The organism is Jeotgalicoccus meleagridis (assembly GCF_903994045.1).
GTDB classification, from domain to species: domain Bacteria; phylum Bacillota; class Bacilli; order Staphylococcales; family Salinicoccaceae; genus Jeotgalicoccus; species Jeotgalicoccus meleagridis.
Window position 1 is genome coordinate 57,161 of record NZ_CAJEWD010000003.1, and the last position, 112,443, is coordinate 169,603.

General features: G+C 36.7%; 131 protein-coding genes and 1 riboswitch (2 of these 132 only partly in view). Of the genes, 46 read left to right on the forward strand and 85 right to left on the reverse strand.

The genetic code is table 11. The annotated features are described in order from the left end of the window. From rpsM to JEOSCH030_RS00470, 28 genes are all read right to left on the reverse strand, one after another. On the reverse strand, positions 1 to 28 hold the 5' end (the start) of the coding sequence (rpsM, locus tag JEOSCH030_RS00335) for a 30S ribosomal protein S13 (protein WP_183369127.1). 338 nt of this gene lie to the left of the window's left edge; the window shows 28 of its 366 coding nt (coding positions 1-28); it begins with the start codon at positions 26 to 28; its stop codon lies beyond the left edge, outside the window. Between the two features lie 24 nt (positions 29 to 52). Next, positions 53 to 166: a 50S ribosomal protein L36 gene (gene rpmJ, locus JEOSCH030_RS00340; RefSeq protein WP_003156543.1), complete on the reverse strand. Its 114-nt coding sequence runs from the start codon at positions 164 to 166 to the stop codon at positions 53 to 55. A gap of 30 nt (positions 167 to 196) precedes the next feature. Then, positions 197 to 415 carry a translation initiation factor IF-1 gene (gene infA / locus JEOSCH030_RS00345; RefSeq protein WP_017547668.1) on the reverse strand — a complete coding sequence of 73 codons (219 nt, stop codon included), beginning with the start codon at positions 413 to 415 and terminating at the stop codon, positions 197 to 199. Positions 416 to 551: 136 nt separating this feature from the next. Continuing rightward, positions 552 to 1,199 carry an adenylate kinase gene (locus JEOSCH030_RS00350; RefSeq protein WP_183369129.1) on the reverse strand — a complete coding sequence of 216 codons (648 nt, stop codon included), beginning with the start codon at positions 1,197 to 1,199 and terminating at the stop codon, positions 552 to 554. A 15-nt stretch (positions 1,200 to 1,214) separates the two neighbouring features. Beyond that, positions 1,215 to 2,516 carry a preprotein translocase subunit SecY gene (gene secY / locus JEOSCH030_RS00355; RefSeq protein WP_183369131.1) on the reverse strand — a complete coding sequence of 434 codons (1,302 nt, stop codon included), beginning with the start codon at positions 2,514 to 2,516 and terminating at the stop codon, positions 1,215 to 1,217. Further along, positions 2,516 to 2,956, reverse strand: a complete 441-nt coding sequence (gene rplO, locus JEOSCH030_RS00360) for a 50S ribosomal protein L15 (protein ID WP_183369133.1) — start codon at positions 2,954 to 2,956, stop codon at positions 2,516 to 2,518. The genes secY and rplO overlap by 1 nt, the downstream gene beginning before the upstream one ends. Positions 2,957 to 2,983: 27 nt before the next feature. Then, positions 2,984 to 3,163, reverse strand: coding sequence for a 50S ribosomal protein L30 (gene rpmD / locus JEOSCH030_RS00365; RefSeq protein WP_183369135.1), 180 nt, complete (start codon positions 3,161 to 3,163; stop codon positions 2,984 to 2,986). 14 nt (positions 3,164 to 3,177) lie between these two features. Beyond that, positions 3,178 to 3,681, reverse strand: a complete 504-nt coding sequence (rpsE, locus tag JEOSCH030_RS00370; RefSeq protein ID WP_183369137.1) for a 30S ribosomal protein S5 — start codon at positions 3,679 to 3,681, stop codon at positions 3,178 to 3,180. A gap of 21 nt (positions 3,682 to 3,702) precedes the next feature. Beyond that, positions 3,703 to 4,065, reverse strand: a complete 363-nt coding sequence (rplR, locus tag JEOSCH030_RS00375) for a 50S ribosomal protein L18 (protein WP_183369139.1) — start codon at positions 4,063 to 4,065, stop codon at positions 3,703 to 3,705. A gap of 24 nt (positions 4,066 to 4,089) precedes the next feature. Further along, positions 4,090 to 4,626 (reverse strand): 50S ribosomal protein L6, encoded by a 537-nt coding sequence (rplF, locus tag JEOSCH030_RS00380; protein WP_183369141.1) that lies wholly within the window; start codon positions 4,624 to 4,626, stop codon positions 4,090 to 4,092. 26 nt (positions 4,627 to 4,652) lie between these two features. After that, positions 4,653 to 5,051 (reverse strand): 30S ribosomal protein S8, encoded by a 399-nt coding sequence (gene rpsH / locus JEOSCH030_RS00385; protein WP_183369143.1) that lies wholly within the window; start codon positions 5,049 to 5,051, stop codon positions 4,653 to 4,655. Positions 5,052 to 5,080: 29 nt separating this feature from the next. After that, positions 5,081 to 5,266: a type Z 30S ribosomal protein S14 gene (locus JEOSCH030_RS00390; protein WP_183369147.1), complete on the reverse strand. Its 186-nt coding sequence runs from the start codon at positions 5,264 to 5,266 to the stop codon at positions 5,081 to 5,083. Positions 5,267 to 5,285: 19 nt separating this feature from the next. Then, positions 5,286 to 5,825: a 50S ribosomal protein L5 gene (gene rplE, locus JEOSCH030_RS00395; protein WP_183369149.1), complete on the reverse strand. Its 540-nt coding sequence runs from the start codon at positions 5,823 to 5,825 to the stop codon at positions 5,286 to 5,288. Between the two features lie 26 nt (positions 5,826 to 5,851). Further along, positions 5,852 to 6,160 carry a 50S ribosomal protein L24 gene (gene rplX, locus JEOSCH030_RS00400; protein ID WP_183369151.1) on the reverse strand — a complete coding sequence of 103 codons (309 nt, stop codon included), beginning with the start codon at positions 6,158 to 6,160 and terminating at the stop codon, positions 5,852 to 5,854. A gap of 27 nt (positions 6,161 to 6,187) precedes the next feature. Then, positions 6,188 to 6,556 carry a 50S ribosomal protein L14 gene (rplN, locus tag JEOSCH030_RS00405; protein WP_026865797.1) on the reverse strand — a complete coding sequence of 123 codons (369 nt, stop codon included), beginning with the start codon at positions 6,554 to 6,556 and terminating at the stop codon, positions 6,188 to 6,190. A 28-nt stretch (positions 6,557 to 6,584) separates the two neighbouring features. Beyond that, entirely contained in the window at positions 6,585 to 6,848 is a 264-nt protein-coding gene (gene rpsQ / locus JEOSCH030_RS00410; protein ID WP_183369153.1) for a 30S ribosomal protein S17, read from the reverse strand. Positions 6,849 to 6,866: 18 nt separating this feature from the next. Next, entirely contained in the window at positions 6,867 to 7,076 is a 210-nt protein-coding gene (gene rpmC / locus JEOSCH030_RS00415) for a 50S ribosomal protein L29 (protein ID WP_183369154.1), read from the reverse strand. Then, positions 7,066 to 7,500 (reverse strand): 50S ribosomal protein L16, encoded by a 435-nt coding sequence (gene rplP, locus JEOSCH030_RS00420; RefSeq protein ID WP_183369155.1) that lies wholly within the window; start codon positions 7,498 to 7,500, stop codon positions 7,066 to 7,068. The genes rpmC and rplP overlap by 11 nt, the downstream gene beginning before the upstream one ends. A 13-nt stretch (positions 7,501 to 7,513) precedes the next feature. Beyond that, complete coding sequence (gene rpsC / locus JEOSCH030_RS00425; RefSeq protein WP_183369156.1) at positions 7,514 to 8,158, reverse strand: 30S ribosomal protein S3; 645 nt, start codon at positions 8,156 to 8,158, stop codon at positions 7,514 to 7,516. Between the two features lie 18 nt (positions 8,159 to 8,176). Beyond that, complete coding sequence (gene rplV / locus JEOSCH030_RS00430; RefSeq protein ID WP_183369158.1) at positions 8,177 to 8,557, reverse strand: 50S ribosomal protein L22; 381 nt, start codon at positions 8,555 to 8,557, stop codon at positions 8,177 to 8,179. 34 nt (positions 8,558 to 8,591) lie between these two features. After that, positions 8,592 to 8,870, reverse strand: a complete 279-nt coding sequence (gene rpsS / locus JEOSCH030_RS00435) for a 30S ribosomal protein S19 (protein ID WP_026865803.1) — start codon at positions 8,868 to 8,870, stop codon at positions 8,592 to 8,594. Between the two features lie 50 nt (positions 8,871 to 8,920). After that, complete coding sequence (gene rplB, locus JEOSCH030_RS00440) at positions 8,921 to 9,751, reverse strand: 50S ribosomal protein L2 (protein WP_183369161.1); 831 nt, start codon at positions 9,749 to 9,751, stop codon at positions 8,921 to 8,923. A 36-nt stretch (positions 9,752 to 9,787) separates the two neighbouring features. Next, positions 9,788 to 10,060 carry a 50S ribosomal protein L23 gene (gene rplW, locus JEOSCH030_RS00445; protein WP_183369163.1) on the reverse strand — a complete coding sequence of 91 codons (273 nt, stop codon included), beginning with the start codon at positions 10,058 to 10,060 and terminating at the stop codon, positions 9,788 to 9,790. Then, positions 10,060 to 10,680, reverse strand: a complete 621-nt coding sequence (gene rplD / locus JEOSCH030_RS00450) for a 50S ribosomal protein L4 (protein WP_183369165.1) — start codon at positions 10,678 to 10,680, stop codon at positions 10,060 to 10,062. Before rplD ends, rplW begins: the two co-directional genes overlap by 1 nt. 21 nt (positions 10,681 to 10,701) lie before the next feature. Continuing rightward, the gene (gene rplC / locus JEOSCH030_RS00455; RefSeq protein ID WP_183369169.1) at positions 10,702 to 11,364 is read right to left on the reverse strand and encodes a 50S ribosomal protein L3; all 663 of its coding nucleotides are present in this window, start codon (positions 11,362 to 11,364) and stop codon (positions 10,702 to 10,704) included. Between the two features lie 22 nt (positions 11,365 to 11,386). Beyond that, positions 11,387 to 11,695 (reverse strand): 30S ribosomal protein S10, encoded by a 309-nt coding sequence (gene rpsJ / locus JEOSCH030_RS00460; RefSeq protein WP_183369171.1) that lies wholly within the window; start codon positions 11,693 to 11,695, stop codon positions 11,387 to 11,389. 282 nt (positions 11,696 to 11,977) lie between these two features. Beyond that, entirely contained in the window at positions 11,978 to 13,309 is a 1,332-nt protein-coding gene (locus JEOSCH030_RS00465; protein ID WP_183369173.1) for an NCS2 family permease, read from the reverse strand. Between the two features lie 24 nt (positions 13,310 to 13,333). Further along, complete coding sequence (locus tag JEOSCH030_RS00470) at positions 13,334 to 13,933, reverse strand: YczE/YyaS/YitT family protein (RefSeq protein ID WP_235962179.1); 600 nt, start codon at positions 13,931 to 13,933, stop codon at positions 13,334 to 13,336. A gap of 246 nt (positions 13,934 to 14,179) precedes the next feature. Here JEOSCH030_RS00470 and JEOSCH030_RS00475 point away from each other — a divergent pair, with 246 nt between their 5' ends. From JEOSCH030_RS00475 to JEOSCH030_RS00490, 4 genes are read left to right on the forward strand one after another with little or no spacing between them, the layout of a single operon-like run. Next, positions 14,180 to 14,347 (forward strand): SE1832 family protein, encoded by a 168-nt coding sequence (locus JEOSCH030_RS00475; RefSeq protein WP_183369178.1) that lies wholly within the window; start codon positions 14,180 to 14,182, stop codon positions 14,345 to 14,347. 43 nt (positions 14,348 to 14,390) lie between these two features. Beyond that, entirely contained in the window at positions 14,391 to 15,521 is a 1,131-nt protein-coding gene (locus JEOSCH030_RS00480; RefSeq protein WP_235962180.1) for an MFS transporter, read from the forward strand. Then, a complete protein-coding gene (mspA, locus tag JEOSCH030_RS00485; protein ID WP_183369184.1) occupies positions 15,518 to 15,835 on the forward strand; it encodes a membrane stabilizing protein MspA in 318 nt (105 codons plus the stop codon). Before JEOSCH030_RS00480 ends, mspA begins: the two co-directional genes overlap by 4 nt. A 12-nt stretch (positions 15,836 to 15,847) precedes the next feature. Beyond that, positions 15,848 to 16,123 carry a hypothetical protein gene (locus JEOSCH030_RS00490; protein ID WP_183369187.1) on the forward strand — a complete coding sequence of 92 codons (276 nt, stop codon included), beginning with the start codon at positions 15,848 to 15,850 and terminating at the stop codon, positions 16,121 to 16,123. Between the two features lie 58 nt (positions 16,124 to 16,181). Here the strand turns inward: JEOSCH030_RS00490 and JEOSCH030_RS00495 are convergent, their stop codons facing one another. Then, positions 16,182 to 17,435 carry a lipid II:glycine glycyltransferase FemX gene (locus JEOSCH030_RS00495; protein WP_183369190.1) on the reverse strand — a complete coding sequence of 418 codons (1,254 nt, stop codon included), beginning with the start codon at positions 17,433 to 17,435 and terminating at the stop codon, positions 16,182 to 16,184. A 66-nt stretch (positions 17,436 to 17,501) separates the two neighbouring features. On the opposite strand from JEOSCH030_RS00495, the gene JEOSCH030_RS00500 reads away from it, so the two are divergent. The 4 genes from JEOSCH030_RS00500 to serA all read left to right on the forward strand — a co-directional run bounded on the left by JEOSCH030_RS00500 (position 17,502) and on the right by serA (position 21,666). Next, positions 17,502 to 17,753, forward strand: a complete 252-nt coding sequence (locus tag JEOSCH030_RS00500) for a hypothetical protein (RefSeq protein WP_183369193.1) — start codon at positions 17,502 to 17,504, stop codon at positions 17,751 to 17,753. Between the two features lie 67 nt (positions 17,754 to 17,820). Further along, entirely contained in the window at positions 17,821 to 18,873 is a 1,053-nt protein-coding gene (locus tag JEOSCH030_RS00505) for an AAA family ATPase (protein WP_183369195.1), read from the forward strand. A 61-nt stretch (positions 18,874 to 18,934) separates the two neighbouring features. Continuing rightward, positions 18,935 to 20,074 (forward strand): pyridoxal-phosphate-dependent aminotransferase family protein, encoded by a 1,140-nt coding sequence (locus JEOSCH030_RS00510; protein ID WP_183369197.1) that lies wholly within the window; start codon positions 18,935 to 18,937, stop codon positions 20,072 to 20,074. Beyond that, positions 20,071 to 21,666, forward strand: coding sequence for a phosphoglycerate dehydrogenase (gene serA, locus JEOSCH030_RS00515; protein ID WP_183369200.1), 1,596 nt, complete (start codon positions 20,071 to 20,073; stop codon positions 21,664 to 21,666). Before JEOSCH030_RS00510 ends, serA begins: the two co-directional genes overlap by 4 nt. Before the next feature lie 59 nt (positions 21,667 to 21,725). Here the strand turns inward: serA and JEOSCH030_RS00520 are convergent, their stop codons facing one another. Beyond that, positions 21,726 to 22,838 carry an HAD family hydrolase gene (locus JEOSCH030_RS00520; protein WP_183369203.1) on the reverse strand — a complete coding sequence of 371 codons (1,113 nt, stop codon included), beginning with the start codon at positions 22,836 to 22,838 and terminating at the stop codon, positions 21,726 to 21,728. A gap of 229 nt (positions 22,839 to 23,067) precedes the next feature. Here JEOSCH030_RS00520 and JEOSCH030_RS00525 point away from each other — a divergent pair, with 229 nt between their 5' ends. Then, positions 23,068 to 24,732: a Na/Pi cotransporter family protein gene (locus JEOSCH030_RS00525; protein ID WP_183369205.1), complete on the forward strand. Its 1,665-nt coding sequence runs from the start codon at positions 23,068 to 23,070 to the stop codon at positions 24,730 to 24,732. Positions 24,733 to 24,800: 68 nt separating this feature from the next. Here the strand turns inward: JEOSCH030_RS00525 and glnA are convergent, their stop codons facing one another. The 3 genes from glnA to JEOSCH030_RS00540 all read right to left on the reverse strand — a co-directional run bounded on the left by glnA (position 24,801) and on the right by JEOSCH030_RS00540 (position 30,074). Continuing rightward, positions 24,801 to 26,138, reverse strand: a complete 1,338-nt coding sequence (gene glnA / locus JEOSCH030_RS00530) for a type I glutamate--ammonia ligase (RefSeq protein ID WP_183369207.1) — start codon at positions 26,136 to 26,138, stop codon at positions 24,801 to 24,803. A 120-nt stretch (positions 26,139 to 26,258) separates the two neighbouring features. Continuing rightward, a complete protein-coding gene (locus JEOSCH030_RS00535) occupies positions 26,259 to 27,605 on the reverse strand; it encodes a sodium-dependent transporter (protein WP_183369209.1) in 1,347 nt (448 codons plus the stop codon). 111 nt (positions 27,606 to 27,716) lie between these two features. Next, positions 27,717 to 30,074 (reverse strand): FdhF/YdeP family oxidoreductase, encoded by a 2,358-nt coding sequence (locus JEOSCH030_RS00540; protein ID WP_183369211.1) that lies wholly within the window; start codon positions 30,072 to 30,074, stop codon positions 27,717 to 27,719. A 283-nt stretch (positions 30,075 to 30,357) separates the two neighbouring features. On the opposite strand from JEOSCH030_RS00540, the gene fdhD reads away from it, so the two are divergent. Beyond that, positions 30,358 to 31,155, forward strand: a complete 798-nt coding sequence (fdhD, locus tag JEOSCH030_RS00545; protein WP_183369213.1) for a formate dehydrogenase accessory sulfurtransferase FdhD — start codon at positions 30,358 to 30,360, stop codon at positions 31,153 to 31,155. Positions 31,156 to 31,201: 46 nt separating this feature from the next. On the opposite strand, the gene JEOSCH030_RS00550 is transcribed toward fdhD, so the two are convergent. From JEOSCH030_RS00550 to JEOSCH030_RS00560, 3 genes are all read right to left on the reverse strand, one after another. Beyond that, positions 31,202 to 31,978, reverse strand: coding sequence for an N-acetylglucosaminidase (locus tag JEOSCH030_RS00550; RefSeq protein ID WP_183369215.1), 777 nt, complete (start codon positions 31,976 to 31,978; stop codon positions 31,202 to 31,204). Positions 31,979 to 32,055: 77 nt separating this feature from the next. Next, positions 32,056 to 32,265 (reverse strand): hypothetical protein, encoded by a 210-nt coding sequence (locus JEOSCH030_RS00555; protein ID WP_208454269.1) that lies wholly within the window; start codon positions 32,263 to 32,265, stop codon positions 32,056 to 32,058. Positions 32,266 to 32,431: 166 nt separating this feature from the next. Continuing rightward, a complete protein-coding gene (locus JEOSCH030_RS00560) occupies positions 32,432 to 33,745 on the reverse strand; it encodes a Na+/H+ antiporter family protein (protein WP_183369219.1) in 1,314 nt (437 codons plus the stop codon). A gap of 134 nt (positions 33,746 to 33,879) precedes the next feature. Here JEOSCH030_RS00560 and JEOSCH030_RS00565 point away from each other — a divergent pair, with 134 nt between their 5' ends. Further along, positions 33,880 to 34,800: a homoserine O-succinyltransferase gene (locus tag JEOSCH030_RS00565; RefSeq protein WP_183369221.1), complete on the forward strand. Its 921-nt coding sequence runs from the start codon at positions 33,880 to 33,882 to the stop codon at positions 34,798 to 34,800. A gap of 45 nt (positions 34,801 to 34,845) precedes the next feature. Here JEOSCH030_RS00565 and JEOSCH030_RS00570 read toward each other — a convergent pair whose 3' ends face one another. Together JEOSCH030_RS00570 and aroF are read right to left on the reverse strand one after the other, a co-directional pair. Continuing rightward, the gene (locus JEOSCH030_RS00570) at positions 34,846 to 35,136 is read right to left on the reverse strand and encodes a chorismate mutase (RefSeq protein ID WP_183369223.1); all 291 of its coding nucleotides are present in this window, start codon (positions 35,134 to 35,136) and stop codon (positions 34,846 to 34,848) included. A gap of 13 nt (positions 35,137 to 35,149) precedes the next feature. Then, the gene (gene aroF / locus JEOSCH030_RS00575; RefSeq protein WP_183369225.1) at positions 35,150 to 36,187 is read right to left on the reverse strand and encodes a 3-deoxy-7-phosphoheptulonate synthase; all 1,038 of its coding nucleotides are present in this window, start codon (positions 36,185 to 36,187) and stop codon (positions 35,150 to 35,152) included. 405 nt (positions 36,188 to 36,592) lie between these two features. Between aroF and JEOSCH030_RS00580 the strand changes: the two genes are divergently transcribed. Continuing rightward, positions 36,593 to 37,447 (forward strand): prephenate dehydrogenase, encoded by an 855-nt coding sequence (locus JEOSCH030_RS00580; protein WP_183369227.1) that lies wholly within the window; start codon positions 36,593 to 36,595, stop codon positions 37,445 to 37,447. A gap of 39 nt (positions 37,448 to 37,486) precedes the next feature. Here the strand turns inward: JEOSCH030_RS00580 and guaC are convergent, their stop codons facing one another. Together guaC and JEOSCH030_RS00590 are read right to left on the reverse strand one after the other, a co-directional pair. Beyond that, a complete protein-coding gene (gene guaC, locus JEOSCH030_RS00585) occupies positions 37,487 to 38,470 on the reverse strand; it encodes a GMP reductase (RefSeq protein WP_183369229.1) in 984 nt (327 codons plus the stop codon). A gap of 139 nt (positions 38,471 to 38,609) precedes the next feature. Beyond that, positions 38,610 to 39,476 (reverse strand): hypothetical protein, encoded by an 867-nt coding sequence (locus JEOSCH030_RS00590; protein WP_183369231.1) that lies wholly within the window; start codon positions 39,474 to 39,476, stop codon positions 38,610 to 38,612. Between the two features lie 199 nt (positions 39,477 to 39,675). Between JEOSCH030_RS00590 and JEOSCH030_RS00595 the strand changes: the two genes are divergently transcribed. Beyond that, positions 39,676 to 40,767 (forward strand): PLP-dependent transferase, encoded by a 1,092-nt coding sequence (locus JEOSCH030_RS00595; protein ID WP_185125021.1) that lies wholly within the window; start codon positions 39,676 to 39,678, stop codon positions 40,765 to 40,767. Between the two features lie 66 nt (positions 40,768 to 40,833). On the opposite strand, the gene mqo is transcribed toward JEOSCH030_RS00595, so the two are convergent. The 3 genes from mqo to JEOSCH030_RS00610 all read right to left on the reverse strand — a co-directional run bounded on the left by mqo (position 40,834) and on the right by JEOSCH030_RS00610 (position 43,518). Beyond that, positions 40,834 to 42,333, reverse strand: a complete 1,500-nt coding sequence (mqo, locus tag JEOSCH030_RS00600; protein ID WP_183369233.1) for a malate dehydrogenase (quinone) — start codon at positions 42,331 to 42,333, stop codon at positions 40,834 to 40,836. Positions 42,334 to 42,504: 171 nt separating this feature from the next. After that, on the reverse strand, positions 42,505 to 42,834 hold the full coding sequence (locus tag JEOSCH030_RS00605) for a hypothetical protein (RefSeq protein ID WP_183369235.1): 330 nt from the start codon (positions 42,832 to 42,834) through the stop codon (positions 42,505 to 42,507). A 12-nt stretch (positions 42,835 to 42,846) separates the two neighbouring features. Beyond that, a complete protein-coding gene (locus tag JEOSCH030_RS00610; RefSeq protein WP_183369237.1) occupies positions 42,847 to 43,518 on the reverse strand; it encodes an HAD family hydrolase in 672 nt (223 codons plus the stop codon). A 102-nt stretch (positions 43,519 to 43,620) separates the two neighbouring features. Between JEOSCH030_RS00610 and JEOSCH030_RS00615 the strand changes: the two genes are divergently transcribed. The 3 genes from JEOSCH030_RS00615 to JEOSCH030_RS00625 all read left to right on the forward strand — a co-directional run bounded on the left by JEOSCH030_RS00615 (position 43,621) and on the right by JEOSCH030_RS00625 (position 46,893). Further along, complete coding sequence (locus JEOSCH030_RS00615) at positions 43,621 to 44,061, forward strand: YtoQ family protein (protein WP_183369239.1); 441 nt, start codon at positions 43,621 to 43,623, stop codon at positions 44,059 to 44,061. A 182-nt stretch (positions 44,062 to 44,243) separates the two neighbouring features. Next, a complete protein-coding gene (putP, locus tag JEOSCH030_RS00620) occupies positions 44,244 to 45,812 on the forward strand; it encodes a sodium/proline symporter PutP (RefSeq protein WP_183369241.1) in 1,569 nt (522 codons plus the stop codon). Positions 45,813 to 45,903: 91 nt separating this feature from the next. Next, the gene (locus JEOSCH030_RS00625) at positions 45,904 to 46,893 is read left to right on the forward strand and encodes a YeiH family protein (RefSeq protein WP_183369243.1); all 990 of its coding nucleotides are present in this window, start codon (positions 45,904 to 45,906) and stop codon (positions 46,891 to 46,893) included. A gap of 42 nt (positions 46,894 to 46,935) precedes the next feature. Here the strand turns inward: JEOSCH030_RS00625 and JEOSCH030_RS00630 are convergent, their stop codons facing one another. Further along, positions 46,936 to 48,444, reverse strand: a complete 1,509-nt coding sequence (locus JEOSCH030_RS00630) for an SLC13 family permease (protein WP_183369247.1) — start codon at positions 48,442 to 48,444, stop codon at positions 46,936 to 46,938. 243 nt (positions 48,445 to 48,687) lie between these two features. After that, a complete protein-coding gene (locus JEOSCH030_RS00635; RefSeq protein ID WP_185125022.1) occupies positions 48,688 to 49,701 on the reverse strand; it encodes a PTS sugar transporter subunit IIC in 1,014 nt (337 codons plus the stop codon). Positions 49,702 to 49,885: 184 nt separating this feature from the next. On the opposite strand from JEOSCH030_RS00635, the gene JEOSCH030_RS00640 reads away from it, so the two are divergent. Together JEOSCH030_RS00640 and JEOSCH030_RS00645 are read left to right on the forward strand one after the other, a co-directional pair. Next, positions 49,886 to 50,233 (forward strand): DoxX family membrane protein, encoded by a 348-nt coding sequence (locus JEOSCH030_RS00640; protein ID WP_183369249.1) that lies wholly within the window; start codon positions 49,886 to 49,888, stop codon positions 50,231 to 50,233. Between the two features lie 91 nt (positions 50,234 to 50,324). Next, positions 50,325 to 51,752 (forward strand): aldehyde dehydrogenase family protein, encoded by a 1,428-nt coding sequence (locus JEOSCH030_RS00645; protein WP_183369251.1) that lies wholly within the window; start codon positions 50,325 to 50,327, stop codon positions 51,750 to 51,752. 46 nt (positions 51,753 to 51,798) lie between these two features. On the opposite strand, the gene JEOSCH030_RS00650 is transcribed toward JEOSCH030_RS00645, so the two are convergent. The 9 genes from JEOSCH030_RS00650 to JEOSCH030_RS00690 all read right to left on the reverse strand — a co-directional run bounded on the left by JEOSCH030_RS00650 (position 51,799) and on the right by JEOSCH030_RS00690 (position 59,701). Next, the gene (locus tag JEOSCH030_RS00650) at positions 51,799 to 53,007 is read right to left on the reverse strand and encodes an MFS transporter (protein WP_183369253.1); all 1,209 of its coding nucleotides are present in this window, start codon (positions 53,005 to 53,007) and stop codon (positions 51,799 to 51,801) included. A gap of 12 nt (positions 53,008 to 53,019) precedes the next feature. Next, a complete protein-coding gene (locus tag JEOSCH030_RS00655) occupies positions 53,020 to 53,535 on the reverse strand; it encodes a GNAT family N-acetyltransferase (protein WP_183369255.1) in 516 nt (171 codons plus the stop codon). Positions 53,536 to 53,670: 135 nt separating this feature from the next. Next, the gene (locus tag JEOSCH030_RS00660; RefSeq protein WP_183369257.1) at positions 53,671 to 54,105 is read right to left on the reverse strand and encodes a MarR family winged helix-turn-helix transcriptional regulator; all 435 of its coding nucleotides are present in this window, start codon (positions 54,103 to 54,105) and stop codon (positions 53,671 to 53,673) included. Between the two features lie 63 nt (positions 54,106 to 54,168). Beyond that, positions 54,169 to 54,921 carry a PepSY domain-containing protein gene (locus tag JEOSCH030_RS00665; protein WP_183369259.1) on the reverse strand — a complete coding sequence of 251 codons (753 nt, stop codon included), beginning with the start codon at positions 54,919 to 54,921 and terminating at the stop codon, positions 54,169 to 54,171. Next, on the reverse strand, positions 54,914 to 56,161 hold the full coding sequence (locus JEOSCH030_RS00670; protein WP_235962181.1) for a sensor histidine kinase: 1,248 nt from the start codon (positions 56,159 to 56,161) through the stop codon (positions 54,914 to 54,916). The genes JEOSCH030_RS00665 and JEOSCH030_RS00670 overlap by 8 nt, the downstream gene beginning before the upstream one ends. Before the next feature lie 117 nt (positions 56,162 to 56,278). Further along, positions 56,279 to 56,953: a response regulator transcription factor gene (locus tag JEOSCH030_RS00675; protein ID WP_183369263.1), complete on the reverse strand. Its 675-nt coding sequence runs from the start codon at positions 56,951 to 56,953 to the stop codon at positions 56,279 to 56,281. A gap of 83 nt (positions 56,954 to 57,036) precedes the next feature. Beyond that, complete coding sequence (locus JEOSCH030_RS00680; protein WP_183369265.1) at positions 57,037 to 57,879, reverse strand: PepSY domain-containing protein; 843 nt, start codon at positions 57,877 to 57,879, stop codon at positions 57,037 to 57,039. Positions 57,880 to 57,991: 112 nt separating this feature from the next. Next, positions 57,992 to 58,765: a DNA alkylation repair protein gene (locus JEOSCH030_RS00685; RefSeq protein WP_183369267.1), complete on the reverse strand. Its 774-nt coding sequence runs from the start codon at positions 58,763 to 58,765 to the stop codon at positions 57,992 to 57,994. Positions 58,766 to 58,822: 57 nt separating this feature from the next. Then, positions 58,823 to 59,701, reverse strand: a complete 879-nt coding sequence (locus tag JEOSCH030_RS00690) for a DegV family protein (RefSeq protein ID WP_185124706.1) — start codon at positions 59,699 to 59,701, stop codon at positions 58,823 to 58,825. Positions 59,702 to 59,883: 182 nt separating this feature from the next. On the opposite strand from JEOSCH030_RS00690, the gene JEOSCH030_RS00695 reads away from it, so the two are divergent. The 3 genes from JEOSCH030_RS00695 (at position 59,884) to JEOSCH030_RS00705 (ending at position 64,507) form a co-directional block, all read left to right on the forward strand. Next, the gene (locus tag JEOSCH030_RS00695; protein WP_185124707.1) at positions 59,884 to 61,410 is read left to right on the forward strand and encodes an AbgT family transporter; all 1,527 of its coding nucleotides are present in this window, start codon (positions 59,884 to 59,886) and stop codon (positions 61,408 to 61,410) included. Positions 61,411 to 61,427: 17 nt separating this feature from the next. After that, a complete protein-coding gene (locus tag JEOSCH030_RS00700; RefSeq protein ID WP_185124708.1) occupies positions 61,428 to 62,696 on the forward strand; it encodes an amidohydrolase in 1,269 nt (422 codons plus the stop codon). 182 nt (positions 62,697 to 62,878) lie between these two features. Further along, positions 62,879 to 64,507 carry a BCCT family transporter gene (locus JEOSCH030_RS00705; protein ID WP_185124709.1) on the forward strand — a complete coding sequence of 543 codons (1,629 nt, stop codon included), beginning with the start codon at positions 62,879 to 62,881 and terminating at the stop codon, positions 64,505 to 64,507. Between the two features lie 39 nt (positions 64,508 to 64,546). Here JEOSCH030_RS00705 and JEOSCH030_RS00710 read toward each other — a convergent pair whose 3' ends face one another. Next, positions 64,547 to 65,653 (reverse strand): alanine racemase, encoded by a 1,107-nt coding sequence (locus JEOSCH030_RS00710; RefSeq protein ID WP_185124710.1) that lies wholly within the window; start codon positions 65,651 to 65,653, stop codon positions 64,547 to 64,549. A 27-nt stretch (positions 65,654 to 65,680) separates the two neighbouring features. Next, positions 65,681 to 66,622 (reverse strand): cation diffusion facilitator family transporter, encoded by a 942-nt coding sequence (locus JEOSCH030_RS00715; RefSeq protein WP_185124711.1) that lies wholly within the window; start codon positions 66,620 to 66,622, stop codon positions 65,681 to 65,683. Between the two features lie 108 nt (positions 66,623 to 66,730). On the opposite strand from JEOSCH030_RS00715, the gene JEOSCH030_RS00720 reads away from it, so the two are divergent. Together JEOSCH030_RS00720 and JEOSCH030_RS00725 are read left to right on the forward strand one after the other, a co-directional pair. Next, positions 66,731 to 67,912 (forward strand): MFS transporter, encoded by a 1,182-nt coding sequence (locus JEOSCH030_RS00720; RefSeq protein WP_185124712.1) that lies wholly within the window; start codon positions 66,731 to 66,733, stop codon positions 67,910 to 67,912. A 121-nt stretch (positions 67,913 to 68,033) separates the two neighbouring features. Continuing rightward, on the forward strand, positions 68,034 to 69,026 hold the full coding sequence (locus JEOSCH030_RS00725) for an NAD(P)/FAD-dependent oxidoreductase (RefSeq protein ID WP_185124713.1): 993 nt from the start codon (positions 68,034 to 68,036) through the stop codon (positions 69,024 to 69,026). A gap of 58 nt (positions 69,027 to 69,084) precedes the next feature. Here JEOSCH030_RS00725 and JEOSCH030_RS00730 read toward each other — a convergent pair whose 3' ends face one another. From JEOSCH030_RS00730 to JEOSCH030_RS00740, 3 genes are all read right to left on the reverse strand, one after another. Continuing rightward, positions 69,085 to 69,402, reverse strand: a complete 318-nt coding sequence (locus JEOSCH030_RS00730) for a DMT family transporter (RefSeq protein ID WP_185124714.1) — start codon at positions 69,400 to 69,402, stop codon at positions 69,085 to 69,087. Continuing rightward, positions 69,399 to 69,722 carry a DMT family transporter gene (locus JEOSCH030_RS00735; RefSeq protein ID WP_185124715.1) on the reverse strand — a complete coding sequence of 108 codons (324 nt, stop codon included), beginning with the start codon at positions 69,720 to 69,722 and terminating at the stop codon, positions 69,399 to 69,401. Before JEOSCH030_RS00735 ends, JEOSCH030_RS00730 begins: the two co-directional genes overlap by 4 nt. Positions 69,723 to 69,791: 69 nt before the next feature. Further along, positions 69,792 to 69,889, reverse strand: a riboswitch (guanidine-I (ykkC/yxkD leader). A gap of 31 nt (positions 69,890 to 69,920) precedes the next feature. Continuing rightward, a complete protein-coding gene (locus JEOSCH030_RS00740; RefSeq protein WP_185124716.1) occupies positions 69,921 to 70,694 on the reverse strand; it encodes a class I SAM-dependent methyltransferase in 774 nt (257 codons plus the stop codon). An 88-nt stretch (positions 70,695 to 70,782) separates the two neighbouring features. Here JEOSCH030_RS00740 and JEOSCH030_RS00745 point away from each other — a divergent pair, with 88 nt between their 5' ends. Next, positions 70,783 to 71,331, forward strand: coding sequence for a DUF4256 domain-containing protein (locus JEOSCH030_RS00745; protein WP_185124717.1), 549 nt, complete (start codon positions 70,783 to 70,785; stop codon positions 71,329 to 71,331). Between the two features lie 104 nt (positions 71,332 to 71,435). Here the strand turns inward: JEOSCH030_RS00745 and JEOSCH030_RS00750 are convergent, their stop codons facing one another. Next, positions 71,436 to 71,777, reverse strand: a complete 342-nt coding sequence (locus JEOSCH030_RS00750; RefSeq protein ID WP_185124718.1) for a DUF488 domain-containing protein — start codon at positions 71,775 to 71,777, stop codon at positions 71,436 to 71,438. A 50-nt stretch (positions 71,778 to 71,827) separates the two neighbouring features. Continuing rightward, positions 71,828 to 73,267 (reverse strand): APC family permease, encoded by a 1,440-nt coding sequence (locus tag JEOSCH030_RS00755; RefSeq protein WP_185124719.1) that lies wholly within the window; start codon positions 73,265 to 73,267, stop codon positions 71,828 to 71,830. Positions 73,268 to 73,391: 124 nt separating this feature from the next. On the opposite strand from JEOSCH030_RS00755, the gene JEOSCH030_RS00760 reads away from it, so the two are divergent. From JEOSCH030_RS00760 to JEOSCH030_RS00780, 5 genes are all read left to right on the forward strand, one after another. Next, positions 73,392 to 73,922, forward strand: a complete 531-nt coding sequence (locus JEOSCH030_RS00760) for a helix-hairpin-helix domain-containing protein (protein WP_185124720.1) — start codon at positions 73,392 to 73,394, stop codon at positions 73,920 to 73,922. A gap of 65 nt (positions 73,923 to 73,987) precedes the next feature. Then, the gene (locus tag JEOSCH030_RS00765; protein ID WP_185124721.1) at positions 73,988 to 74,449 is read left to right on the forward strand and encodes an SRPBCC family protein; all 462 of its coding nucleotides are present in this window, start codon (positions 73,988 to 73,990) and stop codon (positions 74,447 to 74,449) included. 130 nt (positions 74,450 to 74,579) lie between these two features. Beyond that, positions 74,580 to 74,783, forward strand: coding sequence for a helix-turn-helix transcriptional regulator (locus tag JEOSCH030_RS00770; RefSeq protein WP_185124722.1), 204 nt, complete (start codon positions 74,580 to 74,582; stop codon positions 74,781 to 74,783). Continuing rightward, the gene (locus tag JEOSCH030_RS00775) at positions 74,783 to 75,475 is read left to right on the forward strand and encodes a DUF3169 family protein (protein WP_185124723.1); all 693 of its coding nucleotides are present in this window, start codon (positions 74,783 to 74,785) and stop codon (positions 75,473 to 75,475) included. The genes JEOSCH030_RS00770 and JEOSCH030_RS00775 overlap by 1 nt, the downstream gene beginning before the upstream one ends. A gap of 1 nt (position 75,476) precedes the next feature. Next, the gene (locus JEOSCH030_RS00780; protein WP_185124724.1) at positions 75,477 to 75,641 is read left to right on the forward strand and encodes a hypothetical protein; all 165 of its coding nucleotides are present in this window, start codon (positions 75,477 to 75,479) and stop codon (positions 75,639 to 75,641) included. Positions 75,642 to 75,706: 65 nt separating this feature from the next. Here JEOSCH030_RS00780 and hisIE read toward each other — a convergent pair whose 3' ends face one another. The 8 genes from hisIE to JEOSCH030_RS00820 are packed head-to-tail and all read right to left on the reverse strand — an operon-like array spanning position 75,707 to position 82,011. Further along, complete coding sequence (gene hisIE / locus JEOSCH030_RS00785; protein WP_185124725.1) at positions 75,707 to 76,330, reverse strand: bifunctional phosphoribosyl-AMP cyclohydrolase/phosphoribosyl-ATP diphosphatase HisIE; 624 nt, start codon at positions 76,328 to 76,330, stop codon at positions 75,707 to 75,709. Then, positions 76,330 to 77,091, reverse strand: coding sequence for an imidazole glycerol phosphate synthase subunit HisF (hisF, locus tag JEOSCH030_RS00790; protein ID WP_185124726.1), 762 nt, complete (start codon positions 77,089 to 77,091; stop codon positions 76,330 to 76,332). Before hisF ends, hisIE begins: the two co-directional genes overlap by 1 nt. Beyond that, positions 77,088 to 77,789: a 1-(5-phosphoribosyl)-5-[(5-phosphoribosylamino)methylideneamino]imidazole-4-carboxamide isomerase gene (gene hisA, locus JEOSCH030_RS00795; protein ID WP_185124727.1), complete on the reverse strand. Its 702-nt coding sequence runs from the start codon at positions 77,787 to 77,789 to the stop codon at positions 77,088 to 77,090. Before hisA ends, hisF begins: the two co-directional genes overlap by 4 nt. A gap of 15 nt (positions 77,790 to 77,804) precedes the next feature. Continuing rightward, entirely contained in the window at positions 77,805 to 78,389 is a 585-nt protein-coding gene (hisB, locus tag JEOSCH030_RS00800) for an imidazoleglycerol-phosphate dehydratase HisB (RefSeq protein ID WP_185124728.1), read from the reverse strand. After that, positions 78,376 to 79,368: a pyridoxal phosphate-dependent aminotransferase gene (locus JEOSCH030_RS00805; protein WP_185124729.1), complete on the reverse strand. Its 993-nt coding sequence runs from the start codon at positions 79,366 to 79,368 to the stop codon at positions 78,376 to 78,378. The genes hisB and JEOSCH030_RS00805 overlap by 14 nt, the downstream gene beginning before the upstream one ends. After that, complete coding sequence (hisD, locus tag JEOSCH030_RS00810; RefSeq protein ID WP_185124730.1) at positions 79,365 to 80,600, reverse strand: histidinol dehydrogenase; 1,236 nt, start codon at positions 80,598 to 80,600, stop codon at positions 79,365 to 79,367. The genes JEOSCH030_RS00805 and hisD overlap by 4 nt, the downstream gene beginning before the upstream one ends. Further along, positions 80,597 to 81,202, reverse strand: coding sequence for an ATP phosphoribosyltransferase (hisG, locus tag JEOSCH030_RS00815; protein WP_185124731.1), 606 nt, complete (start codon positions 81,200 to 81,202; stop codon positions 80,597 to 80,599). The genes hisD and hisG overlap by 4 nt, the downstream gene beginning before the upstream one ends. After that, entirely contained in the window at positions 81,199 to 82,011 is an 813-nt protein-coding gene (locus JEOSCH030_RS00820) for an ATP phosphoribosyltransferase regulatory subunit (protein ID WP_185124732.1), read from the reverse strand. Before JEOSCH030_RS00820 ends, hisG begins: the two co-directional genes overlap by 4 nt. 140 nt (positions 82,012 to 82,151) lie before the next feature. On the opposite strand from JEOSCH030_RS00820, the gene JEOSCH030_RS00825 reads away from it, so the two are divergent. Continuing rightward, positions 82,152 to 82,445 carry a YerC/YecD family TrpR-related protein gene (locus JEOSCH030_RS00825; RefSeq protein WP_185124733.1) on the forward strand — a complete coding sequence of 98 codons (294 nt, stop codon included), beginning with the start codon at positions 82,152 to 82,154 and terminating at the stop codon, positions 82,443 to 82,445. Positions 82,446 to 82,447: 2 nt separating this feature from the next. Here the strand turns inward: JEOSCH030_RS00825 and JEOSCH030_RS00830 are convergent, their stop codons facing one another. Further along, a complete protein-coding gene (locus tag JEOSCH030_RS00830) occupies positions 82,448 to 83,002 on the reverse strand; it encodes a substrate-binding domain-containing protein (protein ID WP_185124734.1) in 555 nt (184 codons plus the stop codon). Between JEOSCH030_RS00830 and JEOSCH030_RS00835 the strand changes: the two genes are divergently transcribed. The 4 genes from JEOSCH030_RS00835 to JEOSCH030_RS00850 all read left to right on the forward strand — a co-directional run bounded on the left by JEOSCH030_RS00835 (position 82,993) and on the right by JEOSCH030_RS00850 (position 87,269). Further along, on the forward strand, positions 82,993 to 83,136 hold the full coding sequence (locus JEOSCH030_RS00835) for a hypothetical protein (protein WP_185124735.1): 144 nt from the start codon (positions 82,993 to 82,995) through the stop codon (positions 83,134 to 83,136). The two genes, JEOSCH030_RS00830 and JEOSCH030_RS00835, sit on opposite strands and share 10 nt — an antisense overlap. A gap of 25 nt (positions 83,137 to 83,161) precedes the next feature. Then, the gene (gene speB / locus JEOSCH030_RS00840; RefSeq protein ID WP_185124736.1) at positions 83,162 to 84,121 is read left to right on the forward strand and encodes an agmatinase; all 960 of its coding nucleotides are present in this window, start codon (positions 83,162 to 83,164) and stop codon (positions 84,119 to 84,121) included. A gap of 290 nt (positions 84,122 to 84,411) precedes the next feature. After that, a complete protein-coding gene (locus JEOSCH030_RS00845) occupies positions 84,412 to 86,358 on the forward strand; it encodes a fructose-1,6-bisphosphatase (RefSeq protein WP_185124737.1) in 1,947 nt (648 codons plus the stop codon). 71 nt (positions 86,359 to 86,429) lie between these two features. Further along, positions 86,430 to 87,269: an aldo/keto reductase gene (locus tag JEOSCH030_RS00850; RefSeq protein WP_185124738.1), complete on the forward strand. Its 840-nt coding sequence runs from the start codon at positions 86,430 to 86,432 to the stop codon at positions 87,267 to 87,269. Between the two features lie 28 nt (positions 87,270 to 87,297). On the opposite strand, the gene JEOSCH030_RS00855 is transcribed toward JEOSCH030_RS00850, so the two are convergent. Together JEOSCH030_RS00855 and JEOSCH030_RS00860 are read right to left on the reverse strand one after the other, a co-directional pair. Further along, complete coding sequence (locus tag JEOSCH030_RS00855) at positions 87,298 to 88,815, reverse strand: ABC transporter permease/substrate-binding protein (RefSeq protein ID WP_185124739.1); 1,518 nt, start codon at positions 88,813 to 88,815, stop codon at positions 87,298 to 87,300. Next, complete coding sequence (locus JEOSCH030_RS00860) at positions 88,812 to 89,753, reverse strand: ABC transporter ATP-binding protein (protein ID WP_185124740.1); 942 nt, start codon at positions 89,751 to 89,753, stop codon at positions 88,812 to 88,814. Before JEOSCH030_RS00860 ends, JEOSCH030_RS00855 begins: the two co-directional genes overlap by 4 nt. Before the next feature lie 89 nt (positions 89,754 to 89,842). On the opposite strand from JEOSCH030_RS00860, the gene JEOSCH030_RS00865 reads away from it, so the two are divergent. Both JEOSCH030_RS00865 and JEOSCH030_RS00870 read left to right on the forward strand, forming a co-directional pair. After that, entirely contained in the window at positions 89,843 to 91,204 is a 1,362-nt protein-coding gene (locus JEOSCH030_RS00865) for an aldehyde dehydrogenase (protein WP_185124741.1), read from the forward strand. Between the two features lie 36 nt (positions 91,205 to 91,240). Further along, positions 91,241 to 91,903: an NAD(P)-binding oxidoreductase gene (locus JEOSCH030_RS00870; protein WP_185124742.1), complete on the forward strand. Its 663-nt coding sequence runs from the start codon at positions 91,241 to 91,243 to the stop codon at positions 91,901 to 91,903. A 160-nt stretch (positions 91,904 to 92,063) separates the two neighbouring features. On the opposite strand, the gene JEOSCH030_RS00875 is transcribed toward JEOSCH030_RS00870, so the two are convergent. The 5 genes from JEOSCH030_RS00875 to JEOSCH030_RS00895 form a co-directional block, all read right to left on the reverse strand. Further along, positions 92,064 to 93,470 carry a YfcC family protein gene (locus JEOSCH030_RS00875; RefSeq protein WP_235962182.1) on the reverse strand — a complete coding sequence of 469 codons (1,407 nt, stop codon included), beginning with the start codon at positions 93,468 to 93,470 and terminating at the stop codon, positions 92,064 to 92,066. A gap of 114 nt (positions 93,471 to 93,584) precedes the next feature. Beyond that, positions 93,585 to 94,262 carry an ABC transporter ATP-binding protein gene (locus tag JEOSCH030_RS00880; protein WP_185124743.1) on the reverse strand — a complete coding sequence of 226 codons (678 nt, stop codon included), beginning with the start codon at positions 94,260 to 94,262 and terminating at the stop codon, positions 93,585 to 93,587. A 1-nt stretch (position 94,263) separates the two neighbouring features. Beyond that, positions 94,264 to 95,292, reverse strand: a complete 1,029-nt coding sequence (locus JEOSCH030_RS00885) for an ABC transporter permease (protein WP_185124744.1) — start codon at positions 95,290 to 95,292, stop codon at positions 94,264 to 94,266. A gap of 78 nt (positions 95,293 to 95,370) precedes the next feature. Then, positions 95,371 to 96,747: a sensor histidine kinase gene (locus tag JEOSCH030_RS00890; protein WP_185124745.1), complete on the reverse strand. Its 1,377-nt coding sequence runs from the start codon at positions 96,745 to 96,747 to the stop codon at positions 95,371 to 95,373. Further along, positions 96,744 to 97,418, reverse strand: a complete 675-nt coding sequence (locus tag JEOSCH030_RS00895) for a response regulator transcription factor (protein ID WP_185124746.1) — start codon at positions 97,416 to 97,418, stop codon at positions 96,744 to 96,746. The genes JEOSCH030_RS00890 and JEOSCH030_RS00895 overlap by 4 nt, the downstream gene beginning before the upstream one ends. A gap of 131 nt (positions 97,419 to 97,549) precedes the next feature. On the opposite strand from JEOSCH030_RS00895, the gene JEOSCH030_RS00900 reads away from it, so the two are divergent. Then, positions 97,550 to 98,884 (forward strand): PepSY-associated TM helix domain-containing protein, encoded by a 1,335-nt coding sequence (locus tag JEOSCH030_RS00900; protein ID WP_185124747.1) that lies wholly within the window; start codon positions 97,550 to 97,552, stop codon positions 98,882 to 98,884. A 9-nt stretch (positions 98,885 to 98,893) separates the two neighbouring features. Next, complete coding sequence (locus tag JEOSCH030_RS00905) at positions 98,894 to 99,355, forward strand: FixH family protein (protein WP_185124748.1); 462 nt, start codon at positions 98,894 to 98,896, stop codon at positions 99,353 to 99,355. A 33-nt stretch (positions 99,356 to 99,388) separates the two neighbouring features. Here JEOSCH030_RS00905 and JEOSCH030_RS00910 read toward each other — a convergent pair whose 3' ends face one another. After that, positions 99,389 to 100,531, reverse strand: coding sequence for a globin domain-containing protein (locus JEOSCH030_RS00910; protein ID WP_185124749.1), 1,143 nt, complete (start codon positions 100,529 to 100,531; stop codon positions 99,389 to 99,391). A gap of 301 nt (positions 100,532 to 100,832) precedes the next feature. Between JEOSCH030_RS00910 and JEOSCH030_RS00915 the strand changes: the two genes are divergently transcribed. Together JEOSCH030_RS00915 and JEOSCH030_RS00920 are read left to right on the forward strand one after the other, a co-directional pair. After that, positions 100,833 to 101,747, forward strand: a complete 915-nt coding sequence (locus JEOSCH030_RS00915) for a LysR family transcriptional regulator (protein WP_185124750.1) — start codon at positions 100,833 to 100,835, stop codon at positions 101,745 to 101,747. Positions 101,748 to 101,798: 51 nt separating this feature from the next. Further along, a complete protein-coding gene (locus JEOSCH030_RS00920; RefSeq protein ID WP_185124751.1) occupies positions 101,799 to 102,074 on the forward strand; it encodes a GNAT family N-acetyltransferase in 276 nt (91 codons plus the stop codon). Positions 102,075 to 102,132: 58 nt separating this feature from the next. Here JEOSCH030_RS00920 and JEOSCH030_RS00925 read toward each other — a convergent pair whose 3' ends face one another. Further along, the gene (locus tag JEOSCH030_RS00925) at positions 102,133 to 103,005 is read right to left on the reverse strand and encodes a cation diffusion facilitator family transporter (protein ID WP_185124752.1); all 873 of its coding nucleotides are present in this window, start codon (positions 103,003 to 103,005) and stop codon (positions 102,133 to 102,135) included. 296 nt (positions 103,006 to 103,301) lie between these two features. On the opposite strand from JEOSCH030_RS00925, the gene JEOSCH030_RS00930 reads away from it, so the two are divergent. The 4 genes from JEOSCH030_RS00930 to JEOSCH030_RS00945 all read left to right on the forward strand — a co-directional run bounded on the left by JEOSCH030_RS00930 (position 103,302) and on the right by JEOSCH030_RS00945 (position 107,170). Next, positions 103,302 to 104,105 carry an ABC transporter ATP-binding protein gene (locus JEOSCH030_RS00930; protein WP_185124753.1) on the forward strand — a complete coding sequence of 268 codons (804 nt, stop codon included), beginning with the start codon at positions 103,302 to 103,304 and terminating at the stop codon, positions 104,103 to 104,105. Beyond that, positions 104,098 to 105,153 carry a FecCD family ABC transporter permease gene (locus JEOSCH030_RS00935; protein WP_185124754.1) on the forward strand — a complete coding sequence of 352 codons (1,056 nt, stop codon included), beginning with the start codon at positions 104,098 to 104,100 and terminating at the stop codon, positions 105,151 to 105,153. The genes JEOSCH030_RS00930 and JEOSCH030_RS00935 overlap by 8 nt, the downstream gene beginning before the upstream one ends. After that, positions 105,150 to 106,181, forward strand: a complete 1,032-nt coding sequence (locus JEOSCH030_RS00940) for a FecCD family ABC transporter permease (RefSeq protein WP_185124755.1) — start codon at positions 105,150 to 105,152, stop codon at positions 106,179 to 106,181. Before JEOSCH030_RS00935 ends, JEOSCH030_RS00940 begins: the two co-directional genes overlap by 4 nt. Before the next feature lie 83 nt (positions 106,182 to 106,264). Further along, positions 106,265 to 107,170 carry an iron-hydroxamate ABC transporter substrate-binding protein gene (locus JEOSCH030_RS00945; RefSeq protein WP_185124756.1) on the forward strand — a complete coding sequence of 302 codons (906 nt, stop codon included), beginning with the start codon at positions 106,265 to 106,267 and terminating at the stop codon, positions 107,168 to 107,170. 26 nt (positions 107,171 to 107,196) lie between these two features. Here JEOSCH030_RS00945 and JEOSCH030_RS00950 read toward each other — a convergent pair whose 3' ends face one another. Continuing rightward, positions 107,197 to 107,541, reverse strand: a complete 345-nt coding sequence (locus tag JEOSCH030_RS00950) for a zinc ribbon domain-containing protein YjdM (protein WP_185124757.1) — start codon at positions 107,539 to 107,541, stop codon at positions 107,197 to 107,199. Between the two features lie 107 nt (positions 107,542 to 107,648). Between JEOSCH030_RS00950 and JEOSCH030_RS00955 the strand changes: the two genes are divergently transcribed. Continuing rightward, the gene (locus tag JEOSCH030_RS00955) at positions 107,649 to 108,221 is read left to right on the forward strand and encodes a thymidine kinase (protein WP_185124758.1); all 573 of its coding nucleotides are present in this window, start codon (positions 107,649 to 107,651) and stop codon (positions 108,219 to 108,221) included. A 60-nt stretch (positions 108,222 to 108,281) separates the two neighbouring features. Here JEOSCH030_RS00955 and JEOSCH030_RS00960 read toward each other — a convergent pair whose 3' ends face one another. Beyond that, positions 108,282 to 109,088 carry a hypothetical protein gene (locus JEOSCH030_RS00960; protein WP_185124759.1) on the reverse strand — a complete coding sequence of 269 codons (807 nt, stop codon included), beginning with the start codon at positions 109,086 to 109,088 and terminating at the stop codon, positions 108,282 to 108,284. A gap of 128 nt (positions 109,089 to 109,216) precedes the next feature. Between JEOSCH030_RS00960 and JEOSCH030_RS00965 the strand changes: the two genes are divergently transcribed. Next, positions 109,217 to 109,891 carry a phosphatase PAP2 family protein gene (locus JEOSCH030_RS00965; protein WP_185124760.1) on the forward strand — a complete coding sequence of 225 codons (675 nt, stop codon included), beginning with the start codon at positions 109,217 to 109,219 and terminating at the stop codon, positions 109,889 to 109,891. A gap of 78 nt (positions 109,892 to 109,969) precedes the next feature. On the opposite strand, the gene JEOSCH030_RS00970 is transcribed toward JEOSCH030_RS00965, so the two are convergent. The 4 genes in view from JEOSCH030_RS00970 to mhqE are tightly spaced (at most 22 nt apart) and all read right to left on the reverse strand, a layout consistent with a single transcriptional unit that may run on beyond the window. Beyond that, complete coding sequence (locus tag JEOSCH030_RS00970) at positions 109,970 to 110,563, reverse strand: alpha/beta hydrolase (protein WP_185124761.1); 594 nt, start codon at positions 110,561 to 110,563, stop codon at positions 109,970 to 109,972. Between the two features lie 22 nt (positions 110,564 to 110,585). Further along, positions 110,586 to 111,197, reverse strand: coding sequence for a flavin reductase family protein (locus tag JEOSCH030_RS00975; protein ID WP_185124762.1), 612 nt, complete (start codon positions 111,195 to 111,197; stop codon positions 110,586 to 110,588). 9 nt (positions 111,198 to 111,206) lie between these two features. Beyond that, positions 111,207 to 112,100 carry a VOC family protein gene (locus tag JEOSCH030_RS00980; protein WP_185124763.1) on the reverse strand — a complete coding sequence of 298 codons (894 nt, stop codon included), beginning with the start codon at positions 112,098 to 112,100 and terminating at the stop codon, positions 111,207 to 111,209. An 11-nt stretch (positions 112,101 to 112,111) separates the two neighbouring features. Then, on the reverse strand, positions 112,112 to 112,443 hold the end of the coding sequence (gene mhqE, locus JEOSCH030_RS00985) for a ring-cleaving dioxygenase MhqE (RefSeq protein ID WP_185124764.1). Its footprint extends 622 nt past the window's final position; the window shows 332 of its 954 coding nt (coding positions 623-954); its start codon lies beyond the right edge, outside the window; the stop codon is at positions 112,112 to 112,114.

The window sequence follows — 112,443 nt, forward strand, 5'->3', positions numbered from 1 at the left end:
GAACGTCCACTCCTGCAATACGAGCCATATTTTTGCACCTCCAAATTATATATTAACCTTGTTTTTGCTTGTGTTTAGGGTTTTCACAGATTACCATTACTTTACCTTTTCTACGAATAACTTTACATTTTTCACAGATAGGTTTAACTGATGGTCTTACTTTCATGTTTTTTACCTCCTTAGAATATGGAGTCTCTTATTTAAAACGATAAGTGATTCTGCCACGTGTTAAGTCATATGGTGACATTTCAACTGTTACTTTATCACCAGGAAGTATGCGTATATAGTTCATACGAATTTTACCTGATACATGAGCTAAAATCTCATGACCATTTTCTAATTCTACTTTGAACATTGCATTTGGTAAAGTATCAAGCACTGTACCTTCTAGTTCAATTACATCTTGTTTACTCACTTTTTATCCTCCTTATACAGCATTTCAATTCCGTGTTCGAAATTTGCTTTAGGTGACGATTCACTTCGTCTAATAACGACTCTCTCGTATACACTTAGACTTAGAACATCCACCTAAAAGCTGCAAGGTGAACATGCTATAAGTCATTAAGAATTTCATCGATTTCTTCGAAGACCTCATCTATATCTTTCGAGCCATCTACTGTTGAAAGAACTCCAAGTTCCTTATAGAAATTTAAAAGCGGAGTTGTTTGTTTGATATTAACTTCAAGACGATTTGCCACTGTGTCTGGATTATCATCTTCGCGTTGGTAAAGTTTACCACCATCTAAATTACAGATACCCTCTTCTTTAGGTGGATTAAACACTAAGTGATACGTCGCTCCACAAGTTTCACAGATACGTCTACCAGTTAATCTGTTCATCAACTCTTCTTCAGGTACGTCAATATTAATTGTTTGATCAATTTGAGATCCTAAATCTTCCATGATTTTATTTAAGGCTTCAGCTTGTTCGATAGTTCTTGGGAACCCGTCGAGTAGGAAACCTCCTTTTGCATCACTTTGAGATAGGCGTTCTTTGACAATACCAACAGTTACTTCATCAGGGACAAGTTCGCCCTGGTCCATAAATGCTTTAGCTTGTTTTCCTAAATCCGTCTCGTTTTTAATCGCAAGGCGGAACATGTCTCCAGTAGAGATATGAGGAATTGAATGCTTTTTAATTATTTTTGCAGCTTGTGTCCCTTTACCTGCACCGGGTAAGCCCATAATTATAATATTCATTTGATTTCCTCCTGCTTATCTGCGCTTTCTGAATCCACGATATTCTCTTTGGTTTGCATCTGCTTCAAGTTGTTTCATCGTTTCTAGTGCAACACCAATAACGATGAGTAAGCTGGTACCACCAATTTGAATTGTCTGTGGTAGATCCATGAATTTAGTAACAGTCAACGGCAAGATTGCAATGAAAGCAAGAAATATTGAACCGACAAATACTAAACGATATAGAACTGAAGTAATATAATCTTGCGTCGTCTTACCTGGTCGAATACCTGGTATATAGCTGCCTTGTTTCTTCAAGTTATCAGCCATTTTTTCAGGGTTAACCTGCACAAATGCATAGAAATAAGCAAATGCAATAATTAGTACGACATAGAAAATCATACCAAACCAATCTGATGGATCAGCAAATCTAGCTACTGTTTGTGCCCAATTTGCATCCGGGAAGAATAGCGTTAATGTTTGCGGAAGCATTAAGAATGCCATCGCAAAGATTACTGGTATAACTCCCGCAGGGTTAACTTTTAGTGGCAAGAAAGTCGATTGAGGCGCTAGCTGTGAGCCAGGTGACCTTTGACCTTTTGCATACTGAATCGGAATTTTACGAATTGCTTGCAGGATAAACACCGCGAATGCTGTAAGCAATAGTAAGAAAATTACTAAGCCAGCAATTTGCAGTACCGCCATCGTCGTATCCGCATTACCTGTAAATCTAGATTGGAACAACTGAATAAGTGCACTTGGTAATGACCCCAAGATACCAGCAAAGATAATTATTGAAATACCATTACCGACACCATGAGATGTGATTAACTCACCCATCCATAAAAGGAAGGCTGTTCCTGTTGTTAAAATCAAAGCGATCAGCAAGTACGATCCAATGTTGTTATTATCAATTAGTGCGCCTCCGAACATTTGGTTAAATGCAAAAGACATACCGATTGCTTGAATAAAAGCTAAAACGATCGTGAAATACCTTGTGAATTGAGCAAGTTTTCTACGGCCAACTTCGCCCTGTCTTGCCCATTCCGCAAACTTTGGCACAATGTCCATCTGTAAGAGTTGCGTCACGATGGAAGCAGTAATGTACGGCATAATCCCCATAGCAAGTATGGAGAAGTTCGTCAATGCTCCACCACCAAATGTGTTCATGAGATTCAGCACGCCTCCACTTGAGCCGCCTGTATCAAACACAGATGGGTCGACACCTGGAACAGGAATATATGTTCCAATCTTAAAGATGACTAACATTAGCAAAGTAAATAGTATCTTGTTACGTATTTCTTTAATTCTAAAGAAATTCGAAAGCTTGCTGAACATTAGATCACCTCGTGAGTTCCGCCTTGTTGCTCAATAGCTTCTTTAGCTGAACCAGAAAATTTATGTGCTTTAACAGTCAATTTCTTCTCTAGGCTACCAGTTCCAAGAATTTTAATTCCAGCTTTTTCATTTTTTACAAGTCCTGTTTCAACTAACAGTTCAGGTGTGACTTCTGTACCGTTGTCGAAACGATTCAAAGCGCTCACGTTTACAATCGCGTATTCTTTACGGTTAACGTTTGTGAAACCGCGTTTAGGAATACTACGGAATAATGGTAATTGTCCACCTTCAAAAGTAAGGCCTACTTTACCACCAGAACGTGATTTTTGTCCGTCATGACCACGACCAGATGTTTTACCGTTACCTGATGACATACCGCGCCCTACTCTGTTACGTTTGTTACGCGCGCCTTCAACTGGTTTAAGTTCGTGTAATTTCATCTTCGCACCTCCTATATCATTTTATCATTAATTTTCTTCTACTGTAACTAAATGACTAACTTTAGCAACCTGACCTCTGAATTGAGGTGTATCTTCATGTTCAACAGTCTGGTGCATTTTTTTGAGACCTAATGCTGCAACTGTTTGTCTTTGAGTTTCAGGTTTACCAATCATACTTTTAGTGAGGGTAACTTTCACTTTTGCCATTGACTATTCCCTCCTTAGTTTAGAATCTCTTCTACAGTTTTATCTCTCAGTTTAGCAACCTCTTTTACATCTTTAAGGTCTGTTAAACCAGTAAGTGTTGCACGAACCACGTTAATTGGTGTATTTGCACCTAGTGATTTACTTAAGATGTCAGTTACACCAGCTAGCTCAAGTACCGCACGGACAGGACCACCAGCAATAACCCCTGTACCAGGAGCAGCAGGTTTCATGAATACGTTACCTGATGAGAATCGGCCGTTAATTTCATGTGGAATTGTGCCGTTAACGATAGGTACTTCGATAAGGTTTTTCTTAGCAGATTCGATTGCTTTTTTAATTGCTTCAGGCACCTCTTGGGCTTTACCTGTACCGAATCCTACACGTCCTTTTCTGTCACCAACTACTACTAGAGCTGAGAAACGGAAACGACGTCCACCTTTAACAACTTTAGCGATACGGTTGATTGTTACAACGCGCTCTTCAAACTCTTGTACTTTCTCTTCTTTCTTATAAGCCATGTTTTTGTCCCTCCTTTTTTATTAGAAATCTAGTCCGTTTTCACGTGCTGCGTCAGCTAATGCTTTCACACGTCCATGGTATAAATACCCACCACGATCAAATACTACTTTTTCGAAACCTTTGTCTTTTGCACGAGTTGCAATAAGAGCACCGACTTCTTTAGCTGCTTCTACGTTAGAACCTGATTCACCTTTGAAATCAGTATCTTTTGTAGATGCGCTTGCAAGCGTAATTTGCGCAGTGTCATCAATTAGTTGAGCATAGATATGCTTGTTTGAACGATAAACATTTAGACGTGGTCTTTCAGGTGTACCTGAAAGCATGTTACGCACGCGGCCATGTCTTTTTTGACGAACTTTATTCTTGTCAATTTTCGCGATCATTGATGGTCACTCCTCACTTATTTATTATTTACCAGTTTTACCTTCTTTACGGCGAACTTGTTCACCTTTGTAACGAATACCTTTACCTTTGTAAGGTTCTGGTGGGCGTACACTGCGAATGTTAGAAGCTAAAGCTCCAACTTCCTCTTTGTTAATACCTTCGATTTTGATGTTAGTGTTACCATCTACTGTAATAGTAAGAGTATCACCAGACTCAAATTCTACCGGGTGTGATAAACCAACACTTAGGTTAAGTTTATTACCTTGCATTTGAGCACGGTAACCAACCCCGATAAGTTCTAATTCTTTCACGAAACCTTTAGATACACCTTCAACCATATTGTTGATTAGCGCACGTGTAGTACCGTGTACTGTGCGGTGCTCTTTAGAATCACTTGGGCGTACTACTTCTAGAGTAGAATCCTCAAGGTTATATGTCATTTCTTCATTGAATGTGTTAACTAGTTCACCTTTAGGGCCTTTTACTGTAATAGTATTACCCTGGATATCGATAGTTACATCACTTGGAATGTCAATAAGACGTTTACCAACACGACTCATTACTTTGCACCTCCTATATTAGTTAATTACCAAACGTATGCGAGAACTTCCCCGCCTAGATTTCTTTTACGTGCTTCTTTATCTGTAAGCACACCTTCTGAAGTTGAGATTAGAGCAATTCCAAGACCGTTAAGTACTCTTGGTAACTCTTCTCTTTTAGCATAAACGCGTAGACCAGGTTTAGAAATACGTTTCAAACCAGTAATAACACGCTCATTTTCATTTGAGTATTTCATGAATACACGGATGATACCTTGCTTGTCATCCTCGATGAATTCTACGTTCTTAACAAAACCTTCTGTTTTTAAGATACCTGCGATTTCTTTTTTGAGGTTTGATGCAGGAATTTCTAAAGTTTCATGTCTAACAATGTTCGCATTTCTAATGCGTGTTAGCATATCTGCAATTGGATCTGACACTGTCATTTAAGTTGCCTCCTTTCGAATAATGTTTCTTACCAGCTTGCTTTTCTAACGCCAGGAATTTGCCCTTTGTAAGCAAGTTCTCGGAAACAGATACGGCAAAGCTTGAATTTACGGATAACTGAGTGTGGACGTCCACATCTTTCACAACGTGTATATTCTCTAACTTTGAATTTTTGTTCTTTTTGCTGTTTAGCAATCATTGATTTTTTAGCCACTATTTCGCCTCCTTAGTTCTTACTTTTGGAATGGCATACCAAATTGAGTAAGCAATTCACGAGCTTCTTCATCTGTGTTTGCAGTTGTAACAATTACGATATCCATACCGCGAACTTTTGATACTTTATCGTAGTCAATTTCTGGGAAGATTAATTGTTCTTTAACACCAAGTGTGTAGTTTCCACGGCCATCAAAAGCCTTTTTAGAAATACCTCTAAAGTCTCTAACACGTGGTAGTGAAACCGAGATAAGTTTATCTAGGAATTCATACATTCTTTCTCCACGTAGAGTCACTTTAGCACCAATTGGCATACCTTCACGTAAGCGGAAAGTCGCGATTGATTTTTTAGCTTTAGTGATGATTGGTTTTTGACCTGTGATTTGCGCAAGTTCTTCTACTGCTGTATCTAGAACTTTGGCGTTTTGGACAGCGTCACCAACACCCATGTTTACAACGATTTTTTCAATTTTTGGTGCTTGCATTACTGAAGAGTAATTAAATTTATTTACTAATTCTTGTTTGATTGTTTCATCGTATCTTTCTTTTAAACGAGCCATTTATGTGACCTCCTTCCGTTTGAATCTTATTTGATCTCTTTACCTGATTTCACAGCGATTTTCACTTTTTTGCCATCTTTGATTTCATGACGGACACGAGTGCGCTCACCTGATTCAGGGTCAACGTGCATAACGTTTGAAACATGAATAGGCGCTTCTACCTCTAGAATCCCACCTTCTGGGTTCATTTGAGATGGCTTCTGGTGTTTCTTAACGATATTTACATTTTCAACAACGACACGGTCTTCTGAAGGAATTGCTTTTAGTACAGTTCCTTTTTTACCTTTGTCTTTACCGCTGATTACAATGACTTGGTCACCTGATTTAACGTGCATAGTTGTGGCACCTCCTTCGGATTAAGATTATAGTACTTCTGGTGCGAGTGAGATAATCTTCATGAAGTTACCTTCGCGAAGTTCACGAGCAACTGGTCCGAAAATACGAGTACCTCTTGGACCTTTATCATCACGGATGATTACACATGCGTTCTCATCGAATTTAATATATGAACCATCTTCACGACGGATTCCTGTTTTTGTTCTAACGATGACAGCTTTAACAACTTCACCTTTTTTGACAACTCCACCTGGTGTTGCATTTTTAACTGTTGCAACAATTACGTCACCAATGTTAGCAGTTTTACGACCTGTACCACCAAGTACTTTGATTGTGAGTACTTCACGTGCACCTGAGTTGTCAGCAACTTTTAATCGGCTTTCTGACTGAATCATGCGTGATTCCCTCCTTTTGTTTCAAGTATTATATAATTACTGACTCTTTAACGATTTCAACTAGACGGAATCGTTTAGTTGCTGATAGTGGACGTGTCGCTTCGATTTTTACGATGTCGCCCATTTTAGCTGAGTTATTTTCATCATGTGCTTTATATTTTTTAGAATATTTAACACGTTTACCGATAATCGGATGTTTTCTATAAGTTTCAACAACAACCGTCACTGTTTTATCCATCTTGTCGGATACAACGCGGCCTTGAAGAACTTTCTTTTCGTTTTTTTCTTCCACGAATTTAACCTCCTCTAATTATTGATTCGCTTGTGCTTCTTCGATCTCTCTTTCACGAACCGTCGTTTTCATTCTAGCGATAGTTTTTCTAACTTCTTTGATACGAGCAGTGTTTTCTAGCTGACCTGTAGCTAGCTGAAAGCGAAGATTGAAAAGTTCTTCTTTCAATTCTTTAACATTAGATTCGATTTCTGAATTCGTTAAATCACGGATTTCTTTAGCTTTCATTCGTATCACCACCTAATTCTTCACGTCTTACGATTTTTGTTTTAACTGGAAGTTTGTGGGCTGCTAGACGAAGTGCTTCACGAGCGACCTCTTCTTCAACACCTGCAACTTCGAACATAACACGACCTGGTTTAACGACAGCAATCCAACCTTCAATTGCCCCTTTACCAGATCCCATACGTACTTCTAATGGTTTTTTTGTATATGGCGTGTGCGGGAAGATGTTGATCCATACTTTACCGCCACGTTTCATGTAACGTGTCATTGCGATACGTGCTGCTTCAATTTGTCTTGCAGTAATCCAAGATGTTGTTGTAGCTTGTAGCCCGTATTCACCAAAGCTTACTTGATTTCCGCCTTTAGAACGTCCTTTAGTGTCTGGACGGTGCTGACGACGGTATTTTACTCTTTTTGGTAATAACATTCCATTTTCCTCCTTACTTATTATTATTCTTTGTAGGAAGAACTTCTCCACGGTAGATCCATACTTTGACACCTAGTTTACCGTATGTTGTGTCTGCTTCTTCATGCGCATAATCAATGTCTGCACGAAGTGTATGAAGTGGAACTGTTCCTTCACTATAACCTTCAGCACGTGCGATATCTGCTCCGCCTAAACGTCCTGATACTTGTGTTTTAATACCTTTAGCGCCTGATTTCATAGCTCTTTGTAGCGCTTGTTTTTGTGCTCTTCTGAAAGATACACGGTTTTCTAATTGACGTGCAATGTTTTCTGCTACAAGTTTAGCATCCATATCTACCTTTTTGATTTCAATAACGTTGATATGAACTTTTTTACCTGTAAGGTTTGTCAGTGCAGTACGAAGTTTGTTGATCTCGCTACCACCTTTACCGATTACCATACCTGGTTTACCTGTGTGCAGTGCAATGTTAACTCGGTTTGCAGCACGTTCGATTTCTACTTTAGAAATTGATGCGTCTTTGAGATTAGTTTCGATATATTTACGAATCTTTAGATCTTCGTGTAACAGACTTGCAAAGTTTTTGTCAGCATACCAGTTTGCTTCCCAGTCGCGAATGACACCTACACGAAATCCAATTGGATTTATCTTTTGGCCCAAGTTAATACCCTCCTTATATTATTCAGCTTTTTCTGTTTCTTGGTTTTCTTCTGTTTCTATGTCGCTTGCATACTCTTCAACTACTACAGTAATGTGGCTTGTACGCTTGTTGATTTTAGAAGCACGGCCTTGAGCACGTGGACGGAATCTTTTTAGCGTAGGACCTTCGTCTGCATAAATTTCTGAGATATACAGGTTATCGATATCCATGTCGTAGTTGTGTTCTGCGTTAGCAACTGCAGATTTAACTAATTTCTCCACTACTGGTGAAGATCTCTTGTTTGTAAGTTTTAAGATTGAGATCGCTTCTCCTACTTCTTTCCCTCTAACTAGGTCAAGAATAAGGCGTACTTTACGAGGTGCGATTCTCACAGTTCTAGCAACAGCTTTAGATTGCATGAGTCTTTCCTCCTTTAACGCATATGGTTAGTTATTATCTTCTTGTTTTCTTGTCGTCGGCTGCGTGACCTTTAAACGTTCTTGTTGGTGCAAATTCACCAAGCTTGTGGCCAACCATATCTTCTGTAATATAGACAGGCACATGTTTACGTCCGTCATAAACTGCGATTGTATGTCCGATAAAGTTCGGGAATACTGTAGAACGACGAGACCATGTTTTAATTACACTTTTCTTGTTACCTTCGTTTTGCGCTTCAACCTTATTCATAAGGTGTTGGTCAACGAAAGGTCCTTTTTTAAGACTGCGTGCCATGTAGGCGCCTCCTTCCAATAATGCGTGCGGATTAACTCCGCACACTTAACTTATTTTTTACGTCCTCTGACGATTAGTTTATTAGAGCGGTTCTTACCTCTACGAGTTTTCTTACCAAGAGTCGGTTTACCCCAAGGTGATACTGGAGATGGACGACCGATTGGAGTTCTACCTTCACCACCACCGTGTGGGTGATCGTTAGGGTTCATTACTGAACCACGTACTGTAGGGCGTTTACCTTTCCATCTAGAACGTCCGGCTTTACCAACGTTAACGAGTTCGTGTTGTTCATTACCAACTTGACCAATCGTTGCACGGCAAGTAAGTAAGATCATGCGAACCTCACCTGAAGCGAGTTTAACTAATGCATATTTACCTTCTTTACCTAACAATTGTGCACTTGCACCAGCTGAACGAACTAATTGTCCACCAGCACCTGGTTTAAGTTCAATGTTGTGTAATGTAGTACCCATTGGGATTTCTGAAAGTGGTAATGTGTTACCTACTTTAATATCTGCTTCAGCACCACTCATGATTACTGTTCCAACTTTTAGGCCTTTAGGTGCAAGGATATATCTCTTTTCACCATCTGCATAAAATACTAACGCAATGTTAGCTGAACGGTTTGGATCGTACTCAATCGTTTTAACTGTTGCAGGAATTCCATCTTTATTACGTTTGAAGTCAATAACTCTGTATTGACGTTTATGTCCACCTGCTTGGTGACGCACGGTAATTTTACCTTGGTTGTTGCGTCCCGCTTTTTTCGGTAGCGGCTGTAATAATGAACGTTCTGGAGTAGTTGAAGTAATTTCAGCGTAATCCAAGCTCGTCATATTACGACGACCATTCGTGGTAGGCTTATATTTTCTAATTGCCATCCTCGTTATACCTCCTTAATGGTATGTGTATTTATATTAGAAGATATCGATTGATCCTTCTTTAAGTTTTACAATCGCTTTTCTTCTCTTGTTTGTATAGCCTTCGTAACGGCCCATACGTTTTTTCTTAGGTTTAACATTCATGATATTAACTTTGTCTACTTTTACGTCAAAAATTTCTTCGACTGCGTGTTTAACTTGTGTTTTGTTCGCTCTTACATCTACATCAAATGTGTATTTGTCTTCTGACATCAAGTCAGCAGAACGCTCAGTAATTACTGGGCGCTTGATAATGTCGCGTGCATCCATTATACAAGTACCTCCTCTGCTTTTTTAATAGCTCCTTCAGTGAAAATCACATGGTTAGCAGAAAGGATATCTAGTACGTTAAGACCAGCTGGAGTCAACACTGTAACACCTGGGATGTTACGCGCTGATTTTTCAACAGTTTCGTCTACATTTTCAAGTACAAGAAGTACTTTCTTTTGTGCACCTAGATTTTCAAGAACTTTGATAAAGTCTTTTGTTTTCGGCGCATCCATAGCTAGGCTATCTACTACTTGTAGTGCTTCTTCATTCACTTTCGCTGAAAGTGCTGAACGAAGTGCAAGTTTTCTCATTTTCTTAGGCATGCTGTAACCATAAGATCTTTTTGTCGGTCCGAATACTACGCCACCACCACGGAATTGTGGTGCTCTGATTGTACCTTGACGAGCATTACCAGTACCTTTTTGTCTAAATGGTTTTCTACCACCACCGCGTACTGCAGAGCGGTTTTTTACAGCGTGATTACCTTGTCTTAATGAAGCTCTTTGTAAGTTAACAGCTTCGAAAAGTACATGTTGGTTTGGTTCGATACCAAACACATCTTGGTTTAATTCAATAGAACTTACTTTAGTTCCTTCTTTTGATAAAACATCGATTGCCATGTGTTTATCCTCCCTTCCTTATTACTTATTACCTTTTTTGATTGATGATGAAATTTTTACGAAGCCTTTTTTAGGCCCAGGTACGTTACCTTTAATAAGAATAACGTTTTTGTCAGCGTCTACGCGTACAATTTCAAGGTTTTGCATAGTGATTGTTTTACCACCAGTTTGTCCTGGTAATTTTTTACCTTTGAACACTCTTGAAGGGCTGGCAGCCATCGCCATAGCACCTGATTTTCTGTGGTAACGTGAACCGTGACTCATTGGTCCGCGTGCAAAACCGTGGCGTTTAATAGATCCTTGGAAACCTTTACCTTTTGAAGTTCCTGTTACGTCTACAAAATCGCCTGTTTCAAATGTATCAACAGTGACTTCTTGACCTACGTTGAATTCATCTGCGTCTAAGTTCTTGAATTCACGTATGAAGCGCTTAGGAGCAGCACCTGATGCTTTAGCATGGCCTGCTTCAGCTTTGTTAGCGTACTTGTTACTTCTACCTTTAGCGTTATAATCGCGTTTGTCGTCAAAACCGATTTGAATCGCGTTATAACCGTCTGTTTCTTCTGTTTTCTTCTGAACTACTACGTTTCCAGCAGCTTCTACTACTGTTACAGGGATTAATTCACCGTTTTCACCGAAAACTTGTGTCATCCCAATTTTTCTACCTAAGATTCCTTTGGTCATCGAAAGTCGCACCTCCTATAATTTATAACTTGATTTCGATGTCTACACCTGATGGTAAGTTTAAGCCCATTAGAGCATCAACTGTTTTTGGTGTAGGGTTTAAAATGTCGATAAGACGTTTGTGTGTACGTTGTTCAAACTGTTCACGTGAATCTTTGTCCTTGTGTACCGCACGAATGATTGTGTATACAGTTTTTTCTGTTGGTAACGGAATCGGTCCTGATACATCTGCACCTGAACGTTTAGCCGTTTCAACGATTTTCTCTGCTGATTGATCCAGCACTCTGTGATCGTACGCTTTCAAACGAATACGAATTTTTTGTTTTGCCATTATTTATACCTCCTTATGGTCGTCATCCTAATATGGTAGACTCTCTCAGCGAAAATTTTCTCGCACACCAGCCATGGCAATGCGGCCGGGTGTGTCAGTAACCTCTCGCGTCTTAGATGTGTGTAGTGCATGAGACCAGCACTTCACTGTTATAGGACATAAGTATGTCCACATAAGTCCAACGTTAGATATGATACAGTAAAACGGCAGAGAAATCAATAGTTTTCTAAAGATTTCTTTGCCGTTTCCTATAAAAAGTTTCTTCTATTATATTTACACTCTTTACTTAATAAATAAGAAGTACAAGATAAAGACCACGAAAAGCCCGTACATTATTGGATTTACTTCTTTTCTTCTACCCGCCATAATCATCGTGATTGGATAAAAGATAAAACCGACAGCTATCCCTGTAGCAATACTATAAGTTAAAGGCATCATAAAGACCGTTAAAAAGGCAGGTACAGCTACTTCAAAGCGTCCCCAACTGATCTTAGATAAATTGGATGCCATTAAAACTCCTACTATTATAAGTGCAGGTGCAGTGACCTCTGAAGTAAACGTCACTATTAATGGAGAAAAGAAAATAGCAGCTAAGAAAAGCAGCCCAGTAATTACCGAAGCAAAACCACTTCTCGCACCAGCAGCAACTCCTGCAGTCGATTCTACATAAGATGTCGTCGTAGAAGTTCCAAAAATAGAACCGGTAATTGTCGCAAAAGCATCAGCAAGTAACGCTTTACCTGCTCTTGGTAGTTTATTGTCTTTGATTAAGTTCGCCTGTGAAGCAACACCTACTAAAGTTCCAGCGGTATCGAAGAAATCAACAAACAGAAAAGTTAAAACAACAATTAAAAATTGCACATTAAGGATAGAATCCAAGTTCATGAAACCTTCAAATGCCGCTCCAAATGTCGGTGCCACACTCGGCACAGAACCTACAATCGCATTTGGCATCGGAACAATACCTACAATAATACCAATCACTGCTGTAATAATCATGCCGATAAAAATCGCAGCAGGCACTTTTCTCGTCATTAAGATAACTGTAACAACTAAACCTGCAAAGGTAAGGAGTACTCCACCGTCATGAACGTTACCTAGACTGATTAAAGTTGCATCGTCATTGGCAATGATTCCAGATGACTGCAGACCAACAAAAGTAATAAAAAATCCAATACCTGCAGATACTGCCATCTTCATTTCCATTGGAATCGAGTTAATGATGTATTCCCTTAAACCAGTTAAAGTTAGAAGAACAAAAATTACCCCTGAACATAAAACACCTGTTAGTGCAGTTTGCCATGGAATCCCCATAGTTAACACTACTGTAAAGGCAAAGAAAGCATTTAAGCCCATGCCCGGTGCTAAAGCGATTGGATACTTAGCAATTATTCCCATGAATAGACAACCAACAAAAGCTGCCAAACAAGTTGCCACAAACACAGCATTGATATCCATCTTCATATCATCTGGTACACCTTCAATGCCTTGTAAAGACAGAATAGAAGGGTTGACCGCTAAGACATAAGCCATTGATAAGAAGGTCGTAAGTCCACCAATGATTTCTTTTCTAAAGTTGGTTCCCAACTCATCAAACATAAAGTACTTTTTCATTACTGACTCCAATCCTAAAATCTTTTATTTTAGTTTTAATATTCTCGGATCATTGTATCCGATAAATCGTATGAGCATCTCTCTTGTATATGGAAAGAAAACATCTATCAGTTTCCCATAGAACAACACAATCAACACTGTACCTATAAATACGGGGCCACCTAGAAGTAGACCAATCACTGCAACAATTAATTCCATTAAAAATCGTGCGCGTGCCATTCTCAAGTTAAATTTCGTAACTAAAATCATCATTAATGAGTCTCTCGGACCTGCACCTAAATTCGGCGTAATGTATAAGGCTGTACCAAAAGCAGCCACAAAGACACCGCCAGTGAAGTATAAGGCTTGAGCTGGCCACAGAGCAGTATCTGGTAGAAGCCAGACAAAAAAGTCAATAAAAGCACCCATACATAAGAGGTTGACGTAGACGCCACCCTTAGGCAAAGCTTTTACCATTAAAGATGTTGCAACAACGATGAGAATTCCTATGATGACAGACCAAGACCCAAAAGTAAGTCCGACAGACTGCCAGAGCCCAAAATGTAAAACGTCCCAAGGTGATAAACCCATCACAAAGCCCTTGACCTGCATAGCAATCCCAAGAGCGACAATTAAGATTCCCACAAAATAAAACACACAGCGCTTAATAAAGCTAGTTGACACTCAATCACTCCTATAGTCAACATTAATTTTTCATCGTTCATTCTTAAACACAAATATATTATACACTTTTCTACAGAAAAATCTACGTAAACACGGACGTTTATTTAAAAAATCATTAAATTGTTTGTTTAATTTATTTACATTTGTCTTCACATTTATAAAATAAGAATTGTGATAGAATATTAGTTAAGTTTAGGTGGTGGTAAAATGGACTTAGAAAGTAAATTACAAGAGTTAAAATATGAATATGTACATTTACAAGGCGATCTGGAGAAGATCGAGTCGACCGGATATCCAACAAAGAAAATGACAGATCGCCTAGCAGAACTTGAAGCAGAAATAAAAGCAGTCAGACAGGAATTAAAAAATAAATAAATACAGGATGTGTATATAGTTGAAAAAAATAATATCTATGATAATGGCCATTCAATTTCTAATTTATTTTGGCTTTTCTATGATCATTCCTGTAATTCCAGAACTCGTCAATCAACTTGGCGTTAACACTATACACATGGGCTTACTTTTAGCAGTTTATTCTTTAGCTAGCTTTCTAAGTGCCCCGTACTTCGGACGCTTATCCGATAAAATAGGTAGACGGCCACTGTTACTAGGTGGCCTAGTTACCTTTGCATTTAGCTTTTTAATATTCGGTCTTTTTATAGATAATCTTCCTATCCTTTACATAAGTAGAATTATTGGTGGTGCCGCTTCAGGTGCACTTTATACAGCAACAACGAGTATGGTTGCTGACATCACCACAAGACAAGAGCGTACAAAGTACATGGGCTTAGTCGGTATGTGTATTGGCTTTGGTTTTATCTTTGGTCCGGGTGTAGGCGGTCTGTTAGCAGGAATTTCACTGAGTTTTGCTTACTATATGACAACAATCGTCATTGCAGTTGCTTTAGTCTTTAGCTTCTTTAAGGTGCCAGAAACCTTCAAACGTCCAACGAATAAAGTGCCTAAAAATATTACAATGACCATTGATTATTTCATGCAACCCATTGGAATTCTTTTAATCGGAACTTTTTTCGTCATGTTTTTCATGAGTGGAATGGAGAGTACCTTCCAATTACTTGGACAAGATAGGATTAACATCACTCCAAGTGAAATGGGTGTATTATTCTTTATCGGTGGAATTTTCAATGCACTTACCCAAGGATATTTCATTCGAAAAGTAAAAGATGGTCATGAAAAAACACCAATGTTAGTCGGTCAACTTATGGCAGTCGTTGCTTTTATCATGTTGCCTTTTATGACAGGTTTAGTATATGCAGGAATCTGTATTGTTCTTCTTATGACAGGGAATGCTCTAGCTAAAACACTGATGACCTCATTGATTACTAAAGAAGCTTCTGAACATGACATGGGAAGAGTGACCGCAACATCGTATTCACTCGATAGCTTAGGACGTATTTTTGGGCCACTCGTTTTCAATGCTCTATTCTTAATTACGCCTAGCTTACCGTTTTACTTTGGAGCTTTAATGACTGTTTTTGCCAGTCACTTCATCTTCCAATATTATAAGAAAAGAAGGAGACCAGCATGATTGTACTATCGATTTTAATGCTACTTATATATATAGTTATCTCTTTTTTAACTATTCTTACCGTGCGTTCTAAAATTTTTGATATTGCACGTTGGGTATCTGGCCTTGCTTTCTTAATATGTATGTTCGCCTTCTCATCCTCCATAGAGGGAATTGATTTTTGGCTAGTTATTGCCTTATCGCTCTGTTTAGTATTGAGTGTGGAAATTACAGCCTTTAAAGAGAGTAAGGGAGACAACGATAACCTATTTATTATTCATGCATTTACACTGACTATGACACTTGTACTAATCATTATGTTAATTACATTCTAGGGAGTCTAAAATATGAGACGAGTCATCCTGATCTTGCTGATCATTATTCAAATATTGTTCTTTATTAATTATTCAATTAATGATGGCATTATCTTTTACAACATTTATATATGGTTTATCTTATCAATCTTATCCGTCATTACAGGAATTAGCGCATTTCGCTCTGAACCAAATCTAAATGAAAGCAGACAGATTCACTCATACTTTTCCCTAGCTTTGATTATCATTGCATTAACATCTATCTTATTCATCTTTTATATTGCAATTATGCAACCTTATTACCTATAAAATAAACCCGTCTTAAGCTTGATATTCTTATCCTAAGCTTAAGACGGGTGTTCTTCTTTTATTTTCTTCTAACAATTTCTCCAATTTTCATTTTTGCTTTTTGGAAGAGTGGGATCATAGTTTCAGCCATTGCATACAAGGGTTTATTTAAGACATAATCGAATTCTCCGACCTTGTCTGAGACGCTTGTTCCCCACACTTTTTTAAATTGCCAAAGCCCAAAGTGCTCATCATCTTTATCAGGCTCAACAGAGACACCACCAAAATCATAAGTCGTTGCACCTTTTTCTCTTGCATATAACATCATGTGCCATTGCATATGGTGGTTTGGTAAATACTCTCTATACTCGTTTGAAGAGGCACCGTAGAGATAATATGACTTATGACCTGACAGAGCAAGTAGTGCACCTGATAAAACAATTCCATCTGGATGACTCTCTTTTATTTTTTCCATATCGCTTAGCTGCTTGTCGAGTTTCGTCATACGATTATTTAAATTGTTCAGTTGGTTTTTCTTTTTCTCTTCATCTTTAATTTTTTCTGCTTTAGTCATATCTTTTCTAACTTTTTCGATATCTGTATTAATTGAGCTAAGTGCTTCATTTGGCAATAGCTTAACTAGAAATAGCTCCATATGGCCATTCGGATTTAAGTTATCATAGAGAGATTCAAAATATGTAATATCTCTCGTTAAAAAGCCATCTCTTTCCCCTGTTTCTTCCATTAATTTAACAAAGGTCGGGAGATCTTGACGACTTGCTTTGACGACAGTCGTGCCTGCTTTAATCGCATTTCTAACCTTGGTTCTATTGTTTCTCTCAAAACTTTTCAGTAGTGTCTGATCATCCACATCAATCTTAGTCACCATCGTTGTGCGGGGTTGAATCACTTTTTTACTCATGCCATCAGTCAAACCGTGGTGTTTAAAGCCGAGTAATTTCAGATCATCAATCACGTCACGATTTGTAGTGGCATCAATATCAGGATCAATTTTTATCGTGTAAGCACGTTCATCTTGAGCTAAAGTTTTCGCAGCAGAGAGCAGTGCTTTGACGACTTCAGTATCCTTATAATCACAAACAAAACCGCGAGATGCATAACACATAGTCACTGGTAATTTCGGGATTTTTTTAAAGAGAAGTAAAGCCACTCCACTTAGACGGTCGTTTTTACTGACAGCTATCCGCCTTGAATACCAGCCAGTCAATTCTTTTGTCTTCGCCCATGACGTCAGTTGTAAGAGGTCACCATTTTTATGAGTCATTACAAAGTCGTCATGTTCTTTATCCGTAATATTTATTATTTCTACCATAGCTTCCACCCATCATTTCTTGATTTTTTCTGCTATAATAAGTCCCCAAAGGGAGCGTTATTTACTATGAAAAAAATCTTACTTGTATTATTGTCTGCTTTTAATATCTACAGTATCTTCAACATCACATTGAACTATCAACATGATGATTTAATTGCCTTGTTAAGTACGAGAATTATTATTTTAGCTATATCCTTTATCATACCGATTCTGTACTTTATTATTGGATCAAATAAAAAAACAACTATTATTCTTTCAATTATCTCAATTATAACTGCATTAATACATTTTCTAACTATTGCTTTGATTTACATCTAATTTCTTAAGTATTGTAGCATATTTACAACTACAGTTCTTTTCTAAAGAGCTACTAGGAGTCGATTAAATGAGAGATCTGGGCGTATATTTTGGGACTTTTGCTCCTTGTCACGTTGGTCATTTTGAACAAATCATTAGGGCTAAAAGAGAAAATCGTCATGCTGTGGTGATTTTATCAGGCTACCAAGGTGACCGTGGTGAAAAGATAGGAATGAACCTTGAGCATCGGTCTAGAGCCATGAGACAACTGCTTAAAAATGATACAAACGTCACTGTTTTACAACTGGATGAAACGGACATACCACGTTATCCTGTCGGCTGGGAACCTTGGCTTAAAATGTTACAGAGTTTGATTGATCAAGCTATAGCTACGCTTGATTTCGACGTTAAAAAAGTCACCTTTTATATGGGTGAGAAAGAGTATGTCGAACCTTTAAAGAATCACTTTGAAGCTGTTTATACGAATGCTGATGTTTTAATGACCATGGTTGATAGGAAAATTCTCGGTATTTCAGGTACTGAAATTAGAGAAACTCCAATCTTGAACTGGGATTATGTCACCCGTCCATTTAGAAGATTTTTCGTTCAGAACGTCTTAATTACAGGCGCTCCAAATAGTGGAAAATCCATCTTAGCAGAAGATCTTGCACGTCGATATTCAACCAGTTACTCAGTCGAATATGTCAAAGATTATTTAAAAGAGCATCAACTGGTCGCAAGCGACTTAGATGCTAGAGACTTCCATGCGATTGGCATCGGGCAATTTGAACTGAATCGGAAACATATTCACTCCAATGCTACTAGAAAAATCTTCTTCGCGGATACGGATGTTCTCTACACAAAAGTATACAACACACTTGGCCAGCATGATGACAAGGATGATATCAATCAAATTTTTGAGCACTACATCCGACTACAAACTTGGAGTCTGATACTCGTCATTCCTCCTAGTAAAAATGCAGAGAAAAAAGACAAAGTATTTTACGAGCAACTTATTAAAGAATTAGAGCAACATGAACTATTGGATAAGGTTGTCTTCTTAGAAGGAAATCATCAAGAAAATTATTCGCGTGCACATGCCTTATGCGATGAATTGCTAGATGAAGGAAAAGATAACTGAATTTTAAAAACCTTCTGTTATAATAAGTGTTATCATTGCTTATTTTAAAGGGGGATTTTTTATGCAGGAGGAATTACTTCTTACACCGGGACCAACCCCAATAGCGAGACGTACTTATCAGGCTATGTCACAGGGAATTTTTGGTCATAGAACACAGCGTTTCAAGGACTTATCAGCTAGTATTCAAGATCGTTTAAAACCAGTCTTTGGGACTGATCAAGATGTTGTAATACTAACAGCAACTGGTACGAGCACTTTAGAAGCTGCAATGGTTAACTTGGTCGCACCGGGAGATGATATCGTTATTATTGTTAGCGGTGTATTTGGAGAAAAGTTCAAAATTATTGCTGAGAGATATAACTATAAGGTACATATCTATGATGTCGAGTGGGGAGAAGCTGCGGATCCAGAGGCGTTTAAAACATTCTTATCAAAACTAGATTCAGTTCAAGCAGTGTTCACTCAAGCATGTGAAACTTCTACTTCTGTCTTACACCCATTAAAAGAACTCGGGCAAGTCGTCCAAGAATACGATCAATATACTCTGTTCATCGTAGATGCAGTCAGTGCTTTAGGTGGTGCTGATATTCATATGGAACGCGACGGTATAGACTGCCTGGTCACAGGTAGTCAAAAAGCTTTGATGTTACCGCCAGGTCTCGGTTTTGTTGGAATCAATGACAAAGCGCTCGATAAAATCAACCAAGGACCAGAGACACGTTATTACTTAGACCTTAGAATGTATCTTGCTTCTTTAGAAGAAGATTACACACCACAAACGCCAGCAGTGACACTTTATCAAGGTTTAGATGATGTTTTAGATATCATTCATGAAGAAGGTTTAGAGAATGTGTATAAGAGACATATAAAAATGCAAAAGATGCTTAGAGCGGGTTTAAGAGCCCTAGACTTAAAACCACTTGTTGATGATGATGCAGCATCACCGACAGTCACTGCTGTCAGTTCTAATGAAGAAGAAATTGCTCTAATTAAAGATAGTCTAGCACAAGATTATGGCATTTCTATTGCTGGTGGCCAGAAAATTCTAGCTGGAAAAATTGTGAGAATCGGTCATATGGGCTTCATGTTTCCAAAAGATATGCTAACAATCTTAAGTGCTTTAGAAGCAATCTTAAGCCAATCTCGCCAAAAAGATTATTATGGTAAAGCAATTGCTGCTGCCCAAGGAGCTGTAAAATGACACCATATAAAGTACTTGTCTTAGACCCTGTAAGCCAAGAAGGTATCGAAGCACTTAGACAACATAAGGATTTTATAGTCAGCAGGCAAATCGATCTGTCAGAAAGTCAGATCATTGATATTGTTGGTGACTTTGAAGCGCTGATTGTCCGTAGCCAAACCACTATTACCGAACGCATACTTCAACACGCAAAAAAATTAAAGCTCATCGCTCGAGCGGGTGTTGGTGTTGATAACATTGATATTGATGCGGCGACTAAACTCGGCGTCATTGTCATCAATGCACCTGAAGGGAATACAATTTCCGCTACCGAGCACACCATGGCGATGATGATGACTATGGCACGCGATATTCCAGAAGCTTACAAAGAGTTAACAAATGGTGAATGGAACCGTGCCAATCATAAAGGTGTTGAATTATATGGCAAGACACTCGGTATCATCGGTGCTGGAAAAATCGGATTCGGTGTCGCTCGTCGCGCAAAAAGTTTTGGCATGAAAATCGTTGCTTTTGACCCTTACCTATCCGATGAAAAAGCCCGTGATAATGAGATTGAAAAAATGGATGTGGATAGTTTGGCTCGTGTGGCAGATTTCGTCACTGTTCATACACCACTTACACCCCAAACAGAAGGACTTATCAATGAAAGTTTCTTTGCAAAAGTTAAAGATAGTGGAATATACGTCATTAACGTCGCTCGTGGTGGCATTATAGATGAAGATGATTTACTTCAAGCTTTAGATGATGGCATCGTTAAGGGTGCTGCGCTAGATGTCTTTGTGAGTGAGCCTCCAGAGAATAAAGCTTTGATTGAACATAGACGTACAGTAGTCACACCTCACCTTGGAGCATCCACTGTTGAAGCACAGGAAAAAGTGGCAATCAGTGTGTCAGAGGAGATTATAGAATATTTCCAAGATCAAAAGATTACACATGCTGTGAATGCGCCACGGCTTTCTCGTTCAGTCACAGAAGAGTTAAAACCTTACATGTCTATCGTTAAACATCTTGGTCAATTTTCAATTCAATTGTTAGATGAACCACCTCAAGAAGTGAAAATTAAATACCATGGTGACATTGCGGTTGATGATACTAGCATTTTAACTCGGACCTTTGTCAGTCATATGCTAGAACCACACTTTGGTGATGAAGTTAATATCATTAACGCCCTTTATCATCTAAAAGAACTCGGTGTGAGTTATAATATTGAAAAACATCCAAGCATAGGGGGTTATACAAACTATCTAGAAGTGGAACTTACAAATGATAAAGAATCCGTTATACTCGGTGCCTCAACAAATCCAGGTTATGGTGAGCGGTTAATTAAGGTAAATGAGTATCAAGTAGACTTTAAACCTTCAGAGCATATTCTAATTATTGAACATACTGATCGTCCTGGTATTATTGGAGAACTCGGTGCCCTGCTTGGAGAAGATTTAGTCAATATTGCATCCATGCAACTCGCCCGTCAATCAAAAGAAGGCGATGCAATCGTCCTATTTACCTTGGACAATAAAGTGCCTGATAAAACGCTCAGTAAAATATTAGAAATTAATAGCATTCATAAAGTCCATACCATTAGCCTGACTTAGAATGTTTTAACAAAAAGTAAAATATCCAGCTCAAGTTTGTACTTGAGCTGGATCTTTGTTCATTTATTTAAGCGCATCATAGCTTCTGGAACTTCTAATACATCCTTCAACATGCAGTCTTCACTCACTCCGAGTTCTGTAAAAGTATCTTTAATATCTACGCCCGTTAAGCCCGTAAGTGGTGCTAAGAATGTGGCATCAATAGCTCTAGCACAATAGTAATCCGCTACAGAATCTCCAACGATAATAATGTCTTCCTCACTCATATTACGACCGTTAACTGCTGCTTCTAACATTCCGCTATTATGTAGATATAAACTCCATAAATATGAAAATGGATGAGGTTTAGTCAAAGCATGATCAACTAAATTTTGCTCTTGAGCCCACATCACATCAGTTGCAGTTGAGATGCGGTTTTCATCAAATACTCGATCAAGTCCACCTTGTTCGAAAGGAATTAAGGTCTCTTGTCTAGGTCTACCTGTAGCAACCCCTATTGTATAGCCTGCTTCTTTTAAATTGAGCAACATGTCTTTAATCTTGTCACTCGAAACAATCCATTCTTCATCATAGATAAAACCCTTTTTATCTACTTCTTCAGCTGGCATGCCAGTATCTGCTTCGACCAAATCACTACCTAAATACCATTCTTGGTAGACTTGATGTCCAAGCGACCAGATTGAACCGTACAATTCAAAGACACTCAAATCTTCGATTCCAGGTAATGTTTTAGCTTCTTCTATTAGTGCGGCATACACATTTTCTTTTGTCTCGACTTTCTCACTTAAAAATTCTTCAACAAGTTCAGGACGGACCGTAACCTCTCCCAACATATCACCTACCGTATTTAAGTCAGTGATATCAACGTCTTGTAGATTCAGTCCTTCTTTTTTTAGGATATCGATATAAATAATCGAGAAAGAGATAAATAACATATCCCAATTTGAATTCAGGCCGATTTCTTTAAACCTCTCCAATATTTTATCATTCATAAATATAGTTTGACGGATTTCTTTGATTTCTTCGTCTGTGTACGAGGTTTTAAACTTCCTACCATCTATATTTAAATATCTTGGATTATAAAGTAATTCTTCTACTGTTAGTGCTGAAACATCAAAGCATCGTGCTTCACTTAAAAACACGCCGTCAACATCAAAGAGAATCGTTGTCATTCTAACACTCCTGAATTTTTATATAATATGACTTTAGTTTCTCACAGACCTTTTAAAAAGTCGACTATTTCACTAAATTTTCTGCAAACTTACGTCATACAATTTTATCATTTATATGTTTAAAAATAATGTCTTTTGTAATATGATTAGAGATAGATTGTAAGCATCTAGTAAAGATGATTAATTAATCAATAAGTTTGTAAATTCAAATTAATATGGAGGACTTTTTATGTCTCTTAGTCCAACAGAAGTACTATTTATGTTCCTCGGAGGACTTGGTATCTTCTTATATGGTATTAAACAGATGGGGGATGGCCTTCAAGCTGCTGCTGGAGATCGTTTAAGAGAAATCTTAAACCGCATGACTTCTAACCCTATCAAAGGTGTTATTGCTGGTATTGCAGTGACTGCCTTAATCCAAAGTAGTTCGGGTACAACAGCCATTACTATTGGTCTTGTCAGCGCTGGTTTTTTATCACTTAGACAAGCAATTGGAATTATTCTCGGGGCAAACATTGGGACAACAGTGACCGCTTTTATTATCGGTCTTGATATCGGTGCATATTCTTTACCTATACTTGCTATTGGTTCATTTATGCTATTCTTCTTTAACAATCAGCAGGTTGTCAATATTGGTCGAATTCTGTTCGGCTTTGGTGCACTCTTCTACGGTTTAGAACTCATGGGGGACGGTGTAAAACCGCTCGCTGATTTAGAGTACTTCCAAAACCTTATGTTAGCAATGAGTGACAACTCATTCTTAGGTTTAGGTGTTGGTATACTGCTAACTGTTATCGTTCAAAGTTCTAGTGCAACCATTGCAATTTTACAGAATTTCTATGCAAATGACTTAGTGGACTTACAAGCCGCATTACCTATCTTACTTGGTGATAACATCGGGACAACCATTACTGCTGTACTTGCTGCTTTAGTTGGATCACTTGCCGCTAAACGTGCAGCCATGGTACACGTGACCTTTAACGTCATTGGTGCAATTATTTTTATGGCTCTGATGCCACTATTCATCATGTATGTAGATTATCTACAAGAAGTCTTGAATTTAAACAAGGCGATGACAATTGCCTTTGCACACGGTTCTTATAATGTCATTAATACTTTAATTCACCTGCCATTTGTCGGTGTGCTTGCATGGATTGTAATTAAAATCGTACCTGGTCGAGATTTCTCAGAAGATTTCCAACCGAAACATCTCGATCCCCTACTCTTAAAACAATCTGCTAACATTGCAGTACAAAGTGCACAGAGTGAAGTGAAAAACTTAGGTCAACTCGTTCTAAGTACACTACAAGATGCTCGTAACTACAGTGATAAACAAGACATAAAACTTTATAAGCAAATAGAGGATAAAATTAATGTCGCTCAAACTTTACAAGATAGCATTCGGAGCTATCTGATAGATATTTCAAAAGGTGAAGTGTCTCAAGAAGATTCTGAACGAGTCAGTAATCTCTTAGAAATCTCAAGAATATTACTCAAGGTAAGTGTTCAAGCTAAAACACTTGCAGATCAATACCACTCGAAATACGAGAATAATATTCAACTTTCTGAAGATGCAACAGAAGGCCTGGAACACCTTTATAATCACGTTTATGAATCATTCACAATGGCACTTGATTCAATTGATGTCTATAATCCACAAGCCTTAGAGCACATTATTAGACTCAGTCAAAAATCAAATCGCATTGAAAACAAACTTCGTAAAGAGCATGTTAAACGCCTTTCAAGAGGAGAATGCTCAACTGATGGTGGTGCCCTTTACGTCGACTTAATTTCAAACTTAGAGCGTATCGGCTACAATGCTAGAAACATTTCTGAGACTAATCTGAGCAGCTTACACGAAGATTTCTCAGATGACTTCACAGTATACGACTAAAAGAGACAAGAGTCATAAATAAAAGAAAAACCGCTTGGAAATTTTAAAATTTCCAAGTGGTTTTATTTTTAATACTGATCGAGATACTGTTCAAGTTCCCAATCTGATACATTTGCTCGGTATTGGTCCCATTCTACCATCTTATGCTCGTAGAAGGCTTTATATATATGGTCTCCTAGCGCTTCTTTAACCAACTTGTCATCGCGCATTGCTTTTAGCGCATTATACAAAGTGGAAGGTAAATCTTCTACGCCTCTTTCAAGACGTTCTTCACGATTTAATTCATATAAGTTAAGATCAATTGGATCTTGTAAACTCAACTTATTCTTAATGCCATCCAGACCTGCCTTTAAAATTACAGCAAGCGCCAGATAAGGATTCGCTGATGGATCGACAGAACGTACTTCTACTCTAGTAGATAAACCACGAGAAGAAGGGATTCTCATCAATGGTGAACGATTACGCTTACTCCAAGCAACATAACTTGGTGCTTCATAACCCGGTACTAGTCTTTTATAAGAGTTAACAAGTGGGTTAGTCACAGCAGTAAAGTTTCTAACGTGTTTTAAAACACCTGCCATAAAGTATTTCATATCTTCGCTCAAACCATCTTCTGCAGACTCATCAAAGAATGCATTTTCTTTCCCTTTAAATAGTGAAACATTGAAGTGCATGCCATTACCGTTAATTCCAAAGAGTGGCTTAGGCATGAAAGTCGCGTGTAGATTATGTTTTCTTGCAACAGTTTTAACAACTAGTTTAAAGGTTTGAATATTATCACAAGCTTCAACAGCGTTGGCATATTTAAAATCAATCTCGTGCTGCCCTTCTGCTACTTCATGGTGAGAAGCTTCGATATCAAAACCCATATCCTCAAGTTCAATTACAATATCTCTCCGGCAATTTTCACCTGAATCAGTTGGTGCTAAATCAAAATAACCACCTTGATCATTCAATTCAGTAGTTGGCTTGCCACGTTCATCTAGCTTAAATAAAAAGAACTCAGGTTCTGGCCCAAGATTAAATGATGTATAACCCATTTCTTCCATTTCTTTAAGTACCATTTTTAAATTAGTACGCGGATCACCTTCGAATGGGGTATGATCAATTTTATAAACATCACAAATTAATCGAGCTACCTTATCGCCTCTTGATGTTGTCCAAGGGAAAATCGTCCAAGTACTCAAATCTGGCACAAGATACATATCAGATTCTTGAATCCGTGTGAAGCCTTCAATAGATGAACCGTCAAACATCATTTGGCCGTCTAGGGCTTTATCGATTTGACTGAAAGGAACTTCTACATTCTTAATGGTACCCAAGATATCGGAAAACTGTAAACGTATAAATCTGACGTTTTCTTCCTTAGCAATGCTGATAATTTTCTCTCTGGTCAAACTTTCCATAACTCACATCCTAAATTAAATTGAGGGATACCCCCCGAAAACTCATGTTGAAATGTTACCACAAAGGCTTTACCACCGCAATTATAAATAAAAATAAAAGTGGGGCCTAAAACCCCACTTTTAAAAGAAATTAATAATATTAGCGATGAAGATAAATAGAATAATCACTGGTAGAACGTACTTCAAGAGGAACATCCAAACACGATAAGCAAAGTAATACTTAGAGTCTGTCGTAACATTTAACTGGTGCATAATCTCTTTTTTATCCATAATATATCCAACGAATATTGAAGAGAACAGAGCACCGACTGGTAATAGTATATTCGAGACTAAAAAGTCTGCATTATCAAAGACTGTACCTGCAAAGAATTGAACATCGTTCAGGACACCTTCAGACAGCGCGGATGGAACACCAATAATAAAAACAATCAAAGCATAGATATATGTTACTTTTTTTCTATTTTTTTGATTACCTTTGACTGTGTTTGAAACGTTAATTTCAATCATAGAGAAAGAAGAAGTCAGTGTAGCAAATAAAAAGGCTACTAAAAACATCAGATAAAAAATAATTCCAAATGGAATTGCTTTGAAAATTTCTGGTAAGACAATAAATACTAAGCCTGGCCCTTCTACGCTTTCCATGTTAAATGACGCAATTGCTGGGAAAATAGCCAAACCTACCATAACTGATACTGCAATGTTCATCAAGACAATATAAGATGCAGACTGAGTTAAATTTTCATCCCCTTTTAAATAAGATGAATAAGTAATCATCTGTGTGATACCAACACTTAAAGCAAAGAAGGATTGTCCTAAAGCAAACATAATACCTTCAGCATTCAACTCAGAAAAATCAGGTGTTAAGAAATATTTGACACCTTCAAACGCATCAGGTAAAGTCAGTGAACGAATGATAATAAAAATAAATAAAATAAACAGTAGTGGCATCATAATCTTCGATGCACGCTCTAATCCATTTTGAATCCCTTGGGCAACTACAAAAGCGGTAATAAAAATAAATATACCTTGGCCTAGAATTGCAAATAATGGATTACTAATGACTTCCCCTAAAAGTACTGAGTAGTCAGCGACTTCGTATAGATTGAATAAATCTAAGAGTGCAATGACAAGGTAGATGAGTATCCAACCGCCAATGACACTGTAAAAAGATAAGAGGACCATAGTTCCAAAATGACCCAACCAACCAAATACCCTTAAGCTTTTCTTACCACTTAAGTATTCAAATCCATCTATAGCATTTCTACCCGCAGCTCGGCCGATAACAAACTCACTGATTAAAAGCGGTAGACCAATTAAAATAGTAAATATAAGGAATATAAATAAGAATGCCCCACCGCCGTGCTCTGCAGTCATGTATGGGAAGCGCCATACTGCACCAAGACCAATTGCAGATCCTGCAGCTGCAAGCACAAAGCCGAGTTTCGAGTTCCAATTATTCTCAGACAAATTATTACCTCTTTTCAATCTATAATGTTGGTATTTTAACACATTAAAGCACCAATGAACATAGAAAAACCGGAAGAGATGACTCTTCCGGTTATCTTTAAGTCTTATTTCTTAGTTTGGATTATCTTCTAATTCTGGAACTGATTTTTCTAAATACTGACGGTCTTTATTGGCATTAAAGTGGTCAGCTTTTTCCATTTTAACATCTGTTACATAGTCAGGCATTTCAACAAAGCTTTCGTAGATACCTTTCTCGACTAGGAAGTTCCCTTCAGGGAAGTGGACACCAAGGTTGCCATCCTTGATATCTGCATACTTAACAAATCCTTGGAAAACACCATTCTTATTATAGAGAACAACCGCTTCACCATCTTCTAAACCTTCTTTACGAGCATCATTTTCACTTACTAATACATCGTAACGGTTCATATGGTTAAAGGCATCTTGATCGCCATAAATCATAGCGTTAAACTGTTTCCCACGTCTCATTAAGAGCTTGAATTCCCCAGCTTTCTTATTGTTGTCTGGAATATCCATGGTAATTAGATTTCCTCTACCATCTGGTGTCGGGCAGACCCCGCCTTCACATAGCCAAGCACCACCATACTGATAAACATCTCCAGCTTTTTTCAGATGCTGTACACCATCATACTGAGGGTTACCTTTAGCAATTTCATCTCTAATTTGTTGACCTGATTGGAAATCAATTAGGTGAGAATCTTCTGGTTTCACGCGTTTTGCAAGATCGACATAGATTTGCCACTCACTTCTAGCTTCAGCAATTCTATTGCGGTTACCTTCAATCTCAGGTGAGAAGTAAATCATGCGTTCTGTAGAAGTTGAAAGTCCTCCACCATCTTGTTCATAACGTGTTTTAGCTGGTAACACGACCACTGTTTCTTTTGCATCTAATAAAGTAGATGTGTTTAAGATAATATCTTGGTGAACACGGATATCTAAGTTTTCTAAAGCTTTACTTACGAAGTTTGGATCTGGCATTGTTTCTAAGAAGTTACCACCAGACATATAGTAAAGTTTTAGTTTCTTCTCATTATCTTCAGGTAACATAGCATTCTCTATAGTTACTCCGACTGTATCCCCAGGGAATTTTGGTAAGTCAAAGCCCCATAAATCTTCAATGCGTTTACGGTTTTCATCATCGTAGTCGCCGCCTGGTAGTGAGAACGGGTCAGCACCCATTTCTCCGGAACCTTGTACTGAAGAGTGACCTCTTAGTGGCATTAGACCATTATATTTTCTACCTAACCAGCCACGTAATAAAGCAAGGTTACATACTTGTGAAATATTGTCTGTAGCATGTTTGTGCATAGTAAGTCCTAATGCCCAAACCATGACACCATTTTTAGACTTAGCTAAGATATTTGATAGTTCAATAATACGTTCTTTTGAAATACCAGATGATGCAACGATTTCATCCCAGCTTTGTGCTTGGACGTTCGCTTTTAAATCTTCGTAGTTATTAACATGCTCTTTAACGAATTCATGATTAATCGCAGAACCTGGTCTTTCTGCTTCAAGATCAAACCAGTGCTTCATGACACCGTGCATTAACGCAATGTCTCCACCGATATTTACTTCAAAGAAGTCGTCAGCAATTTCCGTACCAAATAGTGCTGATTCAACAACTGATGGTACCCAGTAGTTTTCCATAGCTGGCTCTCTGTATGGGTTAATAACAATGATTTTAGTTCCGCGTTTTTTAGCTTCCATCATGTATTTAGTTGATACAGGTGATGCGTTTGAAGCCACACTTCCCCAGAATACTAAGACATCAGTACCTAACCAGTCTTGATAGTTACACGTTGATGCCCCTACACCAACTGAACGTTTCATAGCTGATTTACTCGGTGAGTGACAAATACGTGATGCGTTATCTATATGGTTTGTTTCTAAGTAACGTGCAGTTTTCGCAGCAACATAATAAGATTCATTCGTGATTCCACGGCTCGTTAAGTAAAACGCATACTGTTGTGGATCTAATTCTCTCATCTTATCTGCAATTGTATCCATTGCCTCATCCCAAGAAACTCTTAGGAATTTACGATCACCTTTACGACGAATCATTGGATAAGGAATACGACCTAATTCACGTAATTCCGTACTGTTCATTTTGCGTAACTCATCTATATCTTGATGTAAAATTTCTGGCTTAATAGGTGGTGCAGTGTTTAGACGTAAGACATTAAAACGTGTCGTACACATGTGTGGCCCATTAAGAGTCTGGTCTTGTAGACCTGATACACCTAAGGCACAACCGTCACACACACCTTTTAAGATGATGTTTTTAGCGTAATTTAAATTATCCCTGTTCTTCCACACAATTTTTGCAGTATCTCTCATGTGATGCGGTTTCACTTTTGTTAAACCGAATGGAACAGGACTGACCCATAGTTTAGGATCCCATCTTTTTGTTTTGTTTATAGGACCCGGGTGAAGAGTTTTCCCCATGATTACACTCCCTCTACATTGTAATAATTCTATTGTACACTAGTTTCTGACTTCTCTCAGAATTTGAGCTCATTTTTCATTTTCGGCTTTCTTATCTCAAACCTTCTTAAAATTGAATCAGTATGGATAAAAAGAAAAGCGCTGCCAATGTTGTCATATATACTAGTGTCATTAAGAGCATGGCTCTTGGGCTCTCAGTTTATTAAATTGAATTTTCCCTCTAAATGTGATTATATTAAGAAAAGTAAGCCTTTACAATACATTTCTTAGGAGCATGAAATTTATGGAAATCATCACCAAAAATAAAATCACTCGCTTCGTGGATGGTGAATTCAATGAAGTAGAAGATACAATCGCCGAGGAATTTCCTCTGACCATCTACTTAAATGATGTAGAATTTGCTACCCTAGTGTGTTCTCCAGATGATTTAGAAGAGCTAGTTATCGGATTCTTAGCTTCAGAAGGTGCGCTTCGCTCCTTTAAAGAAATTGAATCTATGAACATAGACGAAAGAGGTGGCTTTTGCCACGTTAAGGTATCCAGAGAACTGCCTGAGAATTTCGGGGACTTTTCTAAACGTGTACTTGGTTCTTGTTGTGGTAAAAGTCGTCAGTTTTATTTCCAAGCCGATGTGGAAACATCGAAGTTTTCTTTATCTGATACCAAAGTGACACCAGCACAGTGCATCAGTTTAATGAAAGAGATGCAAAATGCTAGTACGATCTTTAAAGATACTGGTGGTATCCACAACGCTAGTATTGCCTCTCCTGACGGAACAATTATTCATAAAGGTGACATTGGCCGTCATAATGCGCTTGATAAGTTGTACGGTCACTGTTTACAAAACAATATTTCTGTTAAGGATAAAATCATCGTGTTTAGTGGACGAATTTCTTCAGAAGTTCTAACTAAAGCATCTAAAATTGGTGTTGGTATCGTCTTAAGTAAATCTGCACCTACGGATTTAGCAATTAAACTTGCTCATGATTTAAACATTACTGCTGTTGGTTTTATCAGAGGTAGCTCTTTTAATATCTATAGTCATCCTTGGCGCATTACTGGTGCTGAGGAATCAGAGTAATTATAAAAAAAGGTGCGCTCTCTCAAATAGTGAGATAAGCGCACCTTTATTTATAGTAGTCTTTATCTAAAGTCCCATGTTCTAATGAGAGAGAATGATAGTGAGTTTCTATAAGACGAGCAATTTTTTCTGGCCATGCGATATCTGTCGCATATAGATGAACGCCTGGGTTTTCAGGATTCCATCTCATCCTATATAAGGTATTTTGCCCACGCCCAATATAATTATTATGAAGGAATTCTGCTCCGCCTAATATTGCTTGCTCTGGGCTTGCCCAACCAGCTTGTTGAGCATAGCTCGTACCTTCTGAAACTGCAGCATGGTCAAAAGCGCCGATTCCAAAAAAGTTATAATAAGACTGACCATCGACTTGAATGCCTGAGGCGAGTTCTGATTGACCGTGTCCTGTTTCTAGCGACGCATGACTAATCAAGTACAGGGCATTAACCCCAATTTTATTTTCTGCATCGTAAAAGGCCTGTCCTTGTCCTTCTAAAATACCTTTCCCTTTCAGTTCTTGATTAAGTTCTTCAACCGATGCACCAGATGGTTCATCCAATCTCAAAAATTGAAAATCATTACTATTATTTATATTCATAGCCGCTTCAATATCTTTATCACTGGCAGATTCAGTCGCTGTATTAGTCAGTTTTAAATCATCTGTATTATTCGATACCTGCATAGAAACTGCTTCTTTGAATGTGTACGAGGGAATCTCCTCCTCTTTAATTATACTAGTTTCCGACACAATAAAACTAAGGACAAATAATATCATGACAATGATTAATAGTATAAAGGGAATATTCTCTTTTATCTTGTCCATTTAGTCCTCCCAAAAAACAAGTGAGACTGACTAGTCAGTCTCACTTTCTTTTTTTATATTATATCGTTTACGTTAATTTAATCAAAGAGTACCTTTTCCAGTTCTTTTAGATTTTTTTGGCTAACTGGATCAAGTGAATCTATAGTAATACGCTGTTCAAGTAAATCATGTGCCTGCTCAATTGGAATGCCGATCGCTTCACTAATTTGATATGCAGTTAAGTTGCCTTTTAAAATGTTTAAATCTGTCTCCATAATATCACCCGTCTTTAAGAATATTCTTATCAAGAGCTAAACATGAACGCTACAAGTGTAGTTATGTCTATATGATTATTATGTTGCTCAAGACAAAATCACTGCTTTTAGTGAATTTATTTACTAAGTAGATTAATTAAACTACATTTACAGTTTGTTTTCAAGCACAGTCTTAGAATATTACAAAATGTTTACAAGTTTATAGTATCATACCTGCAATAAAACCTGTAATAACTACTGGTATATTTAAGAATATAAAGGTCGGCACGCAAGTATCCCAAATGTGATCATGCTGACCGTCGACATTCAATCCAGCAGTAGGTCCAAGCGTTGAATCTGAAGCTGGGCTACCCGCATCTCCAAGCACACCTGCAGTACCGACAATAGCAATAATGGCTGACATTGATAATCCAAGCTCTGCACCCATTGGTACAAAAATTGCTGCGATAATGGGTAAGGTGGCAAAAGATGAGCCAATACCCATAGTGACAACTAGTCCGACTAAAAGCATTCCCATGACAATAAATGCCTTATTATCTCCGAGTACATCCGTAATACTATTGACTAAAGGTAGGACATCTCCGGTTTCAGTAATTACACTCGCAAAACCATTTGCAGCAAGCATGACCATTCCAATATAGGCCATGATTTTAATACCATTTACTAGTTCAACATCAAGATCCGACCATTTAAATCTAAAGGATAAGAAAAATATCATAATACCGCCTAGGGCACCGAAGATCATAGAATCAGTGAAGAACTGTACAGTAAAGGTCACGACAATCGCAACAAGTGCTGTGAGGATAGTAGATTTGCTCACTCTTACTGTGGAAGTGGCTAAGTCACTTTCTTTGTTTAAATATTTTCTTGGTTTTCTGAAGTAGAAAACTGCCAAGATTAGACCGACAACAAAACCTAAGGCAGGAATAATCATATTTGGTGCAACGTCTTGAAAGTTAATTTCTACGCCTGCATTTTGGAAACTTGTCACAATCGTATTTTGGAAGATTTGACCGTATCCGAAGGGTAGAACTGCATAAGTAAATGTCAGTCCAAAAGTAATCACTACAGCAATCAATCGTCTATCTAGCTCTAGTTCATTGAAGAGGCTGATCAGTGGTGGTACTAATATAGGAATAAAGGCAATATGTACAGGTATTAAGTTCTGACTCATCATAGAGATGATCAATAAAGTAATGATCAATGATACTTTCGCAAGTACTCTCGCTTTTTTTGTTTTGCTCGTTTTTAATAATTCAAGAATTTTATCGACCATGACATCTGTAATACCGCTATAAGCGATTAAGGCCGCAAATCCTCCAAGTAATGCATAAGAAAGGGCAATTTCTGCACCATTGACGATACCACCGGTAAACACCCCGATGACATCTGTTACACCCATGCCTGAGATAAGCCCACCAGCCAAGGCTCCAATAAAGAGAGCCAGGATAACGTTGAGCTTACAGAGGCTTAAGACTACCATTATTAAGATGGCAATTAATACTGAATTCATCTTTCTTTCCTCCATAAATCTTTGATTTAAAGTCATTATCATGTGTAATTTTTTGATAATTTCGATATTGACTAGTAAGCAATTTCACTGATAAGGTAAGTGTTACTAATTATTTTGAAATGGGTGTTGAAGCTATGCCAATTAAAATTATAGAAGACTTACCTGTCCGAAAACAACTTCAACAGGAACAAGTATATACCATTGAATCATCTCGTGCGATATCTCAGGACATTCGTCCTTTAAAAATACTCATTTTAAACTTAATGCCTCTAAAAGAAACAACTGAATTACAGTTATTACGTTTATTGGGAAACTCACCGCTACAAATAGACGTAGATTTCCTACATATGTCTACTCATAAGAGTAAAAATACTGCCACATCATATCTGCAAAAATTTTATAAGACAATTGATGAGGTCAAAGATGACTACTTTGATGGTTTAATCGTCACTGGCGCACCAGTTGAAAAACTTGATTTTGACCAGGTCGGCTATATAAAAGAACTACGAAGTGTAACAGACTGGGCACAAAGCCACATTTATTCAAGATTTTATATATGTTGGGGCGCACAATTTGCACTTGACTACTATTATAATGTTGAAAAAATACGCCTTGACGAAAAATTATTTGGTGTCTTCCCCTATCAGAATAAAGAAGCGAGCCACCCATACATTCGAGGCTTTGATGATGTTTATCACGTTCCGCAATCCCGTCATACTAGGGTAGATTATGAAAAGATAAAGACAATCGATCAATTAAAAGTACTCACTTGTCATCCTGATTTTGGTCCCGATATTATCACAAGTCAAGACCAACGTGATCTCTATATTTTTGGTCATTTAGAATACGACCGTGACACTTTAAAGAAAGAATATGACCGTGACGCTAGTAGTGGGCAAGAAGTTCAACTCCCAATCAACTATTACCCGGGTGATAATCCGGAAAAGACACCTCTATTTCAATGGAAAAGTCATGGCCACCTCTTATTTAACAATTGGTTGAATGAGACTTATCAAAATACCTTATATGATTTGAGTAAACTGCCAGAACTTTAAAAGTAAGAGCGCACTTTCTAATTGAGGAAAGTGCGCTCTTTTTACTTAACAAGTTTTAATTTTCTTATCTTCTAGTTGTTCATGTTGTCTTGATCTTGAAAGTTCCATGAGGCGTTTAGAGAAGGCTCTTGTATATTGATCTAAGGAATGATCTGATAGATAAGAAACATTTTTCTCTATGACTTTATCTTCACGGGCTCTGTCTAGAACAGGTATATTATTTGCACGTTTATACTCAGCGATTTCAGCAGTAATCTTCATTCTTTGTTCAAATAACTTGATCATTTCTCTGTCGATGCGATCAATTTCTGATCTTAATTCATCATGTTTCCCCATGGTTATCCCTTCTTTACTTAGAATATTCTACTGCGTTAATTGTTTTACCTTCAAGTTCTAATAAGACATTAATCGATTGCATTAATTCTTTAAACTCTTGAGGTGTTAGACATTGTTGTCCATCACTCCAAGCATTTTGTGGATCTTCGTGAACTTCAATTTGTAAACCATTTGCCCCGGCAACTACCGCAGATTTAGCCATGGATGGAATTAAGTATCTGATTCCAGCTGCATGGGATGGATCGACAATAATCGGTAAATGGGACTCTTTTTGTACGACCGGCACTGCTTGAATATCTAATGTATTACGTGTTGCTGTCTCAAAAGTTCTAATCCCACGTTCTACTAAAACTACATTGTTATTTCCTCCAGCCATTATGTACTCAGCTGACATCAACCACTCTTGGATTGTCGCAGACATACCACGTTTTAAGTAAATTGGTTTATTTGTTTGTCCAAGCGCTTTTAACAAGTCGAAGTTTTGCATATTTCTTGCACCGATTTGGATGACATCAACCATATCAACGAAAGTATCTAAGTGATCAGTTCCCATCAACTCTGACACAATCGGTAGTCCAGTTTCTTTTTTAGCTTCATTAAGAATTTTCAAACCTTCTACACCTAAACCTTGGAAACTATAAGGTGATGTACGTGGTTTAAACGCTCCCCCACGTAAAGAGTTCGCACCAGCTTCTTTTAATTTAATCGCTAACTCGACTGTACTATCTAAATCTTCAACTGAACATGGTCCAGCACAAACCATGAAATTGTCGCCGCCGACTTTAACTCCATTTCCAATATCTATTACGCTATCTTCTTCTTTAAAACTTCTATTCGCTTTTTTGTATGGCTTTTGAATTCTGTACACCCCATCGACGATGCTATATTTTTTGAAATCATTTTCAGAAACTTTAGCAGTGTCGCCGATTAAACCAATAATAGTTCTTCTTTCACCATCTGAGCGGTGGACTCTGAAACCAGCTTCCTCAATCGCTGTTGATAAATCTTGGATTTCGCTTTCTTTTGCGTCGCGCTTAACATGAATAATCATAAATATAGCCTCCTAAAATTTTTGAAAAATAAAACTGCCACTTTACTTATTAAGTAAGTGGCAGTTAAGATAGAAAAATATGTAGAAGTCTCGACCCCTAGCCACTTATTAAAAGTAAATGGCTAGACATTACAAAATCTTCAGCCATCATTGATACAAACAATTTGTTTTACGTTTGTACGAATGATGGTACAAACGGTATCAAAAATAGCTAAAGTAAAGACGATTATTTGGTTGTGTAATCTTGTGGGTTAGCATAATAACCGCTCCTTGTAATGTATTTGTTAGCAATTATAGACTCGGATTTATTCTTTGTCAAATATATTATTTAAATTGAACAAATCTTTACAACATTTCGTAAACTACTGTATATTCAAGTATATTATAATCTTTGGAGGCATAAACATGAATGTAGCAATTATTGGACTCGGTAATATTGGTGGCTCTTTTGCCAAATCTATTAGGGCGAGCTTACCAAATTATAAAATATATGCAATCGACATTGATACAAATACGCTATCCATTGCAAAATCCATTGGGTTAATTGATGACGGCTCAGATGATTTTAAAGAAATTATTCCAAAAGCAGATTTAATTATTTTTTCAGTTTATCCTAAATTACTCAGTCAACTCATTAAAAACTATATCCCTTATTTAAAAGATGGGGCAATCATTACAGATGTGACTGGTGTTAAATCATCTGTTATCGATGAAATTGAACCGATGCTACCAGATAATGTGGACTTTGTCTTTGGTCACCCAATGGCAGGACGAGAAAACCGAGGATTGGAATTTAGTAGTCGTGAGGTGTTTATCGGTGCAAACTACTTAATTACACCCACTCCGAGAAATAAAGAAGAAAATATAAACTTTTTAAAGGATTTTGTTAAACAGCTAGGTTTTGGTAGTATCTCTGTGATTACACCAGATTTTCATGATGAAGTCATTGGTTTTACTAGTCAACTCGCTCATGTTATCGCTATTTCCTTAATCAACAGTGATGATGAAAACAGAAATACAAAGAAATACACTGGTGACAGTTATAGAGATCTTACCCGTATTACCAATATAAATGAAAAACTGTGGCCAGAACTCTTTATGATGAACAAGAGCCACCTTTTAAAACATATCGATAACTTTAAGTCCCAACTTGATAAACTGACCTTAGCAATAGAAGCCGACGATGTTGAAACTATGGAAAAAATGATGCTTGAAAGTACTAAGCGTTACTTAGACTTACACAGTTTGAATGAAAAATAAAAAAACGTAGAAATCATGACGATTTCTACGTTTTTAACTTTAGTATACTTTGTCACCGTTAAAAATAGAGTTTTTAACAACAACATAATCCACATTACGAATCGCTTCTAATTCTTTACCACCAGCATAAGAAATAGATGATTGTAGGTCTTGTTGCATCTCAATTAAAGTATGCTTAAGTGGTCCTTTGTACTCTACATACATTTTCTTACCTTCAACGTTCTTATGTTCACCTTTTTGGAACTCAGACGCTGAACCGAAGTACTCTTTATATTTCTTACCATTCTCTTCATAAGTTACACCAGGTGACTCTTCGTGACCTGCAAATAGTGATCCAATCATCACCATAGATGCACCAAATCTTACAGACTTAGCAATGTCACCATGAGTACGAATTCCACCATCAGCAATGATTGGTTTAGAAGCTGCTTTAGCACATAGGCGAAGCGCTGCAAGCTGCCAACCACCAGTACCAAATCCAGTTTTAATCTTAGTAATACATACTTTACCAGGACCGATACCAACTTTAGTTGCATCTGCTCCTGCATTTTCTAATTCACGTACAGCCTCAGGCGTGCCAACATTACCAGCGATTAAAAATGTTTCTGGAATGTGTTTTTTAATGTGTTTAATCATATCCATTACTCTATCTGAATGACCGTGAGCAATATCGATAGTGATATAGTCAGGAATAGTATTTCCTTCTTTTAAGCTGATAACAAAGTCGTACTCTTCAGGTTTAATTCCAACACTGATAGAAGAAATTAATCCTTTTGACTTCATTTCTTTAATAAAGTTAATGCGTGTTTCTGGATTGAAACGGTGCATGATATAGAAATATCCATTTTCAGCTAAGTAAGTTGCTATATTTTCGTCAATAATTGTTTGCATGTTTGCGGGAACTACTGGAAGCTTGAACGTGTGATTCCCAAATTCAATTGAAGTGTCACACTCTGAACGACTGTCTACAATACATTTGTTCGGAATTAACTGTATATCCTCATAATCAAAAACGCTATCCATTGTAAAACGCTCCTCTAAATACGTATATTATTTGCATGATGTTGCTATCTTGTTCGCCAATAGAGATTATAAGGGCTTTCTATTTCAAAGTCAATGAAAGAAAGACAAAAGAAAAAAGAACTGAATAAAATTCAGTTCTTTACTTAAACATGCTAGCAATTCTGCCAAAGAAGCCCTTCTTAGGTTCTTTAACTTGCTCTGCTTCAGAATGATCGAGATTTTGTTCTGTTTTTGTCTCTTCTTTCTCTGTTGTTTCTTCTACTTCTGTTTGACTCATATCCACATTAGGAGATTGAGTTTTGTCGCTATCTGTCTGTTCAGTCGTTGGTGTAACATTTTCTTGCTTGTCACTTTCTTGATCATCCTTGTCTTGAAGCGCTTCTTCAACGACAGGTGCATCTTCTTTTAGTGACTCATCGGTAGTTGAGATCTCTTCTGTTTCTTCTATTGCTGTATTGTCCTCTTTCGGCTCCGTACTCTTTAACTCTTCTTCGTCTATAGCAACTTCATCAAGTTCCTCGTTTGTTTCTTCATTTGGTAGATGAACATCTTCTTCATAAGGTGTATATTCTAAAGCAGCTCTATCATATTCTTCTAGACGGTGAACTAAACTATTAATGTTTGTCTTAAGTTCTTTATTCTCATTTTGGATTTCATCTAATTTTTCAAGAACAAGTGCAAGGAGTCTCGAAATTTCACTATCTGAGATTTTTGTCACTTGATTTGCTTGATTGACAACATCGTCTTCAAAGCTACCTATGTTTTCAATGATTTCATCTGCTGCTGATTCTAATGTATTACCTGGAGATTTAGCAATTTTAATCATTTCCTGAAGCACTTTCACATCTTTTTTAGAAAAAAGACGTCTATTATGTTCATCTTTAGCAACCTCGTAATCTCTATCTTCTAGCATTCTGACATATTTTCTAACATTTTGGTCAGACAGCTCTACTAATTCTGTCACCTGAGCAGTTGTATAATATATAACGTTCTGAGACTGGCTCACCGTATCACTCCTGTATTATTATGTATAATATAAATATTATAACGCTGGTCGTTACAAAATACCAGCGGAATTTAAACGGTGTAACGCCGTTATAACTTAACAATTTTCGAAATATTCTATGCATTTGTTGACTTAGTGCTATTTAATTTATATATTTAAGCTATCTTTCAAAAAAATATAAGAAGAGAAAGGGCGTTACATATTGGATACTAAACTTTCCCAAATATCACTAAACCCAGATCATACAGGGGCGACAACTAACCCTATATACTTATCTACGGCCTTTGAACATGAAGGAGTAGGAAAATCAACTGGCTTTGATTACACAAGAACCAAAAACCCTTCTCGCTCTTTCTTTGAAGAAGCATTTGCTGACCTTGAAGGGGGCTATCAATCTTTTGCTCTATCAAGTGGTATGGCAGCGGTACAACTTGTCTGTAATCTATTCAATACGAATGATGAAGTTCTCGTTAGCTTTGATTTATATGGTGGCACCTTCCGTATTTTTGAATTTTACGAGAAAAAATATCAAGTGAAATTTCACTATGTAGATTTCAACAATCATGAAGAACTCAAAGCAAAAATCAATGATAAAACAAAAGCATTCTTCATTGAACCAATCACTAATCCATCTATGGAAAAAACTGAACTCGAGCCAATCTATGATATTGCAAAGAAACATCAAATACTCACTATCATTGATAATACCTTCCTGACACCTTATTTATCTAGACCATTAACAGAAGGTGCTGATATTGTCCTGCACTCTGCTACTAAATACATCGGTGGACATAATGATGTCTTAGCCGGTGTGGTCACAGTTAAAGATCGAGATTTAGCTGAGCAGTTGTTCATCTACCACAACATGGTAGGTGCTACTATGTCTCCATTTGATAGTTTCCTACTATTAAGGGGTCTTAAGACATTGCACGTTCGTATGGACCGTGCAATAGAAAACGCAAAGAAAGTTGCAAAATATTTTCAGAATCACCAAGGTATTAAAGAGGTATTGTATGCAGGAACTACAGGCATGCTAAGTTTACGCTTTGCAGAAAATTACAGTGTTCATAAATTCTTAGAAGAAATTGAAGTCTGTACTTTTGCAGAGAGTTTAGGTGGTACGGAAACTTTTATCACCTTCCCATTCACACAAACCCATGCTGAAATGCCGGATGAAGAAAGAATCAAAAGAGGTATTGATGACTCTCTTATTCGCTTATCTATTGGAATTGAGGACTCGAACGATATTATAAAAGATATTGAACAGGCTTTAGAGAAATCACATAAATAATTGATACGACAAAGAAAAATGGTCTAGCGATCTTATTTCAAGATTGCTAGACCATTTTTTTATAATTTAACTCAATTGAACCGCTTTTTTTAATTTTAGCGTATCATTTGTGCGCTTGTACATTTCTTTAAATTCTTCTGGGTGTTCAGATAAAGACATGCCGTAAGTTGGAATCATTTCCTTAATCTTACTTTCCCACTCTGTAAACTCTTCCGGGAACGCTCTTGATAAAAGATTAATCATCGCATCTACACATACTGATGCACCAGGTGAAGCACCTAGTAAGGCCGTAATAGAACCATCTTCAGATACAATTGTTTCAGTACCGAACATTAATGTCCCTTTACCACCCTTATCAGTATCTTTAATCACTTGCACGCGTTGACCTGCTGTGATTAATTTCCAGTCTTTAGAATTTGCCTCTGGTATAAATTCTCTAAGTTCTTCAACTTTTTCTTCTTGTTTTAAGAGTAATTGTTGAACTAAATACTTAGTTAAACCTAATTCTTTAGCACCCGCTGATAGCATAGTAAACACGTTAGTCGGTTTAACAGATGCAAATAAATCTAAGTTTGAACCTGTTTTTAAGAATTTAGGTGAAAAGCCAGCGAACGGTCCAAATAAGAGTGATCGCTTACCATCGATATAGCGTGTATCTAAGTGTGGCACAGACATTGGTGGTGCACCAACTTTAGCTTTACCGTACACTTTCGCTTCATGTTTGTTCACAATTTCCTCATCTTCACAAACCAAGAACTGTCCACTTACTGGGAAACCACCAATATTTTTAGATTCCGGTAATTTAGTTTTTTGTAGTAGTGGTAGACTTGCTCCACCTGCACCGATAAAGACAAAATCAGCAGTGTGGAATTCCAGGCCACCAGTATTTAAATTTTTAACCTTAACTTGCCATTGTCCATTATTAGTTCGTCGTAAATCTTGTACTTCGTGTTTATAAAGAAGAGAAACACCTTTTTCAGTAAGGTTATCAAAAAGTTTTTCAGTCAGACTACCAAAGTCAATATCCGTCCCTGACTCAATCTTAGTAACAGCAATTTCTTCTGACGGATTTCTACCTTCCATCATAAGTGGAACCCATTCTTTTAAAACTTCATGATCGTCAGAAATTTCCATTCCTTCAAACAACGGGTTCTGAACTAATTTTTCAACACGTTTCTTTAAGAAGTTAACATTATCTTTCCCTTCAACAAAACTCATATGTGGCACACTGTTAATAAAATCCGAAGGATTATCTAACTGCCCTTTTTCTATTAAATAAGACCAGAATTGTTTAGAAATCTGGAACTGTTCGTTAATTTTAATTGCCTTTCTAGCATCGATAGAACCATCAGCCGCTTCTGGAGTATAGTTTAACTCACATAAAGCTGAATGCCCTGTCCCAGCATTATTCCAAGCGTTAGAGCTTTCACTTGCGACTGCATCTAACTTTTCGAACACTTTAATGTTCCCCTCTGGTTTTAATTCTTTTAATAACGTTCCGAGCGTGGCACTCATAATTCCGCCACCAATTAGTACTACATCAGATTTGCTAATAGAAGTAGACATACTCTTATTCAAGCCCCTTATCAATATATTATGTTTAACATTTAGTTACAGTATACTCCTTTTGTTTCTTTACTTAAAGATAAAACCTACAATGTGACATACTAATTGGCGAAAGTGTCATACTAATTAAAAAAGCACCTCTCTAACTCTTAGAAAGGTGCTGACCCAAGCTTATTTAATTTTATCGTTAAGATAGTTTACAAATTCTTCACCGTCACCTGAAGTGATATCCACCATAGCAATTTGACCCATTCCTTCAGGAAATTCAATGATCAAATTATTATCTTCTAAGTAGGCTTTAACGATATCCTGATATGAAAACACCCTTGTATAAGCTTCACCGTTCATATCTACATTCATAAACATACGTTCATTAGTTGTCATATATGCTCCGGGAAAATAGTTTTGATCTCTTACTTTATATAAAAGCGTTCCTACTAAAGAAGGACCAAATTTTTCCGTTGGATATAAGTCTGCTTCAGTTAAATTTAATAAGTCCAAAAATAATTCCTCCTAAAAATGATTGATAATCTTCCAGTTATTACGCTCAGCTATCGATTGTAGAGCAGAGTCTGGAGTCACAGCAACTGGTTGTCCAACGAGTTCTAACATCTTCAAATCTGAGATGCTATCACTATAGGCCTGACTGTTGTTCCAATCAATTTTTTCGCCTCTAAAATGCTCTTTTAAGATTTCAATTTTTCTTTCTGCAAACACTCTTTCAAAGCGTACTTTAGAATCTACTTGTCCGCTCTTATTATAATTCACTGTTGAACCTACAATGTAATCGAATCCCACACCTTTAAATAAGGCTTCTAGCAATGGAATAAAGGCGCCTGAAATTAATACAACATAATAGTTATCTTTTTTTAATTGCTTTATTTTCTCTAAGAGAGGAATCCGTAACTCACGGCTCATAGAATTGGCGACATCACTAAAAAATTCATCTATATCAGATTTTGTATAGCCTTTAAAGGATAAAATATACGACTCTAAAGCTCGACGTTGCATCTTAATTTTAGGCACCAATTTAAGCTTATAACCAAAATATGTAGGTGCAAAATATCTAACGAATCTTTTGTAATTTTTCTTATATTTAGGATGAGACTGCAGATGTTCTCTTAAAGTTTCAAATGTCTCATGCGGATACAGCGTGCCGTCAAAATCAAATAATGCTACCTTCATGTCGCTAATTCCTTTCCCGTCCTATTATTCATGTACTAAATATTTTACCATAAATGTTTTAAGGTATATACTATTATGCAATAAGTATAAGGAGGGTATACATTGGAATTAACAGTATATTTAGCTGGTGAAATTCACAGTTCTTGGAGAGATGAAGTTAAATCACTTGTCAAAGAAAAAAATCTTCCATTAACTTTTGTTTCTCCCCAAACAGAACACGATTTATCAGATGATATTGGAGAAAAAGTGTTAGGTGAACAACCATCAAAGTATTACCGTGATGATGCAGCTTCAAGTATCAACAACTTAAGAACTCAAGTCCTTATGAATAAGGCAGATATTGTGATTGCACTATTCGGTGAAGAGTACAAACAATGGAACACAGCCATGGATGCAACAACTGCAATTAATCTTGGTAAACCATTAATTTTAGTACGCCCTGAAAAGCTCATCCATCCGCTTAAAGAAATCTCACAAAAAGCAAATGTTGTGACGGCGAGCGTTGAACAAGCGATGGAAGTTATTGAATATATATATCAATAAGGAATAAAGTTTAAATTTCTTTCCCGGTCTATAGATGAATATAGGCTGGGATTTTTTGTATTTTTATATACTGTTATACACAAACAACGTTGTAAAAAATCTCTACTGTCGTTATAATTGCCAAAAGCATATAATTATTTCTAAGCATCTTAGACAAACTAGAAACAAAGGGGAGAACTTTCATGATTTTAAACAGTGCATTAAACACTGAATTTACTTTTACTGTTGGATGGCAGCATTATTTAATGATCGGGATATACTTTCTTGTCCTGATTGGGATTGGGCTATATGCCTACAAGCATTCTACATCCAGCATGGATGAGTATACATTAGGTGGACGTAATATCGGTCCTTGGGTAACTGCTTTATCAGCTGGTGCAGCAGATATGTCAGGTTGGATGCTCATGGGTCTACCAGGTAGTATGTACAGCGTTGGGATGTCGAGCTTATGGATTGCTATCGGTTTAACTTTAGGGGCTTACATTAACTACTTAATCGTTGCGCCAAGATTACGTGTTTACTCAGAAGTATCAGAGAACTCAATTACTATTCCTGACTACTTTGAAAACCGTTTTAAAGATAACAAACATATTCTTCGTATTATTGCAGGTCTGGTTATTGTTGTTTTCTTTGCTGTATACACAGCAAGTGGTATGGTATCAGGCGGTAAATTATTTGAGAACGCATTTAACTTCCCATACCATTGGGGCTTATTCTTAACAGCTGGAATTGTAATCATCTATACTTTCGTTGGTGGTTATTTAGCAGTTAGTTTAACCGACTTTTTCCAAGGAACAATTATGTTTATCGCTATTGTGATGATTCCAATTGCGACTTGGATGACTTTAACAGGCAACGGTATTCAACCTTTTGTTCGCCTTGAAGAAATCGGTGCTCTACATGATATCGACTACTTATCAATCATTAGTGGTGTGTCTATTATTACTATCATCAGTAACCTAGCATGGTTCTTTGGTTACTTTGGGCAACCACATATCATCATCCGTTTTATGTCTATTAAAACTCACAAAATGTTACCAGCAGCACGTCGTATCGGGATTTCTTGGATGGCCATTTCTCTTGCAGGCGTATCCCTTGCTGGTTTACTCGGTGTTGTATTTATCGATTCAACGAAACATAATGTAGAAGATCCTGAGACTATTTTGATTCTCATGAGTCAGGTACTCTTCCATCCACTTGTTGGCGGATTCTTCTTAGCAGCAATTTTAGCAGCAATCATGAGTACAATTTCATCTCAATTATTGGTGACTTCAAGCTCATTAGTACAAGACTTCTACAAGATGATCCGTCGTCGTATACTTAAAGATAAAGAAACTAAGACTCCTGCGGAACTCGATAAAATTTATGTTGCTATGAGTCGTCTTTCAGTAATTATTGTTGCCTTAGTTGCGATTGTCATTGCTTGGGATGATGAATCAGTCATTTTAAACATCGTTGCTAATGCTTGGGCTGGTTTTGGTGCAGCCTTTGGTCCACTTGTTGTAATGTCTCTTCACTGGAAAGGCATGACACGTTCAGGTGCAGTCGCATCTATTTTAGGTGGAGCAATCACAGTTGTAATTTGGATTGCAGCAGGTACTTTCGGCACTGGCTTATACGAAATGATACCAGGTGTTATTGTTGCAACACTTGCAGGTTACATTGTAAGTAAGATGACACAGAAAACAGAAATTACGCCTGAAATGATTACAGAATTTGAAGAAACAGAACGTATCGTCAGAGAAAAATAAAAACCAAAGGTACTTGGGACTGTCGTCCTCAGTACCTTTTTCTTAATTACCTTTACTCGTAATTGTGATACTCTTTTATAGAGGTGAATAAATGAAAACAAACTACTTTTCTAGACCATTCTTCTTTGGAATTGTTTTTACATTAATCATTGCATTGATTAGTATGGCCTTAGTGAAACTACCTGTTCTTTCAAGTATCGGTGCCTTAGCTGTTGCACTCATCATTGGAATAATTTACCGTCAGTTTCTTGGGTATCCTGAATACATAAGACCCGGTATTACTTTTTCTGCTAAGAAGCTACTTAGGTTCGCCATCATTTTATATGGCTTTAAATTGAATCTACAACTCATACTATCTGATGGGTGGATTATGCTTTTACTTGGAGCTTTAGTTATTTTCTTAAGTTTTGCACTCATGCATATCATGAATAAATTTATGAAAGGTAACGACTCAATTATGTTCTTGCTTGCAGCAGGTACTGGAATTTGCGGGGCTGCAGCGATTTCTGCGGTAAGTTCGATTACCAAGTCTAAAGAAGAGGATACAGCAATTGCAATCGGTCTTATTTCTGTTGTCGGGACCGTCGGAGCTTTAATTTATACTTTTCTTGGTCCTGTCTTCGATATGCAAAATACAGTTTACGGGGTATGGAGCGGCCTAAGTTTACATGAAATTGCTCAAGTTGTCTTAGCTGGCGGTGCTGGTGGAGATGATGGCATGGCGATGGCATTACTATCCAAGCTAAGTCGTGTTTTCCTCTTGATTCCTGTGAGCTTTATCATCATGTATTTTGTCGCTAAGAAACAACACAGTAAGACAGAAGAAAAAGTTGATATTCCGTATTTCTTAATCTTTTTCATCTTGGTTGCTATCTTGAATTCTTTTGTAGCGATTCCGACAGGATTAAAGGATTTTATCGACCAATTTACTACCTTGTTGATGGTTATGGCTATGGTTGGACTGGGCTTAAGTGTATCTTTAAGATCCATCAGAGAAAAGGCAATGAAACCTTTACTCGCCTTAATCATTCTCTCTGTTGTCATTTCTTTAGTCAGCCTATATGCGGCTTCATTCTTCTAAATAAAAAACCTGTTGGGAAAAATCTCCCAACAGGTTTTTCTCTTATATTAAACCGATCCACTGCCAGTATGTTGCTGACATAATAATGATTAAAATGTAACCAAATACAGTTAAGAAGATTCCTGATTTTAAAAGGTCTTGAACTGTAAATGTTCCAGTACCATATGCAAGCATATTTTGTGGCGCACTTACTGGTAGTAAGAAACCAAAGCAAATTACAAACTGTTGAATTAGGACGAATCCAAGTGAAGAATCACCCATATTCAAGGTAGTAGTTAAAGCGATAAAGACCGGTATTAAGGCCGATGCTAAGGATGTTGCACTTGCGAATCCTAGGTGTATCAAGATGTTAAATATTGATACGAGGGCAATGGTCGCCACTAAAGGCAAGGCGTCTAAGCCCATGGCACCAAAGGTCACATCTGAAAGCCACTGTGCCGCACCTGTTCTTAAGAGAACTGTACCTAGTGAGATACCAATTGCAAAGACAATAATCGTACCCCAGTTAATCGTTCCTTCAACTTCTTTCCAAGTGAAGATTCCGATTTTCGGCGTCAACATTACTGCTAAGGCGATTAATGTAATTGAAGATGAGTCAAACGGGTGCAAGATGCCTTCTGTTGCCCAGAATATTAATAGTAAACTCGCGATAACAATAAGTCGCCACTCAACCGGTTTAATCGGTCCAAGTTTATCAAGCTCACTATTAATCATCTCACGACCACCAGAGATCTCATCTGTTTCTGCTTTAAAGAATCGCGTCATAACAAAGTATAGTAAAATACTCATTATTATTGAGAATGGTGCTGCGTAAATGAACCATTGAATCCAAGAAATATCTTCTCCCATGGCTTCGTTAATAAAACCAACTGCTACTAAGTTTTGCGCTGCTGCTGTTTTAATACCGATATTCCAAATTGATACGGCTTGAACTGCTGTGATGATAAGTAAAGTTGCTAATTTACTATCCTTACTCATACCAAAGGCAGCGACCATACCAATTAAGATTGGTATAACTGCACCTGCTCTAGCTGTAGCTGATGGTACGAAGAAAGCAAGTAAGATAGACACTAAAATTGTACCTAATACGATAGCATTTGTTTTATTACCGACAATTCTTAAAACATAAAGTGCTAAACGTTTGTGTAAGTTAGTAATCTGCATGGCGCTCGCTAAAAAGAGTGCAGCCGCAACAAGAGCTAAAGCTGAACTAGAAAATCCAGAGAAAGCGAGTGACAGCGCATTACTTGTACCAAATTGCTCAGTTCCTCCTGGGACATCTAAAGCTTCTCCTATTTCATTTCCTGGCACAGGGGACAATCCTAGTAGAATAATCAGTAAGCCAACAATCATTACTGCAGACACGGGATATTTGACTGCTTCAGTCACCCACATAATGACCGCAAATGCTAAAACAGATAAAGCTCTAAGTCCTATCACACCAAGCGATTCTGGTGCTGGCAAAAAGTTAATAATAATCATTACTAAGAATGCGACAATTATCCAGACAGGTTTGTAAGGCTTTTTAGTTTTTTCTTTGTCATTTGCCATAATTACTTCTCCTTTTCATAGTATATTTTACAAAATATTTCACTGCAAATATAACATTATATTTGCAGTTTGGTATAAGTATGATAAGTTTTGTCATAATATCATCATAGTTATAAAATTTATTGAAAAATTTATAAGTCAGTGTTTGAGAGTGATTACTCTTTTAGATATAATTGATATAATATATAAATTTTTTAGAGAAAAAATGAACGTCTGCCCTGAAGGCAGACGTTCATTTTTTGTTTAATCTTTTAATACTTCGCTATTGTATATTTTTATATTTCTAAATACATAGCTACCTATCATAGCAACTACTAATGAAACAATCGCACAAATCACAGCATACATTACCACTTGTGTTGCGGGATTATAACCAAACATCACTAGAAGTCCAGGTACAGGTGCAGCTGTACCTGGTGCATCGTTAATCATTCCTGAAGATGCGATAATCATTCCTGATGCCGCACCACCTACGAAATTGGTCACATACATCGGTATGGGATTTGCGGTGATTAAGTCTGCTTTAGATAGAGGCTCTATTGATACAGAGATAATCGATTTTAAATCACCAATTTTAAGTTTGTAGAACAACCAAGCATTTGCTGGTGAAGATGCGAATGCAGATAGAGCAGCCACTGCCATCGGTACACCTGTTAAACCAAGCAAGGCAGTTAAAGCCATAGAACTTAATGGAGAAATTCCAACTACAGTGACGATACCACCAAGCATTAATCCCATTAGGATTGGACTCGTATCCGTTGCTGTTTGGATTATCTTTCCAATCTCTAATAGAGAATTATCAACCAAAGGTGTAATCAATAATCCTAATACCCTAATCAAAGGCATGGCCACTAAAATAACTATGATAAAATCTAAGCCCTTAGGAATCACTCTCTGGAGCCAAAGCACTCCGAATGATACTATGTAAGCTGCGAATAGACCTGGTATTAGGCCCATGTCTCCAAATCCCGCTGCCATTATTGCAGCGTTTACTGGATTGACTTTCATGGCTAAACTAACTAGCATGACGACAATTGCACCGTCTAAGCCACCGGCAACTGTTCCTGCTTCTTGGAAGAAGCTAAGATTAAATAAATCACCAATAACAAATGAGTTCAAGGCTTCAACTAAGTAAGTTGCAATTGCTGCACCTGCAAATGCACCCATTACTTTTGATCCATAAGGTGCAAAATGCGTAAACAGTGTAAAAAATATCAAGATAACTAATAGCAAGCCAATTCCTATAAGCTCATCAATTGTCAAAACCCCCCACATATTTATATATATTATGGAATAATTTATGAAAAGCCTTTCACAAATCACAATGAAATAAAGTTATCATAAGAAAAATTTTAAGTCAATTCATTTAACATGAACCTTTACTTAGTATTATGTTAAAATTGTGACAAGATAAAATTAGTCAAAATCTAGGAGGGGTACAATGATTAAGTATTTAGTAAACCTTTATGTCGGGTCACAAATCATTGAAGGCGGGCTTAACAAACTTAAAGCAGATGGTAATATGGGTGAGGAATTTGAAACTGAGTTCAACGTCAATAGTGATCAAATGAAAATCGCAGGTTACTTAGAATCTGTCGGTTCAATTTTCTTATTCCTATCATTTTTAGGTAAAACTTTCACTCGTATTGGAGCTTTGATGATCAGTGCTGTTATGAGCGTTGCTGTATTTAAACACTTTAGAGCTGGTCATGGTTTTGAAGGTAGTAAAAAAGCTTTAAAACTTCTAGGTCTTTCTGCAGCGAGCCTATTTGAAACTTTCCGTAAATAATCGTCAGTCCAAGTGCTACTTGGACTGCTTTTTTGTTTAAGCATTTTTAATAACGGTTATATATTAGTATGAAAAAATTGGAGGGTTATCATTGGTTAAATACACTAAACAATTTATAGACGGTGAATGGGTAGATAGTGAATCAGCTGACACAATTGATGTCATTAATCCCGCAACTGAAGAAGTGTTTCAAACGGTTGCTGCTGGTAATAAAGCTGATGTAGATAAGGCAGTTGCAGCTGCGAAAAAAGCATATTTATCCTTTAGAAATACTGATGTCAAAGAAAGAGTTGCTCTTTTAGAACGCATTGCAGATGAATATGAAAAACGTAAAGATGACATTGTCTATACAATTACAAACGAACTCGGTTCACCTATAGATATGTCTGAAAATGGACACTATAGTGCAGGACTTAATCATTTTAGAACAACAGCTGAAGTTTTAAAAGATTTCCAATTTGAAGAACGTCGTGGAGATTCACTTGTAATGAAAGAAAGTATTGGTGTTGCAGGTTTAATTACACCTTGGAACTTCCCAACTAATCAGACTGCTCTAAAACTTGCAGCTGCTTTCGCTGCAGGTTCAACAGTTGTCTTAAAACCAAGTGAAGAGACCCCGATTACTGCTTGCATACTTGCTGAAATTTTCCAAGCAGCAGGCGTACCTAAAGGTGTCTTCAACCTAGTCAATGGTGACGGTGAAGGTGTCGGTGTACCCCTAAGTGAACACCCTGACGTACGAATGATGTCATTTACTGGTTCAGGACCTACTGGTCGCAGCATCATGGAAAAAGCTGCTCAAGACTTTAAGAAAGTTGCCTTGGAGCTCGGCGGTAAGTCTCCACTCATTGTCCTAGATGATGCTGACTTAGACGAAGCAGCAAGAATTGCAGTCGGTAGAGTCGTAAGAAATACTGGCCAAGTGTGTACAGCCGCAACTCGTACACTCGTACCAAAAGATAAGGTCGATGATTTTGTAGAAAAAGCAACGGCCGTAATGTCAGAAGTTAAAGTAGGAGATCCACGAGCTGAAGATACTGAGATGGGTCCATTAATCAGTAAAAAACAATTCGATAGAGTTCAAAGTTATATTAAAAAAGGTCAAGAAGAAGGTGCAACACTTCATTACGGTGGTTCTGGTAAACCAGACAATTTATCCACTGGATATTTCGTTAAACCAACCATCTTTACTGGAGTAAATAACGACATGGTCATTGCTCAAGAAGAAATCTTTGGTCCTGTTATGAGTGTCCTTGCTTATGATGATTTAGACCAAGCAATTGAGATAGCCAATGACACAGTCTATGGTCTTGCTGGTTATGTTGTCGGTAAAGATAAAGAACAACTCAAACAAGTTGCACGTTCTATTGAAGCGGGTACTATCGCAATTAACGAAGAACAAGGCACTAACGATCTTCCATTCGGCGGTTATAAACAATCAGGAATCGGTCGTGAATGGGGAGACTATGGTATAGAAGAGTTCTTAGAAGTTAAATCAATTAAAGGTTATTACGCCTAGTCTTCAACCATAAAAGAGCGTTTGAATAATGTCCAAACGCTCTTTTTTATAATTTGAAATGCCATATTCTTCTTTTTAGTAAGTATAAAAAAGTCATGAATAATATTAAGCATGATACTAAGAAGAAAATATTCATAAATGATACCCCACCCCAGCCAAATTTCATCCAGAAAAATCCGGCCAAGGTACCACCAACACTCGAACCAGTATAGTAAAAGAACAAGTATAGTGAAGATGCTTGTGCTTTGTTATTATGTGCAATATTACTCACCCAACCGCTCGTTAGAGAGTGGGCGATAAAGAAGCCGAAAGTAAAACAGATTAAGCCTAGTACTACCATCCAAACAGATGGCAATAAGACTATAAACAGTCCTGTAATTCCCATGATGATTCCAACATAGAGCATCGCTATTTTACCAAAGCGATACACTAAACGTCCTGAAATCATAGAACTTAATACTCCGACTAGAAAGATTAAATAGATCCAACTGACTAGTCTTTGGTCAACATTAAAATCTTCAATCAACACAAATGAGACATAATTATACAGTGACACATTGGTGCCTAAGAGTAAGAATCCCATTATAAAAAGAATAACAAGTAATGGGTTTTTCATATGTTCTGTTAAAGATTTAAAAAGAGATAAAACATTTAGATCCTTTTTCACAAAATGCTTGGACGGTGATAAAGCATACCAAAAGATAACTGTCGCGACTAAGCTGACAATACCGACCCCTATAAGGCCAACTTGCCAATTCCAATAACCTGCAGCTAAACCAGAAAAGACACGTCCAAAAACAGCGCCTAGCGCATTTCCACTTATGTAAAGTCCCATTGCACTCGCTAGACTCTTTGGATGAATTTCCTCACCGAGATAAGCCATAGCGATTGATGGTAAGCCAGCTAAGGCCACCCCTTGAATAGTTCTCATTGTAATTAAACTCGAGAAACTTGGGCTAAAAGCCGTTAAGATACATAAGATAGAGGCTGTGAACATAGAAAAAACCATTATGTTTTTACGACCGATTGCTTCTGATATGGAGCCAAAAAAGAGCATACTGATTGCTAAGGCAAAAGTTGTCACAGATAGTGCAAGACTAGCTGTTGTAGGAGTAACATCATAATAACTCGTCAAATCAGGTAAGATTGGTTGCACAACATAGAGGATTGCAAAAGTGTTAAAGCCCGCTGCAAAAAAAGCTAAAACAGTCTGTAAGTATCGTTTCGTTCCTTGTTCAATATAATCAGCTCTCATATGTATCACCCACTACAAATGCATATAAACTGTTTTATCTAGCCAAGCTTTGACTTGTTTCAAAGTCTCACTGTCTAGCAGTTCAGGATAAGTCATGAGTACGAGTTCTACTGTGTCATATCCTTTGTTTATAATAGGTTGCATATATTGGAAGTTCGTTAAGTAATAACCATTTTTCTCGTAAAATTTGATGCGTTTCTTAGATACTTCATCTTTAGGTGTTTCCACTTCTAAGATAACAGGTCTGTCATCCTGTTCATGATAGGCTTTTAGTGTCTTAGAACCTAAGCCTTGAGATCTATAGGACGGATTAACTGCTAAATGTTCAACAAAACGAAAATCTTCATTCGCCCATTCTGCAAAGAAAGCTAGCAATTCATCATCTTTTTTTAGAACATAAATTTCGTATTCATCTAGCTCTAACAGATTCTTTTGTCCTTCATAACTTCTAATTTCAGAAGGTGGGAACGACTCAGCAAGTAACTTGTAGAAAATATCGAAGTCATCTCTTTGTAATTTTTCTAGCATGTTAACACTTTCTTTCAATTATATTTACTTATTACTATAGAATAGTTTATCACATTAAAACAAGAGTTTGCCCAAAGCTTAAACATATCAAGTAAGAAAAAAAGCCCAAAGGATTATAATCCTTTGGGCTTCCTCTCACTTAACACGAGCTGCTGCACTAATTCTTTTGAGCATGTCTCTAAAGAGTTCAAGTTCTTCATCGCTTAAGTCGTCAAAAAGACTTGATAACAAAGCTGAATGAGTCGGGAAAATTTCCTTAATCAGCTCTTCCCCTTTGTCAGTTACGAGCACAATCATACTGCGCTTATCATTTTCATCTTTTTGTCTGACGATATATTCTTTTTTTTGAAGCTTATCCAAGACGTAAGTCGTACTTGAATTCGCAATGAGTATACGTTCTTGTATTCTATTAATAGGTTGTGGCCCTTTATTATATAAAAGTTCTAAAACAGCGAACTCACTAATATTTAAGCCATAACTTCTTACATCTTTTTTGACACTTTTCTCTAACAGATCATTAGTTCTTTTTATTCCTACGAAAGCTTTAAGGCTCTCTTCAATCCTGTCCATATTATTCTCCTCATGACTAAGAAATCTATAAAATTATACAATGACTAAAGGGTTATGTCAACTTTACTCGTTATCTCCATCTTCCTCTTCTTCATTTTCTTCGTAATCATCGAGATAGTCTTCATCATACTCTATATAACGCTGCGGTGACATATTAGAGTATTCATTGACTTCGTAAATAAGCTGCTCTATATCACCATAATCATCGTCATCAATTTCCAACCAAACTACTTTATAAATCTGTCCAGTCAGGCCGTTAACTGAGATAAGTGCACCCTCGTCATCTCCATCAACTAGTTGTAAAATGTAATACTCTCGCGCTTCTCCTTCTTCATACCAAGTTGAGTAGACATTTTCTCCCCCAACTTCATCAAAAGCAATCTTTTTAGCTTCTTCTAAGGTGATTGGTTTAGGTTTTGAAGCTTTTTCCTTATCCTTTTCTTCTGGTTGTTTTGACGCTTGTTCTGTATTTTTTTCTTCGGATTCACTTGTTTCCTCTGACTCTTGTGAGTCCTCTGTTACATTCTCTTTTTGCTTCGTCGTATCGCTGACGTTCTCAATCGCTTCTACACTTGAATCTTCACGGTCGATTTTCACTTCATGTAAGACACCTGCATTATTTAAATTGATATTAAAATAACGCTTATCGTTATCTAAACTTACAGATTCTACAGTGCCTCCATAACGCTCAGTTACAATACCTTTGGCTTCTTCTTCACTGATTAAATCCGATTGATTAAAAAAGAGGTATGCCAGAACAACGCCACCGAGCAAGATGATTAATATAGTCAACAATATTTTTGTTCGCTTAGTCATTGTCAGCCTCCTTTTTAAAGATTAGTGAAAAAGTAGAACCTTGATTTAATTTACTATCAACAACAAGCTTTATGTCATTCTGATCAGCGATTGTTTTAGCGATTGATAGCCCCAAACCAGAACCACCTGTTTTTCTCGTTCTTGCCTTATCCACCCGATAAAAACGATTAAAGATTTGTGATAATTCTTCTTCTGGAATGCCTATTCCATAATCTTTAATATCAAGTGTAATTCTATCTTTTCCTGTAGTAATCGATACATCTATATCCTCTTCACTATATTTATATGCATTATCTAAAAAGATTCTTAGCAGTTGTTCTAATGATTGAGGGTGAGCAAAAACATGAGGGTGCGTATCATCTGTCTTTAAGTTTATTTCTCTCTTAAAAACCTTAGATAAGCGGTGAGTCACGTTTTCTACGAGAGGAATCAAAGCGACATATTCCTTTGATTCTTCTTTATTTTGTGTGACTTCAGTGAAACTTAAAAATTGTTCTGTTAAATACTTCATGCGTAGACTCTCTTCAGAAATTGCAGAAATCCCTTCATCCAGTAAGTCCGCTCTAGTGCGTCCAAATCTATCTAACATTTTGGCATAGGACGTAATCACTGTTAGAGGCGTTTTCAATTCATGTGAAGCATTCATAATAAAGGCTTGTTGGTTTTCATCGTGTGCCTTTAAAGTTAACATCATATCGTTATATGAGTCTGTCAGTAATTTAAGTTCTTCAGTATCGGATTCATGACTGGAAATTAAAGTGTAGTTTCTGACACCTTCTTTGTCATTCATTCTCTGAATAAGTGCCTTAATAGGTCCTATGATTGAATTCGTAATCACTCTATTTAAAATAAATACTATAGCTACAATAATTATAGTAGATATAATTAGGATCCATTTTAAAATATTGTAGGTCTCATAAAGAAAATCTATATTCTCAAAGATTTGCAGGCTATGAACTGCTCCATCCATCCAAATAACTGGTTGTGAACTGAAGACAAAGCTTTGCTCACCAAGGCTTGTAACGTCAGTATATTGCTTAGTGTTATACGGCTCTTCTAACTCTAGAAATGACTGATTTGTCGCAATTCTAACCAAATAATTTTCATTTTCATCTTTCAAAGCGATATAACCATCAGACAAAGAAAAATACTGTAATACTGTTTCGCCACTTATGCCATTTTCATTTGCAGTTTGAATTTCAGTAATGATATTTATAGATCTGCTTTCTAATTGATTCATTTCCGCTTCCAAAGAGTAATGTTTATATGAAAAATATATCAGCAGATTTATTAATATCACGACTATCGCAATCATCACAGTTGTATAAAGTTGTATTTTTGTACCTAATTTCATTAGTTAGTCCTTTATCATGTAGCCGATACCTCTGACAGCAGAGATCAAAGATGGCTTTTCAGAATCTAGTTTTTTTCTAATATACCTAACGTAAACATCTACAGTATTTGTATCTCCAAAGTAGTCATATCCCCAAACTGATTCAATGATTTGTTCGCGAGATAAAGCTTGGTTCTTATGGTTGATGAGATAAAGAAGTACATCATATTCTTTTTGTGTTAAGTAGATGATTTCACCGTGACTCTTTACTTCACGAGCTAGTGGGTTAATCTCTAGGTGTCTGTGCTTTATTATTTCATTTTTACTTTTACTAAATGAACGGGCTTTTAAGTGTGCACGTATTCTCGCTAGTAACTCTTCCAACTCATAAGGTTTAGTCATATAGTCATTAGCCCCTGAGTCTAGACCGCTCACTTTATCCATAACGGCATCTCTCGCGGTTAACATGATGACCTTAATTTGTTCATCTTGAAGGCGAATTCTCCTTAAAACTTCTAGACCACTGAGTTCAGGAATCATCACATCTAAAAGAATTAGATCAAATGATCCATTTTCAAATTGCTCCAAAGCTTCTTTTCCTGTGTATGCTACTTCTGTTTGATAGCCTTCAAAGTCTAATTCCAACTGTATGACACGTGCTATTTTCTCATCGTCTTCTACTATTAAAATCTTTTCCATAAAATCCCCCTAAGACACTGACTAATTAAGTTGATTATAGCATGCTGTATATTAAAAAAGCGCCCTTAGGGGCGCTAGACTACTTAGTCTTCGATCTCGACAATTTCGCCTGTCTTAGCGTTAATAGTAACTTCTTTATCATCTATTTCAAAATCATAGTCGAAGTCGTCCACATCGTAATCCCACTCATCAACCTTACCTTCAGCTTCTTTTTCAGCAAGTTCTTTTGCTTCTTTGAATGACATTACTTTTACATCTTGTGCTTTTTCAAGGCGTTTGAAATCATCATCGCTATCGTCATCAGTTTCTTCTTCAATTACTTTAAGGTCTTTAGCATTGAATTTCACTTCGTATTCTTCATCTTTATTTTCAAGATTTACTTGATAGTATGCCTCACCATCATCTTTTTCATAAGATACACTCTCTAAAATTCCATCGAAGTTCTCTTTTGCTTTATCAATTGCTTTAGTTGTTTGTTTATCGAAAGCTTTATTTAGTTTAACTGCATTTTCTGGACTTTCTACTTTTTCTGCTTTTTTAGATTCGTTGCTACTTTTCTCTTTATCATCGTCATCGTCTCTGTCGTCATCTCTATCATCGTCCGAATCATCATCTCTGTCATCATCTAAATCAGAATCTTTTTCCATAACACTTAAATCATCAGCGTTGATTTTGATATCGAAATCTTCATCATCTTTTTCTAGCTGAATATCATAATATCTCTGACCGTCATCTTCTTCATATTCTACTTCAGTGACTTTACCATCAAATTCTTGTTTAGCTTTGTCCACCGCTTCTTGTGCTTCACTACTTAAGTTCTCTTCTCCATTCCACTCCATATCATCTGCATGAGCTGTCGTTGCTCCTAATGCTAATGCTGATACTAAGGCACCGCCAATGAATAAATTCTTTGTTAATTTCATCATCAATCATCCTCCAAATTTTTTGTTCTCTCTTGAACTTTCTAACTATATGATAAGCATCAGAGGCTAAGATATGCTTAACTGATTCTTAAACGATGATTAAAAAATGAATCACTTATTTTAATTGGCTTAATAAATCGAGTGCACCTTGGTGTTCTTGTTTTTTCAAAGTTCTAAGGGCGCGTTTTATTACAAAAGGTGATGACGCTTCAAAATGACTTTCTAAAAAAGCAACTACTTGATCAGCTTCGTAGCGGCTTAGATCATTCAAATGATTAGCGACTGATTTCTCAACATAACGTGATGGATCATTTAGAAAAGGTTTAAGTAAGTTAAAGTTTTCATTGATGTCCTCTCTTAAATAAGAGATATGTTTAGCCCATGGTAGTCTTGGTCGTGGTCCTTCGGTTACTAAACGTCTTAAATGCGCATTATCGCTATTTTTCCATTTTTCAAAAACAACTTCCACACGGTCGTAGTCTTCTTTGATAAAAGGTCTAATTGCAAACTCAGCTGTATCTCTCTTAGTAATCTCCTCAATAACTTTAATAGACTGATCAAAATCTTCTAAGCCATACATTTCTACAAATTTTGCTAAAGCTCTATAGTAGTACATCTTTTCAAAAGGAAAGTAAAAGATATCATTTTCTTCACCCAAGACATCGATAATGATCTGACTTGCTCTTATATAATCTTGTGGTAAGTACTTCCTTAATAATGTACTTAACTTTTCTATTCTTTCAGACATTCTCTTACTATCTATATCCTCAGTAAATTCTTCCACGAAATTTTTTCCATCAAAATCAGGATATACTTCTTTAATATTCACAACATAATGTTCAGCTAGATCCTCATTAAAAAAGTCTTTCATCAATTTCTTTTTAACCATGCATTCATCACCCTTTTGATAAAATAAAAAGAGCTCCTATAAAGGAGCTCTTAAAAGTTATTTCTTATCTATACTGCGGAAGATTCCGAGTCCCTTACTTCCTATTCCTCCATGCACACCAAGTGCAGGTGTTAAATAGCCTACCCTACAACTAATGCCAGGATATAGATTTTCAAATCGTTGTTTCAACTGTTCAGCTTCTTCAGCAATGTCCCCATGTGCAATCGCAATTTTAATTTTTCCATTAAATCGCTCCATTGCTTCTTCTATTAGGTTTTCCCAAAGTTTAATCACTCTACTATTAGTCCTTACCTTATCAAAAGGCTTAACTTGCCCGCCATCAGTGAAGTGAACAATCGGCTTAATTTTAAATAAGCTACCTATAAAGGCACTACCCGCTCCAAGACGACCACCTTTAACTAGGTAATTTAAGTCATCGACAGCAAGATAAATTTTAGTATCTTTAACTAAGTCTCTAATCTCCGCAACTGTCGTTTCGACATCCTCGCCACTTTCTATCAATTTAATCGTTTCTGATAGTAGATGTTCGATAATAAAAGAGGTGCCTTCTGAGTCTATTAAATGGTAAGATATTTTGCCTTCCTCAGCATATTCTTCCAACACCATCTTAGCACTCTGATAAGTCCCACTAATTTTACTACCTATATGAATAGCAATGACAGTGTCATAACCTTTGTTTATAATTTCATCCAAAACATCATAATATTCTCCAATTTGAGGTTGGGACGATTTTGGAATTTCTTTTTCATTTGCCAAACGACGGTAAAATGATTTTAATTGATCTTCATCAGTCGTATCTTTAAAAATAGACCCATCACTAAAAGTAACAGATAAGTGCACCTGATATACATCTGAATGGTTTCTTAAGTCGTCTGACAGGCTAGCTGTACTATCGACGATATAGGCAATTTTCATAAACATCCCTCCGTTCATCTAATCATTAATTATTATATTAGATATACAATAATAAGTATATCAATAACTGTTTTAGTCAACATTAGATGGACTTTCTTAAAAGAATTATATAAACTTTTAATAACTGCTTGAAAGCTTCGTCTTCAGCAGTATTAATTTCACAAAATATGGGAGGGTTTTCAATGAAAGAGAAAAAGGGGTTATTCCAGAAATTTCTAGACGTCGTTGAACGTCTTGGTAATAAGCTACCTGATCCTTTTGCACTATTTTTAGGACTTGCATTCTTAGTTATTATTATCTCTTGGATTTTTAGCATGTTCGATGCGTCCGTAATTCACCCGGGTAACGGAGAAGAATTACCGATTAACAACTTACTTTCTGGAGCTGGTTTACAGTTTATCTTAACTTCCATGTTAGAGAACTTCACTGGTTTCGCACCACTCGGCCTTGTACTAGCGATGATGCTTGGTATTGGTCTTGCAGAAAAAGTTGGGCTTTTAGATTATGCGATTCGTAAAACAATCTTAAAATCACCACCTGCCTTAGTTACATATACAGTAGTATTTGTAGGTATTATGGGTAACTTAGCTTCTGATGCTGCTGCAGTTATCATTCCACCACTAGGCGCTTTGGTCTTCTACAAATTAGGTAGACACCCTCTCGCTGGTTTAGCAGCAGGTTTCGCTGGTGCTGGTGCTGGATTTACAGCTAACCTTTTCATCGCTGGTACTGATGTACTCTTAGCTGGTATCTCGACAGAAGCAGCTCGTTTAATCGATGATACTATCACAATCACTCCAGTTGATAACTGGTACTTTAATATTATTTCAACCTTTATGCTGACGATTGTCGGTGGTCTCTTAACTTCACGCTTTGTTGAGCCTCGTCTTGGTAAATATGAAGGTGAAAGTGTCGAAGATGATAATGAAGAAGAACTACCTAACGCTAAAAAAGGTCTTATCGCTGCTGTCATTATAGGTGCGGTTTACTGGGGAGTTATCATCGTAGTAATCTTCCTACCAAACAGCCCACTGACAAATGAAGAAGGCGGTATTATACCTTCTCCGTTCATTGATGGTATCGTACCTATTATTTTAATATTCTTTATGCTTATTGGTATCGCATTTGGTATTGTAACTGGCAAGATTAAATCTACCAAAGATGCGACTAAATATATGACTGAGTCCATTAAAGACATGGCCGGTTATATTGTTCTCGTATTCGCAATTGCGCAGTTTATCGCTTACTTTAACTGGTCAAACCTCGGAACTTGGTTAGCAGTAAATGGAGCAGAATTCTTAGAAAGTGTCGAATTTACAGGAATTGGGTTAATCATAGGTTATGTTATCTTTACAGCATTACTTAACTTCCTAATTACATCTGGTTCTGCCAAATGGGCGATTGAAGCACCTATATTTGTTCCAATGTTTATGCAACTCGGCTATGATCCAGCCTTTACACAAGCTGCCTATCGTATCGCCGATTCATCAATCAACATTGTAACTCCGCTCTTCCCTTATATGGTGATTATCTTAGCCTTCATGCAGCGCTATGATAAGAATGCGAATATCGGTACTTATATGTCTCTTATGATTCCATATTCTCTTGTATTCTTGATTGCATGGATTATTTTATTAGCAATATTCTACTTCACTGGAATGCCTTTAGGTCCTGGTGTATCAGTATTCTTAGAAGATCGCGTTCAATAAGAATAGGAGTGTCATAAATGACTTTAAAAAAACAGTTAATAGAATGGCGTAGAGATTTCCATCAATATCCTGAATTAGGATTTTTAGAAATGCGTACCGCATCGATTGTTGCGAACACCTTAGAATCATTTGGAATTGACTTCAAAATAGGTAAGGAAGTAATGAACCCTGATTTTACTATGGGGAAACCAAGTGAGGAAGCTACACAACAGCATTACGAATGGGCAAAAGCTCACGGTGCAATCGATAAATACCTAGAGCAAGTTAAAGACGGCTATACTGGTATTGTTGCTACTATTGATAGTAAAAAAACGGGTCCGACTGTAGCATTTAGAGTTGATATGGATGCACTACCGATTTTTGAAGCGGAAGATAATGATCATTTTCCAGTTAAAGAAGGATTCCGCTCTAAAAATACGGAAATGCATGCCTGTGGCCATGATGTCCATACTGCAATCGGCTTGGGGCTCGCAAAACTCTTATCGGAACAAATCAATGAATTAAACGGTAAGGTAAAAATCATTTTTCAACCTGCAGAAGAAGGCACTCGTGGTGCACGTTCTATGACAGAAGCAGGCGTCGTTGACGATGTAGATTACTTCGTCGCATCACACATAGGTACTGGTATTCCGATGAATCATGTACTTGGTTCTAACAATGGCTTTTTGGCAACTTCAAAATTAGATATTACTTTTAAAGGGCGCTCATCCCATGCGGGTGGTAATCCTGAAGAAGGAAAAAACGCTATGTTAGCTGCAGCTAATGCTGTGATTAACTTAAATGCAATACCTCGACATTCAGGTGGTGCAACTCGTGTCAATGTCGGAGAGTTACATGCTGGTAGTTCACGTAATGCTATAGCAGACTTTGCGACTTTAAAAGCTGAAATTAGGGGTACAACTTCTGAAATTAATGACTACATGCAGAACTACGCTGAATCCATCATCAAGGGTGCAGCTCAAATGTTCCAAGTTGATTATACAATTGATGTTGTCGGTGCAGGTAAGAGTGCAAAAGGAAATACTGAACTTGCACAAATCGTCATTGATGCAGCAAAAAACAACAATTTGGAAACTACCTTAGAAGAAGCTAAGCCAAGTGGTAGTGAGGATGCAACCTTCTTTATCAACCGTGTTCAAGACAAGGGGGGACTAGCAACCTATACTATCTTTGGTACAGATCTTGCAGCTGGTCATCATAATGAACGCTTTGATGTTAACGAAGACAGCATGGAACCTGCTGTTTTAACCTTACTTGAAACTGCAAAACGATTAACAAAGCAATAATTTAAACAAAACGGCTAAAAATAAAACTTTTAGCCGTTTTTTGTGTTTACATGAAGGAATTAAAGGCTATTGAATATTAATGTGATAGAGGCGCTAGTGTAAAATAACACCTTGATATTAATTCCAGCTAGTGTTAGTATCAATCGTTGTGTCAAAAATATGAATGAACTAGGAGTGATGTAATGGCAAAAGACTTGCCAGAAACTGAAAAACCACAAAAAATTTCTTACGTATTCTTATATGCCGGTATCATTATAGGCCTACTTGTAATCGTTGGGGCTATATTCCCGAATCAATTTGGTGACGTTACTGGTACTTTATCTAACTGGGTAACAGATTACTTTGGTTGGTATTACATGATTTTAGTAACTATAATTGTTCTGTTTTCTATTTTCCTTATCTTTAGTCCTATCGGTAAATTGAAGCTAGGTAAACCAGATGATGAACCAGAGTTTAGAACAGTCTCTTGGATTGCTATGCTTTTCTCTGCAGGTATGGGGATTGGTTTAGTGTTCTACGGAGCAGGGGAACCTATTTCTCACTATTTAGCACCACCTACAGCAGAACCTGAAACGATTCAGGCGCTAGAAGAATCAATGCACTCTACCTTCCTTCACTACGGAATTCATGCTTGGGCTATATACGGTATTGTTGGTCTTTGCTTATCCTATGCAAGCTTTAGAAAAGGTGAAGTTGGACTACTTTCTAAAACTTTACGTCCACTCTTTGGCGACCGTGTTGATGGTTGGTTAGGTGTTGTTGTTGACGTTTTAGCAGTATTCGCAACTGTTATTGGGGTTGCTGTTTCTCTAGGTATTGGAGCAATACAAATCAATGGTGGTCTAAACTATCTCTTTGGAGTCCCAGTTGGCTTATTGAGTCAAGCTGTGATTATCGCTGTTGTCACAGTTCTATTCTTATATAGTGCATGGAGTGGCCTGAGTAAAGGGATTCAATATTTAAGTAACACCAACATGATTTTAGCTGGAATCTTATTCGCTATTATTTTAATTGTTGGTCCAACTATGATGATCTTAAATATTATGACAAGTAGTACTGGTGGCTACTTAAGTTCTATCGTTTTCAACAGTTTCGATGTCGCACCACTTAATCCTCAAAAGTCTGAATGGTTAAGCTCTTGGACTATTTATTATTGGGGTTGGTGGATGAGCTGGAGTCCATTTGTTGGTATATTTATTGCCCGTGTATCTAAAGGACGTACAATCAGAGAGTTCATTATCGCTGTATTATTAGTACCAACAGTGATTGGAATAGTTTGGTTCAGTGTCTTTGGTGTAACAGGTATAGATGCCGGACTTAAAAATCCTAAAGTCTTTGAAATGGCGACAGAAGTCCAACTGTTTGAAGTATTTTCTACCTTACCGTTAGGTACCATTCTGTCAATTGTAGCGATCTTACTAGTATCAATATTCTTTATTACATCTGCTGACTCTGCGACCTTTGTTCTTGGTATGCAAACCTCTCATGGTAGCTTAAACCCATCAGGAAGAACAAAAGTTATCTGGGGTCTATCACTATCTGCTATTGCATTTACCTTACTTGCAGCTGGTGGTGAGACAGGACTAAACGCATTGCAATCTGCAGCAATTATTTCTGCTTTACCATTTAGTTTTGTCCTGATCATGATGATGATCGCCTTTTACAAAGATGCTAACAATGAACGTAAATATCTTGGTCTATCAATTACACCAAGTAAAGAGCGTATGCGCACTTATAAAGAAATTTCACATGAAGAATATCAAGAAGAACTCGAAGCCTATGCTGATGAAGATAGACCTCGTGGTGTCTAAAAAATAAAGGAATCTCCTTAATGGAGATTCCTTTTTTCTTTACTGTAATTTACCTTGTGCGGCAATATCTATTGTCTCTACTACTTCATCATCTCTAAGTAGATAAGCTTTATGATAAAGATTGGATACCGGACAAATATGATTCGGTATAATTCTTACCTTGTCTCCAATTGAAACATTTTGCCTAAATTCTCTATTGTAAATAATGGCGTGTTCATCGAAGACATCATCCACAAAGACATTTTCAAATTCCTTAATTCTTCCTAGACCTTCAGTTTTGGTGATCCCTTTGTTTCTGGTCTGTTTGGTGAGTCCTTTTGCACCCACATCAGTGATTACTCTTTCATTCGTCGGTTTAGAAATTACAGTTGTTAAGACAGATGCTGCCGAATGCTCGTATGTGCCAATGGCGTTTGATTGTGAACAATCCATCAGTATATAAGTGCCTGGTCTAATTTCAGTTACACCTTCTGGTATATCAAAACCAAACATCATTGGTGGTGTCGAGCCAATTGACACTATTTGGATTTCAAAGCCCATATCACGAGCAAGATCACTAAAGTAGAGTGTACGCGTTGTTGCTGTTGTGAAAATATCGTAACAATCAGCCTTGTCAACAGCCTTATAAGAATGTCCGTCATGAGAAAATATGCCGACTAATTCTACATTATGACACGTTTTAATGTGTTCAAGCAGTCTCTTAAAATCTAATTCCTCTATTACTCCTGAGCGCTCTTCCCCCACTTCTATTTCTATTAAAACTCTAGCCTTCTTATTCGCACCTTCAAATACTTCCTCGATCTCATCTACATGTTCAATACAATCAATACCAAAAGAAATGTTTATTTTTTCAGCTAATTTTTTAATACGTTCTAATTTCTGTTTACCAACGATTTGGTTAGCGATAAAAATATCCTTTTGCCCATAAACTGCCATGATTTCCGCTTCACCGACTTTGGCTACCGTTATACCTTTAGCACCACTCTGCACTTGCTTCTCTGCAAGTTTTGGCATTTTATGAGTTTTAGTATGCGGTCGTAAATCAACCCCTTGTCGTTTAGCAAAAGTCGCCATATGTTCAATGTTCTGATCTAAAACCACTTCATCAATAACTAAGGCAGGTGTATCTATTTCTAAATAATTCAAAACAACATCCCCTTTTATCATAGTAAATTAAGTTGTTTCAGAAACTTCTGCTATATCATCACATAGAATATGCCCACTATGTCGGTTGTGTTTACATTCAACTTGAAGTGTGACGTGATTGATATCTATTTCTTTCATCTTGCTTTCTACTGCTTGAATAATCTTTTGTGTTTCATGAACATTTAACTGACCATTAACAACAATATGTCCACTCATGGCATTAAAGCCACTAGTAATTGTCCAGACATGAACGTGATGGACTCCTTCAACACCCTCAACTTCATTCATTACCTTGGTCAGTTTATCGAGACTGATACCTTCTGGTACCCCCTCCATTAATACGTGTAATGATTGTCTAAGGACTCTCCAACCACTGACTGTAATTAAAATAGCAACAATCACACTAGCTAGTGGGTCCATAAAACCCCAACCAAAGAACATAATCGAGAGTGCTGCAACTATTGCCGCGACTGACCCAAACAAATCTCCTAAGACATGCAAGAAAGCACCTCGCATATTTAAGTTATCATGTGTGTCCCCAGAAGTGAGAATTTTTGCAACGATAAGATTAACTAACAAACCTATAACTGCAATCACCAACATACCAGTCGATGCAATCTCCGGCGGATTAATAAAACGTCCGATCGCACCGATGAATATTGCTATGGCAATCACAATCAGCGTTGCTCCGTTGAACATTGCTGCTAAAATTTCAAATCTTTTATAACCAAAAGTTCTCTCAGTATCCGCTGTTCTTTCACCTATTTTAAAAGCCATGAGTGCAACCAGTAAGGATATGGCGTCACTGAGCATGTGTCCTGCATCACTCAGTAAAGCCAAACTATTGGTAAGTACTCCCCCAATAACCTCAACAAGCATAAATATCCCAATTAAAATTAAACTTACTGTTAAAGCTTTTTTATTCGCCCCATGAGTATGGTCATGGTGATGGGAATGATGTTCACTCATTTTTTCACCTCAATTCAGTTTGTTATGCTAGGCAATTATATTTTTCACATGTAAAATGTACGTATCAATATTTTACCATATTTTATAAGGTACAAAGGTGTCCTAACTATGAAGCAAAAATATCAACTCTACTTACTATATAACAGTATCTTTTTAGTCTTTCTAGGAATTAGCTTAGTCATACCTGTTATGCCATCTATCATGAATGAACTCGATATTTCTGGTTCAGGTGTCGGCTACTTAACAGCTGCATTTGCTATGACTCAACTTATCTTTTCACCTTTTACTGGACGAGCTGCAGATAAGTTCGGCCGTAAGATAATCATTGTTATTGGGATGATTATCTTCGCTTTTTCTGAGCTTCTATTTGGTCTAGGTAATACCATTGAAGTTCTGTTTCTTTCACGTATACTCGGGGGCCTAGCTGGAGCTTTTATCATGCCAGCAGTGACTGCGTTTATCGTCGACTTAACAACTGAAAAAAATCGTGCACGCTCACTAGGTTATATGACCGCTGCTTTAAACTTCGGCTTTGTAATAGGCCCTGGAGTTGGTGGGATCTTAGCTGAGTTCGGCACACGCTTACCGTTCTTTGTAGCAGCCTTTCTCGGTATTATTTCAGCTGTTTTAGCTATATTCTTACTAACAGAACCCAAGAGAAAAACTGAAATTGCTGCAGATAAAACTGAAGTTAGCCCAAGTAATTTTAAAACCATACTGACTCCGATATTCTTTATTGCTTTCTTAGTAATTTTTGTCTCGACCTTTGGTATGTCAGCGTTTGAATCTTTCTTCAGTCTATACTTTGATAGAAAACTTGGATTCACCCCTTTTGATATTGCCATTGCAATTACAGGTGGGGCAATTATTGGGGCGATTGCCCAGGTCGTTTTCTTTGAACCTTTAATAAGAAAACTTGGCGAAATTGCTCTAATTAGGATTTCGATTATTTATTCAGCCGTTCTTGTTTTTATCATTACCTTCATGGAATCATATTGGGCGGTCATGGCCATTGCCTTCATTATCTTTGTCGGTTTTGATTTGATTCGTCCAGCAGCAACGACCTTCTTGTCATACATTGCTGGAGATAACCAAGGCTTAGCTGGTGGTATGAACTCCTTCTTTACATCCTTAGCCAATGTTTTTGGCCCGATTATTGGTGGGATTTTATTCGACATTAACTTAGATTTACCATATTATTTCAGTGCCTTTGTCTTAGTCATTGGGTTTATTATTACAGTTGTCTTTTGGAAAGATCCAAGACGCACTTCATCTAGTTCTAAAGTCTGAATTAGCGTCTAAAACCACTTATATCGCAGTATATGACTTTTATTTTCAACCATCCTTATGCAATAATTAAGAAGATGAAAATATAAGACATTTTTCACAGACTAATGGAGGGTTTAATAAAATGACAGACGAAATTACAGATATAACAATAATTGGTGGCGGACCAACAGGTTTATTCTCTACCTTTTACGCTGGTATGAGACAAATGTCTGTTCGCCTCATTGATAGCCTACCTGAATTAGGTGGACAATTAACAGAACTTTACCCGGACAAATATATCTATGATGTCGGTGGATTTCCAAAAATATTAGCTAAAGACTTAGTAGATAACTTAGTTGAACAAGCACAATATGCAGATCCTGAGTTCCATCTAGGTGAAACTGTTCAATCATATAGAAAAGAAGACGATCATTTTGTCTTAACGACTGACCAAGGCGAGTACTTAACCAGAACGATTTTAATCACAGCTGGAGTTGGAGCTTTTCAACCGAGAAAACTTGGTCTAGATAATGAAGCTGAATTCGAAGGCGCTTCTTTACAATACGCTGTTCGTGATCTTGCTAAATTCCGAGACAAGGATGTTGTCGTTCTCGGCGGTGGAGACTCTGCACTTGATTGGGCATTGATGTTAGAAGATCTTGCTAAATCAGTGACACTTGTTCACAGACGTGAACGCTTCACAGCACATGAAAATACAGTGCAAAAGGTTAAGAACTCAAGTGTCAATGTTAAAACTTCTCTAAACGTTACAGAAATTAGAGGAGAAGCAGGGCAGATTGAAGAATTAGTTTTATCTTCTAAAAAAGGTGATGATGAAGAAGTCATTAAAGCTGATCAACTCATCGTGAACTTCGGTAATATTTCTTCTTTAGGACCACTGAAAGAATGGGGACTAAAACTAGATAAAAACTCTATCGAAGTCGATGCACATATGGAAACAAACATTGCTGGTATTTTTGCTGCTGGAGACGTCACTACTTTCGAAGGTAAAGTGAAATTAATTGCTACTGGCTTTGGTGAGGCACCTGTTGCTATCTCATATGCAAAATCATCCTACGATTCTAAATCACGTATTCAACCTAAACACAGTACAGCTGTCTTTAAACAGGACTAATAAAAATGGCACCATGAGATTTTCTATCTCATGGTGCCATTATTGTTTCATGTGAAACTTAGGAAGTGATTAATCTTAAGCCAATGACAGCAATGACAATCATAGATAAATACATGACACGCTTATAACTTGCTGATTCTTTGTAGACGATGATGCCTAAAAGTGCACTCCCCACAGTTCCAATCCCTGTCCATACTGCATAAGCAACGCCTAAAGGAATAGTTTCCATAGCGTAGCTTAACAGGCCTAAACTAATTGGGAAGCCAATACATAAAGTGAGCCATCCCTGTAATCTTTTCTTTTGACCAATCCAAGTCATTCCGAGTACTCCAGCAACTTCAAAAAATCCTGCACATATTAAGACAAGCCAACTCATTTAACGTCCTCCTCATGATCCGTGACAGTTTTCAAACCGAGTACTCCAAAGAGCAATAAGATGATAAAGAACACCATACCAATGCTTAAATCACCATCAAAGAAAAAGAAATCTACAAACACTGTTCCTACTGCACCAAGCCCAACAAAGACTGCATAAACTGTACTTGCTGGAAGTTTAGTCGAAACATAAACTAAGAGAGAAAAACTTCCCACAACTCCAATCACTGTAAGACCCCATTCAAACCATGTTGTGGCATATTTCAGCCCAGTTGCCCAACCAATTTCAAATAAGGCAGCAATCACTACTAAAGCCCACATAAAACTACTCCTTTATATTTTTTATTCAGATTTAAAAAACAAAAAAGCCGGAAGAATAACTTCACGTTATTCTCCCAGGCTTTTATCCCTCCGTGTACCAGTCATAGACTGGCGTGTTCTCTCGGTCCAGACTTAAATAATTTAACGGAACCCTAGAACACCTCATATCTGATTAATTCTATCTTAAAAGATATAAATTTATAAGTCAATATCTATTACACCAAAATGAAACTTACTCGACTTCCTAATAATTTGTCTAAAACCAAAGTAGGAGAATCTTTGACTTCTAAAATCATCCTTTAAAACGACTTTCTTTCTAGCCACTCTTTTAGCTTCGATTATCGCCTCATCGTTTAGTCCTGTTTTAGCTATACTCTTTATTGGGCGAATCCCAATCGATTCTTCTAATTCCATAGTAAACATCGGATCGAAATAGACGACATCAACACTGTTATCCTCTAACTTCTTTAAGTATGCTGTATGGTCAGTATGAACAACCTCAACCCTTCTCATTGCTTCATTTATCTTATCATTATGTGATTGATAATTTTGTAGTCCTTCCTGCAATAATAAGTATAGTTTGAAGTTGTTCTCAAGTGCAGTAATTGTTCCAGATGATCCAAGAACAATACTAGCAATTAAACTATCTGCACCAAGTCCTGCTGTACAATCCAAAAAAGACATTCTCGCTTTAAGTTGGCAGGCTTCTAAAAAAGCATCACTTTGTTGATTGATCACCCGCTTTGCTCTAACCATAGCGATATTTGGATGATATTTAATGACCTCTTTTTCATCTTTTAAGTGGATTGATAAATCATTGCCAACTACTAATATATCGTCATTATAACGCTCCATCAAATGGCTTATAGACTGCTTTTTACGTTCTATATAATCCAGGTTATAACGCCTAGCAATATCTTTTATTACACTTATATTTTCCTGATTAAATCTTCCTGAGCTTGTAATAAGCATCTCAATCAACCTACTTAATTTGTTTGTCTATACATTTTATCATGGTAAAATAATTTTGTAGAAATAATTTGAGAAACGAGGTAGAGCTATGACATTAAAAAATGAGCTTACAGTTGAGGAAAAAGAAGAATTAATTGCCACTCTTAAGTCTCGCTTTAACAGCCATGAAGACAGACACGAAGGTTATACATGGAAGGATGTAGAAGAACGCTTAAACGATCATCTCCTCACTACCGTTTACAATATGGAAGTGACTGAGGGTGAGCCTGATGTAATCATTCTCAATGACAAACTACATTTTGTCGACTGCTCTAAAGAAAGTCCAAAAGGTAGACGTAGCGTGTGTTATGATCGCCAAGCATTAAATGCACGAAAAAAGCATAAGCCCGACAATTCAGCTATCGACCTTGCTGAAGAAATTGGAATACAAATGTTATCAGAAGATGAATTTAGACAGCTCAGTACTGTTGGAGACTTTGATCTAAAAAGTTCTAGCTGGGTCTTAACACCAGCTGAAGTTCGTGACCTAGGTGGCGCTTATTTTTGTGATAAACGCTATAACAAGGTATTCCTTTACCATAATGGTGCAGACTCTTATTATGGTGCACGTGGATTTAGAGGTAAAATCCAGATTTAATAAGAATTTTATTAATCTTGATTTGTGAAATAACTTAAAACAGCCCGAAAATCTTGAAGCAAAGATTTTCGGACTATTTATATAAGTTGAGGGCTTTTGCCACTCTATTTTTCTATAACTTCTTTTAAAACGACAGCTTGGTTATGCTCCGTATCTTTTGCAGCATAGAGTAATGTGACATTATGACCATCTGAATCTTTTCTTAATTCTTTTATTAGATCTTTCTGATCTTTTAATTCTTCTTTGTATTTTTTCTTAAACTCATCCCACTTATCCTCATCATGATCAAACCATTTTCTTAAATCAGTGGATGGTGCGAGTTCTTTATACCATTCGTCATGCTTCAGGTCTTCTTTTTTAATTCCTCTTGGCCATACTCTATCCACTAACACACGTTTACCATCCTGGCTCGACACATCATCATAGACTCTTTTAATTTTTAACATATAATCACCCTTGATAAATGTATTTTAATTTACACTTACCCTAATTACTATTATTTATCCATAGGATCTTTATCTGTTTCATTTAAAATTAAGTAATCTAATTCTTTTTTAGACATTCCATTAATCGTCTTATATTTGAATCCTAAAAAGATGACACCTAACAAGGTCCACGCTAAGAGTGCATAGTAAGACGGTGCTGTAAGTGCTGCTGGAGATCCTGGATACAACAGTAACACTAGGAATATCAGTGAAATAATCGTACCGAGTATACCGAAAACAACATAGAGCATATTTTTACTTTCACCACGGGAGAAGAATTTCCAGCTCACCGCACTTGTAGCTAAAAAGGCAATTGAAACGCCCACTGATGACATATCAACAATCCAGTTCAATGCCGTTCTTCCTAACCATGGTGCAATTAAACACACTAGTAAGACAAATAATACTGCGACATATGGTGTTTTATTTTTTGGATGTACTTTAGCAAATACTTCTGGTACAAATCTTGCTCTTCCAAGCGCGAATATCAGTCTTGAAGATGACATGAAAAATCCATTCAATCCTGTAAAGACCCCAAAGGATATAGCAAATGCTAAAAAGGCCATACCAATCGTACCCATAGAAGAACTAATGACTGAACCAGTTACCCAAACCGCTCCATCCATCGTGTTTTGGTCAGGGTAAATCCAAGATGTCACTAAAATCATTGCAACATAAGTTAGAATTGATGCAAGAATCCCAAAAACGATTAATTTAAATGTTTTATCTGCACTAAATTTAAATTCTTCTGCTGCTTGTGGAATATTATCAAAACCAACATACATCCACGGTGCTATAGCAACAATTAAAATAATAGAAGTCCACACACCAGCATCTTCGTTAAATAGTGGTTGTGCATTAGAAAATGCAAACTCTCCTGACACAAACGAAGCGATAAATAAACCTGAAACGACTATAGCCATAAAGAGGCAAAAGATAAATTGTAAATTACCGGATAAACCAGAGCCCCTCATACTGATCCAAGCAAAAATGATTAAAATTAGAGAAGATAAGATAACTTCCATAATATAAACATCCCAGCCTGCAATAGTATAAAGATAACCAACTTCTAAAAAGTCAGGTAAGACAAACTTAAAGAGTAGACTAAAGGCACTGGCATTTAAAGCGACGACACATATATAGCCTAAGACTAAAAACCAAGAAGCAATAAAGGCAGCAATTTTTCCGAATCCTGCATAGGTAAAAGCAAATTCTCCACCTGAAACGGGGAATTTAGCAGTCAGTGCTCCATAACCAACCGCAATAATTAACATTAAAATACCACCGATAGTAATACCAAGGGTTGCACCAAGGGTTCCAGATGAAATTAACCAGTCACCAGGTAGAATGAAAGCACCCCAACCAATTGATGACCCATAAGCAACTGCCCAAATAAATCGCTTGGACATAGTGCTGTCTAATTCTGTTCTCGTCTGATTTTTTCCAGACATATTTACAACTCCCATTTTCACTTTTATAGTTGTGGTCAAGTATGTCATACTATTTGTGTAACTTCTAGCTTTTTGACAAATTTATGTCATAAAAATCAGCTGGTTTTAGGAGATGAAAAAACACATGACTCTTCCAAGTATTGGTAAGCCCGCAACGAATGCACTGAATCAATTAGGAATATTTCACTTAGAGCAATTAGCAGGTTTAGATGAGAAAAATTTATCTAAAATACATGGTATTGGTCCTAAAGCAGTAAAAATTTTAAAAGAGGCTATGACAGAAAAAGCGCTCAAATTTAAGGACACTGAACCACTACCTTTTGTTCCAACTTTTGCGGTGCTAGGTGATTTATCATGTAACAATGCTCCTAAACGAGAAATTATTAGAGATTTTGTCATAGCGCTTCATATCGGTCATCCTAAAAAAGTCGACGCATATATAACTGACGATTGTGAGTTAGACGGTTCTATAACTGATAAAAAGATTAGTGCTTTAAATTTACTAACCATTATCAGCCATGGAAAAGATGGGGCAGCTGAAGGTATTATCTACCTAAACTCCGGGCAGACTATTCCTTTCGCCTATTTTTTTAAATTTGAAAACCATAAAAAAACTGCGCTGATAAAAGAAGTCACAAGATATCTTAAAAACTAAGTTAAATCTCCTTTATTTGGGGTATTAAGAAGTAATACATTAGCTTATTAAATGAGGTGAAATAAATGCAAGTATCTTATCATAAGGATCATGAAAGTGCATATCAGAAATTAATCACTGATATCGCTTTAAGTCCAGATAACATCTTTCCATTGTTGGCGACAACGACAGGTGTACAGCAATGGTTTCCAGAATTAAGTGTACGTGGAGAAAAGGTACTTACTTTTGATTACGGTAAAGAAACTGAAGAGGATTTAGAGATTTATAAATACGAAAACCCTAAAGCACTGCACTTTGAGTGGTTTGGAGGAGAAGTTGAATTCTTACTTGAAGGTGATGAGTTTCAAAGTAAGGTGATGTTAAATCAAAGATTGCCACTTGATACTGAAAATCTAGCTCAAGACTTTGCCGGATGGCAAAAATGCTTTGAAAATATTAAGCATATATCCGAAGGCGAAAAAGTAGAAGACTTTAAAGAAGGAGAACTCTCTCAAAAAATTGCAGATATTGAAGCAGGATTACAATAAGCAAACACTAAGAAATGGTCTCGGTAATATACCAAGACCATTCTCTTTTGTTTGAATTGACAACTTTATTTGTCATAAAGACAAATATATGTTACTTTTACTATGAGCTAAATAATTGAGAGGTGTAAATATGAAAACACGACTCCGTGAACTAAGAGCTCGAGATAGACTAAATCAATCTGAGCTCGCTAAATTAGCAAAGGTGTCTAGGCAGACAATTAGCCTCATAGAAAGAGAACAATACATCCCGTCTTTACTTATTGCTAAAAGAATGGCGATTATCTTTAATGAACCGATTGAGAATATCTTTATCTTTGATGAGGAGGAATTATAATGAAAAGCTTTTTAAAAATTGTCTTAGCCTTGGGGATTGGTTTCTTAGTGGGTTTCTTAATCATTGAACTACTCTACGGAAATGTGACCGCATTAGACTTTAGCAATTTGTATTTCTGGTTAAGTATTCTTTTACTTCTTTTATCTGTTGGACTGATTATTTTTGTTTGTCTTACAAGCAATATTCTTTTAAAGAAAAACAAACAACAAGCTAAAAACTTAAACGAAGATGACTTAGATCGTTTTAAATACAATACTTTTAATCAGTTGACGGCAGCTTCTACCACTGCTCTTGTTATGTCTCTTGTTGCACTCGCTATTCAAATTTTGAATGCCGAAATTATGTGGTTAATCATCACTTCAGGGATTATTTTCACCATTACTGTTATTCTTTCAATTTTTGTCGGAGGCATCATTAATAGCTTGTATCCAGAAAGAAATTTACCGAACCCTAGCGATAAAGATTATGCAGATAAGTTATTTGAAGCATCTGATGATGGTGAGATACATGTTATGGCTAAAGGTCTATATCGATCAACTCAATTAACGATGACCCTTTTATTCATTTCAATGGTCGCAATGATTTTATATTCTATTATTACCGAAGACTCGCAAGTGTTTAGTATCATTATCATTGGACTTATAATGATTATTAATCAAGTGAAGTATGCAAAAGAAATCAAGGAGAGATAAAATGCGGTGTGGAACTAGTCGCTTTATAGTCACCATTGAAAATCAAAACGGTGAATATAAAAAGGAAATTAGTGCACGTAACCAAATAGAAGTAAGAAGGATTTGTAAAAGAACTTTACCTCAAGATGATCGATTAGTCAGAGTTCAGAAAAAAGAAGACAAATAAGACAAATGACTTGGAGGCTTTAAATTTAAGGTCTCCAAGTCATTTGTCTTTGATTTATATGATGATTACCATTTCTTTATGTCGTCTCTAATACTGTAGTCTTGTTTTTTTCCGTGTCTTTCTTCTAGATTTTTTTCAACATCTTTAAGAGACAATCCTTCATGATTTAAAAGTACTAAAAAGTGATACAGTAAATCACTACTTTCATCAATCAGATTTTCTCTGTCTTTATTTTTTGCTGCAAGAACCACTTCGGTCATTTCTTCTCCACATTTTTTAAGGATTTTATCAATACCTTGCTCTTTTAAATACTTGGTATATGACCCTTCCTCTGGGTTTTGCAATTTTTTTTGCACTGTCTGATCTAAGACAGATAGATTAAAGTATTCATCGCCAAAACAGCTCTGTGTTCCTGTATGACAAGTTGGCCCATGTGGGTCTACTTCAATTAAGAGAGCATCTTGATCACAATCCAATTTCATAGAAACTACTTTTTGAATATGACCACTAGTTTCTCCTTTTTTCCAAAGTCTCTCTTTAGAGCGAGAGTAAAACCATACTACACCATCTTCTTTTGTTTTTGTCAGAGCTTCTTCATTCATATAGCCATTCATAAGCACTTGTTTGGTACGAGTATCTTGTAATATTACTGATAGGAGTCCACCGTTTTTAGAAAAATCAGCTTCCATTATTTACTAACCTCAATTCCATTTTTAGATAAGGTGTTTTTTAAGTCCTTAATATCTACTTCTTTTCTGTGAAAAATCGAAGCTGCGAGTCCTGCTGCTACCTTTGTTTTTGTAAACAGCTCTAGAAAATCTTCTGTTTTTCCAGCCCCACCGCTCGCGATAATTGGTATTGAGACAGTGTCAGCCGCTTCTTTTAGAAATGGTAGGTCAAAGCCTTCTTTAACACCATCATGATCTAGGCTGGTAATTAACAGAGAACCACAGCCAAGTCTTTCACATTTCACTAACCAATCTAGAGCTTTAATGTCTACTTTTTTATTGCCACCATGTGTATATACATAATAGTCTTTATTATTCTCATCAAATTTCATATCCACTGCGATCACAATTTTTTCAGAAGTGAATTGTTCCACAGCTTTTTGAATAAATTCTGGATTAGACACAGCAGCTGAGTTGATGCTTACTTTATCAGCACCTGCTTTAAGTATCTTTTCTATATCTTCAAGCGTTTGTATCCCGCCACCGACAGTCAGGGGAATCTTAATCTCTTCTGCTGTACTTTTAATTAAATCCAAGAGTAACTCGTGACCATCTTCAGTTTTAGAAATATCTAAGAAGACGAGTTCATCTGCTCCATTTTGATCATAGAATTTCGCTAATGTTTCGGGTTGACCAATTTTTTCTAAATTGACAAAGTTAACACCTTTTACTACTTGCCCATCCTTTATATCTAAGCATGGAATAATCTTTTTAACTGTCATCTGATTCCCTCCCAAAACGCTTCAGTATGACTCGCTTTTCCTACAATCGCTTCTTCAATTCCTAATGATTCTAGGCGGTCTAAATCCGCTTTATTCCTCACTCCACCACTAGCAACTACCTTATGACGAGTGAGCTTATTGATTCTAGCTGTATTTTCAAAATTTGGGCCTTGTCCCATACCATCTTTGTTGATGTCAGTATAGATGATGCCAGCTAGATTTAAATCTTCAATTTCTTTTAAATATTCATCAATGACAATCCCAGTATTTTCTGTCCAGCCGTTAACATAAATATCATTGTCTTTCGCATCAAGACCGACAAATATTTTCCCGGGAAATTTATTAACAGTGTCTTTCAACCAAGGAAGATCTATAATTGCCCTAGTCCCTAAGATAAAATACTCTACGCCCATATCTCGATATGTTTCTATTGCTTCAAGTGATCGTAATCCTCCACCTATCTCTAAAGGAAGGCTAGATATTTTTCTCAAGTTTTTGATGAGATTTTCTTCTCTAACTTCTTGATGTAAGGCACCCATTAAATCCACGACATGAATTCTTGTAACTGACTCAAAAGACTGGTAAAACTTCAAGGCTTCTTCAGGTGTTCTAACCATCTGAGTTTTTTTATCATAATCTCCTTGAGATAAACGAACATTTTGACCATCTATTAGGTCTATTGCTGGCACTATATTCATAATTGTCTTCCTCTCTTATTCAATGACACCTTTAGATGATGGCACACCTGTTGAAGTCGGTGTTAAGGCAATTTTTAAGCTGCGTGCAAATGCCTTAAAAATCGCTTCAATTTCATGGTGAGAATTACCTTTTTTCAAAAGGTCAATGTGTAAAGTCATGCGTGCGTTCATGGCAACTGCATTGAAAAACTCCTCTACGAGTTCAGTATCAAAATCGCCTGTCTTTTCTCTCGAGAAGTCCGCTTCAAAACTTAAATGCGGTCGTCCAGATAGATCTAATACTACTCTGGCAAGTGATTCATCCATCGGTAAGTACATAGAGCCGTATCTCGTATATGACTGTTTAGAAACATAAAGTTCTCTAAGCAGTTGACCAAGAACAATACCAATGTCTTCTACTGTGTGATGGGCATCAATGTGCAAGTCACCTTCTGCCTTCACTTCTAAATAAATTTCGGAGTGAAAGCTAAAAAGTGTTAGCATGTGGTCAAAAAATCCTACCCCTGTATCTATAATGGATTGCTTAAAATCAGCTTGATCATCTATAAGGATATTAAGTGTCGTCTCTTTTGTTTCTCTATTTTTACTAAAGACTGTCATGTTTTTCTCCCCACTCTTTAATTAATGTTTTTAGCTGAGGATATTGGTTTTTATCGATGATTGAAAATCGTGCAACTTCCTTTAAATTTGCATCATCATAAATACGTCCTCTATATCCTTCTTTTAGGAGAAAGTCATATAAATCACGTGCTTTTTCTCCATATATAAAGACAAAGTTAGTGTGTGATGGCTTAATTCGAACATGTCTACGCACTGCTTCAAAACTATCTACTAATTCTTTTTGTAAGTCTTTTTGATAAGCAATCCATTGTTCTAAACGGTTCTCATCCTTTAATACTTCACTCGCAAGTGCAAGCGATAAACTATTAACGGGATAAGGATGATTGATTCGATTGATTCTTTGGAAGGTCTCACCTTCCGCAATAGCAATGCCAACTCTTAAACCAGCTAAGCCGTATATCTTACTCATAGTTCTCACTATAATGATATGGTCACCTTTTGGTAGCTCACGTTCTAATGCATATTCACCATAAGCTTCATCTATAACAAGGTAGCCTCCTACAGATTTCATAGCGTCTGATAGTTGTCTAATCCCATGAGAAGGTAGAAGTTGTCCTGTTGGGTTTTGTGGATTGGAAACAAAAAATACCGATGGCTTTTTATCTTTTATTGCCTCTACAGCTCGGTCGAAATCAAAGGAAAAGTCATCTCTTGACGGGACTGAGTAAAATCGATAAGCCACTTGATTGGTATATTGTTGATACATGAAAAAGTCTGGCTTAAAAGACATTACTCCGTTCTTCCCTAGGGTCATTATAATTTTTTGTAACCATTCATCAGAACCATTGGCCACTTCTATTTGTGAAACTTTGAAGCCGTTTCTTTTAGCGTATCTTTCTTTAAAAATATCCAACTCTTTTTCTGGATATTCTTCAATATTTACTTTTTCAATAACTGCTAATATTTCTTTAGAACTTAGAGGTGATTGAGGTGATGTATTTCTATCCATACTGATCATTTACTTTCCCTCCTAATGTTTATAGAGTCTCCGTGGGCTCCGAGTCCTTCTTTTCTAGCAATTAATTCTGCATGTCCAGCAATCTCTTGATAAGTTTCTGAACTTAAATTAATCAGTGCATGAGACGTTAAAAAGTCATTCACATTCAAGCCATGACTAAACCTTCCTGTACGGTTGGTCGGAAGCACATGAGAAGGTCCTGCTGCATAGTCACCGATTGCTTCTGGTGAGTAGTTCCCAATAAAAATAGCACCTGCGTATGATATTGACCTCGCAATCTCTTCTTGTTGTTGATGTTGAATGGATACATGTTCTGGTGCGAGATAATCAATGACTTTTAAGAGGTTTTCTCTGTTATCAACAAGCTGCCAGTGATTGTTTTTAAGAGATGCTTCTATAACTTGACGGCGTTCTTGCTCATCAATTAATCTATCAATTTCAGCTTGTACCTTTTGTCTTACATCTTCTTTTTCACATAAGAGAAAAGTACGCGCATTAACGTCATGCTCTGCTTGTGCAAAAATGTCGTAAGCGACTGCACTATAGTTAACATGCTCATCTATATAAAGCAGTATTTCACTTGGTCCAGCAATCATATCAATGCCAACATCTCCAAAGACTCTTTTTTTGGCCTCTGCAACATATTGATTTCCTGGTCCGACAATCTTATCGACTGGCTTAATTGTTTCTGTACCATATGTGAGTGCGGCAATCGCTTGGGCACCACCAATACGGTATACTTCTTTTACCCCAGCGACATAGAGAGCAGCAAAAGTAATATTATTATCTATAAAAGTTGGCGTTACTACAGCGATATCTTTCACACCTGCGACACTTGCCGGTACTGCAGTCATCAAAACGCTAGAAGGATACAGTGCGGTACCACCTGGTATGTATATACCTATTCTTTCAATTGGTCTGTATATATAAGAGAATTCTTGGTCTTTTTTATCCTGATATTTAATTGATTCTTGATAAGCTACAATGCGTTCTTTAATCGTTATTAGAGCATCTTGTTCTTCGCTACTTAGAGAATCAAATGAATCTTTCAAGACCTTTTCATCTACCCTAAGTTCATCTAAGTCATAACCATCAAAGATTTTAGTATATCTTTTTAAAGCTTGGTCTTTGTTTTCTTTTACATCTTCTATAATATTGGCAACATTGTTTTCGACTTCTTTATTTGCTGAAGTTTCAATTCTAAAGTTATTAATAAAATCTACAACCTTCATGCAATCACTCCTATTTCACTTATGAACTTATAAATTTCCTCTTCCTTTGTATAGAACGTTTGCTTATTAGCAATTAAGCGCGCTTGAACTTCAGTGATTTTTTTATATTCAATCAAGCCATTATCTTTTAAAGTATTGCCTGTTTGTACAATATCCACAATGCCATCAGCTAAACCAAGTATTGGAGCAAGTTCAACAGAACCATTTAAATGAATTAAAGATACTGCTTCTTGTTCTTGATTAAAATATTTTCTAGCAATATTAATATATTTAGAAGCCACAGTATTGAAATGGTCGATGTTTGGAGGTCCTGCTAAAGCGAAGTGACATCGCCCAAAAGGCAATCCAGACACATTTAAATATTCAAAGTCTTCCTCATCTAAAATGTCACTACCAACAATACCAATATCCGCTGCACCTCGTTCTACATAGACAGGAACATCAGGTCCTTTAGCGAAGATAAATCTAACATCATCAACAAGGGTGAATAAGGTTCTCGACTCACCCCTTAAAACTTCACTATATTTTTTAAGTCCTTGACCTTCTATATATTTAATAAAATCATCGAATAAACGTCCTTTTGATAAGGCAACAGTAATCATAAGAGACCTCCATCAGAAATGTTTAATCCCAAACCAAAGGCACTGGAATTATATTGACCACCACTTAAAACTGGTGAATTGGTATTTAAAAATGCCTGGAAATACAAGCCGTTGTAATACCTTTGTGGTGATCTAAAAGATAAATCTAAAATAAATTTAATATTGTCGTTTACTTTGGCTAACTCTTTTCTAATTTCATTGATTAACTTCATAATGTCGGTAGACTTAAAAAGCTCATCAATCAATTCAAATTGAGTACTCACTCTGGCACTTAAAATTTTATATAAGTCATGATTCTCACCTAGTTCATCTCTTAGATCAGAAATATTCTTACTGTATATCAAGGGACGAATTTCTTCAGATAACCCATACTGATCTACAAATAAATCAATAAGCTGATCATTATTAATGACAAAAGTATTTATTCTTTTATTTGAATTCTCATGGACGAAATTTATATGAGAAATAATTGATTCTATGATGTCTGCTTCATTCGCATGGTAAATTTCTGCTCCTGCTTGATAAAAAGAAGTTTCTTCTCTCACAACTGGACCGAAGTAACCAAACTTTCTATCATCAGAGAAATAATTGTTATTAAAGTTCAACAAGGTTCTAGTCCAATCACTACGAATAGCATAGATTGTACTATCGCGCTCAAAGACGATGCTTGTTGGATGATGGTTTTTATCATCTAAGGAAAATGGTTCGATCATGTTCATGTCTACTAAGGTATAACCTGATTGATCTAAACGCTTTAAATATTCAGTTCCTAAAGTCATGCGTTTTAATATTTCATTGTTTTTTGTCATGGACATCCCCTTCATTACTTTAGCGAGATAAAGAATTATGATAAATTAAATGGTAACAAAGAAAAGAAAATTGTACAACCATTCCCTTTAACTCTTTAGTATGTTAAAGTGTAAGTGTTAGAAAAAGAGGAGTTGATGATATGCAAATAGATAAGTTGAGAGATCAGGAACTAGATGATTTATTCGACGGAATATTATCGTTAGAGAGTAAGGAAGACTGTTATAAATTCTTTGACGACCTTGCAACATCCAATGAACTGATTTCTTTGAAGCAAAGATTTCAAGTAGCTAAACTAATCGATGAGGGTAAAACTTACTCAAAAATACAGGAAAAAACCGGTGCATCTAGCGCTACAGTATCGCGTGTAAAACGCTGTATGGACTATGGTAGTGGCGGTTATAAGCTAGTATTAGAAAAAAGGAATAACGCCTAGCGTTATTCCTTTAATTCTTCTTCTACTCTATTCATAAAGTCTTCAATAACAAGAGTTAAATGCCTGCTTTTCATGTATGATAAATATAAATCTGGACCATTTAATTCTTGTTTTATATCTAAACTTTCTACCTCATCATCAGTATAGTTACTCGCATAAATTTTTGGCAACACTGCTATTCCAAGCCCTTTTTTCACTAGACGAACTGCAGTTCCAATGGTCTCCACTGATACAACATTTTTAAAATTTAAGTTATTATTCTTCAGAAAACTATCCAATTTAAACAAACCTTCGCTATAAATTAATCTCTGTGATGACAAAGTGGATAGATCCACAGCTTGATCTTTATTTAGATTGTGTCCTTTTTTTATTAATAAGGAATGTCTATTGGATTGTAAAAGAATGGACTCCATATCCTCATCCAAATAATCTAAAGTTGTTAGGCAAAAATGTAACTGGTGCATCCTGAGTCTATCAATGATGTAAGTTGTATTACCTTCTACCAGCTTTATATTAAAATCTTCGTTTTTCTCTAAAAACGCCTCAATTGACTTCAAACTTAGAACTAGCCGCATCATTAGGAATGCTTTCAGCCTTAGTATTTGGAGGCCTATCACTATGGATTGTGTCTAAGACAATAGAGCCTGCCAATTCTTTTACGAGTAAGGACGTTGTCGTTCAAACTAAATAATATATATTAATCGGAGGAATTTATCATGGTCAAACCAAAAGAAAAACAATTTTTAAATCTACCTTTTACAGGAATCGCTACATTTGGAAAGTATCCAGTCTGCCAAAATATTGATGAATTAGATGCTGATGTTGCAGTACTTGGTGTACCAAATGATATGGGTACGCAGTGGAAATCTGGTGCTCGTATGGGCCCAAGAGCAGTAAGAGAAGGCTCTACCTTATATAGCTTTGGTCTAGACGGTGCTTATGACATCGAGAATGACATTACTTACTTAGGACCACGTTGGAATGTTGTGGACTGTGGTGATGTTGACATTGTTCACGGTGACATTATGCAGTCACATGATAATACAGAAGCAACAGTTAGAAAAATCGTTGAAAAAGGAGCAATGCCGGTTATTATAGGTGGAGACCACTCCATTACAGCAGCTGTAGGCAAAGGCTTAGAAGACTTAGGACCGTTTCATGTCATTCAAATTGACGCTCATTTAGACTGGGCAGACCATCGTTCAGGTATGAGATACGGTCACGGGAACTGTATTAGAAGACTGTCTGAAATGGATCATGTTAAAGATATATTCCAATTTGGCATTAGAGGAATCAGTAGTAGTCTTAAAGAAGATGTTGATGCAGCTCGCGCTTATGGGTCGACTATCCTATCTCCACAAAAAATGAGAGAAAAAGGAATTGAAGGTTTACTCGACTTACTTCCTAAAGATGAAAAATACTACATTACGATCGATATTGATGGTATTGACCCATCAATCGCTCCAGGTACAGGTACACCTTCACCAGGCGGCTTATACTATGACGAAGTGAATGAATTACTCAAAGCAATTGCTAATCATGGAGATGTCGTTGCCTTCGATCTTGTTGAAGTTGCACCACAATATGACCCAACAGGTATGACAGGTCAAACAGCAGCAAGAATCATGTTAGATTTACTGAGCTATGTTACTAAGAAAAAAGAAGCAAATGACTAGTCATTGGTACAGTAGTTCAAATTAATAGATAGTATCAGTTATAGAGCTGGGACTAGAGCTCTAAGAGTTTAGAAAAATAATCGAATAAATTATAAAAGCCGGACGTTATACTTCAAAGGGAATAGCATCTGCGTGAGACTACAGGCTCACGCGATGCTCCTGAAAAGATAACGTCCGGCTTATTTATTAGAGAAATAGTTTTATCCCATCTCTATTTTCATTTATCATTAGGACGCTTAAGGATATAATAGACTTATTGAAATTAGTTAAGACAATAGGAGTGTTCTTAAATGACTAAGTCAGACATTAACAGCCCAGATTATAAGGCTGGATATTTTAAATTACTAAGAGAAAGATACGAGTCAGAAGAAGAGATTGCTTCAGAAATCATCAATCTTTCTTCCATTTTGGAATTGCCTAAAGGAACTGAGCACTTCGTCAGCGATTTACATGGTGAATTTCAATCATTTCAACATGTATTAAGAAACGGTTCAGGTAATGTCAAAGTTAAAATTGAAGAATTATTCAAAGATCAACTGACAGATAAAGAGCTAAGTGAACTTGCTGCTGTAGTCTATTACCCTGAAGAAAAACTAAGTTTAATCAGACAGAACTTAACAGATAAAAATGCTCTGAATGAATGGTACAAACTTAAAGTTGAACAGCTTATTGAGCTGGTGGCTCATTCTTCTTCTAAATATTCGCGCTCTAAATTACGTAAAGCTCTACCACCACAATTTGCTTATATCATTGAAGAACTTCTTTATAAAAAAGATGAGCATGATAATAAGAAGCGTTACTATGACAATATTTTAAGTGAGATTATCGATCTTGGTCAGGCTAATAAACTCATCATCGGTCTGAGCTTTACAATCCAAAGATTGGTAGTTGATCATTTACACGTTGTTGGTGATATTTATGATCGTGGTCCAGAACCTGACAAGATTATGGATACTTTAATTAACTATCACTCTGTAGATATACAATGGGGTAATCATGATGTGTTATGGATCGGTGCTTATGCAGGTTCTAAAGTATGTCTCGCTAATATTATTCGTATTTGTGCGCGTTACAATAACCTAGATATTATTGAAGATGCTTATGGTATAAACTTACGTCCCCTATTTAACTTAGCCGATAAGTATTATGATGATAATCTTGCCTTTAGACCTAAAAAAACAACAGGTAAGAGTTTAAGTGATGAAGAACAGTTACAGATGACCAAGGTTCAGCAGGCCATTTCAATTATTCAATTTAAACTAGAAGCACCCATTATTAAAAGACGTCCAAACTTTGAAATGGATGACCGTCTTGTCTTAGAAAATATTAATTACGATACACTTGAATACGACATTAATGGCGAAGTTTATCAATTAGAAAACACTTGTTTTAACACGATAGACCCTAAAGACCCAACTGCACTGACTGCAGAAGAAGAAGACGTCATGAATACACTTTTAATTTCTATCCAACAATCTGAAAAGTTAAAACGTCATATGGATTTCATGATGAAGAAAGGGAATCTATACCTACGTTATAACGGCAATCTTTTGATTCATGGCTGTATTCCAGTAACTGAAGATTGCCAAATGGAAGGTATGGAAATCGATGGCACAATGTACTATGGTCGTGAGCTTTTAGACCAATTCGAATCATATCTACGTCGTTCCTATGCCCATCTAGACCAAACAGATGATTTAGCCACTGACTTAGTGTGGTACTTATGGACTGGTAAAAAATCATCTTTATTCGGTAAGCGTGCTATGACGACTTTTGAAAGATATTTTATCAGTGATAAAAAAACTCATAAAGAAGAAAAAAATCCATATTACTCTTTAAGAGAAAAAGCAGAAATTGCAGAAAAGTTCTTAACAGAATTTGGGTTAGATCCAGACAGTGGACATATTATTAATGGCCATACTCCTGTTAAAGAGAAAGAAGGAGAAAATCCGATCAAAGCAGATGGCAAGTTGATTGTTATCGACGGTGGTTTCTCTAAAGCTTATCAATCTACAACTGGTATCGCGGGTTATACTCTTTTATATAATTCTTATGGCATGCAGTTAGTTGCACACCAAGAATTCAATTCAAAGGTCAATGTTTTGGAGAACGAGGCTGATGTTTTATCTGTTAGAAGAATTGTCGATGAAGAAGTCGAACGTAAAAAAGTCAAAGATACCATTATTGGTAAGAGACTAAAATATGAAATATCCATGCTAAAACAGTTGATGAAATAAAGCAAAAAAACTGACACGAGCCATTATTAATAAGATAATTAGTGTGTAAACATATAAGGAAAGGTGATTTTATGTCAAATATTCCTGAAATTGAAATGCATGATGGTTACAAAATTCCAGCTATAGGTTTCGGTACAGTCTTTTTAAACGGTAGACGAGGTAGCATGGAAATTGAAAACGCGATTAAAAACGGTTATCGGCATTTAGACAGTGCGATTCGTTATAGAAATGAAGGTGCTGTTGGTCAAGCAATAAGAGAAAGTGATGTTGACCGTGAAGAAATTTTTGTAACTTCTAAACTAAGAGGCGGCTTATATGATTATGACACCGCTATTGAATCTATTGAAGAATCTTTATTTAGAACAGGTCTAGAGTATATAGATCTTTTCCTTTTACACTGGCCAAATCCAAAACAAGATCAGTATGTTGAAGCTTGGAAAGCTTTAATTCAAGCTCAAAAGAATGGTTATGTACGTTCAATTGGGGTATCGAATTTTGAACCCGAACACATCGATCGTCTAGTCGAAGAAACTGGTGTTAAACCTGTGGTTAATCAGATTGAATGCCACCCTCACTTCATCCAAGAAAAAGTACGTAAATATAATTATGATAATGGCATTATTACAGAGGCATGGAGTCCTTTATCACGTGCGCGTACTGTGCTTGACGATAAATACCTTCAGCAACTTGCTGAATCAAAAGGTAAAGATATTGGACAAATTATCTTACGTTGGCATTATCAACATGGTGTCGTTCCTTTACCACGTTCTTCTAATGACGACAGACAAAAAGGAAATCTCAACATCTTTGATTTTGAATTATCAGAGGAAGAGATGACACAAATTGATGGCTTAGACCGTCCAGATGGTCGTATTGATAATCAAGATCCAAACGAATACGAAGAATTTTAAAATAAGGCATCCGTCAGGATGCCTTATCTTATTCTATCAAGTTATTTTCTTCTAAATACTCTCTTGCAACATCATTCGGTAACTCATCTTCTACAGTGACTCTGTAATTCATATCTTGCATTTCTTCATCTGTAATTTTTCCACTTAATTTATTTAAAGGATCAATAATTTCTGGGTGTTCTTCTAGAAATTCTTGTTTAAACATAGGTGCGCCTTGATAAGGTGGGAATACTCTTTTTGTATCTTCAAGTATCACCATATCAAATTGTCTTAATTCTGCATCAGTTGCGTATGCATCAACTAAATTTATTTCTCCACTTTCAATGGCTTGGTAACGAAGCTGAGGTTCCATAGTCACTACATCGCTAAAGTTTAAACCATATGCTTCACTTACAGCAGGATAGCCATCTTCTTGTCTATCATTAAATTCCATAGTGAATCCAGGTCTTATTTCATCTTCAACACTCTTTAAATCTTCAATCGTTTCTAAGTTGTTTTCCTCAGCAAAGTCTTTCTTAACAGCGAGCGTATAAGTATTGTTAAATTTCATCGGCTCTAGCATGGTCATATCTAGTCCTGACTCTAAAGCGTCAACTGCTTGATCATAAACTTCACTTTCTTTATTGGATTCTGCTGGCTCTTTAACCAGTTCACCTAACACTGTTCCAGTAAATTCTAAATAACCATCAATTTCATCGGACTTTAAGGCATTAAATAGAAATGATGTCTGACCTAGACCATCTTCTACTTTTACCGTATAGTCTGTCTCTTCTTCAATCAAAATTTTATACATATTCGTGATAATCGCTGGTTCTGAACCTAATTTCCCCGCTATAGTAATTTCTCCACCCCTATTAGTTAAAAGCGGTGCGAGAGCGATTGCTAAAATAACAACAAACATCGATACAACTGTGATGACCGCTCTACGATAAGACATATTTTGTATGAGTCTTAAACCAATATCAAACAGTATCGCTAAGAGTGCTGCAGGTATGGCACCAAGTATAATTAAATCTGTATTATTTCTATTGATACCAAGTAGGATTAAGTCCCCTAAACCTCCGGCACCGATTAAGGCTGCAAGGGTTGCTGTTCCAATAATTAAAACCATTGCTGTTCTAATCCCTGCCATCATTACGGGCATAGCAATTGGAATTTCTACTTTAACCAAGCGTCTCAATGGCTTCATTCCAATACCTTCCGCTGCTTCTACCAGTGATGGATCCACTTCTTTTATTCCTGTATAAGTGTTTCTAAGAACAGGAAGTAACGCATAAATAACGAGTGCAATAATCGCTGGAAATTCCCCAATACCAAAGAGCGGTATCATCAGTCCAAGCAAGGCCAGAGAAGGAATGGTCTGCATTACAGCAGCGATATTTATAACGACCTCTGCAAACTTGTCTGTCTTAGTTAAAAGTATGCCTAGCGGTACACCAATAATCACTGCGATTAATAGAGAAATAAATGAAATTTGAATATGTTCTATTAAAGTCTGCAGTAACTCTCCACGTCTTGTTGAAAAAGTTTCAATAAAACTATTCATGATGTCACACCACGCTTGTCAGCTAAGTAGCCAAATACCTGGCTTCTCGATAATTTCTTTGGACCACTTTCTGTTTCTACTAAAACCGCTTCATTATTAGATAAAAGCCTAAAAATCTCAGTTATATCCGCCTGTTCTTTGACAACAGGATATTCACTCTCTGTTTCTGCAACACTTAATTCTGCCACTAACTCACCAGCTGTAAGGTTTAAATCTTGATTAACCTTGCCGATAAACTGCTCAACAAACGAACTAGCTGGGGACTCAATGAACTCTTCTGGCAAACCAATTTGTTCAACCTGTCCCTCGTTAAATAAGCATAATCTGTCTGCCAGCTTCATCGCTTCAGCAATATCATGCGTAACAAAGACAATTGTTTTATTAATCTTATTCTGTAGTTCTAGAAGATCATTTTGAAAGTTTTCTCTAGTGATAGGATCTAAGGCACTAAAGGGTTCATCCATTAATATTACAGGTGGATCTGCTGCTAAGGCTCTCAGTACACCTATACGTTGTTGTTGTCCACCAGACAATTCTGATGGTTTTCTGTCTTTGTAAGTCTCTGGATCTAAGCCAACCATCTCCAGAAGTTCATCAATCCGCTTGTTTATATCTTCATCAGACCAGTTTTCCATCTGAGGCACTTGGGCAATATTTTCTGAGATTGTCATATGCGGAAAGAGTGCAATTTGTTGAAGCACATAACCCATATCACGTCTCATTTCATACACTTCATAATTACTGATAGGTTCTTCTTTAAAATATATGTATCCTTCTGATAGCGGAATGAGTCTATTAATCATTTTTAAAGTTGTTGTTTTGCCACTACCTGAAGGACCAATCAGGACGAAAATCTCACCTTCATTTATCCTAAAGCTCACATTATCAACAGCAAGCTTATCGCCGTAGCGTTTGGTCACGTTTTTAAATTCAATCATAAAAAGGCGCTCCTTTTCAATTTCTAATACATTTGTTATCAGTTACACTGTCTATAAATACCTATACCCAAAAGAAAGGGGTTTTATCGATGTCTGTCAGATTAGTCGTTGAAAATCAAAGATCATATTTCCAAAAAGACTATACAAGACCAATAAACTTTCGAATTAGACAATTACGCAAATTGAAAAATAGCTTGAAACATAACGAGAAAATTATTCTTGATGCACTTTATAAAGATCTAGGAAAGTCTAAAATGGAAGCTTACATGACAGAGCTTAGTGTGGTTTACCAAGAACTTAACGAAGCAATTAAGCATTTGAAAACTTGGGCTGCACCTAAAAAAGTAAAATCAGGACTCATGACCATGCCAGCTAAAAGTTATATTTACCAGGAACCATATGGGGTGACTTTAATTTTGTCTCCTTGGAACTATCCCATTAACTTAACAATTACACCTCTAATTGGTGCCATTGCTGCTGGAAATTGTGTTGTCGTTAAGCCTTCAGAAACTAGTCCGCATTGTTCAGCCATATTAGAAAAGATATTAAATTACACTTTTGTTGAAGAATATGTTCACTGCTTACCAAGTCAAACACCTCATGATGAGGTTAATTATCAAAACTATGATTACATCTTCTTTACAGGCTCCACCAATGTAGGCAAGGAGATTATGAGTATTGCGAGCTCTAATTTAACACCAGTTACTCTAGAACTTGGCGGTAAAAGTCCTGCCATAGTTGATGAGACAGCAAACTTAGAAATAGCAGCCCGACGCTTAGTTTGGGCTAAGTATATCAATGCCGGTCAAACTTGTGTTGCACCCGATCATATTCTAGTTCATGAATCAGTAAAATCACAGTTGGTTGAAAAACTAAAAGATGAGATAAAACTTAACTATAGTCATGCTGAAAATAAAGATGATTATCCTAAGATTATTAACGACAAACATTTTGAGCGTCTTTCTAAATTACTTGATGAACCAGGATTATTTGGAGGAGAAATCAATAAAGCAGCTCGTAAGATTGCACCTGCTTTACTCGTCGATTCCGACTTTTCTTCACCAGCTATGGATGAAGAAATCTTCGGTCCTGTCCTTCCTATAATTTCATATCAATCCTTAGACGATCTCATTGTAAAACAAAGACAGCTCGCTAAACCATTGGCTACCTATATCTTCACAGAAAATCAAGCAACAGCAAATTATTTATTAGAGAAGCTGTCGTTTGGTGGAGGATGTATCAATGATTGTTTGATGCACTTAACTTCTAGCTCTCTACCATTTGGTGGCGTGGGTGCTAGCGGTATGGGCAACTACCATGGTAAAGCATCTTTCAACACTTTCAGTCATAGTAAAAGCATCTTAAAAAATACTAGTAAGATAGACATACCCATCCGTTACCTACCTTTTAACCAAGCAAAATTGAAGATATTAAAGCGCATCTTTAGTTAAGATAGATATATAAACTAAAAAGGAGTTGGATAAGAGATGAGTATATTAGTTATTGGTGCCAACGGTGGCGTGGGACGTCATCTTGTGAATCAATTACAAGAAGCTGGCCAAAAATTTACAGCTGGTGTAAGAAAAGAAGAACAAGTTAAAGACCTAGAAAACAGAGGTATCGACACTCTCCTTATTGATGTTGCAAACGACTCAATTGATGAACTTAGTGACAAACTAAAAGGCTTTGAGCAAGTTGTATTTTCTGTCGGTTCCGGTGGTAGTACTGGCGCAGATCAGACGATTATCGTCGATTTAGATGGCGCAGTTAAAACAATCGATGCAAGTGAGAATGCTGGAGTTAATCACTTTGTTATGGTTTCAACCTTTGACTCAAGAAGAGAAGCTTTCGACACACCAGATGCTCAAAAAATTAAGCCGTATACTATTGCCAAACACCACGCCGATGAACATCTAAAACGCTCCTCACTCACCTATTCCATCGTTCACCCTGGTCGACTTACAAACGAGCCAGGCACTAAACAAGTAGAACTTGGTTTATACTTCGATAAAATTGGAGATGTGCCACGCGAAGATATAGCGAGTGTTATATATGAACTTCTAGATAATGAGGATCATCGTGGTAAAGAAGTACAAGTCATTTCTGGAAATGAAGATATTAAATCTGCCCTTAAAAATTTTAAAGCTTAAAAAAGAAAGGACTCGCATAGAATGCGAGTCCTTTCTATATAGCTACGATGATTAAGTCTATTCGACACCTTTTTTCATATGTTTAATAGACTTTTCAGCCGAGAAATAAATACTATATCAATCTGATTAAAGTTATTACACAAGATTGTGATTTTGCTGGCTATGACCAACCAATTGATTGAGCAACGATTAAGGCCACGAGTGAAATACCCATCAATATTAAAAAGAGCGGTAGGAAAAACTTAATCCACTTATGCCACTCTACACCGGCAATCGCTAATGCTGCCATAAAATAACCACTGGTCGGATATAAAATATGTGCAAAGCCATCACCTAATTGGAAAGCAAGCACTGCTGTTTGTCTGGTCACTCCAAGCATATCTGACAATGGTGCCATAATCGGCATGGTCACCAAGGCTTGGCCTGAACCTGATGGAATAATGAAGTTAATAATTAACTGCACAAAATACATACCTGCCGCTGCAAAGACTGGTGGTAAGCCACCAACAACTGAGCCAAGGCCGTTAACAATAGTGTCCATCACTTGACCATCTTCTAAAATTACAGCAATTGAACGGGCTAAACCAACTATGATCGCACCCATCAAGACATCTCTAAATCCTTTAGTAAATGCCTCACTAATCGTTGTTAGGTTCATCCCTGCTACAAGTCCAACAGTAATTCCCATGATGATAAAGAGCCCAGCCATCTCAATCATAAACCAACCTTGAGTCGTAACACCCCAAATTAAAACAAGGAAGAACAACACAATTACAACTGCGCCTGCTAACTGACGTCCATTCGCTTTTAATGGTTCATGATCAGCAATTGAGCTATAAGTCTCACGCTTTTCACTGTCTTCTTCATAAACTAAACTTGCTTCTGGATTCTGCTGCACTTTTTTGGCATATCTCATAACGAATAGACTCGCTACGATTAAAACAATTACAAACAGAACTAATCTAAATCCTAAACCTGAGAAAGTAGGAATTTCAGATATGGTCTGTGCTAAACCAGTATTAACTGGATTTAAAACGCCCACTGTATAACCGACCACTGTGCCACATAAGGCAATAGCTGCAGCCGTCATAGAGTCATAGCCGAGCGCAATAATCAGTGGAATAATTACTGGTATGTATACTAAAGATAATTCTGCTGTACCAATTAAGGTTGCAATAGATGCAAAAACCGTAACTAAAACTGGAATAATTAAAATACTTCTTTTAGAAAATTTTCTGGCTAGTTTATCCACTGCGATTTCGATAATTCCACTTTCACGTAGCACCATAAACATTCCACCAATAATTAAGGTGAAGAAAACAACCTCTCCAGCATCAATTAAACCTCTTGGAATAGCTGTCACAAAGTCAATTAGACTCGTTGGTGTCGCTTCAGTATATCTAAATGATTCAGGGTCTACCGCTGTTCGTCCACCTTCTATTTCTACTCGGTCAAATTCACCCGCTGGAATTAGATATGTAGATATTGCTGCAACAAGGCCAAATAAAAACAAAATTACATAGATGTGTGGCATTTTAAATTTACTCTTGCCTGTTTCTTTTTGCATGGGCTACCTCCAAAAATTTATATAAGTAACAGTCTATATTAATTTGATAAACACCGCTAGGCAAAATAAAAATCCAAGTGATTTAAATAATCACTTGGATCTATAAACAAATACTTATTCCACTGCCGTAATCTGACCATCTTTCATCTCTACTCGGCTGTCAGCATACTCTAACATATCCATATCGTGAGTCACCATCAATACTGTAATGCCTAATTTGGCGCTTAAACTTTTAATTAATTCCATAACCTCTTTAGAGCGTTTTGAATCAAGGCTTGCAGTTGGCTCATCGGCAAATAATATTTCTGGATCATGAATAATTGCTCTCGCAATCGCTGCTCTTTGTTTTTCACCACCTGATAAACTTTCTGGATAGCTATCTTTATGGTTCGACAAATCAACCGCTTCAAGCACTTTATCAATTTTTCTATCTTTTTTATCTAACTTAACATTTGCTGTGTCCAACATTAATTCCAATTGTTCTTTCACAGTTAGGAAAGGAACTAAGTGTGCTTGTTGGAAGACAAAGCCAAATTTTTCAGCTCTAATGTTGCGAATTTTTCCATCGCTTTCTTTAGAAATATCTTGTCCATTAAACTTAATGATACCATCAGATTTTTTTTGTAAGCATGCTGCAATTGTCAGAAGGGTTGATTTACCTGAGCCTGATGGTCCAGTTAGTGCTGTAAGTTCGCCTTCTTTTAATTTTAAATCAACTGATTTTAATATCTTTTCGACATTTCGGCCATTTTTAAATTCTTTATCAATATCGATTAATTCAAAGACACTCATCTTACATTCCTCCTTGATTAATAGCTTGCATTGGTTCTGCTTTTCTAATTTGTAGTCCTGATAAGGTTGCACCTAAGAATCCAATAATAATAAATGCAATTGCAGAGAAGGTAATTGTTTCTGTTGGTAAGAAGAAAGGCATGCCTTCTGGTGCGAATTGATTAATTAAAAGTCCTGCTACAATTGCCGGGATCAAGGAAACGATAGTAATTAACAACATCTGCGACCACATCATCACGAATAGTGATGATTGTTTAACACCAATCGCTTTTAAGATTCCAAACGTGCTCATCTTTTGAACATTAATCATGTAGAAGAAAATAGCGAATAACAATGCACTAATCACGTACAGAAAGATAATAATCATATTTAAAGACATCTGTTCTGCACTATAGCTTGGAATAGTATTTAAGAAATCACTATTGTTATAAGATTTGAGACTCTCTCCAAGGTCAACTTCATCATCTATAAATCCGATTTGGAAAGTATCTGCTCTAAACATTTCACCGTAATCTTCTTTATTGATAAAACCGACTTCTGTATGACTAAATTTTTGTTGTTCTACAAAACCTGCGATAGTCAGTGGTTCTTCCATCAAGGAGTTTGACACTTCATCTCCAACTTCAAAGCCTTCCCCTTCAAAAGAACTGTCTAAGACAATTTCACCTTTATCAACTTCAGGGAAGTAGTCTCCACCTTCTGAAGTAACGTAAGCTGTACTAAATTTTTTATCGTCATCATCAAGTAATTCTCCCATTTGAATTGAGAAGAATGTTTCCTGACCTGACGCATTTTTAATCTCATCTTCTTGCTCTGTTGTTAAGCTTGAAAAACTGTAGTTATCTTCCGCTTCTTCATCCATATAAAATGTGCCGTCCGGCATATGTTTTATCAGTGATGCGTTATCATCCGATAAGCCATTTGCTAAACCAGAAATGCTGAGTGTCAGCATACTGATTAAGAATACGATAAAACCTAATATTAAATAACGTAGTTTAAATTTTTTCATTTCTTTCCATGCCATCTTCATGAGAAAATCCTCCTGGTTCTTTGTTAATTCATACTTTACAGCGGTAATATGAACTCAATGTGAACAAGGAGGATTAATTTAATTTATTGGTATGCGGACTGTAAATGTTGTGTCGTGTCCTTTACTTCTAACCTTTATAGAACCATCATGCATGTCTACAATTTTTCTAACGATTGACAAGCCTAGACCAGAACCACCAACTTTATTAGTTCTAGCACTATCTATTCTGTAAAAACGATCAAAAATTTTATCAATATGACGCTCATCAATGCCTTGACCTGTATTACTTATAATCACGATAACATGAGTCCCATAATCGATCATCTCAACGTCAATCGTTCCAGCATCTTCATTGTATTTAACAGCGTTAGACAATAAATTATCCCAAACGGTGTTCAAGAGCACTTTATCTGCTGTAATATCGACATCGACCAAGAGGTGAGACAGCATCAATCCTTTTTCATTAATTTGCCATTCGTATACCTTCATGGCCCTAGACAGCTGTTCTTTTAAATTATAAGTCTCTCTACGCATCAAGTAATCTTCATGATCAATAGATGATAGGACTAGGAGCTGCTTAGTCATCGTTGATAGTCTTTCAATTTCGAAATCGATCGTTTCTGTATATTCTTGTTTTTCATTGTCATTTAAATCTTTTCTTAAAAGACTGTTGTAACCTTTGATACTAGATAAGGGAGACTGAATGTCATGTGAAATATTAGAGATAAAGTCCTTCTGGATTTTATCGTTATACTCTAACTGTTTTGCCATATTTTTAAAGTTAAAGGCAAGATCTCCGATTTCATCTCTTCTACTAATATCTAAGTTGTTTACATCATAATCTCTGCTTGCTAACTGTTTTGTTGCTATGGATAACTTAGTCACAGGTTTGATTAAATATTTGGTACTCACTAAGACTAAAATCATACTTAAAACAATGGTTAAGACAAACAGTATACCGAAGAGTAAATGCATCTCATTAAACAAGAGTTCAATATCTGGTCTCATAAATAAAGCATAAATCGACTCACCAATCGTCACAGGCACTCCGACTGTATTCTTTAGTTCATCTGCAAAAAAACCAGTGACAAAGATATCTGAATCAAAATTTGACATTCCTTGATATTGCTCACCATCAAGCACTTGATTAATAGATGACGCTTCTAAATTTTTTTCTCTAAAATCGTCTCCAAAAAATTGTCCTTCTCCATCAGGGGAAACAAAGTATATTTGATGACCAGCCTTAGCAACCGAATTTAAGTAGGCTGCAGGGTCAGTTTCTGGATTTGATTCTAAATAACTCGATATTTCCTCGGCAATTCCCATATTTTTATCATTATTTTCATCTTTTAAATTGAGTTGATAAAAACCATTGGAAATAAAGAAAGCAGCTAAAAAGCTAAAGATCATTATGGCAAGTGTTGCAAATAAGAATTTAGTATATAGAGTTCTCATGATTTACGCTCCAAAAAGTAGCCCACACCACGTACTGTCTTAATTTCAAAATCATCAGTCGCATTTTTAAAACGGCTACGGAGTCGCTTGATATGGACATCAACTGTCCGATCATCTCCTTCGTAATCTGCTCCCCAAATGCGTTCTATTAGAGCATCTCTTGAAAACACTTGTCCCGAATGTTCAGCTAAATGATAAAATAACTCGAATTCTTTTAAAGGTAGCATGTAGACTTTGCCACCGATTTCCACTGAATAGTTATGAGCATTGATAACCACTCTACCAACTTTTATTTGTTCACTATCTTCTTTTTTATACCTTCTTAATAATGCATCGATTCTAAACAGTAATTCTCTAGGTTCAAATGGTTTTACTAAATAATCATCAGTACCTAATTGATAAGCCTCTGCCTTATCATCGATATGACTTTTAGCAGTCAGTATAATAATTGGAATATCGTAATCTCTTTTTAAGGCTTCTGTTAGTTGCAAACCGTCCATGTATGGCATCATGACATCAACGACCGCTAAATCACAAGGCGTCTCTTTCATTTTTTCAAGCGCCCTTCGACCATCTTCAGCCGTAATGACTTGATAACCAGCTTCGTTTAAGTTTAAAGAAACAAATTTAACAATGTTAGGGTCATCATCGACAACTAGTATTTTATCCACGAACTTCCTGCCCCCTTAGTTAACTTTCATTTATTGTAACATTAAATATTCATAAATTTTCTATCTAACATCTACCCAAATACTGATAAAACCTTCATACTTATAGCTAGACATTTTAAGGAGCAGTGACTATGAAGAAAAAAGCATACCCCATAGTTTGGCGATGGCATTTATTTGCTGGAATCATCATCGCACCGTTTCTCATATTTTTAGCAGTAACTGGTGCACTCTATTTATTTAAAGCAGACATAGAAGAATACATATATAAAGACTATTATTATGTCGAAGATGGTGGAGATAAACTTCCCGCTTCTGACCTTGCTTTTACCGCAGAAGGATATGCCGGTGGTGGTGATGTTGTTCGCTATCGACCAGGAGAAGATGCGAACCGTTCAGTTGAAGTCGGCATTAGTCAAGAAGATGGTACTTCCCTAACCGTCTTTATCAATCCATATAACAGACAAGTTCTCGGTATGATTGATGATGATAAAAGACCCATGGCAATTTTAGAATTGCTACATGGAGAGTTAAAGATGGGGACATTTGGTGACCGCATTGTTGAATTAGTTGCCTGTTGGACGATAATTATGATCATCTCAGGACTTTTCTTATGGTACCCAAGGGCTAAAGAAAAAATTAAAGGTGTCTTCACCTTAAGATTGAAAAAACCAGGGCGTCTAAGAAGAAGAGATTTACACGCTGTGCCAGCTTTTTGGTTATCCGGCGGCTTACTATTCTTTTTATTCTCTGGTTTATTGTGGACAGGATTTTGGGGGAATGGCGTACAAAGTCTAGTCACAGCATCTGGTGCGGGTTACCCACCGTCCATCTGGGTCGGTCCAGCACCTGAGTCAGATACTTTAACAGAAGATATAGCAGATGTTTCATGGGTAGCAGAAAAATTACCTGTCCAAAACTCTGATGCGGATTCAGGCTTTAAACAAGTATCAATTGATGATGTTCTAGAAACTATCAATACACTCGACGTCGACCCTAATTACGATGTGTTTTATCCTTCATCTAAAGAAGGGGTCTTTACCTTATCGGTATTCCCAGATCAAGCGAGTAATGAAGCAACTATACACATCGATCAGTATACTGCTGACGTGATCGCAGATTACCGTTATGACAATTATGGAATACTAGGTAAAGTGATGGCAACAATGATTACTATACATAAGGGACATGAGTTTGGATTACTAAACCAAGCACTCGGCCTACTCATCTGTCTCGGTCTGATTTTTATGGTTATCACTGGATTTTATTTATGGTGGAAGAGAAAACCACAAAATAATAGCGGAGCACCTAAGGCTGTGAGCATCTTGGAATACAAGCGTATTCTAATTGTACTCATTATTTTAGGACTCATCTTCCCCTTAGTTGGTATCTCTCTACTTGTCGTTTTCCTACTAGATCGTTTTATTTTAAGACGCTTTGAAACACTACGGAAATGGCTTAATTATTAAGGAGGACATATGTATAAACACTTACTTATAATCATGTGCGTCCTATTTTTAGCCGGATGTAATCTTGTCGACCAAAATACACATGATAAATATCAAAAGGATCCTGAAACTAAAATTGTCATTGATACTTCTAGCATTACAGAAGCGGGTAAAACGAGTGAGGTAAATCTTCATGTACTAGAAGATGGTAAAGAAATTACAGACGCAGATGTCACTTTATATCTCAGACCTGCTAAGGAAGCTGAAGTTTGGAATGAAGAGTACGAAGTCACTCAGAATGGTAACCATTACACGGCAAATCTGGATATTCCTGAGGATGGGCTTTATTTAATATCTACTCATATCGAGACATCACATACTAATGCTTCACCAACTAAGTTTTTCACAGTTGGAGAGCTAGATATGTTTGAAGAAGTCTTTTTGCAAGAATTTAAAAACGAAGAACATGGCTCAGGAGCTGGGCATCATTAAAAAAACCCTACAATTTCTTGTAGGGTTTTCCTCTTACATTGGAATACTTAATCTTGGAACGAATAGCTCGTAGTGAATATTTTCAGTAGCAACGCCAGCTTTTTCTAATTCCTTAGCAACTGACTGAATAAATGTTGGACCACCACAAACGTATATTTCTTGGTTATCTTTTAGATACTCTTCTAGTTGTTCTTTGAAGATATAACCATCTTCATCACGTAAGTGTGTGCTTAATTCTGCTTGATTTTCTGCGGCAATATTTTTTAGTTTTTCTTCAAAAGCAATGTTGTTTTTATCATCTGCTACTTGTAAGAAGTGTGCATCAGCACCGGATTTTGCTGCAGTTGTATACATAGAGAATAACGGCGTTACACCGATACCTGAACCAATGAATAACTGAGCTTTTTCAATATTCTCAACGCTAAATGTACCAACTGGAGCTGATAGATTAATAGTTGAACCTTCTTCAATCTGTTCGTGTAGGTAAGTTGATACTTCTCCACGATTACCATCACGTTCTTCTTTTCTAACTGCGAAAGTTAATTTGTCATCTTCAACACTAACAATTGAATAGTGACGTTTTGCTCTATAAGGAAGTTCTGGTACTTGTACATCTACAGTGATGTATTGACCTGGAACATAATCGATCTTAGAAACTTCATCTGATTTAACAGTGAATGTTTTAATAATATCTGTTTCTTGATGTGTGTCGACAACTTCAAATGGTTTGAAACCGTCCCATGCCATATTTGCATAAATGTCTTTTTCGATTCCGATAAAGGCATCTGCAATTTCACCGTAAGCTTTTTCCCAAGCTTTGATTACAGGATCATCCATTGACAGTCCTGTAAGTTCTGCAATTGTTGCAAGTAGATTTTCTCCAACGATTGGATAGTGTTCAGGTTTAACTTGAAGTGCACAGTGTTTGTGAGCAACTGGCATAACTACAGGTACAATTGGACTTAAGTCTTCAATGTGCTGAGCTGCTGCAAGTACTGCCATTGCTAGAGCTGTTGATTGAAGCCCTTGCTTGTGGTTTGGTTGGTTAAACATATCTCTTAATTCAGGATTATTCGAAAACATTCTATTGTAGAAATTAGTCGTAATATCTACACCTTTATCTTGCAATAAAGGAATTGTGCTATGAATCGTTTCAATTTCTTCTTTACTTAACATATCCCCACTCCTAATGAATTATTAATCTATTTAAATTCTAGTTTATATCTACCCTATTTTGAACTATTTCAGCCCACTATTGTTATTTTTTTCACATAATTATGGAAATTATTTGACATTTTTCATAGTGTGTTGAAAAAAGAAACAAATAGGAGTAGTATTCACATTTTTGAACTTTATGTGTCCAAAAAGTGTTTTTTATAATAGCTCATTTTTTCTTGTTTAAATACTTGCTGGTCTGTATGATATAGGCTAACTCTGACTAATATAATTGACTAAAAGATTCTTATAGGAGGTCTATATGAGCATCACACAATTAAAGTATCTTGTTGCAGTTGTCAAAGCTGGTTCCATCAATGAAGCTGCTAAGTCACTTTACATTTCACAGCCCACTTTATCTAAAGCAATCAAAGAACTTGAAAAGGAAATGGGCATTACGATTTTAATGAGAACTTCAACAGGTATTACTTTATCGACTGATGGAGCAGAATTTCTCAGTTATGCGCGACAAATAATTGAAACTGTTGAACTTTTAGAAAACAAATACCTCGACCGTCCTTATCAGGAACAATTATTAAGTGTTTCTACCCAACACTATTCTTTTTCAGTAGATGCTATGGTTAAACTGATAGAGCATCACGGTGGCGATAAATATCAATTCTCCTTAAGAGAAACGCGTACATATGAAATCATAGAGGACGTTAAAAACTTAAAAAGTGAAATTGGTGTAATGTACATGAATAACTTTAACGAAAAAATCCTCAATCAATTGTTAAAGGAAAGCCAATTAAACTTTGAACCATTGTTTACAGCACAGCCACATATTTTTATCAGTAAAACTAATCCCTTAGCACAAAAAAGTATTGTTAGCTTAGAAGACTTAAAACCTTATCCTAGATTGTCCTTTGATCAAGGGGATAACAATTCCTTTTTCTTTTCAGAAGAAATACTGAGCACTTTGGAAAGCCCTAAAAATATTTTAGTTTCTGACCGTGCGACTATCTTTAACTGTATGATTGGTTTAAACGGTTATACTATTTCTAGCGGAATACTGAGTGAGGAACTTAATGGGACTGATATTATACCGGTGAAATTAGATGTGGATGATAAGATTACAATTGGTACAGTGACCAACAAAAAGGCGATACTGAGTCGTGTTGCACTGCTATATTTAGATGAACTTAAGAATACGATCGAGTCCTATCACATTGTTTAGACTAATTTATCTTTTTTCGGGTATAGTCTAAGTAAAAGCGGAGGGATATACATGGATATTAAACATAGTGACAATTTATTTTACTTTGGAGATTCTAATGATCCTGATGGAAAACTAACTTATGTCGTTGATGAAGATGTCTACACTATTGATAGTGTCGTCGTTAATCCCGACTTAAGAGGACAAGGTCTTGGAGATGTTCTACTTGACCATGCAGCTGACTATGCAAGAGAAAATAATATTAAGCTTATTGGTAAATGCCCTTTTGTTGCTAAAAGATTCAAACAACATCCTGATAAATATAGCGATGTAATTTATCAACAATAAATAATTAAGCTGCCATCTTGAAGTTTATCGCTCAAGATGGCAGCTTTTTATATTATTACTATTTATTTTGTAAATAAGGCTCAGGGTGTACATATAAGGACATGATGCCTTTATTATGCATGTGCTGTTCAACCTGATCACATATCTTATGCGCCTCAGTAATTGTAATGGTCGGATCAACTATGATGGTGACATCCAAGAAAATGCTACTGCCGTGGTAGCGTCCTTTTATAGAAATGACGTCAATAACGCCTTCCACTTCTAGTATATCTTCTTTATGACCCACTAAATCCTGTTCTCGATAACCGTCACTGAGAGCAAAAATAGATTCTTTAAAAATCTTAATACCAGTATACATAATTACCAAACCTAATATCGACGCGATAATGACGTCAGCGATAGGTAGACCAAACTGAGTTAGTATCAGCCCGATTGCTGTCCCAATACTGATCATTCCATCTGATAAATTATCCATAGCTGCAGACTTTAGCGAGACACTTTTTGTTTTTTCACTCAAGCGAGAATTTATAAAATAGACACCAATCATAACAAGTCCAGAGAAAATACTCACATAGATGACAATGGGATGTGGACTGTCTTTGGCAGGCTCGAAAATTTGAGGGACATTTTCAATCAAAACTTGAAGTCCAACTGCCATAATAATAAATGAAACAACTAAGGAAGATATATTTTCTGATTTGAGATGTCCATAGGGATGATTATCATCAGGTGGTTTAATAGAAATTTTTAATCCGATGAGAACTGCTAGAGAAGCTAATATATCAGTCATATTATTTATGGCATCAGCACGTACTGCTGCTGAATCATATACAAATCCGAAATAATATTTCAATAAAGACAGGGATATATAAGAAAAAATACTTAGGTAAGCACCTCTCTGTGCTAATTTCAGTTTGTTTAAGTCCCTCAAAATAACAGCCCCTTTTCTTCATTGAAGCCTTATTATCCCTTGTTTCTTTAAAGTAATCAATGCAAAATACTCATTTAAGCAAACTTTCTATAATATGAAATATTTTTTTAGATTGTCCTAATATTTTTATTAGAAAAGCCTATTTGATAATAATATAAGTTTAGTAATACATCGTATTTTAAGTTAGTAAATAGATGACTCCAAAAGCGCATCTTTCATTGACATATGTGCGTTTTTGTCATAAGATTTCATAGTGATAATGATTCTCAATGAGTCATTAATAAGGAGTGACAACGATGAATGCACTTGAAGTTAATAACATTAAAGTTGGTTACAATAACCATCTAGTTATAGATGATTTCACAGTTAGTATACCGAAGAATAAAATCACTACAATTATTGGTCCTAATGGTTGTGGAAAGTCTACCTTAATAAAAACTGTATCTAGAATTTTAAAAGCAAACCAAGGAACAATTATGTTAGATGGTAAAGCGATTAATACTATGGATACTAGAGAAATTGCTAAGAAAATGGCGATTTTACCTCAAACAGCGGAGTCCCCTGGTGGTTTATCAGTTTTTGAACTAGTATCTTACGGCAGATTTCCTTATAGAAAAGCACTAGGGTCTTTAAGTAAAGAAGACTATGAATATATCCATTGGGCAATTGATGTCACTGGCTTAAATGATTTCATAGACCGACAAATCAGCGATATGTCTGGTGGTCAAAGACAAAGGGTTTGGATTGCTATGGCTTTAGCTCAAGGTACCGACACTCTAGTTCTTGATGAGCCAACTACATATTTAGACCTAGCACACCAGCTAGAAATTTTACTCTTGTTAAAAAGACTAAACGAAAAAGAGAATCGAACCATCGTTATGGTTCTACATGATTTAAATTTAGCCTCGAGATTTTCAGATTACATGATAGCAATGAAGGGCGGTAAATTAATCACAAAAGGAAGCCCTGATGAAGTCATGACAACAGATAACTTAAGAAGGCTTTTTAATATAGAAGCTGATTTTCAAATTTGTCCTCACAGTGGTCATCCTATCTTTACTTCCTATCACTTAAGTGAGCAGGATAAAGATCATGACTAAAACCAACACTGTGGTAGAAAGCAAAAAACAAGTTAAGGCTGTCAAAAAAACAGCTAAGCCATTGCGCGCAACAGCCATTATCATCTTAGGTATTATCTTTTTATGCTGTTCCTTTGTCGCATCAATCTCCTTGGGTGCTGCTGATATTAATTTCGACACCATCTGGGACGCTTTTTTTAATTTTGATGAGACTGTGACTCAACATCAGATTATTTGGGAATTACGATTCCCAAGAATTATAGGTGCAGCAATAGTTGGTGCTGCTTTTAGTGTTGCTGGTGCACTGATGCAAGGGATGACGAGAAACCCTTTGGCGGATTCAGGTTTACTTGGCTTAAATGCCGGTGCGGTAATGATGCTAGCTATTAGCTTTAGCTTCTTACCTGGCTTACCGTTTGTCTACACTGTGCTTCTTTCTTTCTTCGGTGCAGCACTAGGTGCAACGATTGTGTATGGAATAGGTTCTATGAGTAAAAATGGACTCACACCAATCCGACTAGTCTTAGCAGGTGCCGCTGTAACGGCGTTATTAACTGCCTTAAGTGAAGGTATTGCTTTATATTTTGACGTTGGTCAAGACATGGCCTTTTGGTATGCTGGCGGTGTTTCTAGCACGCGTTGGGAACATTTAATTGTTATAACGCCTATCGTTATAATTATGATTCTCATTGCAATGAGACTAGCGGGCTCCATTACAATTTTAAGCCTAGGTGAAGAAGTTGCAGTAAGTTTAGGAGAGCGAACAAATCGTACTAAATTAATCAGTGCGATCGTCGTTGTCATTCTTGCTGGACTCGCCGTGTCAGTTGTCGGAGCAGTGAGCTTCGTAGGATTAATTGTCCCGCATCTCACTCGTAAAATTGTCGGTTATGATTATCGTTTCATTATACCCGTCAGTGCAGTCATTGGCGCAATGCTAGTTGTCGTTGCCGATTTATTAGCAAGAACCTTAAACGCGCCTTTTGAGATTCCTATTGGCGCTCTGATTTCTCTTATCGGTGTGCCCTTCTTTCTTTATCTAGCTCGTAAGGGAGGGCAAGAACTATGACAAACTTTAAACCCATAAGTAGCACTAAGAAAAAGAACAAAGCAGTTGTTACTGCCATAATTTTATTAGTTTTACTTATTATTATATTTTTACTTAGTCTTAATACCGGCCTAATTAAGATAGACCCACTAACGGTAATCAATACCTTTTTAGGTAATGGTAGTGAACAAGATGAATTACTACTCTTAGAATTTAGACTACCTAGAATAGTCATTGCTGTGTTGATTGGTATGGGCTTAGCCGTTTCAGGTACAGTTTTACAAGGTGTTGTCAAAAACCCTTTAGCAGATCCCGGTATTATCGGTATAAACGCTGGTGCTGGTTTGGCTGTAATGATTTTTGTCATCTATTTTTCGACAGAGCTCGGTAATTCTGTCTTTATCATGCCAATCGTCGCATTCATCGGTGCTGGCCTAACCGCAGTAGTTATCTATGTATTTTCTTATAAAAAAGATGAGGGTGTATCCCCCATTCGACTCATACTAGTCGGGGTGGCTGTTGCTGCTGGTATCAGTGCTCTGATGATCGTCTTGACCTTAAGAATCGACCCTGAAAGCTATTCGTTTGTAGCAACGTGGTTAGCTGGATCGATATGGGGAACAAGTTGGAACTTTGTACTCGCCCTTCTACCCTGGTTAGTAATACTAATTCCTTTTGTTTATTTCAAATCTAGAGTTTTAGATGTTATGAACTTAGGAGATGCAACTGCTGTTAGTCTAGGTATGAACTTAGAAAGAGAAAGACGATGGCTTCTCGCAGCTGCAGTCGCCTTAGCAGCTGCAAGCGTGTCCGTCTCAGGTGCTATAGGATTCGTTGGCTTAATCGCACCACACATGACTCGGCGCTTAGTTGGGGAGACACATAAGTATGTTATCCCGATAGCCGCCTTAATCGGCGCAGTACTCGTCCTCACTGCAGACACTTTAGGACGCCTTATTTTACAACCTGCTGAAATTCCAACAGGTGTAGTTGTTGCAATTATCGGTGCACCATATTTCTTATATCTTCTAGCTAAATTAAATGACTAAAGTAACACTAGTCCGACTACAAGGTCGGACTAGCTAATAAATATCAATTGAGAATGATTTTCAATATCAAAGGAGAATGTCACATGAAAACAAAATTTACTATTTTATTATCGTTTATCCTACTATTCCTTACTGCTTGTAATTCAAATGAAGCTACACCGGATGATAAAAATGAATCAGCTGAAACTGTTACATATGAATCGGAAAATGGTCCGATCGAAATCCCCAAACATCCTAAGCGAATCGTTGCCTTAAGTTATGCCCCAAATATTCATTCTTTAGGTGTTGATATGGTTGGAGTCGATAAATGGTCTAAAGAAAATCCTTTGTTCAGTGAAGCTTTAGCTGATGTAGAGACCGTTTCTGAGGAAGATATAGAGAGTGTTTTAGCACTAGAACCTGATTTAATTATTGCTGGGACACACATGAAGAATTTAGAAGAACTTGAAAAGATTGCACCTACTGTTGCCTTCACTTGGGGTAAGCTCGACTATTTAGAACAGCAAATTGAAATCGGAAAAATAGTTGGAAAGGAAGATGAAGCAAAAGAATGGGCTGCTGATTTTGAGAAAAAGGCAGCTAAAGTAGGCGAACAAGTCAAAGAGAAACACGGAGAAGATCTATCTGTAACTATGTATGAAACAAATGGTAAGAACTTCTATCTCTTCGGGGAAGCTTGGGGACGTGGAACTGAAATCATTTACCAGGCAATGAATTTAACTATGCCAGAAAATGTGCAAAAAGAAGTTTCTGAACAGGGTTATGCAGAAATATCACAAGAAGTCATCCCAGACTATGCTGGTGACTTTATGATACTCAGCCGTTATGAAGATACTGATTTATCATTTATGAAAGATGATGTCTGGAAATCAATTCCTGCCGTTCAAAATAAGCAAGTGATTGAAATAGATACTGCCGCTTCAAGCTACAGTGATCCAACCACTTTAGATTATCTCTTAGATATATTCCAAGAAGAATTGACCAAATAAATATAAGAGCAGGCATTTGCCTGCTCTTATATTTTCTTCACAAACTCTGATTTAAGATTCATCTGGCCGATTCCTGGTATTTTACAATCAAGATCGTGACCATCTTCAGGATCTATTAAACGAATGTTTTTCACTTTCGTTCCTTGCTTAATCACATTCGATGAACCTTTAATTTTTAAGTCTTTTATAATAGTTACAGTATCCCCATCACTAAGAACATTTCCAACAGCATCTTTTACATCCTCTTCTATGTTCTCTTCTTCCTCTTCCCTTGTCCACTCATGATGACACATTGGGCAAACTAATAAATTTCCATCTTCGTATGTATACTCCGAACCACAAGATGGACATGCTGGTAATGTATTTTCCATGCTAATCCTCCAAAATGACTTAATATCTATAAGATAACACATCCTCTGTAAATTCCTAGTCGGTTCATGTTAAAATGATGTTTGACATTAAGAGAATGGGGATTTTTATGGCAAAACTTTACTATCGTTATGGCACAATGCAGAGCAATAAAAGTAATCAAATTATCACAACACATTATCAGTACACAACCCAAGGAAAACGTTGTCTGGCTTATACCTCTCCAATCGATTCTAGAAGTGGTCATCATAAAATCAAGTCAAGAGTCGGTCTAGAATTAGATGCTGAGTATGTCACTGATGATATTTTTGAAAAAGTAAAACAAGAACACGAAAAAGAAGCAGTCTATGCAGTTCTAGTGGATGAGGCTCAGTTTTTATCAAAAAAAGACATTCATAACTTAAGTGACATTCCAGACCTACTCGATATTCCAGTGATCGCCTTTGGTTTAAAGACAGATTTTCGCAATGAATTGTTCGAAGGCAGTCGTACCCTTTTAGAACTTGCTGATGCAATCGATGAACTAAAAACTGTATGTCAGTTCTGTAATAAAAAAGCGACTTTAAACCTAAGAATGCAAAATGGAGTGCCTACAAATGTCGGAGAAACCATTCAAATCGGGGATGAAGAATACGTTCCAGTATGTAGAAAATGCTATAAAGAGCGTCTAGATTTAGTATAAATACAAAATCAGCCTACTTTAAAACTAAAGTAGGCTGATTTATTACACATGAAACATTACTTATCTTTTAGTTAATCTTGCACTTTTTATATAGTTAAGTGTAACAAGTTCTCCTTCTTCTAAGTTCGTCGTGACTTCTAAAACACCACCATAATCTACCGAACCAAGAAGGAAACGTGCTCGATTAGAGTCCAGCTGTCGAGATATAACTAAGTCTCCATAGCTATCAGTTGGATCAATTTCTATATCATAGACACCTGCTGGGAAGTCCTCTCCTACAATCCATTGGCCAGGCGTTAACTCTGTAACTTCCGTGGACTCATAAGGAGCAAAATCAACTACTGCACCGCTAGAACTACTATAATCACTCACTTCAACTGTATAGTCATCGTCTAAGAATACAATATGTTTATCCACTGAATCCTCACTGCCGCCGTTGACACTATCTGTATATGTACTAAGGTCATCCGCATTTCTGATAGTTATACCCATATAATCATCAGAAGTCACCTCATATCGACCAGCTTCAATATCCTCACCAACCGTGTAAGTCCCACTATCTAAAGATGTTTCTTCACCTTGATCATAAAGATCTGAATAATCTACTTTGCTAGTTGATTCACTGGTACTAGTATCAACTTGATTGGTAGTTTCTGTTGTATCTTCAGTGGTTTCTGTCTCTTCCGTTGTACTGTCTTCTTCAGTTGATTCCGTACCTTCTGTATCTTCGTTTTCAGTTTCTTTGTTATCAACTTCTTCTCCTGCAATCCAAGCATTTATTTGATCAGCTAAATCATCAAAAGGAGTACTACAAGCGGTAAGAATTATACTCGATAAAAACAAGAGACCAATAAATTTAACCTTCACTCTAACCCTTCTCTCCATGTCTTTTATATATTTTAGTGTAAACATTCTCTTATCCATTAGCAATACGTTATTGAAATAAGATATCTGCTATAATATATACAGCTTAATCGAAAGAGGCATTATCATATATGGCAAAAAACTTCCTTGCTTCATCATTTTTATTTTTATTTATCTATATCTTTATAGCACTCGGCGTCTTTTATAAACTGGACTGGGTCTATAACTTAGATAAGAGCGTAATCAGTTATATCCAATCATTTATTACAGATAGTCGTACTGCTCTTATCATTATTTTGACTGATTTCGCTGGGACTATATCTATCATTATATTAACTGCTTTAACAGTTATTTTTCTTATCTATAAACGAATGTACATTCTTAGCCTCTGGTTTGGCATGACTATTCTGTTAGGCCCAGGGATTTTTGTATATATTATGAAAAAAATCGTAGATAGAGATCGTCCGGGCATTCTAAGACTTGCTCATGTGACATCTCAAAGTTTTCCAAGTGGTCATTCTACTGCTGCAACTGTATTTATAGGCCTTCTTAGCATATTTATTATTCTTACCGTGCATGCTAAGTGGATAAAAATTCTAAGTGGTGTTATTGCTTTCTCACTTATTACTTTCATTATGTTTACAAGAGTGTATTTGGGGGTTCATTTCCCAACCGATGTACTCGCTGGCTTTTCTTTTGGCATAGCTGTTGTTTCTCTATCTATCGCATTATATAAGCTATACTTAGACAAGGTTAAACAAGCACTGTTTAGGAGAAATATAGAGGATCAGAGTCCATCTATATAAAAACTGCATAAAAAAGCCGTACGCTAAACTTCTCAAAGAATTAGTGTACGGCTTTTATCTTATCTACTTGTTTACTTTTTATCTATTTAACCATGCTCTTCCATGTTCTACTGCTTCTGATGGTAAGGAGTGACCATTCACCCATATCGACGTTACATCGGCATTGCCATCTTCAAAAATATCAATAACATGATTGCTTTGTTCTTCTGGTACAATAGGGTCTCCTTTACCTAAAGACAGGAAGATTTCTGCTTTTGAAAAATCGATATTTCCTTCTAAGTTCTTAGGGTATAACGGTGCAAATAGCATTGCTTTTTTGAAGGTTTCAGGATGATTAATCATCATATGCATTGCGATATTTGAGCCATTAGAAAACCCTACAAAAATAACATCTTCTAAACTAAAGTCATGTTCTTGTGATTTATCTTTAATAAAATTAACTAGTGCTTCAGAACGCACTTCTAAATCTTCCCAGTCATAATTTCCTTCACCAAGGCGTCTAAAGAAACGATTCATACCATTTTCTTTTACTTCTCCACGTACACTTAAGACGTTATAATCTGGTGCTAACACCTGAGCAAGTGGTAAGAGGTCTGTCTCACTACCTCCTGTACCATGTAGTAAAACAAATACTGGTGCATCTTTCTTATTTTCTTTATAAATATATTCCATTAAAATTCAGCTCCTAAATTGCTTATGGTCTTTCTATAGAGAAAAATTCTCCTATTTTAGCATAATCTTGTCCTGCCAATCTTCCAACTGCCGCAAGTTTTCTAACGTCGATATAACCCGTGTCTTTATCGTAGATTTCTTTAGCTAAATGAAAAGTTTCTATTCTTAACATGAGCACATCTGCTGTCACTTCATCTCCGTTATATATTTCAGTGTGATTATATAAGCTGGTCTCAAATCTCACCTTAGCTTCCTCTAAGCCTGGAGGTTTCACGACTGAAGATTTGACAGTGGTAAAATTCGCATAGTTTAATTCACTGTCTTCAGCAGGTAAGTGTCTTGACGTTTGATTGGCCAAGGCCACATTATCTTCATCAACAATGTGCACGACTGCTTCTTGATTACTGATGATGTTTCTAGCAGTATCTTTCATTTGTCCATTAATTCTCTGAACAGAAACCGACACTATTGCAGGTCTGTAAGAAATAATATTGAAATATGAAAAAGGTGCAACATTGACGACTTCTTCATCTGATTGACTTGAAATAAGTGCAATAGGTCTAGGACCTATTGCGCCAATCAGAATTTTATTTTGTTCTTTTATAGTGAGCTCATCACTTGAATAACTTTGCATATTGGTCACCTACAAATCCAATTTAGGCATAGTTCTTTCATATTCTTCTCTTCTATCTTCGTATTGTTCTGGTAGTTGCAATGATTCACCTAAATGCTCAAGTTCTTCATCGACGTCAAAGCCAGGATCGTCTGTAGCAAATTCGAATACCATATTCCCAAACTCACCTGTATAGACTGATTTAAAGTAATTTCTATCTCTGACATCCGTCAATCTCAAACCAACATTTTCTAACTTTTCACGCCACTCTAACAAACTAGTCAAGTTAGGGACTGACCATGCAATATGATGAACAGTTCCTATACCAAATCGTCCTCTTGGACGTGGTGGTATTTCAGTGATTAAGTGATGTCTTTCTTCACCTACTGTTTCAAAGTGGAAGTTTCTATCATTCGATTGGATAGGACTTAGACCCATTTCTTCAGTGAGTAATTTACTAGTTTCTTCTGGACTAGTTGATAACAGTACTGCACCATGAAAACCAATGATATCTTTATCAGTTTTTTCTTCTTGTCCTTCAACTAAAGCAAGTTCTAAGCTGTGAACATCATCAAATTCGAGAATATCCTGACCAAATAATTGAGTAATACGGTTGTTAATTTTGTGCTCATCTAAATGTTTTTGCCAAGCACCCATTGATCCTTTAGGAATTCTAAATGCAATACGTCCAATTTGACCACTGCCTTTAAGTCCTGGTCGATCTACCAACCAGTTAAAGAAAGTAATGATAGTTCCTGGGTTGCCGTTGTCATCCCCGAAGTATAAGTGATAAACACCTGGGTCATCAAAATTAACCGTTTGTTTAACAAGTCTGAGTCCTAAAATATCTCTATAAAATTTAATGTTTTCGTTTGGGTCTCCAACAATAGCAGTGATGTGGTGAATTCTTTTAATAGCTTCCATAATCTATCTCCTTATTTACTTCTTTTAGTATCAAATGGTCTAACTTGTGCTTCAATTACTTCTCTTTTAGGCTCTAAGAAAGGTGGTAAAGCTAAACTTTCTCCTAAAGTCTCATAAGGCTCATCACCCATGAAACCTGGTCCGTCTGTCGAAATTTCAATTAGGATATGCCCAATTCTTGCATACAATGCTTCGAAGTAGAATCTATCTACTAAACCTGAGTTTCCAATACCCATAGTACGGTATTTGTTTTCCCATTCTTCTATTGCTTCATGATCTTCAACTCTGAATGATACGTGGTGAACTTCACCATAACCTTGTCTACCTTCTACTCCTTGGTCTT

Bases quoted from the DNA above. Each gene is read 5' to 3' on its own strand.
- rpmJ (WP_003156543.1), bottom strand. From the start codon at position 166: ATGAAAGTAAGACCATCAGTTAAACCTATCTGTGAAAAATGTAAAGTT.
- JEOSCH030_RS00350 (WP_183369129.1), bottom strand. From the start codon at position 1,199: ATGAATATTATAATTATGGGCTTACCCGGTGCAGGTAAAGGGACACAA.
- secY (WP_183369131.1), bottom strand. From the start codon at position 2,516: ATGTTCAGCAAGCTTTCGAATTTCTTTAGAATTAAAGAAATACGTAAC.
- rplO (WP_183369133.1), bottom strand. From the start codon at position 2,956: ATGAAATTACACGAACTTAAACCAGTTGAAGGCGCGCGTAACAAACGT.
- rpmD (WP_183369135.1), bottom strand. From the start codon at position 3,163: ATGGCAAAAGTGAAAGTTACCCTCACTAAAAGTATGATTGGTAAACCT.
- rpsE (WP_183369137.1), bottom strand. From the start codon at position 3,681: ATGGCTTATAAGAAAGAAGAGAAAGTACAAGAGTTTGAAGAGCGCGTT.
- rplR (WP_183369139.1), bottom strand. From the start codon at position 4,065: ATGATCGCGAAAATTGACAAGAATAAAGTTCGTCAAAAAAGACATGGC.
- rplF (WP_183369141.1), bottom strand. From the start codon at position 4,626: ATGAGTCGTGTTGGTAAACGTCTTATTGACATTCCAAGTGATGTAACT.
- rpsH (WP_183369143.1), bottom strand. From the start codon at position 5,051: ATGACAGTGTCAGATCCAATTGCAGATATGCTAACACGCATTAGAAAT.
- rplE (WP_183369149.1), bottom strand. From the start codon at position 5,825: ATGGCTCGTTTAAAAGAAAGATACGATGAAACAATCAAACAAGAATTA.
- rplX (WP_183369151.1), bottom strand. From the start codon at position 6,160: ATGCACGTTAAATCAGGTGACCAAGTCATTGTAATCAGCGGTAAAGAC.
- rplN (WP_026865797.1), bottom strand. From the start codon at position 6,556: ATGATTCAGTCAGAAAGCCGATTAAAAGTTGCTGACAACTCAGGTGCA.
- rpmC (WP_183369154.1), bottom strand. From the start codon at position 7,076: ATGAAAGCTAAAGAAATCCGTGATTTAACGAATTCAGAAATCGAATCT.
- rplP (WP_183369155.1), bottom strand. From the start codon at position 7,500: ATGTTATTACCAAAAAGAGTAAAATACCGTCGTCAGCACCGTCCAGAC.
- rplV (WP_183369158.1), bottom strand. From the start codon at position 8,557: ATGCAATCTAAAGCTGTTGCTAGAACTGTGAGAATCGCACCTCGTAAA.
- rpsS (WP_026865803.1), bottom strand. From the start codon at position 8,870: ATGGCACGCAGTCTTAAAAAAGGACCTTTCGTTGACCAACACCTTATG.
- rplB (WP_183369161.1), bottom strand. From the start codon at position 9,751: ATGGCAATTAGAAAATATAAGCCTACCACGAATGGTCGTCGTAATATG.
- rplW (WP_183369163.1), bottom strand. From the start codon at position 10,060: ATGGATGCACGCGACATTATCAAGCGCCCAGTAATTACTGAGCGTTCT.
- rplD (WP_183369165.1), bottom strand. From the start codon at position 10,680: ATGGCAATCGATGTTTTATCAAAAGAAGGAACTAAAGTAAGTTCTATT.
- rplC (WP_183369169.1), bottom strand. From the start codon at position 11,364: ATGACCAAAGGAATCTTAGGTAGAAAAATTGGGATGACACAAGTTTTC.
- rpsJ (WP_183369171.1), bottom strand. From the start codon at position 11,695: ATGGCAAAACAAAAAATTCGTATTCGTTTGAAAGCGTACGATCACAGA.
- JEOSCH030_RS00465 (WP_183369173.1), bottom strand. From the start codon at position 13,309: ATGAAAAAGTACTTTATGTTTGATGAGTTGGGAACCAACTTTAGAAAA.
- JEOSCH030_RS00475 (WP_183369178.1), top strand. From the start codon at position 14,180: ATGGACTTAGAAAGTAAATTACAAGAGTTAAAATATGAATATGTACAT.
- JEOSCH030_RS00480 (WP_235962180.1), top strand. From the start codon at position 14,391: ATGGCCATTCAATTTCTAATTTATTTTGGCTTTTCTATGATCATTCCT.
- mspA (WP_183369184.1), top strand. From the start codon at position 15,518: ATGATTGTACTATCGATTTTAATGCTACTTATATATATAGTTATCTCT.
- JEOSCH030_RS00490 (WP_183369187.1), top strand. From the start codon at position 15,848: ATGAGACGAGTCATCCTGATCTTGCTGATCATTATTCAAATATTGTTC.
- JEOSCH030_RS00495 (WP_183369190.1), bottom strand. From the start codon at position 17,435: ATGGTAGAAATAATAAATATTACGGATAAAGAACATGACGACTTTGTA.
- JEOSCH030_RS00500 (WP_183369193.1), top strand. From the start codon at position 17,502: ATGAAAAAAATCTTACTTGTATTATTGTCTGCTTTTAATATCTACAGT.
- JEOSCH030_RS00505 (WP_183369195.1), top strand. From the start codon at position 17,821: ATGAGAGATCTGGGCGTATATTTTGGGACTTTTGCTCCTTGTCACGTT.
- JEOSCH030_RS00510 (WP_183369197.1), top strand. From the start codon at position 18,935: ATGCAGGAGGAATTACTTCTTACACCGGGACCAACCCCAATAGCGAGA.
- serA (WP_183369200.1), top strand. From the start codon at position 20,071: ATGACACCATATAAAGTACTTGTCTTAGACCCTGTAAGCCAAGAAGGT.
- JEOSCH030_RS00520 (WP_183369203.1), bottom strand. From the start codon at position 22,838: ATGACAACGATTCTCTTTGATGTTGACGGCGTGTTTTTAAGTGAAGCA.
- JEOSCH030_RS00525 (WP_183369205.1), top strand. From the start codon at position 23,068: ATGTCTCTTAGTCCAACAGAAGTACTATTTATGTTCCTCGGAGGACTT.
- glnA (WP_183369207.1), bottom strand. From the start codon at position 26,138: ATGGAAAGTTTGACCAGAGAGAAAATTATCAGCATTGCTAAGGAAGAA.
- JEOSCH030_RS00540 (WP_183369211.1), bottom strand. From the start codon at position 30,074: ATGGGGAAAACTCTTCACCCGGGTCCTATAAACAAAACAAAAAGATGG.
- fdhD (WP_183369213.1), top strand. From the start codon at position 30,358: ATGGAAATCATCACCAAAAATAAAATCACTCGCTTCGTGGATGGTGAA.
- JEOSCH030_RS00550 (WP_183369215.1), bottom strand. From the start codon at position 31,978: ATGGACAAGATAAAAGAGAATATTCCCTTTATACTATTAATCATTGTC.
- JEOSCH030_RS00560 (WP_183369219.1), bottom strand. From the start codon at position 33,745: ATGAATTCAGTATTAATTGCCATCTTAATAATGGTAGTCTTAAGCCTC.
- JEOSCH030_RS00565 (WP_183369221.1), top strand. From the start codon at position 33,880: ATGCCAATTAAAATTATAGAAGACTTACCTGTCCGAAAACAACTTCAA.
- JEOSCH030_RS00570 (WP_183369223.1), bottom strand. From the start codon at position 35,136: ATGGGGAAACATGATGAATTAAGATCAGAAATTGATCGCATCGACAGA.
- aroF (WP_183369225.1), bottom strand. From the start codon at position 36,187: ATGATTATTCATGTTAAGCGCGACGCAAAAGAAAGCGAAATCCAAGAT.
- JEOSCH030_RS00580 (WP_183369227.1), top strand. From the start codon at position 36,593: ATGAATGTAGCAATTATTGGACTCGGTAATATTGGTGGCTCTTTTGCC.
- guaC (WP_183369229.1), bottom strand. From the start codon at position 38,470: ATGGATAGCGTTTTTGATTATGAGGATATACAGTTAATTCCGAACAAA.
- mqo (WP_183369233.1), bottom strand. From the start codon at position 42,333: ATGTCTACTTCTATTAGCAAATCTGATGTAGTACTAATTGGTGGCGGA.
- JEOSCH030_RS00610 (WP_183369237.1), bottom strand. From the start codon at position 43,518: ATGAAGGTAGCATTATTTGATTTTGACGGCACGCTGTATCCGCATGAG.
- putP (WP_183369241.1), top strand. From the start codon at position 44,244: ATGATTTTAAACAGTGCATTAAACACTGAATTTACTTTTACTGTTGGA.
- JEOSCH030_RS00625 (WP_183369243.1), top strand. From the start codon at position 45,904: ATGAAAACAAACTACTTTTCTAGACCATTCTTCTTTGGAATTGTTTTT.
- JEOSCH030_RS00630 (WP_183369247.1), bottom strand. From the start codon at position 48,444: ATGGCAAATGACAAAGAAAAAACTAAAAAGCCTTACAAACCTGTCTGG.
- JEOSCH030_RS00640 (WP_183369249.1), top strand. From the start codon at position 49,886: ATGATTAAGTATTTAGTAAACCTTTATGTCGGGTCACAAATCATTGAA.
- JEOSCH030_RS00650 (WP_183369253.1), bottom strand. From the start codon at position 53,007: ATGAGAGCTGATTATATTGAACAAGGAACGAAACGATACTTACAGACT.
- JEOSCH030_RS00655 (WP_183369255.1), bottom strand. From the start codon at position 53,535: ATGCTAGAAAAATTACAAAGAGATGACTTCGATATTTTCTACAAGTTA.
- JEOSCH030_RS00660 (WP_183369257.1), bottom strand. From the start codon at position 54,105: ATGGACAGGATTGAAGAGAGCCTTAAAGCTTTCGTAGGAATAAAAAGA.
- JEOSCH030_RS00665 (WP_183369259.1), bottom strand. From the start codon at position 54,921: ATGACTAAGCGAACAAAAATATTGTTGACTATATTAATCATCTTGCTC.
- JEOSCH030_RS00670 (WP_235962181.1), bottom strand. From the start codon at position 56,161: ATGAATCAATTAGAAAGCAGATCTATAAATATCATTACTGAAATTCAA.
- JEOSCH030_RS00675 (WP_183369263.1), bottom strand. From the start codon at position 56,953: ATGGAAAAGATTTTAATAGTAGAAGACGATGAGAAAATAGCACGTGTC.
- JEOSCH030_RS00680 (WP_183369265.1), bottom strand. From the start codon at position 57,879: ATGATGAAATTAACAAAGAATTTATTCATTGGCGGTGCCTTAGTATCA.
- JEOSCH030_RS00685 (WP_183369267.1), bottom strand. From the start codon at position 58,765: ATGGTTAAAAAGAAATTGATGAAAGACTTTTTTAATGAGGATCTAGCT.
- JEOSCH030_RS00690 (WP_185124706.1), bottom strand. From the start codon at position 59,701: ATGAAAATTGCCTATATCGTCGATAGTACAGCTAGCCTGTCAGACGAC.
- JEOSCH030_RS00695 (WP_185124707.1), top strand. From the start codon at position 59,884: ATGAAAGAGAAAAAGGGGTTATTCCAGAAATTTCTAGACGTCGTTGAA.
- JEOSCH030_RS00700 (WP_185124708.1), top strand. From the start codon at position 61,428: ATGACTTTAAAAAAACAGTTAATAGAATGGCGTAGAGATTTCCATCAA.
- JEOSCH030_RS00705 (WP_185124709.1), top strand. From the start codon at position 62,879: ATGGCAAAAGACTTGCCAGAAACTGAAAAACCACAAAAAATTTCTTAC.
- JEOSCH030_RS00715 (WP_185124711.1), bottom strand. From the start codon at position 66,622: ATGAGTGAACATCATTCCCATCACCATGACCATACTCATGGGGCGAAT.
- JEOSCH030_RS00720 (WP_185124712.1), top strand. From the start codon at position 66,731: ATGAAGCAAAAATATCAACTCTACTTACTATATAACAGTATCTTTTTA.
- JEOSCH030_RS00725 (WP_185124713.1), top strand. From the start codon at position 68,034: ATGACAGACGAAATTACAGATATAACAATAATTGGTGGCGGACCAACA.
- JEOSCH030_RS00730 (WP_185124714.1), bottom strand. From the start codon at position 69,402: ATGAGTTGGCTTGTCTTAATATGTGCAGGATTTTTTGAAGTTGCTGGA.
- JEOSCH030_RS00735 (WP_185124715.1), bottom strand. From the start codon at position 69,722: ATGTGGGCTTTAGTAGTGATTGCTGCCTTATTTGAAATTGGTTGGGCA.
- JEOSCH030_RS00740 (WP_185124716.1), bottom strand. From the start codon at position 70,694: ATGCTTATTACAAGCTCAGGAAGATTTAATCAGGAAAATATAAGTGTA.
- JEOSCH030_RS00745 (WP_185124717.1), top strand. From the start codon at position 70,783: ATGACATTAAAAAATGAGCTTACAGTTGAGGAAAAAGAAGAATTAATT.
- JEOSCH030_RS00750 (WP_185124718.1), bottom strand. From the start codon at position 71,777: ATGTTAAAAATTAAAAGAGTCTATGATGATGTGTCGAGCCAGGATGGT.
- JEOSCH030_RS00755 (WP_185124719.1), bottom strand. From the start codon at position 73,267: ATGTCTGGAAAAAATCAGACGAGAACAGAATTAGACAGCACTATGTCC.
- JEOSCH030_RS00760 (WP_185124720.1), top strand. From the start codon at position 73,392: ATGACTCTTCCAAGTATTGGTAAGCCCGCAACGAATGCACTGAATCAA.
- JEOSCH030_RS00765 (WP_185124721.1), top strand. From the start codon at position 73,988: ATGCAAGTATCTTATCATAAGGATCATGAAAGTGCATATCAGAAATTA.
- JEOSCH030_RS00770 (WP_185124722.1), top strand. From the start codon at position 74,580: ATGAAAACACGACTCCGTGAACTAAGAGCTCGAGATAGACTAAATCAA.
- JEOSCH030_RS00775 (WP_185124723.1), top strand. From the start codon at position 74,783: ATGAAAAGCTTTTTAAAAATTGTCTTAGCCTTGGGGATTGGTTTCTTA.
- JEOSCH030_RS00780 (WP_185124724.1), top strand. From the start codon at position 75,477: ATGCGGTGTGGAACTAGTCGCTTTATAGTCACCATTGAAAATCAAAAC.
- hisIE (WP_185124725.1), bottom strand. From the start codon at position 76,330: ATGGAAGCTGATTTTTCTAAAAACGGTGGACTCCTATCAGTAATATTA.
- hisF (WP_185124726.1), bottom strand. From the start codon at position 77,091: ATGACAGTTAAAAAGATTATTCCATGCTTAGATATAAAGGATGGGCAA.
- hisA (WP_185124727.1), bottom strand. From the start codon at position 77,789: ATGAATATAGTGCCAGCAATAGACCTAATAGATGGTCAAAATGTTCGT.
- hisB (WP_185124728.1), bottom strand. From the start codon at position 78,389: ATGACAGTCTTTAGTAAAAATAGAGAAACAAAAGAGACGACACTTAAT.
- JEOSCH030_RS00805 (WP_185124729.1), bottom strand. From the start codon at position 79,368: ATGATCAGTATGGATAGAAATACATCACCTCAATCACCTCTAAGTTCT.
- hisD (WP_185124730.1), bottom strand. From the start codon at position 80,600: ATGAAGGTTGTAGATTTTATTAATAACTTTAGAATTGAAACTTCAGCA.
- hisG (WP_185124731.1), bottom strand. From the start codon at position 81,202: ATGATTACTGTTGCCTTATCAAAAGGACGTTTATTCGATGATTTTATT.
- JEOSCH030_RS00820 (WP_185124732.1), bottom strand. From the start codon at position 82,011: ATGACAAAAAACAATGAAATATTAAAACGCATGACTTTAGGAACTGAA.
- JEOSCH030_RS00825 (WP_185124733.1), top strand. From the start codon at position 82,152: ATGCAAATAGATAAGTTGAGAGATCAGGAACTAGATGATTTATTCGAC.
- speB (WP_185124736.1), top strand. From the start codon at position 83,162: ATGGTCAAACCAAAAGAAAAACAATTTTTAAATCTACCTTTTACAGGA.
- JEOSCH030_RS00845 (WP_185124737.1), top strand. From the start codon at position 84,412: ATGACTAAGTCAGACATTAACAGCCCAGATTATAAGGCTGGATATTTT.
- JEOSCH030_RS00850 (WP_185124738.1), top strand. From the start codon at position 86,430: ATGTCAAATATTCCTGAAATTGAAATGCATGATGGTTACAAAATTCCA.
- JEOSCH030_RS00855 (WP_185124739.1), bottom strand. From the start codon at position 88,815: ATGAATAGTTTTATTGAAACTTTTTCAACAAGACGTGGAGAGTTACTG.
- JEOSCH030_RS00860 (WP_185124740.1), bottom strand. From the start codon at position 89,753: ATGATTGAATTTAAAAACGTGACCAAACGCTACGGCGATAAGCTTGCT.
- JEOSCH030_RS00865 (WP_185124741.1), top strand. From the start codon at position 89,843: ATGTCTGTCAGATTAGTCGTTGAAAATCAAAGATCATATTTCCAAAAA.
- JEOSCH030_RS00870 (WP_185124742.1), top strand. From the start codon at position 91,241: ATGAGTATATTAGTTATTGGTGCCAACGGTGGCGTGGGACGTCATCTT.
- JEOSCH030_RS00875 (WP_235962182.1), bottom strand. From the start codon at position 93,470: ATGCAAAAAGAAACAGGCAAGAGTAAATTTAAAATGCCACACATCTAT.
- JEOSCH030_RS00880 (WP_185124743.1), bottom strand. From the start codon at position 94,262: ATGAGTGTCTTTGAATTAATCGATATTGATAAAGAATTTAAAAATGGC.
- JEOSCH030_RS00885 (WP_185124744.1), bottom strand. From the start codon at position 95,292: ATGAAGATGGCATGGAAAGAAATGAAAAAATTTAAACTACGTTATTTA.
- JEOSCH030_RS00890 (WP_185124745.1), bottom strand. From the start codon at position 96,747: ATGAGAACTCTATATACTAAATTCTTATTTGCAACACTTGCCATAATG.
- JEOSCH030_RS00900 (WP_185124747.1), top strand. From the start codon at position 97,550: ATGAAGAAAAAAGCATACCCCATAGTTTGGCGATGGCATTTATTTGCT.
- JEOSCH030_RS00905 (WP_185124748.1), top strand. From the start codon at position 98,894: ATGTATAAACACTTACTTATAATCATGTGCGTCCTATTTTTAGCCGGA.
- JEOSCH030_RS00910 (WP_185124749.1), bottom strand. From the start codon at position 100,531: ATGTTAAGTAAAGAAGAAATTGAAACGATTCATAGCACAATTCCTTTA.
- JEOSCH030_RS00915 (WP_185124750.1), top strand. From the start codon at position 100,833: ATGAGCATCACACAATTAAAGTATCTTGTTGCAGTTGTCAAAGCTGGT.
- JEOSCH030_RS00920 (WP_185124751.1), top strand. From the start codon at position 101,799: ATGGATATTAAACATAGTGACAATTTATTTTACTTTGGAGATTCTAAT.
- JEOSCH030_RS00930 (WP_185124753.1), top strand. From the start codon at position 103,302: ATGAATGCACTTGAAGTTAATAACATTAAAGTTGGTTACAATAACCAT.
- JEOSCH030_RS00935 (WP_185124754.1), top strand. From the start codon at position 104,098: ATGACTAAAACCAACACTGTGGTAGAAAGCAAAAAACAAGTTAAGGCT.
- JEOSCH030_RS00940 (WP_185124755.1), top strand. From the start codon at position 105,150: ATGACAAACTTTAAACCCATAAGTAGCACTAAGAAAAAGAACAAAGCA.
- JEOSCH030_RS00945 (WP_185124756.1), top strand. From the start codon at position 106,265: ATGAAAACAAAATTTACTATTTTATTATCGTTTATCCTACTATTCCTT.
- JEOSCH030_RS00950 (WP_185124757.1), bottom strand. From the start codon at position 107,541: ATGGAAAATACATTACCAGCATGTCCATCTTGTGGTTCGGAGTATACA.
- JEOSCH030_RS00955 (WP_185124758.1), top strand. From the start codon at position 107,649: ATGGCAAAACTTTACTATCGTTATGGCACAATGCAGAGCAATAAAAGT.
- JEOSCH030_RS00965 (WP_185124760.1), top strand. From the start codon at position 109,217: ATGGCAAAAAACTTCCTTGCTTCATCATTTTTATTTTTATTTATCTAT.
- JEOSCH030_RS00970 (WP_185124761.1), bottom strand. From the start codon at position 110,563: ATGGAATATATTTATAAAGAAAATAAGAAAGATGCACCAGTATTTGTT.
- JEOSCH030_RS00975 (WP_185124762.1), bottom strand. From the start codon at position 111,197: ATGCAAAGTTATTCAAGTGATGAGCTCACTATAAAAGAACAAAATAAA.
- JEOSCH030_RS00980 (WP_185124763.1), bottom strand. From the start codon at position 112,100: ATGGAAGCTATTAAAAGAATTCACCACATCACTGCTATTGTTGGAGAC.